General features: G+C 61.0%; 99 protein-coding genes and 1 pseudogene (2 of these 100 cut by a window edge). 31 read left to right on the forward strand and 69 right to left on the reverse strand.

Annotation, left to right across the window (positions count from 1 at the left end; genetic code table 11):
• The 4 genes in view from ACLKMW_RS09245 to ACLKMW_RS09260 are tightly spaced (at most 38 nt apart) and all read left to right on the forward strand, a layout consistent with a single transcriptional unit that may run on beyond the window.
• Nucleotides 1-83, forward strand: the 3' end of a protein-coding gene (locus ACLKMW_RS09245; RefSeq protein WP_415724162.1) for an ABC transporter ATP-binding protein. The gene continues 1,027 nt to the left of window position 1, outside the view; only the last 83 of its 1,110 coding nucleotides appear in the window; the start codon falls outside the window, past its left edge; its stop codon occupies nt 81-83.
• On the forward strand, nt 83-997 hold the full coding sequence (locus ACLKMW_RS09250) for an ABC transporter permease (RefSeq protein WP_415724288.1): 915 nt from the start codon (nt 83-85) through the stop codon (nt 995-997). Before ACLKMW_RS09245 ends, ACLKMW_RS09250 begins: the two co-directional genes overlap by 1 nt.
• Entirely contained in the window at nt 990-1,805 is an 816-nt protein-coding gene (locus ACLKMW_RS09255) for an ABC transporter permease (RefSeq protein ID WP_415724163.1), read from the forward strand. The genes ACLKMW_RS09250 and ACLKMW_RS09255 overlap by 8 nt, the downstream gene beginning before the upstream one ends.
• 38 nt (nt 1,806-1,843) lie before the next feature.
• Nucleotides 1,844-2,884: an extracellular solute-binding protein gene (locus tag ACLKMW_RS09260; RefSeq protein WP_415724164.1), complete on the forward strand. Its 1,041-nt coding sequence runs from the start codon at nt 1,844-1,846 to the stop codon at nt 2,882-2,884.
• A gap of 207 nt (nt 2,885-3,091) precedes the next feature.
• Here ACLKMW_RS09260 and ACLKMW_RS09265 read toward each other — a convergent pair whose 3' ends face one another.
• The 9 genes from ACLKMW_RS09265 to ACLKMW_RS09305 form a co-directional block, all read right to left on the reverse strand.
• On the reverse strand, nt 3,092-4,273 hold the full coding sequence (locus ACLKMW_RS09265) for a nickel/cobalt efflux transporter (protein ID WP_415724165.1): 1,182 nt from the start codon (nt 4,271-4,273) through the stop codon (nt 3,092-3,094).
• 7 nt (nt 4,274-4,280) lie between these two features.
• Nucleotides 4,281-4,562: a metal-sensing transcriptional repressor gene (locus ACLKMW_RS09270; protein WP_415724166.1), complete on the reverse strand. Its 282-nt coding sequence runs from the start codon at nt 4,560-4,562 to the stop codon at nt 4,281-4,283.
• A gap of 176 nt (nt 4,563-4,738) precedes the next feature.
• Nucleotides 4,739-4,984: a hypothetical protein gene (locus ACLKMW_RS09275; protein WP_415724167.1), complete on the reverse strand. Its 246-nt coding sequence runs from the start codon at nt 4,982-4,984 to the stop codon at nt 4,739-4,741.
• 27 nt (nt 4,985-5,011) lie between these two features.
• Nucleotides 5,012-6,292, reverse strand: coding sequence for a TRAP transporter large permease (locus tag ACLKMW_RS09280; protein ID WP_415724168.1), 1,281 nt, complete (start codon nt 6,290-6,292; stop codon nt 5,012-5,014).
• A complete protein-coding gene (locus ACLKMW_RS09285; RefSeq protein ID WP_415724169.1) occupies nt 6,289-6,900 on the reverse strand; it encodes a TRAP transporter small permease in 612 nt (203 codons plus the stop codon). Before ACLKMW_RS09285 ends, ACLKMW_RS09280 begins: the two co-directional genes overlap by 4 nt.
• A gap of 77 nt (nt 6,901-6,977) precedes the next feature.
• The gene (locus ACLKMW_RS09290; RefSeq protein WP_415724170.1) at nt 6,978-7,970 is read right to left on the reverse strand and encodes a TRAP transporter substrate-binding protein; all 993 of its coding nucleotides are present in this window, start codon (nt 7,968-7,970) and stop codon (nt 6,978-6,980) included.
• A gap of 35 nt (nt 7,971-8,005) precedes the next feature.
• Entirely contained in the window at nt 8,006-9,106 is a 1,101-nt protein-coding gene (locus tag ACLKMW_RS09295) for a mandelate racemase/muconate lactonizing enzyme family protein (RefSeq protein WP_415724171.1), read from the reverse strand.
• Nucleotides 9,107-9,489: 383 nt separating this feature from the next.
• On the reverse strand, nt 9,490-10,491 hold the full coding sequence (locus tag ACLKMW_RS09300) for an NAD(P)H-quinone oxidoreductase (protein WP_415724172.1): 1,002 nt from the start codon (nt 10,489-10,491) through the stop codon (nt 9,490-9,492).
• A 179-nt stretch (nt 10,492-10,670) separates the two neighbouring features.
• Nucleotides 10,671-12,074, reverse strand: a complete 1,404-nt coding sequence (locus ACLKMW_RS09305) for an aspartate ammonia-lyase (RefSeq protein ID WP_415724173.1) — start codon at nt 12,072-12,074, stop codon at nt 10,671-10,673.
• 216 nt (nt 12,075-12,290) lie between these two features.
• Between ACLKMW_RS09305 and argE the strand changes: the two genes are divergently transcribed.
• Nucleotides 12,291-13,451, forward strand: coding sequence for an acetylornithine deacetylase (argE, locus tag ACLKMW_RS09310; protein ID WP_415724174.1), 1,161 nt, complete (start codon nt 12,291-12,293; stop codon nt 13,449-13,451).
• Between the two features lie 16 nt (nt 13,452-13,467).
• Here argE and ACLKMW_RS09315 read toward each other — a convergent pair whose 3' ends face one another.
• The 15 genes from ACLKMW_RS09315 to ACLKMW_RS09385 all read right to left on the reverse strand — a co-directional run bounded on the left by ACLKMW_RS09315 (nt 13,468) and on the right by ACLKMW_RS09385 (nt 26,309).
• A complete protein-coding gene (locus ACLKMW_RS09315; RefSeq protein WP_415724175.1) occupies nt 13,468-14,394 on the reverse strand; it encodes a LysR family transcriptional regulator in 927 nt (308 codons plus the stop codon).
• A 183-nt stretch (nt 14,395-14,577) separates the two neighbouring features.
• On the reverse strand, nt 14,578-15,255 hold the full coding sequence (locus tag ACLKMW_RS09320; protein ID WP_415724176.1) for a DUF1028 domain-containing protein: 678 nt from the start codon (nt 15,253-15,255) through the stop codon (nt 14,578-14,580).
• 15 nt (nt 15,256-15,270) lie between these two features.
• Nucleotides 15,271-15,690, reverse strand: coding sequence for a RidA family protein (locus tag ACLKMW_RS09325; RefSeq protein ID WP_415724177.1), 420 nt, complete (start codon nt 15,688-15,690; stop codon nt 15,271-15,273).
• Nucleotides 15,691-15,768: 78 nt separating this feature from the next.
• Nucleotides 15,769-17,241, reverse strand: a complete 1,473-nt coding sequence (locus tag ACLKMW_RS09330; RefSeq protein WP_415724178.1) for a 4-hydroxyphenylacetate 3-hydroxylase family protein — start codon at nt 17,239-17,241, stop codon at nt 15,769-15,771.
• Nucleotides 17,238-17,951, reverse strand: coding sequence for a flavin reductase family protein (locus ACLKMW_RS09335; protein ID WP_415724179.1), 714 nt, complete (start codon nt 17,949-17,951; stop codon nt 17,238-17,240). Before ACLKMW_RS09335 ends, ACLKMW_RS09330 begins: the two co-directional genes overlap by 4 nt.
• Nucleotides 17,952-17,958: 7 nt before the next feature.
• On the reverse strand, nt 17,959-18,420 hold the full coding sequence (locus ACLKMW_RS09340; protein ID WP_415724180.1) for a type II 3-dehydroquinate dehydratase: 462 nt from the start codon (nt 18,418-18,420) through the stop codon (nt 17,959-17,961).
• Between the two features lie 14 nt (nt 18,421-18,434).
• Nucleotides 18,435-19,085, reverse strand: a complete 651-nt coding sequence (locus ACLKMW_RS09345) for a glutathione S-transferase family protein (protein ID WP_415724181.1) — start codon at nt 19,083-19,085, stop codon at nt 18,435-18,437.
• A gap of 86 nt (nt 19,086-19,171) precedes the next feature.
• On the reverse strand, nt 19,172-19,594 hold the full coding sequence (locus tag ACLKMW_RS09350; RefSeq protein WP_415724182.1) for a GlcG/HbpS family heme-binding protein: 423 nt from the start codon (nt 19,592-19,594) through the stop codon (nt 19,172-19,174).
• 94 nt (nt 19,595-19,688) lie between these two features.
• Nucleotides 19,689-20,687, reverse strand: a complete 999-nt coding sequence (locus ACLKMW_RS09355; RefSeq protein ID WP_415724183.1) for a hypothetical protein — start codon at nt 20,685-20,687, stop codon at nt 19,689-19,691.
• 62 nt (nt 20,688-20,749) lie between these two features.
• Entirely contained in the window at nt 20,750-21,325 is a 576-nt protein-coding gene (locus ACLKMW_RS09360; protein ID WP_415724184.1) for a HutD/Ves family protein, read from the reverse strand.
• Nucleotides 21,326-21,405: 80 nt separating this feature from the next.
• Nucleotides 21,406-22,527 carry an ABC transporter ATP-binding protein gene (locus tag ACLKMW_RS09365; RefSeq protein WP_415724185.1) on the reverse strand — a complete coding sequence of 374 codons (1,122 nt, stop codon included), beginning with the start codon at nt 22,525-22,527 and terminating at the stop codon, nt 21,406-21,408.
• A gap of 18 nt (nt 22,528-22,545) precedes the next feature.
• A complete protein-coding gene (locus ACLKMW_RS09370; protein WP_415724186.1) occupies nt 22,546-23,337 on the reverse strand; it encodes an ABC transporter permease in 792 nt (263 codons plus the stop codon).
• Between the two features lie 14 nt (nt 23,338-23,351).
• Nucleotides 23,352-24,209, reverse strand: coding sequence for an ABC transporter permease (locus ACLKMW_RS09375; protein WP_415724187.1), 858 nt, complete (start codon nt 24,207-24,209; stop codon nt 23,352-23,354).
• A gap of 42 nt (nt 24,210-24,251) precedes the next feature.
• Nucleotides 24,252-25,277, reverse strand: coding sequence for an ABC transporter substrate-binding protein (locus ACLKMW_RS09380; protein WP_415724188.1), 1,026 nt, complete (start codon nt 25,275-25,277; stop codon nt 24,252-24,254).
• Between the two features lie 96 nt (nt 25,278-25,373).
• A complete protein-coding gene (locus ACLKMW_RS09385; RefSeq protein WP_415724189.1) occupies nt 25,374-26,309 on the reverse strand; it encodes a 2-hydroxyacid dehydrogenase in 936 nt (311 codons plus the stop codon).
• A 456-nt stretch (nt 26,310-26,765) separates the two neighbouring features.
• Between ACLKMW_RS09385 and ACLKMW_RS09390 the strand changes: the two genes are divergently transcribed.
• From ACLKMW_RS09390 to ACLKMW_RS09450, 13 genes are all read left to right on the forward strand, one after another.
• Nucleotides 26,766-27,539, forward strand: coding sequence for an ABC transporter ATP-binding protein (locus ACLKMW_RS09390; RefSeq protein WP_415724190.1), 774 nt, complete (start codon nt 26,766-26,768; stop codon nt 27,537-27,539).
• A gap of 2 nt (nt 27,540-27,541) precedes the next feature.
• Nucleotides 27,542-28,435, forward strand: coding sequence for a branched-chain amino acid ABC transporter permease (locus ACLKMW_RS09395; protein WP_415724191.1), 894 nt, complete (start codon nt 27,542-27,544; stop codon nt 28,433-28,435).
• On the forward strand, nt 28,432-29,532 hold the full coding sequence (locus tag ACLKMW_RS09400) for a branched-chain amino acid ABC transporter permease (protein ID WP_415724192.1): 1,101 nt from the start codon (nt 28,432-28,434) through the stop codon (nt 29,530-29,532). Before ACLKMW_RS09395 ends, ACLKMW_RS09400 begins: the two co-directional genes overlap by 4 nt.
• A 23-nt stretch (nt 29,533-29,555) precedes the next feature.
• Nucleotides 29,556-30,773 carry an ABC transporter substrate-binding protein gene (locus ACLKMW_RS09405; protein ID WP_415724193.1) on the forward strand — a complete coding sequence of 406 codons (1,218 nt, stop codon included), beginning with the start codon at nt 29,556-29,558 and terminating at the stop codon, nt 30,771-30,773.
• Nucleotides 30,774-30,834: 61 nt separating this feature from the next.
• Nucleotides 30,835-31,539, forward strand: coding sequence for an ABC transporter ATP-binding protein (locus ACLKMW_RS09410; RefSeq protein WP_415724194.1), 705 nt, complete (start codon nt 30,835-30,837; stop codon nt 31,537-31,539).
• A 15-nt stretch (nt 31,540-31,554) separates the two neighbouring features.
• Nucleotides 31,555-32,817: an amidohydrolase family protein gene (locus ACLKMW_RS09415; RefSeq protein WP_415724195.1), complete on the forward strand. Its 1,263-nt coding sequence runs from the start codon at nt 31,555-31,557 to the stop codon at nt 32,815-32,817.
• Nucleotides 32,818-32,849: 32 nt separating this feature from the next.
• Entirely contained in the window at nt 32,850-34,313 is a 1,464-nt protein-coding gene (gene xdhA, locus ACLKMW_RS09420) for a xanthine dehydrogenase small subunit (RefSeq protein ID WP_415724196.1), read from the forward strand.
• The gene (gene xdhB, locus ACLKMW_RS09425) at nt 34,306-36,672 is read left to right on the forward strand and encodes a xanthine dehydrogenase molybdopterin binding subunit (protein WP_415724197.1); all 2,367 of its coding nucleotides are present in this window, start codon (nt 34,306-34,308) and stop codon (nt 36,670-36,672) included. Before xdhA ends, xdhB begins: the two co-directional genes overlap by 8 nt.
• A gap of 63 nt (nt 36,673-36,735) precedes the next feature.
• A complete protein-coding gene (locus ACLKMW_RS09430; protein WP_415724198.1) occupies nt 36,736-38,085 on the forward strand; it encodes a malonyl-CoA decarboxylase in 1,350 nt (449 codons plus the stop codon).
• The gene (locus ACLKMW_RS09435; RefSeq protein ID WP_415724199.1) at nt 38,085-39,599 is read left to right on the forward strand and encodes a malonate--CoA ligase; all 1,515 of its coding nucleotides are present in this window, start codon (nt 38,085-38,087) and stop codon (nt 39,597-39,599) included. Before ACLKMW_RS09430 ends, ACLKMW_RS09435 begins: the two co-directional genes overlap by 1 nt.
• A 276-nt stretch (nt 39,600-39,875) precedes the next feature.
• The gene (locus tag ACLKMW_RS09440) at nt 39,876-41,942 is read left to right on the forward strand and encodes a hydantoinase/oxoprolinase family protein (protein WP_415724200.1); all 2,067 of its coding nucleotides are present in this window, start codon (nt 39,876-39,878) and stop codon (nt 41,940-41,942) included.
• Nucleotides 41,939-43,858 (forward strand): hydantoinase B/oxoprolinase family protein, encoded by a 1,920-nt coding sequence (locus tag ACLKMW_RS09445; RefSeq protein WP_415724201.1) that lies wholly within the window; start codon nt 41,939-41,941, stop codon nt 43,856-43,858. The genes ACLKMW_RS09440 and ACLKMW_RS09445 overlap by 4 nt, the downstream gene beginning before the upstream one ends.
• Nucleotides 43,859-43,898: 40 nt before the next feature.
• On the forward strand, nt 43,899-44,666 hold the full coding sequence (locus ACLKMW_RS09450; protein WP_415724202.1) for a creatininase family protein: 768 nt from the start codon (nt 43,899-43,901) through the stop codon (nt 44,664-44,666).
• Nucleotides 44,667-44,782: 116 nt separating this feature from the next.
• Here the strand turns inward: ACLKMW_RS09450 and ACLKMW_RS09455 are convergent, their stop codons facing one another.
• Nucleotides 44,783-45,664, reverse strand: coding sequence for an IclR family transcriptional regulator (locus ACLKMW_RS09455; protein WP_415724203.1), 882 nt, complete (start codon nt 45,662-45,664; stop codon nt 44,783-44,785).
• 92 nt (nt 45,665-45,756) lie between these two features.
• On the opposite strand from ACLKMW_RS09455, the gene ACLKMW_RS09460 reads away from it, so the two are divergent.
• The gene (locus tag ACLKMW_RS09460) at nt 45,757-47,175 is read left to right on the forward strand and encodes an amidase (protein ID WP_415724204.1); all 1,419 of its coding nucleotides are present in this window, start codon (nt 45,757-45,759) and stop codon (nt 47,173-47,175) included.
• An 82-nt stretch (nt 47,176-47,257) separates the two neighbouring features.
• Here ACLKMW_RS09460 and ACLKMW_RS09465 read toward each other — a convergent pair whose 3' ends face one another.
• From ACLKMW_RS09465 to ACLKMW_RS09480, 4 genes are all read right to left on the reverse strand, one after another.
• Nucleotides 47,258-49,324: a TRAP transporter permease gene (locus ACLKMW_RS09465; protein WP_415724205.1), complete on the reverse strand. Its 2,067-nt coding sequence runs from the start codon at nt 49,322-49,324 to the stop codon at nt 47,258-47,260.
• 104 nt (nt 49,325-49,428) lie between these two features.
• Nucleotides 49,429-50,412, reverse strand: coding sequence for a TAXI family TRAP transporter solute-binding subunit (locus tag ACLKMW_RS09470; protein ID WP_415724206.1), 984 nt, complete (start codon nt 50,410-50,412; stop codon nt 49,429-49,431).
• A 105-nt stretch (nt 50,413-50,517) separates the two neighbouring features.
• The gene (locus ACLKMW_RS09475) at nt 50,518-51,189 is read right to left on the reverse strand and encodes an RES family NAD+ phosphorylase (protein ID WP_415724207.1); all 672 of its coding nucleotides are present in this window, start codon (nt 51,187-51,189) and stop codon (nt 50,518-50,520) included.
• Entirely contained in the window at nt 51,186-51,713 is a 528-nt protein-coding gene (locus ACLKMW_RS09480) for an antitoxin Xre-like helix-turn-helix domain-containing protein (RefSeq protein ID WP_415724208.1), read from the reverse strand. The genes ACLKMW_RS09475 and ACLKMW_RS09480 overlap by 4 nt, the downstream gene beginning before the upstream one ends.
• Before the next feature lie 281 nt (nt 51,714-51,994).
• On the opposite strand from ACLKMW_RS09480, the gene ACLKMW_RS09485 reads away from it, so the two are divergent.
• Both ACLKMW_RS09485 and ACLKMW_RS09490 read left to right on the forward strand, forming a co-directional pair.
• Nucleotides 51,995-53,128, forward strand: a complete 1,134-nt coding sequence (locus tag ACLKMW_RS09485; RefSeq protein WP_415724209.1) for an HPP family protein — start codon at nt 51,995-51,997, stop codon at nt 53,126-53,128.
• A 126-nt stretch (nt 53,129-53,254) separates the two neighbouring features.
• Nucleotides 53,255-55,828 (forward strand): AMP-binding protein, encoded by a 2,574-nt coding sequence (locus tag ACLKMW_RS09490; RefSeq protein ID WP_415724210.1) that lies wholly within the window; start codon nt 53,255-53,257, stop codon nt 55,826-55,828.
• A 131-nt stretch (nt 55,829-55,959) separates the two neighbouring features.
• On the opposite strand, the gene ACLKMW_RS09495 is transcribed toward ACLKMW_RS09490, so the two are convergent.
• The 16 genes and pseudogenes from ACLKMW_RS09495 to ACLKMW_RS09570 form a co-directional block, all read right to left on the reverse strand.
• On the reverse strand, nt 55,960-56,802 hold the full coding sequence (locus ACLKMW_RS09495; RefSeq protein WP_415724211.1) for a fumarylacetoacetate hydrolase family protein: 843 nt from the start codon (nt 56,800-56,802) through the stop codon (nt 55,960-55,962).
• Between the two features lie 110 nt (nt 56,803-56,912).
• On the reverse strand, nt 56,913-58,172 hold the full coding sequence (locus ACLKMW_RS09500) for an RNA polymerase sigma factor (RefSeq protein WP_415724212.1): 1,260 nt from the start codon (nt 58,170-58,172) through the stop codon (nt 56,913-56,915).
• Nucleotides 58,173-58,257: 85 nt separating this feature from the next.
• The gene (locus ACLKMW_RS09505) at nt 58,258-58,674 is read right to left on the reverse strand and encodes a YciI family protein (RefSeq protein ID WP_415724289.1); all 417 of its coding nucleotides are present in this window, start codon (nt 58,672-58,674) and stop codon (nt 58,258-58,260) included.
• A 211-nt stretch (nt 58,675-58,885) separates the two neighbouring features.
• Nucleotides 58,886-59,128 (reverse strand): annotated as a pseudogene (locus ACLKMW_RS09510) (hypothetical protein); the annotation flags it as partial.
• A gap of 1,124 nt (nt 59,129-60,252) precedes the next feature.
• The gene (locus tag ACLKMW_RS09515; protein ID WP_415724213.1) at nt 60,253-60,555 is read right to left on the reverse strand and encodes a DUF982 domain-containing protein; all 303 of its coding nucleotides are present in this window, start codon (nt 60,553-60,555) and stop codon (nt 60,253-60,255) included.
• 100 nt (nt 60,556-60,655) lie between these two features.
• Entirely contained in the window at nt 60,656-60,958 is a 303-nt protein-coding gene (locus ACLKMW_RS09520; protein ID WP_415724214.1) for a DUF982 domain-containing protein, read from the reverse strand.
• A 493-nt stretch (nt 60,959-61,451) separates the two neighbouring features.
• On the reverse strand, nt 61,452-62,546 hold the full coding sequence (locus tag ACLKMW_RS09525) for an alpha-hydroxy acid oxidase (RefSeq protein ID WP_415724215.1): 1,095 nt from the start codon (nt 62,544-62,546) through the stop codon (nt 61,452-61,454).
• 43 nt (nt 62,547-62,589) lie between these two features.
• On the reverse strand, nt 62,590-63,273 hold the full coding sequence (locus ACLKMW_RS09530; RefSeq protein WP_415724216.1) for a Fe2+-dependent dioxygenase: 684 nt from the start codon (nt 63,271-63,273) through the stop codon (nt 62,590-62,592).
• Between the two features lie 80 nt (nt 63,274-63,353).
• Nucleotides 63,354-65,657, reverse strand: coding sequence for a TonB-dependent receptor (locus ACLKMW_RS09535; RefSeq protein ID WP_415724217.1), 2,304 nt, complete (start codon nt 65,655-65,657; stop codon nt 63,354-63,356).
• A 301-nt stretch (nt 65,658-65,958) separates the two neighbouring features.
• The gene (locus tag ACLKMW_RS09540) at nt 65,959-67,383 is read right to left on the reverse strand and encodes a YncE family protein (protein WP_415724218.1); all 1,425 of its coding nucleotides are present in this window, start codon (nt 67,381-67,383) and stop codon (nt 65,959-65,961) included.
• 114 nt (nt 67,384-67,497) lie between these two features.
• On the reverse strand, nt 67,498-68,265 hold the full coding sequence (locus ACLKMW_RS09545; RefSeq protein ID WP_415724219.1) for a 2,3-dihydro-2,3-dihydroxybenzoate dehydrogenase: 768 nt from the start codon (nt 68,263-68,265) through the stop codon (nt 67,498-67,500).
• Nucleotides 68,265-72,170, reverse strand: a complete 3,906-nt coding sequence (locus tag ACLKMW_RS09550; RefSeq protein WP_415724220.1) for an amino acid adenylation domain-containing protein — start codon at nt 72,168-72,170, stop codon at nt 68,265-68,267. Before ACLKMW_RS09550 ends, ACLKMW_RS09545 begins: the two co-directional genes overlap by 1 nt.
• Before the next feature lie 10 nt (nt 72,171-72,180).
• On the reverse strand, nt 72,181-72,420 hold the full coding sequence (locus ACLKMW_RS09555) for a phosphopantetheine-binding protein (RefSeq protein ID WP_415724221.1): 240 nt from the start codon (nt 72,418-72,420) through the stop codon (nt 72,181-72,183).
• Between the two features lie 15 nt (nt 72,421-72,435).
• Nucleotides 72,436-73,071: an isochorismatase family protein gene (locus tag ACLKMW_RS09560; RefSeq protein WP_415724222.1), complete on the reverse strand. Its 636-nt coding sequence runs from the start codon at nt 73,069-73,071 to the stop codon at nt 72,436-72,438.
• 7 nt (nt 73,072-73,078) lie between these two features.
• The gene (locus ACLKMW_RS09565) at nt 73,079-74,713 is read right to left on the reverse strand and encodes a (2,3-dihydroxybenzoyl)adenylate synthase (protein WP_415724223.1); all 1,635 of its coding nucleotides are present in this window, start codon (nt 74,711-74,713) and stop codon (nt 73,079-73,081) included.
• A complete protein-coding gene (locus ACLKMW_RS09570) occupies nt 74,710-75,924 on the reverse strand; it encodes an isochorismate synthase (RefSeq protein ID WP_415724224.1) in 1,215 nt (404 codons plus the stop codon). The genes ACLKMW_RS09565 and ACLKMW_RS09570 overlap by 4 nt, the downstream gene beginning before the upstream one ends.
• A 205-nt stretch (nt 75,925-76,129) precedes the next feature.
• Here ACLKMW_RS09570 and ACLKMW_RS09575 point away from each other — a divergent pair, with 205 nt between their 5' ends.
• On the forward strand, nt 76,130-76,699 hold the full coding sequence (locus ACLKMW_RS09575; RefSeq protein WP_415724225.1) for a cytochrome b: 570 nt from the start codon (nt 76,130-76,132) through the stop codon (nt 76,697-76,699).
• A 56-nt stretch (nt 76,700-76,755) separates the two neighbouring features.
• Nucleotides 76,756-77,901, forward strand: a complete 1,146-nt coding sequence (locus tag ACLKMW_RS09580; RefSeq protein WP_415724226.1) for an ABC transporter substrate-binding protein — start codon at nt 76,756-76,758, stop codon at nt 77,899-77,901.
• Here the strand turns inward: ACLKMW_RS09580 and ACLKMW_RS09585 are convergent.
• Both ACLKMW_RS09585 and ACLKMW_RS09590 read right to left on the reverse strand, forming a co-directional pair.
• Nucleotides 77,869-78,696, reverse strand: a complete 828-nt coding sequence (locus ACLKMW_RS09585) for an ABC transporter ATP-binding protein (protein ID WP_415724227.1) — start codon at nt 78,694-78,696, stop codon at nt 77,869-77,871. The two genes, ACLKMW_RS09580 and ACLKMW_RS09585, sit on opposite strands and share 33 nt — an antisense overlap.
• A complete protein-coding gene (locus ACLKMW_RS09590; protein WP_415724228.1) occupies nt 78,696-79,751 on the reverse strand; it encodes a FecCD family ABC transporter permease in 1,056 nt (351 codons plus the stop codon). Before ACLKMW_RS09590 ends, ACLKMW_RS09585 begins: the two co-directional genes overlap by 1 nt.
• Before the next feature lie 286 nt (nt 79,752-80,037).
• Between ACLKMW_RS09590 and ACLKMW_RS09595 the strand changes: the two genes are divergently transcribed.
• Nucleotides 80,038-80,925: an alpha/beta hydrolase gene (locus tag ACLKMW_RS09595; protein ID WP_415724229.1), complete on the forward strand. Its 888-nt coding sequence runs from the start codon at nt 80,038-80,040 to the stop codon at nt 80,923-80,925.
• Between the two features lie 74 nt (nt 80,926-80,999).
• Here the strand turns inward: ACLKMW_RS09595 and ACLKMW_RS09600 are convergent, their stop codons facing one another.
• Nucleotides 81,000-81,542 (reverse strand): TetR/AcrR family transcriptional regulator, encoded by a 543-nt coding sequence (locus ACLKMW_RS09600; RefSeq protein ID WP_415724230.1) that lies wholly within the window; start codon nt 81,540-81,542, stop codon nt 81,000-81,002.
• A gap of 112 nt (nt 81,543-81,654) precedes the next feature.
• Between ACLKMW_RS09600 and ACLKMW_RS09605 the strand changes: the two genes are divergently transcribed.
• Nucleotides 81,655-83,163: an MFS transporter gene (locus ACLKMW_RS09605; RefSeq protein ID WP_415724231.1), complete on the forward strand. Its 1,509-nt coding sequence runs from the start codon at nt 81,655-81,657 to the stop codon at nt 83,161-83,163.
• Nucleotides 83,164-83,181: 18 nt separating this feature from the next.
• On the opposite strand, the gene ACLKMW_RS09610 is transcribed toward ACLKMW_RS09605, so the two are convergent.
• Complete coding sequence (locus tag ACLKMW_RS09610) at nt 83,182-83,394, reverse strand: hypothetical protein (RefSeq protein ID WP_415724232.1); 213 nt, start codon at nt 83,392-83,394, stop codon at nt 83,182-83,184.
• Between the two features lie 28 nt (nt 83,395-83,422).
• Nucleotides 83,423-84,484, reverse strand: coding sequence for a Nal1-like putative serine protease (locus ACLKMW_RS09615; RefSeq protein WP_415724233.1), 1,062 nt, complete (start codon nt 84,482-84,484; stop codon nt 83,423-83,425).
• A gap of 204 nt (nt 84,485-84,688) precedes the next feature.
• On the opposite strand from ACLKMW_RS09615, the gene ACLKMW_RS09620 reads away from it, so the two are divergent.
• Nucleotides 84,689-85,270: a dioxygenase family protein gene (locus ACLKMW_RS09620; protein ID WP_415724234.1), complete on the forward strand. Its 582-nt coding sequence runs from the start codon at nt 84,689-84,691 to the stop codon at nt 85,268-85,270.
• 352 nt (nt 85,271-85,622) lie between these two features.
• Here the strand turns inward: ACLKMW_RS09620 and ACLKMW_RS09625 are convergent, their stop codons facing one another.
• From ACLKMW_RS09625 to ACLKMW_RS09645, 5 genes are all read right to left on the reverse strand, one after another.
• Nucleotides 85,623-87,188 (reverse strand): adenylate/guanylate cyclase domain-containing protein, encoded by a 1,566-nt coding sequence (locus ACLKMW_RS09625; protein WP_415724235.1) that lies wholly within the window; start codon nt 87,186-87,188, stop codon nt 85,623-85,625.
• 23 nt (nt 87,189-87,211) lie between these two features.
• A complete protein-coding gene (locus ACLKMW_RS09630; protein ID WP_415724236.1) occupies nt 87,212-87,583 on the reverse strand; it encodes a response regulator in 372 nt (123 codons plus the stop codon).
• Between the two features lie 31 nt (nt 87,584-87,614).
• Entirely contained in the window at nt 87,615-90,344 is a 2,730-nt protein-coding gene (locus tag ACLKMW_RS09635; RefSeq protein WP_415724237.1) for a response regulator, read from the reverse strand.
• The gene (locus tag ACLKMW_RS09640) at nt 90,341-91,102 is read right to left on the reverse strand and encodes a Tll0287-like domain-containing protein (protein WP_415724238.1); all 762 of its coding nucleotides are present in this window, start codon (nt 91,100-91,102) and stop codon (nt 90,341-90,343) included. The genes ACLKMW_RS09635 and ACLKMW_RS09640 overlap by 4 nt, the downstream gene beginning before the upstream one ends.
• A 90-nt stretch (nt 91,103-91,192) precedes the next feature.
• A complete protein-coding gene (locus ACLKMW_RS09645) occupies nt 91,193-91,711 on the reverse strand; it encodes a GNAT family N-acetyltransferase (protein WP_415724239.1) in 519 nt (172 codons plus the stop codon).
• Nucleotides 91,712-92,041: 330 nt separating this feature from the next.
• Here ACLKMW_RS09645 and ACLKMW_RS09650 point away from each other — a divergent pair, with 330 nt between their 5' ends.
• Nucleotides 92,042-93,457: an adenylate/guanylate cyclase domain-containing protein gene (locus ACLKMW_RS09650; protein WP_415724240.1), complete on the forward strand. Its 1,416-nt coding sequence runs from the start codon at nt 92,042-92,044 to the stop codon at nt 93,455-93,457.
• On the opposite strand, the gene ACLKMW_RS09655 is transcribed toward ACLKMW_RS09650, so the two are convergent.
• The gene (locus tag ACLKMW_RS09655; protein ID WP_415724241.1) at nt 93,442-94,434 is read right to left on the reverse strand and encodes an NAD-dependent epimerase/dehydratase family protein; all 993 of its coding nucleotides are present in this window, start codon (nt 94,432-94,434) and stop codon (nt 93,442-93,444) included. The genes ACLKMW_RS09650 and ACLKMW_RS09655 overlap by 16 nt on opposite strands.
• Before the next feature lie 248 nt (nt 94,435-94,682).
• Here ACLKMW_RS09655 and ACLKMW_RS09660 point away from each other — a divergent pair, with 248 nt between their 5' ends.
• Nucleotides 94,683-96,062 carry a UDP-glucose dehydrogenase family protein gene (locus tag ACLKMW_RS09660; RefSeq protein ID WP_415724242.1) on the forward strand — a complete coding sequence of 460 codons (1,380 nt, stop codon included), beginning with the start codon at nt 94,683-94,685 and terminating at the stop codon, nt 96,060-96,062.
• Between the two features lie 58 nt (nt 96,063-96,120).
• On the opposite strand, the gene ACLKMW_RS09665 is transcribed toward ACLKMW_RS09660, so the two are convergent.
• The 6 genes from ACLKMW_RS09665 to ACLKMW_RS09690 form a co-directional block, all read right to left on the reverse strand.
• A complete protein-coding gene (locus tag ACLKMW_RS09665) occupies nt 96,121-97,296 on the reverse strand; it encodes an ABC transporter permease (RefSeq protein ID WP_415724243.1) in 1,176 nt (391 codons plus the stop codon).
• Nucleotides 97,293-98,291 (reverse strand): ABC transporter permease, encoded by a 999-nt coding sequence (locus tag ACLKMW_RS09670; protein ID WP_415724244.1) that lies wholly within the window; start codon nt 98,289-98,291, stop codon nt 97,293-97,295. The genes ACLKMW_RS09665 and ACLKMW_RS09670 overlap by 4 nt, the downstream gene beginning before the upstream one ends.
• Nucleotides 98,292-98,293: 2 nt before the next feature.
• A complete protein-coding gene (locus tag ACLKMW_RS09675) occupies nt 98,294-100,192 on the reverse strand; it encodes an ABC transporter substrate-binding protein (protein WP_415724245.1) in 1,899 nt (632 codons plus the stop codon).
• Entirely contained in the window at nt 100,189-102,081 is a 1,893-nt protein-coding gene (locus ACLKMW_RS09680) for an ABC transporter ATP-binding protein (RefSeq protein WP_415724246.1), read from the reverse strand. The genes ACLKMW_RS09675 and ACLKMW_RS09680 overlap by 4 nt, the downstream gene beginning before the upstream one ends.
• An 84-nt stretch (nt 102,082-102,165) precedes the next feature.
• A complete protein-coding gene (locus tag ACLKMW_RS09685; protein ID WP_415724290.1) occupies nt 102,166-103,101 on the reverse strand; it encodes a polysaccharide lyase in 936 nt (311 codons plus the stop codon).
• 11 nt (nt 103,102-103,112) lie between these two features.
• Nucleotides 103,113-104,450 carry an adenylate/guanylate cyclase domain-containing protein gene (locus ACLKMW_RS09690; protein ID WP_415724247.1) on the reverse strand — a complete coding sequence of 446 codons (1,338 nt, stop codon included), beginning with the start codon at nt 104,448-104,450 and terminating at the stop codon, nt 103,113-103,115.
• Nucleotides 104,451-104,621: 171 nt separating this feature from the next.
• Here ACLKMW_RS09690 and ACLKMW_RS09695 point away from each other — a divergent pair, with 171 nt between their 5' ends.
• Together ACLKMW_RS09695 and ACLKMW_RS09700 are read left to right on the forward strand one after the other, a co-directional pair.
• Nucleotides 104,622-105,710, forward strand: a complete 1,089-nt coding sequence (locus ACLKMW_RS09695; RefSeq protein WP_415724291.1) for a glycosyltransferase family 4 protein — start codon at nt 104,622-104,624, stop codon at nt 105,708-105,710.
• Nucleotides 105,707-106,453 carry a polysaccharide deacetylase family protein gene (locus ACLKMW_RS09700; RefSeq protein ID WP_415724248.1) on the forward strand — a complete coding sequence of 249 codons (747 nt, stop codon included), beginning with the start codon at nt 105,707-105,709 and terminating at the stop codon, nt 106,451-106,453. Before ACLKMW_RS09695 ends, ACLKMW_RS09700 begins: the two co-directional genes overlap by 4 nt.
• Before the next feature lies 1 nt (nt 106,454).
• On the opposite strand, the gene ACLKMW_RS09705 is transcribed toward ACLKMW_RS09700, so the two are convergent.
• Genes ACLKMW_RS09705 through ACLKMW_RS09720 form a run of 4 tightly spaced genes read right to left on the reverse strand, consistent with a single transcriptional unit; the run spans nt 106,455 to nt 111,097 of the window.
• Nucleotides 106,455-107,297 carry an MBL fold metallo-hydrolase gene (locus ACLKMW_RS09705; protein WP_415724249.1) on the reverse strand — a complete coding sequence of 281 codons (843 nt, stop codon included), beginning with the start codon at nt 107,295-107,297 and terminating at the stop codon, nt 106,455-106,457.
• 5 nt (nt 107,298-107,302) lie between these two features.
• Nucleotides 107,303-107,752 (reverse strand): cyclic nucleotide-binding domain-containing protein, encoded by a 450-nt coding sequence (locus tag ACLKMW_RS09710; protein WP_415724250.1) that lies wholly within the window; start codon nt 107,750-107,752, stop codon nt 107,303-107,305.
• Between the two features lie 37 nt (nt 107,753-107,789).
• Nucleotides 107,790-110,504 (reverse strand): ABC transporter transmembrane domain-containing protein, encoded by a 2,715-nt coding sequence (locus ACLKMW_RS09715; RefSeq protein WP_415724251.1) that lies wholly within the window; start codon nt 110,502-110,504, stop codon nt 107,790-107,792.
• A 14-nt stretch (nt 110,505-110,518) separates the two neighbouring features.
• A complete protein-coding gene (locus ACLKMW_RS09720; protein WP_415724292.1) occupies nt 110,519-111,097 on the reverse strand; it encodes a hypothetical protein in 579 nt (192 codons plus the stop codon).
• Nucleotides 111,098-111,142: 45 nt separating this feature from the next.
• Between ACLKMW_RS09720 and ACLKMW_RS09725 the strand changes: the two genes are divergently transcribed.
• Nucleotides 111,143-111,817 carry a methyltransferase domain-containing protein gene (locus ACLKMW_RS09725; RefSeq protein WP_415724252.1) on the forward strand — a complete coding sequence of 225 codons (675 nt, stop codon included), beginning with the start codon at nt 111,143-111,145 and terminating at the stop codon, nt 111,815-111,817.
• A 17-nt stretch (nt 111,818-111,834) separates the two neighbouring features.
• Here the strand turns inward: ACLKMW_RS09725 and ACLKMW_RS09730 are convergent, their stop codons facing one another.
• The 3 genes in view from ACLKMW_RS09730 to ACLKMW_RS09740 are tightly spaced (at most 3 nt apart) and all read right to left on the reverse strand, a layout consistent with a single transcriptional unit that may run on beyond the window.
• Nucleotides 111,835-112,977 carry a glycosyltransferase family protein gene (locus ACLKMW_RS09730; RefSeq protein ID WP_415724253.1) on the reverse strand — a complete coding sequence of 381 codons (1,143 nt, stop codon included), beginning with the start codon at nt 112,975-112,977 and terminating at the stop codon, nt 111,835-111,837.
• Complete coding sequence (locus tag ACLKMW_RS09735; protein ID WP_415724254.1) at nt 112,974-114,221, reverse strand: glycosyltransferase family 4 protein; 1,248 nt, start codon at nt 114,219-114,221, stop codon at nt 112,974-112,976. The genes ACLKMW_RS09730 and ACLKMW_RS09735 overlap by 4 nt, the downstream gene beginning before the upstream one ends.
• A 3-nt stretch (nt 114,222-114,224) precedes the next feature.
• Nucleotides 114,225-114,548: the 3' end of a glycosyltransferase family protein gene (locus tag ACLKMW_RS09740; protein ID WP_415724255.1), read on the reverse strand. It continues 891 nt past the right edge of the window; only the last 324 of its 1,215 coding nucleotides appear in the window; its start codon lies off the right edge, out of view — the gene reads right to left on this strand; the stop codon is at nt 114,225-114,227.

Consider the following 114,548-nt stretch of genomic DNA (forward strand, 5'->3'; position numbering starts at 1 on the left):
ACAATGGCGCTTTCACCAACAAGGTCGGTGACGCTGTTTCGGTCCATTTCGGCGTCGACGCCCTTCGGATGCTGATCAAGTGATGGACCTCCCTGAGAGCCCCGCGTTCCGCCGAACCCTCGGGCTCGGCCCGGCGATCATCGTCATCACCCTTTTCATGGTGATGCCGGTGCTGATCATGGCCTTGTATTCGTTCCTCGAGGCCAATCCGTTCGGTGGCGTCCATTGGCACTTTACGACCGAGGCCTATTTCCAATTTCTGTTCGAACGGGATCTGCTCGACAATGTCGTCTTCAATCCGAGCTATTTGACCATCATTGCGCGCTCGCTCGTGCTGGCGGCGGTAACGACTATCCTCTGCCTGATCGTCGGCTTCCCGGTGGCCTACTTCATCGTGCGTCGACCGCCCAGCCAGCGCAACCTCTGGATCTATCTCATCACGATCCCGTTCTGGACTAACCAGCTCGTCCGCACGTTCGCCTGGATCATCATTCTGGGCCGTAACGGCACCATCGAACTGCCGTTCCGTTGGCTGGGCATCCTGGGAACCGACGAGACCTTCGGCCTAATGTATACGGACTTCGCCATCGCCGTCGGCCTGACCTACGCTTTCGTGCCGATCATGGTTCTGCCGATCTATGCCAGCCTCGAAAAGCTCGACTTCCGGCTGGTGGAGGCTTCAGCCGACCTCTATTCCAACACCTACGACACTTTTCGCCGGGTCATCATTCCGCTGACCAGGCCCGGCATCGTGGCTGGTTCGATCCTGGTCTTCATCCCGAGCCTTGGCGCGTTCATCCAGCCTGACCTGCTGGGCGGCGGCAAGAAGCTCATGCTCGGCAGTCTGGTACAGTTCCAGTTTGCCACCGCACGGAACTGGCCATTTGGGGCTGCTGTGGCGATGATACTGCTCGGCTTCGTGATCCTCTGTCTCATCTGGTATGCACAGGCGGCCCGTCGAGTCGGACTACAAGGCGGAGTTGGCGTCCATGCATAAGATGCCATCTCGTAGGCAAGGCCGGTCGATCGGCGACGTGCGCGGCTTGAAGCCATGGGCTTATGCCTTCATGGTGTTTCTCTACCTGCCGATTGCCATCCTAATGCTCTACTCGTTCAATTCGGGCAGCCTGGTGATGGTGTGGTCGGGGTTCAGCTTCGAGTGGTATGGGAAGGTCTTCGCCAATGCCGATATCAGGCATGCGGCGATGAACTCGCTGATTGTGGCGACGGTTGCAACCGCGGCCGCCACCGTGATTGCCACTCTTGCCGCTCTTGTGCTGGTGCGTGGCGGCAAGTTTCCCGGGCGCGCAGCCAGCCTCACGCTGATCTCGCTGCCGCTGATGGTTCCCGAAATCGTGACAGCGGTTGCCATGCTGATTGTCTTTGCCGGAACCGGGCTGTCGCTGGGACTGGGCAATGTCATCATCGCCCATGTCACGTTCTGCATTCCTTTTGCCTTCATGCCCATACGGGCGCGGCTCGAAGGCATGGACATGACGCTAGAGCAGGCTTCCGCTGACCTCTACGGCACCGACTGGGACACGTTCCGCTACGTCACCCTTCCGATCCTGATGCCGGGAATCCTCGCCGGCGCGATGCTGAGCTTCGTCATCTCGCTCGACGACTTCATCATTACCATGATGGTCGCTGGGGCGGGCGGGACCACCCTGCCCGTCTACATCTACAGCATGATCCGGCAAGGCGTGACACCGGAGGTCAATGCTGTCTCCTCGCTGCTGCTGGCCGCATCACTTCTGCTGGTCACACTTTACTGGATCGTGACGCGAAAGAAGAACGATACCTGACATCCGATCATCAAAATATCATCCAAGGGAGGAGATAAATGAAACTGACCGCCACCTCAGCACTACTTGCAGTTCTAGCGCTTTCGTCAACTGCCGCTCAAGCCGAAGAAAAACTTTTCGTCTACAACTGGACCGACTACACCTCACCGGAGGCCGTGAAGAAATTCGAGTCCGAGACCGGCATCAAAGTTACCGTCGACACCTACGACTCGAATGAAACGCTTCTTGCCAAGCTGAAGGCCGGGGCCTCGGGTTATGACGTCATTATTCCGACCCACAATTTCGTGCCGGTTCTGATTAGCGAAGGGCTGGTGCAGAAGTATGACGTCAAGTCGCTGCCAAACTTTGCAAATGTCGAGGACCGCTGGAAAAAGTCGGACTGGGACCCTAACCAGGAATACACCGCGCCATTCCATTGGGGGACGACGTCCATCGCCTATCGCGAAGACCTCTATGGCAAGAAATTCGAATCTCTCGGCGAATACTTCAAGCCGGAGGCAAGCGTGGCCGGCAGGGTCAGTGTTTTCAAGACGCCTGAGGAGATCGTCAACATGGCCCATCTCTATCTGGGTCAGGAATTCTGCAATTCCGATCCCGCGCAGATGCAGAAGGTCCAGGATCTGCTGCTGGAACAGAAGCCGGCCGTCAACACCTACAGTTCCGAGGGGGTGAATGATCGCCTGATAAACGGTGATACGGTTATCGGCGCGCAGTGGAACGGCTACGCGCTGAAGGGGCGCACTGAGGCGGCCGCGGCCAATAAAGTGCTGGCCTATGCCTATCCCAAGGAAGGCGTCATCGGCTGGATGGACACGATGATGATCCCGTCCACGGCATCAAATGTGGAGAACGCCAAGAAATTCATAGACTTCATGATGGCGCCAGAAAACATGGCGTTGCAGTCCAACTTTACCGGATATGCCAATGTGATCAAGGGCGCGGAGGCTCACATGACCGAAGAGCTGCGAACCGCACCTGAAATCAAAGCGCCGGCCGATGCGAAGATCGTCTTCTCCTGGGCCTGCGATGCCCCATCGCAGAAGCTGATCGACAAGGTATGGACCAACGTTCTTAAATGAGGATGATCGACAAGGCCGCTTCAGGCAATCGAGAGCTCGGTGTCTTCCGGCCGCTATTCATGTGAATTGTAAAGTATCGTTTCTAATTTGCTGTGGGTGCCGGCTTTTCGGGGCTTGCACCCTCAGCGGGGGTATAGGGCGAACAGCGTTGTCCTATATGCGCAGCGGTGTGCGGGGAAACTCGTGGCTACGCGCCCTGCCGGTGCTTCAGCCGCCCGACGTGGTCTCATGAAGCACTGGCGCGGCGGCGTGGGCCGACAAGCCGGCCCAGCCCTGGACACCTATGTAAAGGCCTACCGCGATAATAAGCAGACTGGAAAAATAAGGCGCACGGCGCGCGAACGCCCCAAACCATGACCAGCGTTTCGTGGCATGACGCACGCTGAGGGCTGCCGCCGCACCGACCGTGACCAGAGTTGCCGCAAGCCCGATGGAGAAGCACAGCACCAAGGCAAAGCCGAGAGTGAACTCCTTGAGCTGCAGGCAAAGCAGCAGAACCGTGATCGCAGCCGGGCAAGGAATGAGGCCGCCCGTCAGTCCGAACACGATGATCTGCCAGGTCGTGGCATTGCGGTCTGCAAATTTTCGGCGGATGTCGTTTGCATGCGCCAGCTCATGCGCGTCCTGATACTCGCGCGCAGTCACGTCGAGTCCAACGGCTTCATGCTCGTGGTCATCCCCGTGGCTGCGCGGGTAGGCGAGATCGTATTCATGCGTATGGCTGCCGTGGCCGAGACTCAGTCGGGCCCTGAATTCATGCGGCTCGGCTACGCTGTCCAGGGATTCAAGATAGCCGTCGCGCTGAACGAAGGTGAAGCCTTGGCGCGAGCCGTCGGGGCGCTCGGTGACGATTGTTACGTCTCCTGCTGACCAGACATGACCACGCTCCACGCGAATGCGCCAACGTGCGGTCGCATCACTGGAAAGCTCGATTGCCATCATGCCGTGACCCGTGTCGACCCGCCGGATCGCCTCGACCCCTTCATGAGCAACATCGTGGTGGTCGTCATGATCGTGATCGTGGATGGCGGCCTTGGCGCGCCGCTGATCCGCCCAGGTTCGCCATAGCATCCAAAGCGCGATCGCAATGATGATGGCTGCCGACGCCAGTTGGAAGTAGGGTTCGAAGGTCTCGGCATCGACACCCCGCCAGAGATAAAGGCCGCCTAGGGCAATGCCCCAAACCACGATCGTGTGAGAGACCGTGGCGGCAAGACCGAGCAGCACCGCCTGAATGACCGTGCCGCGCACGGCAACGATAAACGCCGCCATCATCGTCTTGGAATGGCCGGGCTCAAGCCCGTGGAGTGCCCCGAGGAACACCGCGCTTGGAACGAATAGCCAAGCGTGAGCAGAGCTTTGCTGAATAAGTGCGGCGAAGGATGGCATCTGAACCTCAGAGGTACTTGGTGATTTCCTTGAACTCGTCGATCGACCGCCGCTGGTTTCTCGGGAGGGGCCCGACCACGTCTTCGAGACAGTGATCAAGGTGATCCTGAATAAGCGTTCGCTTGGCTTGCCCCACCGCCTTCTCCACGGCGTGAAGCTGCTGCGCGATATCCAGACAGGACCGACCCGCCTCGATCATGGCGATGATGCCGCGCAGATGGCCTTCGGCACGGCGAAGCCGTTTCAGCGTGGCGGGATGTGACGTGTGGGTTTGCTTGGAGTCAGACATGCATTTTGCTATCCCCTAGGAGAGGATAGAGTCAAGAAGTTTTTTCGCGGCGAGTTTCTGCAAAATCTGATGGGAACGGTCGGCTTCACGCATGCGGCGAGGGGTCTCAGGGGCCCTCTTCATGCGGTTATATTGTTGACTTGGCCAGCTGAGCCGGCGACGGCAGCTCCAAGGCCTCAATAGCCCAGATACATATGCGACATGTGGGAATTCACCCTGAGGTCGCGATCATAGTCGCGTCGTCTTCTCGGATTGCTCAGGACAAAAAATGCGTAGTGGATCCTGCTGTCCAAACCGAGGCTGCGTATCAGCCACCCTCTCACGCCGCTTTTTGGCAATCCGTCGAGCGCACGCTGATAGGCCTGTTCGAGCTCGCCGACGGAAGCGTCCTTGGATACCGAGAGACAGTCGTACAGGCTCATGGATACCTCCTTCCCCGCGAATGATGCTCAATCTTTCGCCATGGTCGGAAGCCAGGTGGCAAGTTCAGGGACCGCCATCAGCAGGAACGTGAAAAGCAGGGTCACGATGAAGAAGGGCATATTGGCCTTGAACACCTGCAGCTGGTCGCATTTGGCAATCCGCCCGGCAATTATGAGCGACATTGCGACCGGCGGCGTCACTTGGCCGATTACCACCGCCATCACCATCAACGTGCCGAAATGCACCAGGTCGATGTCAAAGGCGATGAGCGTCGGCAAAAGAACCGGAACCAGCACCGGAATGAGCGGATCAAGAAACATGCCGGCGATAACGGCGATCACCATAAGCGCGCAAAGACGCAGGAACGTGCTGTCTCCGATGGCCAGCACGTCGATAAAGGACGCCAGCGTGGCTGGAACATGCGCAGCCGAAAGCACCGATCCTAGCGCAGCTGACAGGCTGACGATCAGGAGCAGTTCTCCCGACAATTGCACAGCCGCCACTGTGGCGCGGTAAAGTCCCGCCCAATCAAGCGAACGGTAGACGAAAAGCGCCAGGAACGCCGCGTAGACCGCGCCGAACGCGCCAGCTTCGGTCGGCGTAAAAATACCAAGGACCAGCCCGCCGACAATGATGGCCGGCATGCCAAAGGCAAGGCCTGCAGCCAGCGCCGCGCGCCATATCTCCAGCAGCGAGAACTTGCCGAATGTCGGATATCCGTTCTTGTGCGCCAAGTAACCGACGGCGGCCATAAACAACAGTCCAAGCAGCACTCCGGGAACTAGCCCTGCCAGAAACAGCGCGCCAAGCGACGTCCCGGTAACGGCCGAATAGAGAATGGCCGGAGAGCTCGGCGGGATAAGCGGCCCGACACCCGACGACGAAGCACTGACGGCTGCGGCAAACGGCGCGCTATAGCCTTCCTTCTTCATCTCGGGAATGAGGATCGATGCGCTCCCCGCCAGATCGGCGGTTGAGGAGCCGACCATGCCGCCAAAGAACATGCTGGTGAGCACATTGACCTGGGCAAGCCCGCCCTTCATCCAGCCGACCAGCGATCTAGCGAAATTGAACAGCTTGCCCGAGATACCGCCGGCATTCATGTAGATGCCGCCAAGCACGAACAGCGGAAACGAGATCAGCGTATAGCTGCTCATTCCGGCGACCATGTTCTGAGGCAGCACAAGCCCCCACTGGCTGCCGATGACGAGACTGATGGTCACTGCAATCATCAGCGCGGCGATCATGGGAACGCCGGCGACGAGAAAGGCCACCAGCGACGCGATACCGATCGAAGCGCCGATCATGACATTCCTCCGGCATTGGCGGGACGCCTGACTTCCGTGGCGCCGACATCTTCATCGGCGCGACGAAAGTGCGAAACGGTTTCGGCCAGGAAGGCAAGGCAGACGAGGCCTGCCCCCAAGCACATGGCGGAAGTGAACCAGCCTTTGGACAAGGACAGGTATACCGACCGGTCAGACCCGAATAGCGAAACGTAGTTGAAGGACACGAGCGCCAGATAACCGAACGCAACCGTGGAAAAGAGTTCGGTGCAGACAAGCAGCAGCCGCCGCGCGCGCGGCGACAGGCGATCGATCAGGAAACCGATACGGATGATCTCGCGCCGGCGCACCGACAGGAACATCCCCAACATAGCCAGCCAAGGCACCAGGGCAATGACGATCTCGTCGGCCCATATGATGCCGCTGTTGAAGGTGTAGCGGAGAAACGCATTGGCGAAAACCAGCAGCGTAATGGCGCCGAGGACCAGCACGCCGAGAAATTCAACGATGCCATTGATCCATTTGTCGACGGTGGTTTCGTCCACGCGATTTTCAAGCTCGGCCTCGATCGAGGCCCTGGTGATCGCCCGCGCGAGATCGTCACTCGGTTCACTGTCGCGAACGGTCATGGCAACTCCTCCCAAAGATTGCTAAGATCGCATTGAGTGGCGCCGCAGACGTGGGCATGCGGCGCCACTGCCAACGATCAATTCGCCGCGGCCGCCTCAAGCACGGCCTTGGTGATCTCCGGGCCCGCGATGCTCTCGACCGAGGCGTAGATCGCTGCGGAGTCGGCCTGAAATGCCGGGCGATCGATCTCGTTGATCGCGATTTTCCCGCCGCTCTTGAGCTTGTCGAGCAACTCAAGGTCCTTTTGCTCGCCGATCTTTCTAAGCTCTACCGCTGCTTCGGCCGCCGCTTCCTTGACGAGTGCCTTCTGGCTGTCGCTGAGACTGTCGAACTTCGCGCCATTCATCACCAGTGTCACAGGCGTATAGACATGGTTGGAAAGCGACAGATAGGACTGCACCTCATGCATCGAATTCGAGACGATGTCGTTGAGCGGGTTTTCCTGACCGTCGATGGTGCCGCTTTGCAGGGCAAGATAGATTTCGCCATAGTTTAGCGTCACCGGAGTCGCGCCGAACGTCTTGAATGTCAGCATGCGCGCCTGACTGCCCGGAACCCGGAGCTTCACACCGCGCAGATCATGCGGCTTGGTGATCGGACGCACATTGTTGGTGATCTGGCGGAAGCCCATTTCACCGAAGGCCAGCACCTCCACGCCGACTTTCTCGCGCATGGACTGGCGAAGCTTTTCGCCGATTTCTCCGTCGAGCAGTCGTGCGACATCGCCGCGATCGCCGAACAGGAAGGGCAGTTCGAACACGGCCCAGGTCGGATCGAGTTGCACCGCATCGGACCCGAGTGGAGTGATGTCGATCTGGCCGGTGCGGATCTGCTGCATATGGACATTTTCGTCGCCAAGCGCCCCGCTGTGATGGAAATCGCTCTTGAAGTCGTCGCCCAGCTTCTCCTTCAACTTTTCGGCCATGGTCTGCATCAACAGCGTATCCATGGTGGTGGCGGGCGAAGGGCTGGACATCCTCAGCGCCAGTTCCTCCGCGCCAGCCGGCGCTGTAAACAACACCGCTCCCAATAAAATCGGTCCGACGATACGTTTGACAGTACTAAGCATTTCAGTTCCCTCCCATTTTTGGTTCTTTTGAATGCTTAAAGGTACTTTTGGACTAACGTCTCCTTGAGCCGTTCACGGTTGAGGGTGACGCCGAAGCCGGGCGCGTTCGGAATAGCGACCCGGCCATCCTTCGCCTTCGGCGGGTCGATGAACATCTGCTCCTCGACCTGCTCGGACCCGAGATGAATCTCAGCCAATGTACCGTTGCGGAAGCCCGCGACATGATGCAGGCAATAGATGCCGCCGCCACCGGCGTCGGACAAAGGCTTGTTGTAAGCCTGGGCGAGATGAGCGACGCGTCGGGTTTCCGTCATGCCGCCGTTGTACATGCTGTTGGGCATGAAGATGTCGATCGCATCATGCTCGACCCATTCGCGGAAACGCAGCACGTGGCCGTCCATCTGCCCCGCCGAGAACGGGATCGTCGTGCGCTTGCGCAGCATCCCTAGGTCACGCGCATCGACACGGCGCAGCGGATCCTCGAACCAGGCGATGTTATACTCCTGGATCATTGGGCACAGACGCATCGCATTTTCGGCGCTGAGGCTCTCATTGGCGTCAACCGCGAGGAGAATGTCGTCGCCGAGCGCTTCGCGAACCTTGCGCACCCGCCTTGCATCTTCGACGATACCCGCTTTCGAGCCGACGAGCATCTTCAGCCGCGTGTGCCCCTTGGCGATCAGGCGCCGTCCCATCTCGATCAGCTCGTCCGCCTCATAAGCAAGGAAGCCATAGGTTACATAAGCGTCGGCATAGTCCTTGTGCCCGCCGAGCAATTGCGCGACGGTGCGTCCGCTTTGCTTGCCGATCAGGTCCCACAGCGCCAGGTCGACGCAGGACAGCGCCGAAAGATTGATGCCGGTCATCTGGCCGCGCTCAGACAGGATCGGCTGAAGGCGGGCGTGGATCAGCTCCAGATCGCGCGGATCCATACCCATGATCGCCGGCGCGATATGCTGTGCGACAATCGCGGCCACACCGTGCCAGAGAAACCGCGACGCCATGCCGAAGCCTACATGCCCGTCATCGGTTTCGATCTCGCAGATGATCCGGTAATCGTCCTCTATAGGCTTGTTGATTATCGGGACGAAGTTGTGGAAAGCGTGGATGCTGACCCGAATGTCCTTAATTTTCATATGCGCTCTAAGCCCTCATTGTATGAATGCTACGGAGCGCCCGCAGGCGCACCAAGTATCAGCCCCTTTCAGGGCCGGCACTCAGCAGACGCCCCGCCTCATTTTCGCCGGAACAACAGCATAGATGAACCAATTCAATAGGCAGAAGCGCAAAATACGCAATGCATTTCTCCCTGAATTCTAGTATGGCTCCGTCATATTACGGCAGAGCTTGTTTATAGTTCTCCCTATGATGATGATATATTGGTGCGTCAAAATGACAAAGTTACATTTCCGATACTAAGGTTCCGAAAAAGCGATACTGGCGGCAACGCGCGCGGACGGCTGCGCCAGCCTCGCGCAGCCGTCCGGTTCTTCAACAATCCGTTTTGGTTGGTCACACCTCATGCGCAGGTCAGCACGACCTTGCCCATATTCGCGTTGTCTTCAAGAACACGATGCGCCTGCACTACCGCTTCGAGCGGGAAGGTCTGGAAAATCGGCGGGGTGACCAGCCCCTTTTCCACGAGCGGCCAAACGTGACGCTCCACCGCGCGCGCCAGCCGGCATTTCTCTTCGACGGATTTGGGTCTGAGCGTCGACGAGGTCAGCCTGAGGCTCTTCATCATCACGGTGGTCAGGTCGATCGGCACGACAGCACCCTCCATGAAGGCGATGCTGACATGGCGGCCGCCCGGCGCGAGCAGCGCGAAATTGCGCTCGATGTAGCTGCCGCCGACAATATCCAGCACCACATCCACGCCCCTGCCTCCGGTCGCGCGCCTTCCGGCTTCGACGAAATCCTCGCTGCGATAGTCGATGGCAAAATCGGCGCCAAGTGTGCGCAGAAAGGCCGTCTTCTTGGCCCCTCCGGCGGTTGTCAGCACCGTCGCGCCGGTTGCCCGCGCAAGCTGTACCGCCATCGTGCCGATGCCGCTGGCGCCGCCATGGATAAGCACGGTTTCGCCGGGCGTCAGGCCGCCCAGCTCGAAGAGATTGTGCCAGACGGTGAAGGCCGCTTCGGGCAGGCCAGCCGCCGACACCGAATCAAGCCTTGCCGGGCGGCGCAGGCAGTGGCCGGCATGGGCGAGGCAGTATTCGGCGTAGCCTCCGCCCGAAACCAGGGCGACAACGGACTCGCCCATGCGAGATTCAGGAACGCCGGGGCCGGTCGCGACGATTTCGCCGGCGACTTCGAGGCCGAGCACATCGCTGACACCGGGCGGCACGGCAATTGCCCCGCGCCGCTGCATCAGGTCCGGTCTGTTCACGCCCGCAGCAGTAACCCGGATCAACACCTCGCCCGGTCCAGGCTGAGGCAGCGGTCTTTTGACCAATGAAAGCACCTCCGGTCCGCCAGGTTCGGAGGCGATCACTGCCTTCATCATCTTTTGCATGGTCGTCATTCGAACGAACTCCCCTCAGCGGATCGCGAACCATGGCTAAGGCCCGCGCCTTTTCAAACAACACTGCATCCGGCATGGCAGCCGCCCCGCACTTTGTGTCGAGGTTCAACCGTCGCGTAAAATCGGGAATATCATTGCCGCGCATCGGATAGTCCGAAGGGCGCTCTCGACGCAGACTGCTAAGCTGGGAAGGCGAGCTTCATCGGATTCAGGAGGACGGCCGCGTCTTCCGCGCTGACGAGACCGCGTTCGACGGCCAGATCCGCCACGTTGCGACCGAGACGAAGCGCATCTTTGGCCAGTTCGGCGCTGCGGCCATAGCCGATGACAGGGACCAGCGCCGTCACCGAGCCGACGCTTGCTTGCAGATGCGCACGGCAACGCTCCGGATCCGCCTCGATGCCGCGCACGCATTGCTCATCCAGGGTGCGGATCGCCGCCTGCAGCATGTGGATCGAAGAATGCAGGTTGAACGCAATCAGCGGCTCCATCGCATTGAGCTGCAACTGGCCGGCCTCGGAGGCCATGGTCACGGCAAAGTCGCTGGCGATGACCTGGAAGCAGACCTGATTGACAACTTCGGGGATGACCGGATTGACCTTGCCCGGCATGATCGACGAGCCCGGCTGCACCGGCGGCAGCTTGATCTCGCCAAAACCGCCGCGCGGACCACTCGAAAGCAGTCGCAGATCGTTCGCGATCTTGGAGAGCTTCGTCGCCAGCCGCTTGAGCATGGCCGAGAAAAGAACAAAGGCGCCCATATCCCAGCTCGCCTCGAGAAGATTTGCCGCGGGCGTGAGCTTGTGGCCGCTTATGGAGCAGAGCTCGGCCAGTGCCGCCTCGCCATAGCCTTTGGGCGCGTTGAGACCGGTTCCGATCGCCGTTCCGCCGAGATTGACCTCCATCAGGAGCGGCAGCATCTCGCGCAGCCGCTGCACATCCTCACGCAGAACCGTGGCGAAGGCCGAAAATTCCTGACCGAGCGTCATCGGCACGGCGTCCTGAAGCTGGGTGCGGCCGAGCTTCACGATTGCGGCGAAGTTGAATGCCCGCTCATCGAAGGAAGCCGCCAGCGACAGCAGCGCCGTCTCGAGATCGGCATGGGCAAGCACCAGCGAAAGCCGAACCGCGGTCGGATAAACGTCATTGGTGGATTGCGACCGGTTGACGTCGTCGTTCGGATGCACCGGTTCGTTGCAGCCGCGCGCGCCGCCCAGCCATTCATTGGCGAGATTGGCAATCACCTCATTGGCATTCATGTTCACCGAGGTGCCCGCTCCGCCCTGGATCGCATCCAGCGGAAAGGCCTCGTGATAGCGGCCAGCGATGATTTCGCGGCAGGCGACCTCGATCGCCTCGCATTTGTCTGGGGCGAGAACACCGAGGCGGGCATTGGCCCGCGCCGCCGCCTTTTTCGTCATGGCAAGCGCGGTGATCAGATGCGGGAAGCGGTCGAGCGAAATTCCGGAGATCCGGAAGTTGCCGCGCGCCCGTTCAGTTTGAGCGCCCCATAATGCACCGGCGGGAACGTCTACATCGCCAAGACTGTCTTGTTCGCGCCGATATTGCATGTCCATCGCCATCCCCCCAAAATGCACGCCGCAAGCCGGCTGCTGATGTCTACAGCGGCGAGAGCCGGAACCGCCATTCGTAAAAGGCGAATCTGAAGAACGGGTTGGCATGCGAGCCGCCAAAGTGCAGCGGCGAGACCCTTCCGATACTCGGCTTCGGAAAATAAGATCAACAAGATGAGAATTGGCGGCTAAACAGGGCCAATTGTCATTGGGCGAAGCCGACGCATGTCCATCCAGCACGCAGCAGAAATCCTCGACAGGCTGATTGCCTTCCCGTCGGTCAGCCGCGCCTCGAACCTCGACCTGATCCACTATATCCGGGACTTCCTGGCCGAACTCGGCATCGCATCCGAGATCGTTCACAATGAAGAGGGGACCAAGGCCAATATCTACGCTACGCTTGGCCCGGCTGACATTGCCGGAGTCCTGCTGTCGGGACACACCGACGTCGTGCCGACCGAGGGCCAGGCCTGGAGCAGCGATCCCTTCCGGCTCGTAAAGCGCGACGAGCGATTCTACGGGCGCGGCACGGCGGATATGAAAGGGTTCATTGCCTGCGTTCTGGCGACGATCCGCGAATTCGCCGGCCATACCTTCCGCCGTCCGCTGCATGTGGCTTTCAGCTATGACGAGGAGATTGGCTGCGTCGGCGTGCGCCGGCTGATCGATATCCTCGCGCATCGGGCCAATCGGCCGTCCATGTGCGTGATCGGCGAGCCGACCAGCATGCAGACCGTGATTGCGCACAAGGGCAAGGTGGCCGGGCGGATCACTTGCACCGGGCGGGAGTGCCATTCCAGCCACGCCCCGGAGGGACTGAACGCCATCTACATGGCAACAGACATGGTCTCCACCCTGCGCGCATTGCAGGATGAACTGATCAACGAAGGCAACCACGACTCCGACTTTGTCGTGCCGTTCACCACGGTGCATGTCGGGACCATCAAGGGCGGCACTGCCCTCAATATCGTGCCGAACGACTGCAGCCTCGCTTTCGAGATCCGTAATATTCCGAGTGATGATCCGCAGCGGTTGCTCGACCGCATCTCCACGAGCGCCGCGGAGCTCGCCGAACAATCCCGCTCGCGCTTTGCCGGCGCCGATGTGGCTGTCGAAGTCACCAACGCCTATCCCGGTCTCGATACACCGGCTGATGCCGAAGTGGTCCGTCACGTCCAGCGGCTCACCGCAAATGACGGCAAGACCGGAAAGATCGCCTTCGGTACCGAAGGGGGTCTGTTCCGTGAGCGGCTCGGAATCCCGACCGTCGTCTGCGGGCCAGGCGATATCCGCCAGGCGCATCAGCCCGACGAATTCATCAGCGTCGAACAGATGTCGCAATGCATGACGATGCTGCGCAGGCTGGTCGGCGAACTGACGGAATAAGGAATAGAAAGACTGGCTATTGCCAGGGCGCCATGCCGGGCAAAGCGTCCGTGGAGATCAATTCACGGCAATGCTGCTCGAAGGTTTCGGTCGCCCGCGTCTTGCGCAGATCCTTCAGCGTCGCCATGCCGAGCTTCATCGGCGTGAAATCACCCTCGAGCCGCACATAGGCGAGCTGCTTGCCATTGGCTGCGCACATATTCATCGGCCGTGCCGTCATCAGCGAATAGCCGAAGCCGCAAGCGACGAAGCTGCGCACCGTATCCGGATATTCCGATGTGGCGACGATATTCGGAGTGAGCCCATGCATCATGAACAGCGACAGGAAATATTCTTTGCTGAGCGGCATATCGAGCAGGATGAAGGGCCGCTCTGCCAGCTCGCTCAACGGCACCGAGGTGCGCGTGGCAAGCTCATCGTCGGCCGGCAGCAAGATATAAGTCGGCAACTCGGCCAGCGGCTCGAAATGGATATCCTCGGTCAGGTGGATCGAATAGGTCAGCGCCAGATTGATCTCGGCGCGGCGCAGCTTGGCGATCAGCGCCGCCTCGTCATCTTCCGAGAAGCGCAGCGTTACCGCCGGATATTGCGCGAGGAACGACTTGCATAATTCCGGAACGAGCATCGGCGCCAGCGTACGGAATGAGCCGATGTGAAGCGGACCGGAGACGGATCTCGCCACCTCATAGGCGACGCCGTGAAGGTCCTCCGCCTGTTGCAGAAGCGCCTTGGCCGCATACATCAGCCGCTGCCCGGCCGGCGTAAGCGACAGACCCTGCGCATGATGGCGCACGAAAAGCTGCAGGCCGAATTCGGCTTCCAGTTGGGAGATGGCGGCGGATATCGAGGGCTGAGAGATGTTGATCCGTTCGGATGCCAGCGTGACGCCGCCAACTTCTCCGGCAGCAACAAAGTAAGCGAGTTGCCGAAGCGTGAACCGCATCGAGAATGTACGTGGATCCAGGTCGTTCACGAGGCCCTGAGATAGATTGACATTCACACTTACTGTTCCCAGCCGCATTGAAGGCAGCGCCCGGAACCATCGCGAACGATGGACGCTGCCCTATTCAGTGTCAAGGCGTAACCCGGCTCAGGGTCGGGTTCGATCAAGTGATCGCCTCCTCCCTCAAAGATCGCCGGGGACTCCATAGGAGGGCGCTTGCGAAGGGTTGATCCCGCGCGAGACATAGGCATCGAGTTGAGGCGCCCACAACTCCCACAATCGCGCCAGTTCGCCGATCGGATCGTCTTCGTGCCAATCGACGCGCAGATCGGCCACCGGCCAAGCCACCTCACGCACCAGAAGCATGCCGACCGAATGGACCGGCCCCTCCTCGCCTCCCGCCTTGAGAGCGGCAAACATGGCTGCAATCAGCCGGTCGCCGAGCGGCTTTCCGTCGTTGCCCAGAAACGCTTCAGCCATCTTTTCCGGCACGACGGGGCTCGACAGCAGATTGCCGGCCGCCACCACGTCCGGCGCAATCACGGTGCGATGCGTGCCGAGGGTGTTGGCGCCCGAAAAAGCCGCGCCATTGCCATGCCGATCGACGAGCGCGAGCTGCCGATATTCGATGTGCCTGGCATCGGCCTTGATCTGCTCCAACGCTTCGGCGGCGCTCAGGCCCGACGCCATCAGGTCGAGACCACGCGGCCCCAGCGTCGGGTCGGTGATGTTCTGGGTCGCCACCACCCCCACCCCGGCGCGTGCATGGGCGCAGCGCGCCGCCACGCAAGGGCTTGAGGACGACACGGCAATACCGAACATACCGGTCTTTGCGCAGCGCCCCGAAATCGAAAAGGTCACTTCAACATCCTCCGTTCATGCGGCGTCAGGAATGACGGCGGTCACCTCGATCTCGACCACCCATTCCGGCCGCGCCAGCGCCGGCACGACCAGGCCGGTGGAGCACGGAAAAACGCCCTTCAGCCATTTGCCCATCTCCTGATAGACGGCTTCGCGATAGCGGATATCGGTGACGTAGACGACGATACGGCAGATATGGGCCATTTCGCTGCCGGCTTCCTCCAGCAGCATCTTAATGTTCTCCATCGTCTTGGCGGTCTGCTTGGCGGCATCGCCAACATGCAGGCATTCGCGGGTTTCAAGGTCTTGCGAGACCTGCCCGCGCAGGAACACCGTCGTGCCGCGGGCGACGACGCCCTGGGAAAGATCGTTGTCGAGCTTCTGCTCCGGATAGGTTTCACGGGTATTGAATGGCCGAAGGCGCTTGTGGATCATGAGTGGGTTCCGTCGAGAAAGGGAAATCGCCTGCGCCGGCTGACATGGACCAGACGACGCGAGGCGAATGAGAAGCTGCTATTTGGCAGCGGCCGCGAAGTTTTGCGGACCATAGACGCGGTCTGACAAGCCTGCCGCCTCCTTGGTGAACCGCAACGGTTCCTTCCAATCGAAGTTGTTGTAGACAGCCGCCAGATGGGCAAAGGGCGGGGCCTGCGCGAAGAGCTGGAAGGTTACGCGGTGGCCCGCATAGTCCGAATTCAGCAGATCGCGCGCGAAGGCGAGAAGCTTTCTGCGGTCCTCCGAGTGCCAGTTGTCGTTCAGCGTGTAGAACTTGTTCAGCCACTGGCCGGCTTCCGGATCGCGGAAGCTGGCGTAGTCCGGAGTGACGCAGATCTGGCCGCCGCAAAGTTCACGCGCAATGTGCATCATGTGATGCAACTGCGAGCAGGCGAGCACGCGGCCAGTCATCAGCAGCGACTGGTTCGGCATCAGCAGCCCGGCGGGGCTCGGCTCGGCATTGGCGATCGCCGCCGTCAGGTGAGCATTGATGCCCTCACGGTAGCAGGCGAGCGTCGCCAGCTTCTCCTGAACGGCCTGCTGCTTTTCCAGGCCGGTCTGGCGCACGTTCCAGAGAGCCGCGCCGATCATCAGGTCGGCCAGCTTCAGATTGCGTTGGACGAAGGCGAAGGCCGAATAGCGATGCAAGGTCGAGCGGATGAATTGCGCCGCCCTGGTGTACTGGTAGAAAAGCACGTTCTCCCAGGGGATCAGCACATTGTCATAGATGACCAGCGTATCGACCTCGTCCACCCGGTTCGAAAGCGGATAATCCTCTGCCGGCGCGCGCCCGGCAAAGCCGGTGCGGGCGATGAAGCGAAGATTGGGCGAGGAGAAATCGCAGATGAAGCCGACTGCATAATCCGATAGCTTCTCGTCGCCCCAATTGGCGATGGTCGGCTTGGTGAAGGCCTGGTTGGCATAGGCCGCAGCGGTCTCGTACTTGGCGCCGCGGACGATGATGCCGGCATCCGTCTCCTTGACGACATGCAGCAGCATGTCCGGATCCTGATCCTGAGGCCGTTTGGAGCGGTCGCCCTTCGGATCGGTATTGGCCGAAACGTGGAAAGGATCGTTGCGAAGCACGGTGTTGATGTGGCGCTCGATATTCGCCGCGAAGCGCGGATCGACCTCGTTGAGCATATCGCGGCCATCGAACAGCGACCACATCTCGCCGACCGTCTCATCGCCGACGCGGGTGACGATGCCCTTGACCTCGTCCAGCACCGTGTCAGTGGAGAGGCGCTTGTCGTGCCAATCCTGCTGCGTGTAGGGCAGCTTCAGGCCGATGGCGAAACGCTCGCCATTCTCCTCATAGCTCATTCGGCTGACGAATTCCCGCTCGTGCGCCATATCGTAGATGCGCGCGCGGATGTCCACGATTGGCTTGAACATCGGATGGGTGGTGACATCCTTGACGCGCTCGCCGTTGATCCAGATGCGCCGCCCGTCGCGGATTGAATCCCGGTACTGATTGCCGGTTCTGATCATTGGGATGCCTTTCCTGCAGAAGCTTGCTGGCCACCTGCCGCCGGCGGCACGAAATCGGATGAGAGCGCGGCGGGGTAGCAATAGGTGCGGCGGCTGTGCGCCAGAGGCACGCGCTCGCTGGTGGTCACGTCAACGACGCGGCCGATGAAAATGGTATGGGTTCCGGCGTCGTAGCTGTCGTGCAGAACGCAGTCGAAGGTGCCTACGGCATCCGGCAGACGCACCGAATCGGTGATTGTCTGCTGCCATTCGGCGCAGCGGAAATCGAACGCATCGCCCACCTGCGGGTGGCCAGCGAACACATCCGCGATACCATGCTGATGCGCCGCCAGAAGGTTGACGCAAAACACGCCGTTTTCGCGAATGGCAGCGCAAGCAGGGCTGCGCCGGTTGACGCAGACGAGCACCATCGGTGGATCGGCCGAGACGGACGCCATGGCGCTGACGGTGACGCCGAACGCACCAGCCGGCCCATCGGTCGTGATGACATTGACGCTGGTGACGGCGCCGCCCATCGCGGAAACGAATGCTGCACGGTCGACGGTCGGAATTCGAGTACCGGCGTCGACTTTCATCTTTTCTGCACAGGATGCTTGAACGGTTGCCATATCGGGATCTCGTGACTTTCTCATCGAGCGGTTCGATGGGAATTTATTGAGACAAAACAGTCGTTTTGTATAATAGAACTTAGGGATTCCTTGGCTCAGCATTTCCGATTTAGGTGGAGGGACCCCGCTCGCGCAGGAACATCACGAGCGCCTCGACCGCGATTTCGTAGCCAAGCGGGCCAAGCCCGATTAGGCAGCCGGTGGCGGCCTGCGAGATGAAGGAGTGATGGCGGATGGGCTCGCGCTTGAAGACGTTGCTGACATGCACCTGCAGGCTGGGCCCGGGGAAGCTTGCAAGCGCATCCATCAGCCCAAGCGAGGTGTAGGACAGGCTACCCCCATTGATGACGATGGCGTCGGCGCTGTCGCGCGCTTCATGTATCCAGTCGATCAGCACGCCTTCGCTGCTTGATTGACGAAAGCGCATCGCGACACCGAGCTGCTCGGCCCGACTGCGGCAGCGCTCTTCGATCTGTGCGAGCGTCAGACGCCCGTAGAGCCCATTCGGATCGAGCCCGTAAAGATTCGTGTTCGGTCCATTGAGGATGTCTATTCGAAATGTGTCGGTCATCACTGCGCCTGTCATCAGCGTTGGGTTGAGCTGCTGTCGTCGGTCGATACGGCTCGATCACGCGGTCGGGTGGCGACCATGGAGGGCCGCGCGTCGAACGCGGCAAACCAGCGCTCCGCGGCGGGGCGATTCGTTCGCCAGGCCAATTCGGGAAACCTGAAATCGAGATATCCGAGTGCGCAGCCCAGCGTGATCGTGCCGATCGTGACCTCATCGCCCATCGTCGGGATCAGCGCCTCGATACTGTTCAGCGCCAGTTCGACCTTGCGAAGCTGCGCGGCACGCCATTCCGGCGAGCGGCGCTCTTCCAGGCGCATCAGCCATTCATAACGGGCAAGCAGAGCCGCATCGAGAAGGCCGTCGCCGAGCGCTTGGCGTGACAGCGCCTCCCAACGCTGCGGCCCGGGGGGAGGGAAAAGCGTGCTGTCACCAGCGCGGGCGGCCAGATATTCGCAAATCACCCGGCTGTCGAACAGGCAGCTTCCATCGTCGAGGACCAGCGCCGGGATCTTGCCCAGCGGATTGGCCGTTTGCAGATCCGGATCGCCGGCGATCGGCGTCGTGCCGCTGAAATGGAGCTGCAGGTCGGCAAGCTGGCCGGTCTCATGGGCAATGACCATGACCTTGCGGACATAGGGCGATGTCGGCGCATGGAAGAGCTTCATCGCGAAACCTCCGATCGGATTGTTTCCTGAAATGCGCACGACTGCCAGCGAACTTGCCGCCGGCAGCGTCGCGATGCTTTCGAAGGTCAGGGCTTCTGGTCTTCGGCGCCAATGCCGGCCAGCGCGGCGCGCGCCACTTCGACGTCCTGCGCGCCCGTGCCGGAGCCAACGCCGACGGCGCCCACGCATTGACCGTCAATGACGATGGGCAAACCGCCCTCGAGATTGGTCAGGCGGCCGCCGCCGGCAATCGCCAGCTTGATTTCATAGTTGGGATCAAGGCGCGACGTCGGCTGGCGGTGCGACGCGGCGGTGATGGCCTTGGACATGGAGGTCTCACGCGACAGCAGCTTGGCGCCGTCCATGCGCACAAACGCCAGCAGGTTGCCGCCATCATCGACGATGGTGATGTTTTGCGGCACGCCAAGCTCCTCCGCCTTGGCGACCGCGCTGGACAGCGCCTTGAATGCGCCGGCATGGGTGAGCTTCAAAGCGGATCTCGTCGTCATCGGTGCCTCCAAATCTTTTAGGCCCCGATATCCGGCCAACTCGTTGGCGCTGTAAAATAATTTTGGCGACGCCTTTGGTTCGCGTTTTACGATCCTAGTCGCGGACGCGCGCGCGGAATTCCACCAGCAACGAATCGGGAGTAGCGGCAACTTCGGATGCCTCCGAGTTCAGCCGCACCTGGCCGGCGGGCCGAATGGAGATCGTGCCACGCCGAGACGGCTCGCTGCGGCTCGCGCCTTTGAACGAAACATCATAGTCACCGCAGGCCAGCAAAAGAACGTCGCTTGGCCACTCGACATTCGCCCCGCCGTTGACGGCCTGATTCAGTTCCACGCTCCACCGGTAGCCGAGCATGGCATTGGCGGCATCGATGTCGCCTGCCGTCAGCAGATTGCGCACGGCGGTCGAGGAGCAGGTCACGTCGCCCCACCGCACTTCATCTACGGCGCTCACCCCAAAGCCGCGCCGGTCGCCGATCTCGCGCAGCATTTTCACATCGCCACGCCGTTGACGGCCGAAGCGAAAACCCGATCCAACCACCAGATGTCCGACATTGAAGCCGCCGACCAGGATTTCGTCGACAAACTGTTCGGGTTCCTGGGCAGCGAAACGATGGTTGAAACGCGGGCTATAGAGGAAATCTAGGCCGTGGCGGGAAAACAGCCTCTTCTTGCCGGCGGGCGTGCTCAGCCGGAAGGCCGGAGACTGCGGCGTGAACAATTGACGGGGATGCGGCTCGACCGACATGGCGCCGATCGGCCTGCTATTATGGCGCGCCTGAACTTTCGCCTCCGCAAGCAGTTGCTGGTGGCCGCGATGAAAGCCGTCGAAATTGCCGAGAAGCATGACGCTTCCCTTCAACTCATCCGGAACCGACGCTGCATCGGAAACCATGCGCATCGGAGCGCGGCAGCCGTCTGGAAGAAAGCGGCTCCGCTCCTCAGCCATGGGGCGAAACAGAAAAGCCCGCTCGTCCGCGTCGTGGAAAACCCGAAGCCGCGGCACATTCCGGATATCGATCATCTTGCTCATGACCGGAGATGTAGCTTGCGCGAGCGCTTCGGAAAAATAGTAATCCGCAAGCATCGGCATTGGTATTGCCTATGCATTGCGCGGAGCGGTTCCACTGAAATTGCGCGGGCGGTTCGTCTTGTTCAAGCGAGCTGCGCACGCTCAATCGTCGCAACGAGCGCCGCACTGCCGCTGCCAACTGTGACCGCCACTTCGGCGAGGTCCCGGACGAGCATGGTTTCCCCGAAACTGACCCGGCGTCCGGCCACCTCGCAATCGCCTTGCGCCGCATGCACGATTACCATTCCGCCAGACGGCACCTTTAGCGTGTTTTTAGCGGCGCCATGCGTAATTTCGACAGTCGCGTTGCAACGCCCGCGCCTCGTCATCACGTTCAGAACCTGGCTTTCACCGGCCGGCAGTCTTGTGCTGGGCGAAAGGCTGCTGTCGAAACGATATGGCGCAAGCGTGTCGAGTTGCACTTCGCGACCATCGGCAAAGACCAGGACGACCAGATTGTCGCTGAGACACGTGATGACGCGCTCTATGCCCGGAAAAGCCGAGAACGGCGTATCCCCGACAATAGGTGCAAGGCTGACGCGAATATCGAAATTCTCATGGGAGGCGCCAGCCGGCAGCAAAAGAACGTCCCGGGTGGTCCCCTGTCCATTCTTCCACGGGACGCTGCGATAGCTCTCTTGGGTGAGAAGTTCGAACATCGAATTCCTGCTTGCGACTGAGTGGGATCAGGCCGCCCACGATGCGCCTGGCGTGCGGCCGGATCTGTTTTCGTGGGCGATCAGTTGCCCGGCTCGGCGAGCAGGACGGCGTCCGAAAGGTCCATGACGATCCGCGCGGTCGAGCCGACCGGAAACATGCCGACCACGTCCGCACCGGGCAGCCGCATCTCGATGGAACCCAGGCTCTCGACATGGAGCCGGGTGATGGTGTGCGAGCCTTGATAAATATGCGTCGTCACCTCGCCTGAGACCACATTGCGCTCTCCATCGTTTGGCGATGCCACCCGGATATGCTCCGGCCGCACGAAGGCCTTCACCGTCCTGCCCGCATCGAACCGCCAGTCAGGCCGCCGCGTCGTGGTCAGCCGTACATTTCCCAGTGCAAGGCTGATCTCGTTTCCGGATGTCTGATAGACAGCCGGCGGCAACGCGTTGATCTCACCGATGAACGAGGCGACGAAGCCGTTTGCCGGCTGCCGGTAGAGATCGATCGGCGAGGCCACTTGCTGGATCTCCCCACGGTTCATCACCACGATCCGATCCGAAAGGCTGAGCGCCTCGCCCTGGTCGTGGGTGACGAAGATGGTGGTCAACCCGGTGTTGCGATGCAGCTCGATGAGTTCGATCTGCATCTGGCCGCGCAAGCTCTTGTCAAGCGCCGAGAGCGGCTCATCCAGCAACAGCACCTTCGGCTGAATGGCGATTGCGCGGGCCAGAGCTACGCGCTGCTGCTGACCTCCCGACAATTGCGAAATGCGCCGGTGCTCCATGCCCGACAGCTTCATCATATCGATGGTCTGCATCACTTTTTGCGAAATTTCCGACTTGGAGAACTTTCGCTGGCGCAGGCCGAAAGCGATATTGTCGAAGACATCCATATGCGGAAACAGCGCATAGCTTTGAAACACCATGCCCGTGTCGCGCAGATGGACCGGAACATCCGTCACGTCGCCGCCACCGATGCGGATCGTGCCCGAGCTTGGATTGATGAAGCCGGCCACCATATTGAGCAGAGTGGTCTTGCCGCAGCCGCTGGGCCCGAGCAAAGTCATGAACTCTCCCGAACGGATCGACAGCGATACGTTGTTAACGGCGGTCACCGCCCCGAATATCCTGCTGACACGGTCGATTTCGACAGCGTGATCGACTTGACCGAGGCCAGTCACTTTTTGATGGAACATGAAACTCCCTCCTGGCCGTCAGCGATTGTCGATGCCGAGAATTCGACGAAGACCGAGAAAATGATTGGCGATAGCCATGATAACCATGGTCGAGATGATCAGCAGCGACGAGATCGCTGAAATTGTCGGATCCGCATATTCGCGAATGTAGTTGTACATGGCGACCGGCAGCGTTTGGGTGCGGCTGGCGGTGACGTAGAGCGAAGCCGTAAATTCCGTGAGCGACAGGATCGCTGCAATCAGCCAGCCTCCGAGCATGCCCGGCAACACCAGGGGTATGGTTACCTTGAACAGGACGGATCTCGGCGTGGCGCCGAGATTGGCTGCCGCGCGGGCGAAATTCGGATCGACATTGCTGAGCGAGACGAAAACGGCCCTGGTCACGAAAGGCGTCACCAGCAGAACATGCGCCATGACTATGATTGCGTAGCCCTGCGTGAGATTGAGATGGCTGCCGAGCAGGAGAAAGCCGAAACCGGTCGTGAAATGTGGGATAATCAGCGGCGACCACAGCGCCGCCTCGAGCAAACCCCTGCCACGGAATTTATAGTGAAAGATCACATAGGCAAAACTCGAGCCGAGCAGCAAGGCAAACGTCGATGCCAACAGCATGACGATCATGCTGGTTTTGAATGCGCTCTGGAAATCAGGATAGGTCAGGGCCTTCTGATACCAGCGCAGCGAGAAACCTTCGGGTGGAAACGCCATGACCTCGGTCGGATTGACCGATGTCATGAGGACGACGATTGCCGGAATCGTCATGTAGAGCAGAATGGCGACAACGGCGGTCCAGAACAGGGTGTTTCGCATGGTGGCCCTCCCGCTCATGCCACGGCCATGCTGCGCTCGATGCGCAGGGTGAAGAGCTTCATGAGCGCCAGGCTTCCCAGTGCGGCGGCAAGCGCGATGATGCTAAGCACGGCCGCGAACGGCAGATTGAACGACGAGAAGCCCTGCAGATAGACCACGTTGGAAATCATCAGCACCTTGCCGCCGCCGATCAGCTGCGGCGTCGAAAACGCACTCATCGTCCAGGCGAAAACCACCACGAATCCCGACAGGATTCCGGGCAGCGTCAACGGAATGGTCACCCGCCAAAAGACCGTGTTCGGCGTGGCGCCCAGATTGGCGGCCGCTTTTTCGCAGTCGCGATTGACCTGGCTGATCGCCGTGGCAAGCAGGATGATCATCACCGGCATGGCGAACTGCACCAGAGCGATGACGACGCCGACACGCGTATACATGATCGCCACGGAATCCTCGATCACGCCGAGGTTCTTCAGCATCGAGTTGACGAAACCGTCAGTTCCAAGAACCAGCATCCAGGAATAGGTTCGTACGATTTCACCGGTAAAGAGCGGCGTGATCGCCAAAATGACGAGCGTCGAGCGCACCCAGTTCCGTTCGGCCCTCACCAGTGCGAACGAGATCGGATAGCTCAGGACCAGCGAGAAGAACGCGGTGGCAAAGCTCAGGATGAAGGTATCGAGCAGGACCCAATAATAGACGGGCTTGTTGATGCGGGTGAAATTCTCCAGCGTGAAGCCGCCCACTTCCAGCGACCCCGGAACAAATTCGAGAAAGCTGTACTGCAGGACGTTGAACATCGCCGCGGCGAAGATCACCGAGACGAGAACCGCCGGTACGAGGAACGGAACGAAAAAGGGGCGCTGTTGCGTCATGGGAATTGGGCGGCGTTCAAGGCGCCGCCCGCCTTCATCTGATTAGTGCATCATGTTTTCGGTGAACCAGATCTTCCACAGGGGAAGCAGCTTGGCATAGGTCGCGTCATCCAAGACGATTGCTTCTTTTTCCCACTGCTCCGGCGTGGTGAAGATGCCCGGCATCTTGGCGAGTTCAGGCGAAACCTTCGCCTTCTTGTTCATCGGCGAACATTTGTGAAATTCGCAGATCTGTTCCTGAATTGCCGGATCGAGCGCGATGTTGATGAACTCGTGCGCGGCGTCGAGCTTCTTGGTTCCGGCGTTGATGCCGAGAGCGCCAATGCCGACCACGGCGCCCTCCTTGGGAATCTCGATCTTGACCGGCATTCCCTGTTCGACAAGGTGGTAGCCGTTGATCGACAACAGCACCTGCACCGGAGTTTCGCCGGTGCGCATCAGGTCCTGACTGGTCGCGTCGGACTGATAGAAGGCCTTGATGCTCGGCTTCAATGCCTCAAGACGCTCGGTTATGCTCTCCCAGTCGGCAGGCGTCTTGCCTTCCATGACCGACGCAGCGATGACGATGTGGCTCGGATCGAAATCGGGCAGGCCGAGCTTGCCCTCCATGTCCTTGCCCCACAATACGTTCCAGGAGTCGATCTTGAAGTCTTCAGGCATCAGGTCGGTGCGGAAAGCCGGGGAATACACATAGGAGTAGACGCCCATTTCATAACCGCCGCGATCTCCGGCGGGGTAGAGGTCGGCGGCGTTCGGGATCTTGCTCATGTCGAGCTTCTCGAACAGGCCGTCGGACTGGTAGAGATAGCCGACATGCGACGTCGTATAGGTCACGTCGGACTCAGGGTTCCCCTTGGCGACCTTGGCCTTGGCCAGGCGGTCGAGCGTACCGCCGGTGATGAACTCGACCTCCATGCCGGTCCGTTTGGTGAATTCCTTGGCGATGATCGCCGTGCCGTCCTTCCAGTTGCCGCCCCAGGTGCTGACGATCAATTTCTCCTGCGCACCCGACGGCGTGGCGGCGACAACGGCCGCCAACGCACCAAGCGCAATCAAACTCTTTTTCATGCTGTTCCTCCATCCATTTTTGTTTTCCGTTTCCGAAACGCCTTTGCGCTCCGGCAGAGGGAAGGCTGCGGCGCCTTTGCTTCTTTCCGCCTGCCCTCAATAGCCTCGTCGTGGATCGACCCGATGCAGCGGCTCCTCCCCGCGACGTATTCGTCTTATGCTTTCGGCAACGTTGCGAACCGCCAGATGCGGCACCGTAATGCTCGCAAGATGCGGCGTTATCAGAACATTCTCCTGGGCCCAAAAGGGGTGGTCCGCCGGCAAGGGCTCGACATTGAAGACATCGAGCGTCGCCTCCCCTATTGCGCCGGAACGAAGTGCGGCCAGCAGCGCTTCCTCATCGACCACCGCGGCCCGCGACGCATTGATGAATTTCGCGCCGTGCGGCATCAAGGCCAGTTCCCGGGCGCCGAGCAGCGCCTTGGTATCGCTGGTGGCCGGCAGCAGAATGACGAAGATCTCGCACTCGCCAAGCATGGCATCGAGCGCCTCGCGACCGGCACAGCATGCGACGCCCGGAATATCCTTCAGCGTTCTCGACCAGCCGCGTACATCGTAGCCCATCGCGGCCAGCGACTGCGCGGCATTCGCACCGAGCTCACCCAGCCCCAGCACGGCGACCTTGATTTCCGACAGAGGCCGCGGATGAACATAGTGCCATTCGCCGCGCCGCTTCGCCCGCTCGAAGATATGAATGTCGCGGGCATAGCGGGTGACGGCGAAAATGACGTAGCTCGTCATCAACGAAACCATGCCGGGGTCCGACAGCCGCGTAATCGGAACAGGGGCAAGGTCGTCGCGGTTGAGCAGCGCGTCTGCACCCGCGCCAAGATTGGTCACCAGCTTGAGATTGCGGAAGCGCTGAAAAAAGCCCTTGGGAGGCAGCCAGGCCAGCGCGTAACTGATCTCATCGGGATCGCCGACCTCCGGATCGACCCGAAAGTCCAGATCCGGCAGTTCATGGGCGAGCGCATCTCTCCAAGCGCTGGGATCGTCGACCGGGCTGTAAAAGACCAGGGCATCTTGCTTCATGTCCATCCTTTCACCTCACACAGGCGGTTCACTCAAGGCCGGGCCGCCGGCACTCAGACGATCTGCCCATGTCGAAAGCATCAAGGGTGCCCTTAAATCGGGAATTGGTGAAGTTCGCCATGAATGTGCGGTGCCCACTGCCACTTGAAAATTATTTTTATTGTTTCTCCTGCATCAGGATATTCTATGCAGCTTTCCTAATGAGCCGAAATCCGCAATTCGGGACGTTGCACCGGGTCCAGCGAGGAATGTGAGACGAGATCTCATCAAGCGTCCGCCGATCGCCTGCCCCATGACACGAAATTGCGGGTATCCGGCCTCGCATTGTCTACGCCGCTCCAGCGCGCCTTATTGAATTCGCTGCCTCATTGTTCAGAACAATACGTGCATTCCAGCTTGCGGGCGGTAGCTGCGCGTGTTACGTAGGAGAACATGATATCCATATAATGGACAAAAATGACGATGCTTTCAGTGGATCAGAAGCATTTCAGTCAGGCGGTTCCGGCGCACGCAGCGAGCACCATTCTGGCGATAGCCGAGCTCTCAGTTTCATACGGCTCCGTCGAGGCGGTTCGTCATCTGAACATGGACGTCAAGGCCGGCGAGACGGTCGTGCTCCTCGGTGCCAACGGCGCCGGCAAATCCAGCACATTGAACGCAATTGTCGGTCTGGCACCGCGCACCGGCGGCACAATAATCTTCGGCGGACAGGATATTTCGCGCAAGAGCACCGAGGCCATAGTCCGGCGAGGAATTTCATTGGTGCCCGAAGGCCGGCGGCTGTTCGCCAACATGACGGTGCGGGAGAATTTGCGACTTGGCGCGGCTGCGCTCGGTGCGGCTGAATTCGAGCGCGAACGGGTGCATTTGGAAGAGATGTTCCCAATCATTCGCAGCCGCGCGCATGAGCAGGCCGGGTTGCTTTCCGGCGGCGAACAGCAGCAGGTCGCCATTGCTCGCGCGCTGCTCGCCCGTCCGCAGCTCCTGCTGCTCGACGAGCCTTCGCTCGGGCTGGCACCGATCATGGTCAACAGGATTTTCGACATTATCGAGGAGCTGAAGCAGCGCCAGGCAACGATCCTGTTGGTCGAACAGAATGCCGACAGGGCCCTGCGGGTCGCCGACAGAGCCTATGTGCTCGCCAACGGTCGTCTCGAACTGTCCGGCAGTGCCGCCGATATCCGAACGAGCACGCTGGAAGATGCCTATCTTGGCGAGCGGAGAGCCTAGCCATGCAGCTTGCACTTCAGCAGTTCATCAACGCACTATCGCTCGGCTCGATCTATGCGCTGGTGGCGCTCGGCGTGGCCATCGTCTTCAGCATCCTCCGATTGGCCAATTTTGCCCATGGCGAGCTGATGACGGTCGCCGGCTATACGCTGTTTACAGCTCTCTCAGCCGGCGCGCATTGGGTGTTCGCCATCGTTGCCGCCATTGCCGCTTCCATTGTCGCGGCCCTGGTGCTGGAGCGCGTCGCCTATCGCCGCTTGCGCAACGCCCAGCCGCTGACGCTGCTGATGACGTCCTTCGCCGTTTCGGTCGCACTTCAGAGTATCTTCCTGCTGACATTCGGCGCGCGGCCCAAGGGCATCGAACTGCCGCTTTTCGTCGACGCCGCACTGCAGATCGGCGCGCTTCGCGTCCAATGGCTGGACATTTCGATCATCCTGATCACCGGCGCGATCGTTCTGGGACTCACGTTTTTCCTGCGCAAGACCGTCATCGGCCTGGCGCTTCGGTCTGCTGCCGACGATTTTCGGACCACGCGGCTGATGGGCATCAAGGCGAACGCGCTTTTCATCGGCGCCTTCGCCTTGTCGGGCCTACTGGCCGGCGTCGCGGCCCTCTTCTACTTCGCGACCGTGCCCAACGTCGTCCCCTCCTCCGGATTCGAGCCAATGCTCAAGGGCTTCATCGCCTGCGTGATCGGCGGGCTCGGCAGTCTGCCGGCGGCCGTCATCGGCGGCTTCCTGCTGGCCTTCCTGGAAGTGGGGTCGGAGGCGCTGCTGTCGGACAGCTTCAGTCCCTATCTCGATGCCATCGTCTTCGGCATTGCCATCATCATCCTGCGCTGGCGCCCGGGTGGTCTTTTCGGAGTGCGACTGACCGAGGAGCAGCGCGTATGAGCAATCATGCAACCAAATGGTGGGGCCAGTCACTGCTTGGATCGGCGGTCACGCTTTTGATCGTCAGCGCAGTTGCCATCGCAGTTGTACTGATCGGCTCGCCAACCGACCTGCGCATCCTGACGGTCTTTCTGATCAATGTAATCGCGGCTATCGCCCTGCAGACCTACACCGGCAATTGCGGGGTGATCTCCTTCGGCCATGTCGGTTTCATGGCGCTCGGCGCCTACGGATCGGCCTTGTTCACCGCCGACCCGGCGATCAAGGCATCGGGAATCCCCGATGCACCGGCCTTCATCGTAAACGCGCAGCTAGGCTTCTTCCCAGCCATGCTGATCGGCATCGCGGTGGCCGTCATTGTCGCGGCGATCATCGGACGGGTGTTCATCAGATTGAGCGGCGCGGCGGCGGCGGTTGCGACGCTCGGCTTCATGGTGATCGTCTTCACCGTCCTCTCCAATGCCGAGCAACTGACGCGCGGTTCGAAGGCATTCAGCGGCATTCCGCCCTACACGACGCTTGCATGGTGCATGGGTGCTTTCGCAGTCGTGCTGGTCTTGGCGCGGCTTCTTCGCGAGTCGAATATCGGGCTTGGTCTACGCGCCAGCGGCGACGATCTTATCGCGGCCCAGGCGTCTGGCGTCGACATCGTCAACAGCCGCTATCTGATGTGGGTGGTCAGCGCCGCCGGCGCGGCCGTGGCCGGTGCGCTCTATGCGCATTATATCGGCGCCATCCTTCCCAAGGCGTTCCATTTCGAGCTCACCTTCCTGCTTGTCACCATGGTCATTGTCGGCGGCCGATCGATCACCGGCGCCATTGCCGGGACTGCACTCATCACCTTGCTCGCCGAGGGGCTGCGGCGGCTTGAGAACGGCTTTTCGATCGGATCGTTCAATCTCAACGAGGCGCCTGGCCTCACGACCGCAGTGCTGGCGCTTCTGATCGTCATCACGCTGACGATGCGACCTCAGGGCCTGGTCAGCCGCTGGGAGATCGAGGAACTGCTTCAGAAATGGCTGGGAGGAGCAATTTCTGGAGCAAAGACCCCTTCGCAAATCAGGGAGGGCCGTACTCCGGATTCCGCAAAAACATAAAACGTAAATCCACGGGAGGAACAATGATTGACGTTTTCGGAAATGCGAACAGACGCAAGACGCTGCTGATCTCGGCCACCGCTGCGATCGCAATAATCTGCTCGGCCGCTGCGGCAGTCGCCGGCGGCTCGCTTGAGCCCGGCACGAGCTACAAGATCGGCTGGGCCTCGGACAAGTCCAACTATCTCTCCTTCGTCGACGAGCCCTTGGCCAAGGGCATGGAGGTCGCGATCGACGAGATAAACGCCAAGGGCGGCATAGCCGGCAAGGTGAAGATCGAACTCGACCGGCGTGACATGAAATCCGACCCGATGCTCGGCGCCACAGTCGTGCAGGAATTGATCGCGAGCGGTTCGAATTTCATCGTCACCACTTGCGACACGGATGTATCGCTTCCGGGCGCCCAGATGGCCGCCAAGGCTTCGATACCGGTCATGAGCAGTTGCGGCGCCGACGCTGCCGGACCCAGCCAGGTGCCCGACGGCTTCGGCTTCCTCAATGTTCCAGGCACGCTCACGCAAGGCGCGTTTCTGGCGGAATACGCGGCCAAGCAGGGTTACAAAAAGGCCTTTACGCTGAAATCCAAGAGCGAAGGCTATACCCACACGCTGGCGACGGCCTTTGAAGAGCGCTTCCGCGAACTCGGCGGCGAAATTGTTGGGGAAGCCTTCTACACGCTGGGCGACAGCAGCTATCGCGTGACCGCTACCAAGATGGTCAATGGCGATGCCGATGTGATCATGTCCAACACGTTTCCGCCCGACACGACAGCCTTTCTCAAGGACATGGAGCGGCTCGGCAACACCAAGCCTATTCTTCTGGTCGATGGCAATGACACGCCGGTGATCTTCGATGCCGGAAAGCAACTTGGCTTGTCGGTGATGACCACCTATGGCGGCAACCGCACGCCAGGTTCGACTTTCGAAAAATTCGAGAAGGAGTATCGCGCCAAGTTCGGCACGGATCCTGAATCGCTGCAGACCGCGCTCGGTTACGATCTGATCGTGAGCGTGGCCGCGGCCGTCGAGGCGGCCGGCACCACGGACGGCGCGGCGGTGCGCGATTCGCTCGACAATCTCGAAAATGTCGAAGGCGCAACCGGCCCGATCTCGTTCAAGAACAGTCCGATCGGCAGAGGCATCCCGAAAAAGGATTATGCGGTGGTGAAATTCGATCTGGAAAATCGCCAGTTCCTGACCGAGTCGGTCGGTTTTCCGGAGAAATTTCCGCCGGTGAAATGACATGCCGAAGGAAGGTCCGCGATGGGCCTTCCTACTTTCCTGTTCAATCGGTGGCCGACACATGCATCTACAAACCAACGGCGTGGTCATGAAGTTCAAGGGTCTTACCGCCCTTGACGGGGTCGATATCGACATCAGCAAAGGAGAGATCGTCGGTCTGATAGGCCCCAACGGTTCCGGCAAGACCACTCTTCTCAACGTGATTTCCGGCGTCTTCGTGCCGAATAGCGGGCGCTTCAGAATGGGAGACCGCGAGTGGTCCAGCGTGTCGCTGCGCGAAGCGGCATGCCTCGGCATTCGACGGACGTTCCAGAACATTCGCCTCTTTCCATCCTTCACCGTGCTGGAAACGGTGGAGGTCGCGGCCGCCTGGCTGGACCGTGGCGACCGCAGGGAGAATGCGCTGCGCGCCTTGGACGAGCTCAACTTCAGACAGCATTGCGGACGCATCGCGTCGGAATTGTCCTATGGCATGCAACGAAGGCTGGAGATTGCGCGAGCGATTGCGGGCAAACTGGAGTTTCTTTTGATCGATGAGCCGACCGCCGGCCTCAATCATGCCGAATCCCAGGAATTGGTCGAAGTTATCCAGGCAATACGCGAGCGGCGCGGTTGCGGAATTGTGCTGATCGACCATGATCTTCACGTGATCATGAATGTCTGCGACCGCGTGATCGTTCTCGCCGAAGGCAAGGTCATCGCTTGCGGCACGCCTCAGGAGGTGCGCCGTGATCCGCTGGTCATAAATGCCTACCTTGGATCATAGTTCGGAGACATCGATTTGACTGACCTGCAGGACAAGACCAGCCTTCCAAATTGCGACATTCTGATCAGCAATGCCCGGCTGCTCGATCGCGAAGGCACGTGGGATGTGGCGCTCGAGACCGGCAAGATCGCGGCCATCGACAGGAAGTTCGTATCGGGTGCCGCTCGCAAGATAGATGCGCGCGGCGGGCTCGTGACCATGAGCTTCGTTGATCCGCACTTCCACTTGGATAAGGTTCTGTCGCGCGATTATGTTGGCGCGCTTTCCTACAGTGAGGCCTTTGCCCGCGCCCGCGAGGCAAAGGCGCAATTTACGGTAGCCGATGTCGAAGCGCGGGTTTGCGCCGCGCTCGACCTTGCCGTGGCACAAGGGCTCGGCGCCATACGCTCGCAGGTCGATGTCGATTTTGCCACCAGGCTCGTATCGCTCGAAGGCGTGTTGCGCGCCCGTGAACGCTTCAAAAACCTGATCGACGTCGAAATCGTAGCCTTCCCACAGGAAGGCATCGTCACGGACCCACAGGCACCGGGTCTGTTGCGTGAGGCGCTCAGCATGGGGATCAGGCTCATTGGGGGCTTGCCGGAATTCGAGCGAACGCTCGAGGATCAGCGCACGCACATCGCGACCGTGATGGACATCGCCGAAAAGTTCGATGCGCGGATCGACATGCATTGCGACTACACCGACTTGCCGCAGTTCAAGACGCTCGAAATGCTCGCGGACATGACGCTGGAGCGCGGCCTCCAAGGCCGGGTGACGGCGGACCATTGCTGTGCTTTGGCGGTCTATCCCGACGACGAGGCGGCGCGCGTCATCGAGAAGGTGAAGCAGGCCGAGATCGGCGTGATCATACTACCCATCGCCAATCTGCAGATGCTCGGCGGCGAAGGCGTGACCCCTGTCAATCGCGGCTCGTCGCGCGCCAAGGAGCTGTTGAATGCCGGCGTCAATGTCAGCGCCGGCGCCGATAACATGTACGACATCTGGTTCCGCTTCAATCGGATGGATCCGATCGACACGGCCTATATGACTTGCCTCAGCACGGGCATGCGAACCGATGCGGAAGTGCGCGAAGCGTTCGAGATGACGACATCGCGTCCCGCGCGCCTGCTCGGCATCGAGAACTACCGGCTTGACGTCGGTGGCCGGGCCGATCTGGTCGTGCATTCGGTCTCCAACCTGGTGGACATGCTGCGCAACATTCCCGGCCGACGCATCCACATCAAGAATGGCGCCGTCGTCGGTGGGGTGGAGGCAAGCACATGGTCGGCGCGCTAGGCCCAAGTGGCGTTTCGAGTGGGGGACGTCCGGTGCGTGATTTCATTCGCTTCATGCTTGGCGACCAGATACGAGAAATTCGCGGCTTGCCGCCCACGACGACGGTGCTTGAATATCTGCGGGGGCAGGAAGTGCGTTGCGGCACCAAGGAAGGTTGCGCGGAAGGTGACTGCGGCGCCTGCACGGTGGTGATCGGTGAGGCGGAAAACGGTGGGATGCGCTACCGGGCGGTCAATTCCTGCATCCAGTTCCTGCCGATGCTTGACGGCAAGCAATTGATCACGGTCGAGGATCTCGGCAGCGCGGACGGACAGTTGCATCCGGTTCAGCAAGCGATGGCGACATGCAACGGCTCGCAATGCGGCTTTTGCACGCCAGGCTTCGTAATGTCGCTGTTTGCGGCCCATGCCAACGGCCAGGATTTTTCGCGTGAAGCGCTGGATGATGCGCTGGCAGGCAATCTCTGCCGTTGCACCGGCTATGGTCCGATCCTGGACGCGGCGGCGCGCATTTCCAATGTCGAGGTGGATGACCGTTTCAAGCTGAAGCAGAGCGAAGCGGCACACCGTCTGGCTGAATTGGCGGATGGCTGTTGCTTGGGCCTGGAGCATGGCGACTGCAAGTTCTTCATGCCGGCGACAGCGGACGAGTTCGCAGGACTGCTGCTGCAATATCCGGACGCCACGATTTTGGCGGGAGGCACGGATGTCGGCCTCTGGGTTACGAAACAGCATCGCCGCCTTCCCGTCGTCATATCGATCCTCGGCGTATCGGACTTGCGTTCCGCGAGCGAGCATGACGGCGTTCTGGAGTTCGGCGCGGCGGTTTCCCTGAACCGCGCCGCCCTCCGTTTGGGCGAACGCATTCCGGCCATGGGCCTGCTGATGCGACGGTTCGCCTCCGCCCAAATCCGCAATAGCGGCACCTTATGCGGCAATATCGCCAACGGCTCGCCGATCGGCGATCTGCCGCCGGCGCTGCTCGCATTGGGCGCGCAGGTCTTACTCAGGAAAGGCGACGAAAGACGCGTGCTTTTGCTGCAGGATTTCTTCCTGGACTACCAGAAACAGGATCGGGCGCCCGGCGAATTCGTCGAGGCAGTTCGATTCCCGGTGCCGCCATCGACGGCGCGATTCAACGTCCACAAGGTTGCCAAGCGGCAGGATCAGGACATATCCGCCGTCTGCGGCGCTCATTATCTCGAAATCGAAAACGATCGGGTGAAGGTGGCGCGCTTTGCCTATGGCGGCATGGCCGCGATACCCAAGCGTGCGTTTGCGGCCGAGCGCGCCGTGATCGGAAAAAAATGGGAAGAGGCAGCAGTTCGCGACGCGCAACTGGCGCTCGAGGCCGATTTCAAGCCGATCAGCGATATGCGCGCCAGCGCGCTTTACCGTATGACGGTGGCCAGGAATTTGCTGCAACGCAGCTTTCTGGAAATGTCGAAAAAAGACCGCGTTCGCGTTCCTTATGATTGGTGCTTTGCTCATGAATGAGATCATCAGGGAGCCCGTCACAGGAGATGTGATCAAGGGCGGAGTCCATCAGGAAATCCAGCATGATTCTGCTTTCAAGCATGTCAGCGGGCAAGCGGTTTACGTCGATGATATGCCCGAGCCTCGTAACCTGCTGCATGTCTATGTGGCCCAGAGCCAGCGGGCGCATGCCCGCATTCGCAAGCTCGATATAGAAAAAGTGCGACGCTCGCCCGGTGTGGCCGCGGTCCTGACCGCCGCGGATGTTCCGGGAGAGAACGATTTCGGCCACGCGCATGCCGGAGACGAGCCTGTTCTCGCCGAACATGAAGTGGCCTATTTCGGCCAGCCGATCTTCTGCGTCGCGGCCGATACGATCGCAAACGCCCGTAATGCCGCAAGTCTCGCCATTGTCGACTACGAGTATCTCGAGCCGACGCTGACCATCGAACAGGCGATGGCCAGTAAATCATTCCTGGCCGAGCCCATGCGCTTGGTACAGGGTGATGCGCAGGCCGCACTGGCGTTGGCACCGCATCGTCTGAAGGGCACGCTCAATGTCGGCGGCCAGGAACATTTCTATCTGGAAGGCCAGGTCAGCCTGGCTCTGCTGCGTGAGGATGGCGACGTACATATCCACTGCGCCACGCAGGACCCCTCAACCGTGCAGCATATGGTGGCGCGCGTGCTTGGTCGCGAAGCCAACGCCGTTACGGTGGAGGTCCGCCGCATGGGCGGAGCGTTTGGCGGCAAGGAGACCGGCGCAACACAGTTTGCGGCGCTTGCCGCACTTGTCGCAGTAAAGACCGGACGGCCGGCCAAGGTGCGGCTGGACCGCGACGACGACATGATGATGACCGGCAAGCGCCATGATTTTCGCTTCGATTATGATGTCGGTTTTGAGGCGGACGGTCGTTTGAGCGGCATCGAAATGTCCTTGATGCAGCGCGCCGGCTATTCGCACGACCAGTCGCTGCCGGTCCTGCAGCGAGCCATATACAATTGCGACAACGCCTATTTCCTTCCTGCGGCAACGCTGACCGGTTATCCGTGCCGCACCAATTCGCAATCCAACACCGCCTTCCGAGGCTTTGGCTCGCCGCAAGCCAATCTGGCCATCGAAAGGGTGATGGATGAAATCGCCTTCGCACTCGGCAAGCAGCCGCTAGAGGTGCGGCTTGCCAATCTCTACGGCGAGCACGAGCGCAACATCACTCCCTACGACTGGGTAATCCGCGACAACATCCTGCCACGGATCATCGACGAGGCATTGGAAGCGTCCGACTATCTTGCGCGTCGGGAGGCCGTCATCGCCTTCAACAAGACCAGCAGCGTCGTCAAGCGCGGCATCGCCCTGGTGCCGCTCAAATATCCTGTCGGGTTCTCCGCGCGGTTCCTCAACCAGGCAGGCGCGCTGGTTCATATCTACCAGGACGGCAGCATCCACCTAAACCACGGCGGAACGGAGATGGGCCAGGGCCTGTTCATGAAGGTTGCCCAGATCGTGGCCGAGGAGTTCCAGGTCGATGTCGGGCGCATCAAGATCACCAGTACGGTCACCGACAAAGTGCCGAACACGACCGCGACAGCGGCATCCTCCGGCACCGATATGAACGGGGCAGCAGCGCAGATCGCCGCCCGCGAAATAAGAGCACGGCTCGTCGACTTCGCTGCCGACCACTACAAGGTCGGCAAGGAGCAGATCGCTTTCGAGCCTAATCGCGTGCGCATTGGAAACCAACTTGTGGAATTCGACACGCTGGTGCGGCAAGCTTATCAGAACCTCGTCTCGCTCTCGGCGTTCGGCTACTACCGCAATCCGGAAATATCCGTCGACCCCGTGACGATGAAGGGGCGCGCATATCATTATTGCTGCTACGGCGTTTCGGTGGTCGAAGCCGCCATCGACACGCTCACCGGCGAAAGCAAGGTGACGCGGATCGATATCGTGCATGATGTCGGCAAATCGCTGAACCCGGCGATCGACATGGGTCAGCTCGAAGGCGGGTTCATCCAAGGCATGGGCTGGCTGACCAGCGAGGAGCTGGTCTGGGACGATCAGGGGCGGCTGCGGACGCATGCGCCCTCCACCTACAAGATTCCTGTCTGCAGCGACCGCCCCAAGACCTTCAACATGCGGCTGGTGGACTGGAGCAGGAACCGGGAGAACACGGTCTATCGTTCCAAGGCGATCGGCGAACCTCCGCTCAATTTGGCGGTTTGCGTGTTCAATGCCATCACCGACGCGGTCGCCAGCCTGGGAAACTACAAGCTCTGCCCCAAACTGGACGCCCCAGCCACACCGGAGCGGATCCTGCTGGCTTGCGAGGACCTCAGGCTCAGATTTTCCACCCGAACGGAGGCACAATCACCCGATTGATATATTGAAGGCCGCGCATGCGGCGCGAATGATTACACCCACGGAAAGAGGGTTTGCACGACAATGTCTTTTCTCGGTGACATGCTGAGCGCCATGGCTGAACGCGGCCGGGCCATTATCGATTGGTCGTTCGTCGCACAGACCGCAACTCCGGGCGAACAGGCGCTTGCCCTGGCCGAACGGCTGCTTTCGGTGCATGGCGAAGCGAGCGCCCTTGCCACCGCTTCGGAGATACTTGCCCGCTATGCCAGGCTGGACGCCGATGAGCGGCTTGCCTTCTTCCAGGCACTGCTGGAGCGTTTTGGACCCGAGCTGAAACCTCTGCTGGCGGCGGCCCGGGATTTCGTCGCCGCGCCCGATCAGGACAAGGCGGAGGCGTTGCATCAATTCTCCGAGCCGCGCCGCCAGAAACTCTTTCGCTTGCTCAATCAGTCGGCGAGCGGAACGCCGCATCTCATCAAGATGCGCGCCGACCTGCTTCGTCTCATCGACAAAAGTCCCGACCTGATCGCCATCGACCGTGACTTCCAGCATCTGTTCAGGTCATGGTTCAATCGCGGTTTCCTGGAACTGCGACGCGTGGATTGGTCAACACCCGCCGCTATCCTCGAACGCATCATCCGCTACGAAGCGGTGCATGAAATCGCCGATTGGGATGATTTGCGGCGGCGTATCGACCCGCCGGATCGGCGTCTTTATGCCTTTTTCCATCCTCGGCTGCGTGATGAGCCGCTGATCTTCGTCGAGGTTGCGTTGACAAAAACGGCCCCGACCTCGATTCGCGCCATCCTGGATCCGGACCGGGAGGTCATCGAGGCGGCAAACGCCAACACCGCCATCTTCTATTCCATTTCGGATTGCCAGCCGGGTCTGCGCAGCATCTCCTTCGGCAATTTTCTGATCAAGCAGGTCGTCGAGGAACTGCGGGCGGAACTGCCGCATGTGAATCGTTTCGTGACACTATCGCCGGTGCCACGATTTGCCTCCTGGCTGAAAGAGCAGGCTGTCGCGGCGCCGGGTTCGGCGTTGGCAGCGTCGTTGTCACGCCCGCAATGGTGGAACGATGCTGCGGTGGCTGCCGCGCTCGAGCCGGAGCTGACGGCATTGGTGGCGAACTTCCTGACACGTGCGCGCGACGGCAAGGGCCGGCCGCTCGATCCGGTGGCGCGGTTCCATCTCGGCAACGGCGCGCGCCTGGAGCGCATCAATTGGCTCGCCAACACCGGCCCCGCGGGCGTCAGCGCATCGCACACGATCATGGTTAACTATCTCTACAAGCTGGATGAAATCGAGCGCAATCATGAACTCTATGCGTCCGGCGTGGACGTGCCTGCGGCGTCTCCGGTGCGTCGGCTTGCCACTATAGGCGCCCGGCTCATGGAAGATGCGTCTGCTACTGCGGGGACAAGCTGATGACAGGAAATCTGTTCGCAACCATCGCCGGAATGGTCGACGATCCCCAGGCTCCGTTCGCGCGGGTGCCGGGTGGCGGCTCCTTTACCTATGGCGACATGCTTGCCTGGTCCGGTCGCTATGCGAACGCGCTTACCAAACTTGGCGTGAAGAAGGGTGATCGGATAGCAGTGCAGACCGGCAAGCATGTCGACTGCGTATGGACGTATCTTGCCTGCCTGCGCTGCGGTGCGATCTACCTGCCTCTCAATCCCGCCTATACACCTTCGGAGGTTGCCTACTTCGTCAACGATGCCGAGCCCGGCCTGCTCATATGCGAAGCGGCCGGATGCTCCGTGCTTCACGCCGAGCTTGGCGCTCGTGCGCCGCTCATCGAAACCCTCGAAGCGGACGGCTCCGGCTCGCTGCAATCACTTGCCTCGATGCAAGCGGCCGGATTTGCAACCCTGCCCGTCGATGGCGACGATCTCGCGGCGATCCTTTACACCTCCGGCACGACCGGCCGCTCCAAGGGAGCGATGATCAGCCACGAAAACCTGCGCTCCAATGCGCTGGCCCTTGTCGATGTCTGGCGCTTCGACGCCTCCGATGTGTTGCTGCACGCCTTGCCGATCTTCCACACGCATGGGCTGTTCGTCGCCATCAACACGGTCCTGCTGTCCGGCGCCTCCATGATTTTCTTGCCGAAGTTCGAGGTGACCGCCGTGATGGCCGCGCTGCCACAGGTGACCGTAATGATGGGGGTGCCGACCTTTTACTCCCGCCTGCTGGCCGAGCCCCGCTTCGACCAGCAGACGGCGCAGCATATGCGATTGTTCATATCGGGTTCTGCGCCGTTATCGGCAGAAACGCACCGTATCTTCACCGCGCGTACCGGACACGCCATTCTGGAGCGCTACGGCATGACCGAAACCAATATGATCACCAGCAATCCCTATGCCGGCGAACGGCGGCCCGGAGCGGTCGGCTTCGCCTTGCCGGGGGTCACGGTGCGCATAGCTGACCCGGCCACTGGAAAGCCATTTGCGGATGGCGAGATTGGGGTCATCGAGCTCAAAGGCCCCAACGTGTTCAAGGGTTACTGGCGGATGCCGGAAAAGACCGCGGAGGAATTCCGGCCCGACGGCTTTTTCATTACCGGCGACCTGGGTTATGTCGACCCGGACGGCTATATCACCATCTCCGGCCGCGCCAAGGACCTCATCATCTCCGGCGGCTTCAACGTCTATCCGGCCGAAATCGAAAACGCGCTCGATGCCTTGCCGGCCATCGCCGAGTCGGCCGTGATCGGCCTACCGCATCCTGACTTCGGAGAAGCGGTGACTGCTGTTGTGGTGGCGCGTCAGGGCGCCGCCATCAGTGAAACGGAAATACGCGGCGGGCTGGAACCGGTGCTTGCCCGCTTCAAACTGCCGAAGCGGGTGATCGCCATGGATACGTTGCCACGCAACGCCATGGGCAAGGTGCAGAAGAAGGCACTGCGGGAAAAATTCGCGTCGCTGTTCCTGACCTGAATCGACCTCAGTTGTCCCTATCGGCATTCGACCCGAGCCAGAACTTCGACTAGATTCATTTAATTACAGACATTTAGCTTGAACTCAGGCGCGAGGCCCGTCTTCCGCGTCATCGGTCTTTTGCGTGCCGAACGCGTCGGCGTCGGCGTGGTTTGTCGTCCAAAGCCTCTCTCATCATGAAATCAGGAAACCCCGCCGGGAGGGCTTGCCAAAAACCCAGAATATGCAGTATATGAATGATGTATCCACTATACGGATATCCATGGAGGGAGTTTGATGAGCCTCAGGATTGCAATCGACACCGGCGGGACCTTTACCGATGTGGTGGCCATCAATCAGGAGACCGGGGCGACGACCGCGATCAAGACTCCGTCGACGCCCAGCGACCCCTCGGTCGGGCTGCTCGACGGCGTGCGCAAGGTTTTCGATAAAGTCGGCGGACATCCGAAGGATCTCGCCATGCTGCTGCACGGTTCGACGGTCGCGACCAATGCGGTGCTCGAGCACAAGTTCGACGGCCTCGGCCTGCTGGTCACCCGCGGCTTCCGGCATCTGATCGAGATTGCACGGCAGTCGGTTCCCGATGGCTACGGCAATTCCTTCTTCTGGGTGAAGCCGCCGCGACTGGTGCCCCTCGACCTGGTTCGTGAGGTGCCGGGCCGACTGAAGTTCGACGGCAGCGAGATCGAACCGATCGACGAGGAAGCCACTTTGAAGGCCGTTGGTGAACTGGTCGAGGACGGCGTGCGGTGCATTGGCGTGTGCCTGCTGCATGCCTACGCCAACGGTGAGCACGAGCGCCGTATCGGCGAACTGATCGAGAAGCGCTTTCCCGGTGTGTTCGTCTCGCTCTCGTCGGTGGTGCTGCCGGAATATCGCGAATACGAACGCGCCATGACGACGCTGGTCGACGTGCTCGTCAAACCCTATTGCAAGACCTACTTGCAGGATGCAGCCGACAAATTACGCGCGCAGGCCGGCGACATCCCTTTTCTCATCATGCAGTCGAACGGTGGGGTGGTGAAGCACTCCACTGCCGGCGAGCGTCCGGTGACAATGCTTCTGTCGGGACCAGCGGCGGGAATCCTCGGCGCCATCCACATGGCGAAGCTGGCAGGCTATGACAATATCCTGACGAGCGATGTCGGCGGCACCTCGACAGATGTCGCGATCATCGAAAACCAGACTCCGATGTACACCTCGGACTCCATGGTCGAACATTATCCGGTCAAAACCCCGATGCTCGACATCGTCACCGTGGGTTCGGGCGGCGGATCGATCGCCTGGACCGATCCTTATGGGAACCTCAAGGTCGGGCCGCAGAGCGCCGGTGCTGATCCTGGCCCGGTCTGCTATGGGCGCGGCGGCACGCAGCCGACCGTCACCGACGCCGCCATCGTGCTTGGCCGGCTCCCGGCGACACTGATCGGTGGCGAAATCAAGCTCGATCTGGCGGCCGCGCAGGCGGCTTACGAGAAGCTCGGCCGCGAGCACAATATGAGCGCCGAGGCTGTTGCCGCCGGCGTGCTGGAGATCGCGGCGGTCAACCAGGTGTTCGGCATCCGCAAGGTCACGACCTCGCGCGGGCGCGACCCCGGTCGTTACGCAATGGTGGCGTTCGGCGGCGCGGGCGGCCTTTTTGCCACCGAAGTTGCCGACTTCCTTGGCGTCCGTACGGTCATTTCTCCGCCCGATCCCGGCAATCTCTGTGCACTTGGCCTGCACGTTTCGGATGTGCGTCGCGACTATATCCGCACCATGGTGCGCAGCCAGTCGGGCGCCGACACTGCCGAAATCGTCGATGTCTGGGCGACGCTGGCCAATGAGGGCTATGCCGACATCAAGGCGGAGGGCATTCCGGCCGACCGCATTCGCATCGAATATGTTGCCGATGTCCGCTACTTCGGCGAAGGCCACGAGGTCCAGGTCGCTATTCCCGAGGGGATCACGGGCGCGGCCGCCGTGGCCCACATGTGGAAGGAGTTCCACAAGGTCCACGACCAATCGTTCGGCTTCCACTATGAGGGCAAGCAGGACGTCGAACTGGTCAATCTGCGCGTGCGTGCGGTGGGGGTCCAGCATCGGCCGACCATCGCGGCTGAAGACATGCGCATCGAACGAGCCAAGCCGTTTGGTGAACGCAAGGCCTACTGGAAGGACACCGGATGGGTTTCCTGTCCGCTTTATGAGCGCGGTGACCTCGCCCCGGGCCAAACCATCAATGGGCCGGCCATCATCCAGGAATACGGCTCGACGGTTGTCGTCCCCAGCAGGTGGCACTGCACCGCGGACCGGTTCCGCAATCTGATCCTGGAAACCGTGGGAAAGGAGCTTCAATCGTGAGCATAGATAACAAGCCCACCAAATTGGGGCCGATCGAACTCGAAGTCATACATGGGACGATCCGCGCCGCCGAGCTGGAGATCGAGGCCGCGGTCGAGCGGACCGCGCGCTCGCCGATGATCCGAGACCAGCACGACTATCGCGTCGCCCTATTCGATGCCAAAGGCCGCAAGCTCACCGGGCGCTCCTATTCGGCCATCGTCGAGCCGGTCTTCCAGTATTTCGGCGAGGGCGACATTCATCCCGGCGATGTCTTCTTCTGGAACGATCCATACAATTCCTGCGGCGGTATCGGCCATGTGCCCGATCTATGCACGACCGTGCCCATCTTCCATGGCGAGCGCCTGATCGGCTTCAGTCAGGTCTTCGGTCACCACGACGATATTGGCGGGTCCGTGCCAGGCAGCCTGCCGGTGCATGCGACTGACAGCTGGATGGAAGGCGTTCTGGTGCCGCCGATCAAGCTCTATGAGCGTGGCGTCCTCAACCAGTCCGCGTTCCGCATCATCACTCGAAATTCGCGGCTGGAGGATCACCTTGCAGGCGATCTCGATGCGGAAATCGGCGCGGCCAAGCTCGGCTCGCGGCGTATCGTGGCCCTTGCGGAACGCTATGGCGTCGAGACGTTGGAAGCCGCCTTCGAACAAATCCTGACCAACGCAGCCGAAATCTTCCGCCGCGAAATCCTGCCCAAGATCGCGGACGGCGAATATCACTACGAGGACTATATCGAGGCCGACGGCGTCGACGAGCCACGCCTGCATGCTCTGCGCTGCAAAATGACCAAGACGCCGGACAAGATCGTACTCGATTTTACCGGCACCGATGCCGAGGCGAAGGGTCCGATCAACTGGTCGCTTGACGAAGTCGAGGGTCGCTATTTCCGCAAGTGGCTTGCGCCGGTTCTGCGTTCGCTAGCCGCATCGCCGGAGCGCGCCGCCGAGATCGATTCCAATGAGGGCGTCCTCGAAGTGATCGAGGTGGTGTTTCCGCAGAAGGGAACCCTCATCACCCCGACCTTCGGCAAGCCGACCGGCATGCGCTTCTTTCTCATGCTGCGCTCGCTCGGGGTGTTTGCCGCCTGCCTATCCAAGGCAACCGGCGGCAAGATGCCCGCCGATCACGAGACGATCCGCATCTGGGGCCTGACTGGCGGTCGCAACACCGAGGACTTCTACCTGTTCCGCGAAGTGCTGGGCGGCGGCGGACCGGGCCGCCCCTGGGCAGACGGATCGGATGTCGTCCATATCGTGCCAAACTCGCGAAACCTGCCCGCAGAATTCTCCGAAACCCGTTACCCGATCATGGTCGAGGAACTGGCTCTAAAGACAGATTCGGGTGGTGCCGGCTTTCGTCGCGGTGGCTTTGGCTACGACAAGAAAATCCGCGCGCTCGAGGAGTGCCGACTGATCTCCAACGCCGACCGCTCGATCCTCGGCTGTTACGGCGTCAATGGCGGCAAAGCCGGACATAGCTATCAGGTGTCCGTGGTTGACGCAGAAGGCAAGGAGACGATCTATCCAGGGATGTCCGACACGGTGAAGGTGCAGCCCGGTCAGATCGTGCGCGTGGTGACGACCGGCGGCGGCGGCTGGGGCGATCCGCTCGCCCGTGAGGTCGACAAGGTCCTCTACGACCTTCAATGCGGCCTGATCAGCGAGGAAAGCGCGCGCGAGGATTACGGCGTTGACGCGGTGCTCAAAGGACGAAAATGGACTCACGACCCCGTCAGGACCGGCGCCTTGCGCGCCAGGCTTGCCGCAGAGCGCGGCATTCCACCCATGTTCGATCGTGGTGGGGGATTCCGGGGGATGAAGCAGGCCGGCGGCGTGCGCTATCCGCCAAGCTGGACCGATCCCGATCACGGCTGGCAGGCCGTCGGTCAAGACCTGGCGCACTCGGCGGCCGCCGAATAGCGACGGCTTTCAGCAGCAGGAGGTGAGCGTGGAACATCGTATGTCCCATATGACACAGATGGAGATTGCCGACGCTATCGCCGGCAATCGCGCCGTCATCGTGCCGACCGGCGCGACCGAGGCACATGGCCCGCATATGCCGGTGGATACCGACACGCACCAGGCCGAGCACATCGCGCTCCTGCTGGCCGACCGCATCGGCGCCCTCGTCGCCCCGCCGGTTGCCTACGGCGTGTCGATGACTTTCGAGCATTTCCCCGGTACCATCTCGCTGTCCATACCGACCTACCAAACGATGATGTTTGAAATCGGTGCAGCCCTGGTCAGGCAGGGCTTTCACCATGTCATACTGCTGAACGGCAATCGCCCGAGCGGCACGGCAAACGACCAGGTCGCCCGCTATATGGTCGATCAGCTCGATGCCGATTACGATTTCAAGGTTTCCGCGGTGAGCTATTGGGAACCGGCTGCCGGCAAGATCCACGCCATGCGCAATTCGGTGGTCGGCGGCATGGGCCATGGCTGCGAGCTGGAGGCGTCGCTTCAACTCGCGACCCGCCCGGAACTCGTCAAGATGGATCGGCTGGAGGGCGCCAAATATGGACCCGTCGGCTGGGATCTGGTCGCGCCGACCAATCCGACCCGTACCTATATGCGGCGCCCCCGGCCGAAGGCGGGACATGCGGCGATTTTCGGCGATCCGACCAAGGCGACCGCTGAAATGGGCCGCGCTTCCATCGAGGTCATCGTCGAGGCGCTGGTCGAGACCTTTACCAATCTCCAGGGTTCTTACGACGAGCGACGCTAGAGCATCGGACCGAAAAGTGGAATCCGGTTTTCGGATCGATCCGATGCTCAATCAAGAGTTAGAGCGTCCTTTGTGCGCCCGTTTGGACGCACGGCGCTCTACGTCGTCGTGACGAATTAGGATTGGCCGGGATGCCAGCCCAGTTCAAGCGAGATGGAATGCGTCATCATCTGCAGCGCCTCGCGCAACGTTTCCAGATGCACTTCATCGCCCGCGAGCTTCTTCAGATAGACGAAGGACACGCAACCCACCGCTGCTCCGCCCGGCCCGAACACCGGCGCTGCGATGGAGCCGGTAAAATGCTGGACGTCGCCCTCGGTCTGCACGATTCCCTCCCGGCGGATTTCCGCGAGCCGCTGCCGGATCGCGTCGGGATCGACGACGGTCCGTGGCGTAAGCTGCTCGAGTGGCTGCGCCAGGTAGGCGTCGACAAATGCTTCGGTTTCGTAGGCGAGCAGTATGAGCCCCTTCGAGCCGGCGTGAAGCGGAATATGGTAGCCGTATTGCGCCTTGGAAATTTCCTGCACTTGCCGCTTTTCGGCGTGAATGACGACCGAATAGTTTCCGATCCGCTCCACCACCTGGACGTCGACGCCGCGTATATCCCTCTCATTGGCAAGATAGGAAATCGCCGCGCGCAGCATTTTGTTGTTGGCAAGATAAGACGAGCCAAGATGCCACATGCGTGGCCCGATCTCGTAACGCGACGTTTCGGCGTTGAACATCAGGAACTGGGCCTTTTCCAGTTTCTTGACCGTGCGATGCGCGGTCGCCCAGGGCAGGTTCATCTCGCGCATGACGTCGACGACACGGCACGGATGCGCCGCGATCATGTCCAGAACGGCAAAGGAGCGCTCCAGGCCCTGCTTTGCCTCGTTCGATGGATTGTCCATGGCTGTCGGTCGCGTAAGCTCAGGAGCGGCCGAAAGGCTGTCAGCCGTCAGGTCATGCTTTTGCGTACGCCTGCCACGCGGCTTCTTCACTGGAGAATCGGGCATGTGAAAATTTCCATCGTTATCCGAATTCCGAATATCATGTCCATTATTGAGATAAAAGCTCGGCTTCGGCCTTCATAAGCGGGAATGCCAATATGAGCAGTTCGTTGTGGTCGCTGGATGCCGTGACGGTCGCGGATATGCTGCGTCGAACCGAAGTGACGCCGGTCGAAGTGCTCGACACTATCGAGGAGCGGGTTGCTGCCATCGATCCGCTGGTGAATGCGCTGCCGACGCGCTGCTTCGAGCGCGCCCGCGCCAAGCTTGCGAGCGCCAAGGATCTGCAAACCACGCCCCTTGCAGGAATGCCGGTACCGATCAAGGATTCCTACGCGGTAGCCGGTGTTCGCACCACCTACGGCTCGCTTGCGTTCGAGCACAATGTGCCGGACGAGTCCGATTATCCCGTCGAGGCCATCGAGCTGGCGGGCGGCACCATATTCGCCAAATCCAACACGCCGGAGTTCGAAGCAGGCGCGAACACCTTCAATGAAGTGTTCGGCCGCACCCTGAACCCCTGGGATACGACGCGTTCGGCCGCGGGCTCCTCTGGCGGCGCGGCAGTTGCTGTCGCAACCGGCATGGCGCATATGGCGCAAGGGTCGGATTTCGCCTGCTCGCTGCGCTATCCTGCTTCCTTTTGCGGCGTGGTCGGCCTCAGGCCCACTCCGGGATTGATCCCGCAAGGTCCCTCCCCCATTCCCTGGCAATCATTGTCGGTGATCGGGCCGCTGGCGCGCAATGTCGCCGACACGGGATTGGCCCTCGCGGCCATGCGCCGCTTCGATCCGCGCGATCCATTGTCACGTCCGTTGGCTGATGAGGATTATGCCGCCGCCGCGCGGCAGCCGCAGGCGCCTCACCGCTTCGCCTATTCACGCGACCTGGGCGTCGCCTGTGTATCCCCGGAAGTAGGTGCGGTCGTGGAAGCCGCGATAGGCAAGCTGGAGCGGGCGGGTGCCGAAGTCGCCAATGCCCATCCCGACCTGTCGCGCGCCGACGCCGCCTTTCGACCGCTACGCGCCTTCCAATTCGCGGCAATGCGTGTCGATCTGATAAACAGCCCGCAGCGCGATCGATTGAAGCCGGAAGTCGTGTGGAACATCGAAGAAGGCTTGCGTCTTACCGCGTGCGACCTCGCGGCGGCCGAACAGGAGCGGGCATACACTCGGGCAAGCATGCTGGCATTTCTCGACCGGTACGACTTCCTGATTTCGCCGACCGCGCCGGTCGAGCCCTTTTCAGTCACGGACCGCTACGTGTCTCACATCGGCGAGGCCCAGATGGAAACCTATCTCGACTGGATGATCCTCGGCTATGCGGTGAGCGTGACCGGCTGCCCGGCCATCTCGATCCCCTGCGGCTTCAGCAAGCATGGTCTGCCGATCGGGCTGCAGATCATCGGGCGGCCTTGTTCCGAGGAGGCGCTGCTGTCCGTCGCCGCCTGGTGCGAGGCAGTACTTGGCGTCGCTCTTGCCAAGCCGATCGACCCCAAGGACAGCACTGGGTACTGACCACAGGCGCTACGTCGAAAACGGCCGGAAGTTACCCGGCGGCCGCCGAGATGGAAATTTGCCCTGCCCTCGACAATTTGGGTCAGGTGGCACTCGTTCGGCGTTCCGCCACTGCCGTTGCGACATGCCGCAGAACGATGGGCGTGATCATGATCGCGCCAATGACGGTAGAATAGATTTCCGGCGCGACAAGCAGGAATGCCGCGATCACTAGCACCACATTCTCCCATGCCTTGGTTCGCACGAGCATGTAGCGCGAGAGCGCGGCGCCAAGGCAAACGATGCCAAGCGTGCAGCCGATGAAAGCGAGAGTGAAGTTCGACCAGGTGAAATCCTTGGTGACCAGCAACAGCGAAGGCGAGAAGACGAACACGAAGGGGACAAGCGCCTTGCCCAGCCCCAGCCTGAACGCCGTATTGCCGGTCTTGAACGGATCGGCAGCCGCCATGCCGGCGGCTGCATAGGCAGCTAGCGCGACAGGCGGCGTGATGTCGGCCAAAAGCCCGTAATAGAAGACGAAGAAATGCGCGACGATCGGCTCGACATTGAGCATGACAAGGGCAGGCGCTGCGATCGTCACCATGATGATGTAGTTGGCGGTGGTGGGAATTCCGCAGCCCATGAGAATGCAGACCACGCCAGTCATGATCAGCGTGAACAGCAGTGACAATGCCGATGCCGAGATGATGCTGGCGGGCAGGATGTAACCAGCGAAATTCGCCAGTTCCGCCGCCGTGGACGTTACGATGAAGGACACCTTGAACCCGACACCGGTCAGCGTGACGACCCCGATGACGATGCCTACCGTCGCTGCCGCCGCACCGATGGCCAAAGCGTATTTGGCGCCGTCGCGCAGGCAGAGAAACACTTCTCCAATCGTCATGCGCCGGCGCGGATTGAGCAGACCGACTGCGATGCAGGCGGTGATGCCCCAGAATGCCGCGAGATAGGGCGTGTAGCCGGACAGCAACACCCAAAGCAGAACCGCAAGGGGAATGACCGTCGGCCAATCCCGCTTGAGCGCGGCCGCAATGTCAGGCATTTCGTCGGGGCGCAGGCCACGAAGGCCAGTCCGCTTGGCCTCGAAATGTACCTGCATGAGCACGCCGAAAAAATGCATGAAGGCGGGGACGATCGCGGCAAGGATGATCGTGGTATAGGGAAGCTCGAGGAACTCGATCATAAGGAACGCGGCCGCCCCCATGATCGGCGGCGTGACCTGCCCTCCGGTCGAGGAAGCTGCCTCGACCGCCGCCGCGAATTCGCGCTTGTAGCCGAGCTTGATCATGGCTGGAATGGTGAGCGAACCGACTGTCACGGCGTTGGCGACCGAGGAGCCGGAGATCATGCCGAAAAGTGCCGACCCGAAAATCGAAACCTTTGCCGGCCCGCCCGCATAGCGTCCGGCGACCCAGGCGGCGCAATCCAGAAACAATTGGCCGAGCCCGATGCGGGTGGCAAATACGCCGAAAAGAACGAAGTGAAACACGTAGGTCGCGACGACGCCGAGCGCGATGCCGTAGATGCCCTGCGTTGTCATGTAGAGATGGTCAATGAGCTGTCCGAGACTATTGCCTGGGTGGACCAATATTCCCGGCATCCATGGGCCGAACAGCGCATAGGCCATGAACAGGAGCGCGATGATCGGCAGTGGCCAGCCAATCGAGCGTCGCGTCGCTTCAAGCAGTGCCACGATCAGGAAACCACCCAGAACCACATCCGTTGTCGTGGGATTGCCAATGCGAAAGGCGAGATCGTCGAGTGGGATCAGCGGAACATGCGCTACCGCTATGACCGAGCCGATTGCCAGTATCCAGTCATAGACGGGAATGCCGAGCGGACGCAAAAGCGAGTTGGCCTGTGGGGCATCGTAACCGCTTTTGGTGAACGGAAAGACCAGGAAGACCAGCGCCAACACGAAAGACAGATGGATGCCGCGATGCACCATCTCCTGCAGCAGGCCGAAGCCGGCCGTATAGTAATGAAAGATGGAAAGTATGATCAGCAGCGTGCCGACGATCCAGCCGGCCGACTTTCCGAGGCTTCGAAAGCGAATCTCGCTGTCGAATCTTTCCTCAAGTTCGCGCGCCTTTGCCTCGTCGTAACCTTCGGAACTCAGGCGAATCTTCTCGTCGCGCGAGGAGGCCATGGGGAATTCCTGCTCAGAAACTCTGTCGCATCACGAATAGCCCGGAGGGTGCCAAGCCGACCGGGCTACACAAAGAATGTAGAAACTTGCCTGCTTCAAGCAAACTATTTCAGTATCCCGCTCTCCTTGTAGAAGCGCTCGGCTCCCGGATGTAGCGGAATACCCAGGCTCGTCGTGGCGTTTTCCAGAACGATCGACTTGCCTTTGGCGTGGCCTGCATCCAGCGCGGTGCGGGTTCCTTCGCTCCATAGCGACTTGGTGATTTCATAGACGAGGTCATCGGGTTGCTTGGCACTGGTCACCCATTGCGCCGCAACTGCGATCGTCTCGGTTTCACCAACGCCCTTGTAGGTTTCCGCAGGCACAGTGTTCTTGGAGAAAAACTTCTGCTCCTCAAGCAGTTTGTCCGCCTCCGGGCCGGAGACCGGGACCAACGTAATGCCGGTCGTTGCCGCGAGTTCGACGATGGCGCCGGCCGGGAACCCGCCGACAAAGAAATAGGCGTCGAGCGAGTTGTCCCGCATCTTCTCACCGGAAGGGCCTGGCTTGAGATATTCGGGATGGATGTCATTTTCCGAAAGGCCGTAGGCAGCAAGCACCAGGCGCGCATCGACTATTGTGCCGGAACCCGGTTCGTCGATAGAAACGCGCTTGCCCTTCAAGTCGGCAACCGACTTGATGCCGGCATCGGCTCTGGCGACGATATGAAGGGTCTCCGGATAGAGCGTTGCGATCAACCGCAGGTCCTCGACCTTGCCCTTGCCCTCGTAGAGACCGGTTCCGGAGTGCGCCCAATAGGCGACGTCGGACTGGGTGAAGCCTGATTCGCTTGCGCCGCCCGTAATGGCATTGATGTTCGCGACCGAGCCATTCGAGGAAACGGCCGTCGATACCAGGCCTGGAACGCCGTTTGGTCCGGTCGACGAGATGGAATTCGCGATCAGGCCGCCGATTGGATAATAGGTCCCCGAGGTGCCCCCCGTTCCGATCCTAAAGAATTTCTGGCCCTGTGCGAATGCCGACTTCGCGCCGGCGATCATCAAAGCGGCCCCAGCGGTGAAAGTGCGTCGCGAAATTAGAAAGCTCATGCCGAAATCTCCCAAAGGAGGCCAGCATGGGCAGGAGGCCGCCAAGTTGTCAACCTTGGGTGCCGGCCTCCCCGACTTCCGCTCCTGGCAGCATCCGTCGTGATCTCAAGAAGCAAGCCTCCTCACCTCGATTTTCCGACGATCGGAGTAAACGGATATGTCGAAATGATCCGTCTGCAAAACATCCTGGATTTTCGTCGGCCGGTAGGCGGCGACGTTAGTGCCTGTGCGCAGCCTCACGCTTTCGTAAAGAATCCCGTCGCTGCCGGATGCGCGGACCTTTTCGCCAAATGCCTGCGAGGCGGCATAGCTTGCCGGATCATAAAGTTCAGACCGGGCCGCCCGCTGGCCGCGAAGGTCGACATAGTCGCCATCGATCCGCGCCACATAGGCTCGATATGTACGCCGGATCTCCGGAAGTTGCCGGGCGAAGGTTTCGCGGCGCAAATGATGGCCTACCTCGGCCGCCGCAGTGGCGAGATCGCCCGCGGCATACCACGCCCCCAGTTCCGCTCCGTTGAAGCGCATCCCGGTCGGTGCGACGTGCAGAAAGGCAGCCATCACCACGCTGGCGTTAGGCCGTCCGTAAACCCATTCGGCCTGTGGCAAACGATCGATGCGTTCCTTGACCAGCCGGTCATTCGTCCATCCGACGAGTTCCATCACAACTGCCAGATCCGCCGCCGTCGCCACCGAATCGAACAGACCGACAGGTGGAAAACGCGAGGGGATCAGGCGAAAAGTCGGCTGCGGGGCCGGCGCAAGAGTCTCAGTCACCGGAAAACGATGTCCGTCTCTTCATACGGCACGAAGGCTGCATCTACCGCGTTCGGCTCCATATAAAAACCGCCACGGGCCGCATCGAGAAAGCGGCGCACTGTCAGGAGATTGTCCTGCGAGCCACTGACGACCAGAGCCAGCGGGGGATTGCCGCCGAACACCGCGCCTGCATGCGGATCGCGCAGCCAGGCAGTGCTCTCCCTCTCGGTTGCGTAGAGAATGCCCAGCGCCTGATGGATGCCAAGCACCGCAGAGATGCGCGTCAGCGTGTCGACATCCAGAGTGAAATCCCGATGTTCGCGCGCCAGCTTTGCCCAGTTGTGATAGGTCGAGCGCGACGGATAACCGAGCACCAGGCGCCGCTCCTCTTCGGTCAATCTCCAAAGATCGGCGATTGCCATGAAGGTACGAAATGCCGGCGCACTCAACCGCCGCCGGGTCGCTGATGCGAAACGGGAAGAATTCAGCCGTTGTGGTCCCGCCGGGATGGGATCTGCATGTTTGCGAAGAGCTTGCACCATTGATCTGCTCCTGTCCAATACCGGATATAGTCCAAATTTGGACAAAGTTCAATAGCGTGGCGATCGGAAGAATAGGCCCGCCCGCTTGGGGGTGCGAAAAGGGTAGGTCGGGCTTACCCGATCCGGTTTCGACCAAAGTTCACGGGAAAAATTGTTTCACACCAGTTAAATAACTTGGATCAAATGACCTCTCGCCAACCGCCGCTTCGCTCTATTGGTGCGCTGTCGCAGTCGTATTCGCAGTCCAGGCCATGCCTAGTTCCCGAAGCAGGAAAATTCGTATGCAACGCTGGGTCAAATCCCGGCTATTCGTTCCTATGCTTGCCGGCGCGACCCTGCGTGAGCGACTGGTCGCGTGCCTTGGCGCGCTCATCGGCATTGGCCTCACCGCCCTCATCTGCTCGCTCCTGTTCGGCACGAACGCCAGCCTGCCGATCCTTGTGGCGCCCATGGGAGCATCAGCGGTTCTGTTGTTTGCGGTTCCCACGAGCCCGCTCGCTCAGCCGTGGTCGATAGTCGGCGGCAACACGATTTCAGCGCTTGTCGGCGTGGCCGTGGCTCAACTGGTGGCAGAGCCGGTTCTGGCCGCAGCGCTCGGGGTTTCGCTGGCGATCGCGGCAATGTCCTTCACGCGATCGCTTCACCCGCCGGGAGGCGCATCGGCATTGACGGCCGTGCTGGGCGGACCGGCAGTGGCCTCCATGGGATTCCTCTATCCATTCATCCCGGTCGCCCTGAATTCTATGCTTCTGTTAGCTTTGGGCTTCATCTTCCACAAGCTTTCGCGGCGTGGCTATCCGCATATGTCGGTGCCGGTTCCGGTCAACACGCATGGCACCCTCGATCCGCCGGCACAATTGCGCGTCGGCTTCCGCGAGGAAGATGTCGACGCGGCGCTGGCGACGTTGGGAGAGACGTTCGATATCAATCGCAACGATCTCGACCGGCTGCTGAGAGAGGTGGAATTGCAGACAACGATCCGTTCGCATCGCACGCTCCTGTGCGAGGATGTCATGTCCCGCGATGTGATCTATGTCGATGCGGGCGCAAGCGTCCTTGAGGCGCGAGCGCTCCTGCTCGACCACAATATCCGCACCTTGCCGGTAGTGGATACCAGCGGACGGCTGGCCGGAACGGTCGGCCTGCGGGAGTTGACGCTTGCTGGGGACGATATCCGCCAGACCATGTCCACTGCCTCGACCGCCGCTGCGGATGATCCGGCACTATCTCTGCTGCCGGCCCTGACCGACGGACGCACGCATGCCGTCGTGATCGTCGACGACGACCACTTTGTTCTGGGTCTCATCACGCAGACGGACTTGCTCGCCGCCATGGCGCGCATGCCGCTTCTTGAACCGGAGACAGAGCGGCTGGAGCCCGTAGGAAGCGCACCGACTATGCTGGCCGCCGAATGAACCTCTTTCACATCATTCCGGCGTCTGGCCGTAGAAATATGATGCATTCAATCAGGAATTAGATTAGCGGCTTCTTATCCGTCTTGATGGAGCCGATGGCGGCTCGGAGATGAGAGGGCCGAAGGAATGGAATTTGTCGATCGGTTCACCGAGCACGGCCACCGGCCGGCACTGATCTTTCCCGACCGGGAACCGATTTCCTATGCCGAGCTTGACCGCCGCGTGACCGCATTGGCCAACGAGTTCGGGCCGGGGAAAAAGCTGATAGCACTCCTGGCCGAGCCGACCGAGCATGCCGTCATCGCCTATCTGGCGGCGTTGCGCGCGAACCACGCCGTAGCTTTGTTGCCGCCCTGCCAAAGGGACGCGCTGGACGACTTCATTGCCGACTTTTCGCCCGATATCGCCTGCGGACGCATGGATGGCCGCTGGCGCTGTCAGTCCGATGCGAGCAATATCGCCGTTGACTTGCACGCCGATCTGGCCGTGCTGCTCGGCACGTCCGGCAGTACCGGCAAGAGCCGGTTCGTGCGGCTCGCCGCGAGCGCCGTGGAGGCGAATGCCCGCGCCATCGGCACCTATCTCGAACTTGGATCGCAGGACCGCGCCGCGCTCATTCTGCCGTTCCATTATTCCTATGGGCTTTCGGTGCTCAATTCGCATCTTGCCGTGGGCGCCAGCATTTATTTCCCGGCGCGGGGCGCGGCCGATGCCGGCTTCGCCGAGGAAATGGCTGCAGCCGGTTGCACCAATATCAGCGGTGTTCCCTACTCCTACGAACTCATGGAAAAGACCGGCTTTCGCAGTTATGAGTTGCCGGCATTGCGTTTCATGACGGTGGCGGGCGGCCGAATGTCATCGGGCATGGTCGAGACTTTCCAACGGCATTTGGCGGATAGCGGTAAACGCTTCTTCGTTATGTACGGGCAAACGGAGGCCACGGCGCGCATCGCCTATGTGCCTCCGGAGAGACTTCCCGGCAATAACAACTGTATCGGCGTGGCCATTCCAGGCGGCGCGCTGCGGCTGCTGGACGATGAGGGTCGCCCGATCGAGCGCCCGGGTGAGCCGGGCGAGCTTTTCTATCGTGGCCCCAATGTGATGATGGGCTATGCCTCGGTGCGCGCGGATCTCGCGCGTGGACCCGAAATCTCCGAGCTCCGGACCGGTGACATCGCCGAACGTGACGCGCAGGGCTTCTATCGCATTGTCGGCCGCCGCAAGCGCATGTCCAAGATCGCCGGACTGCGCATCAATCACGAGGCGATCGAAGCCGCACTTTCCGCAGCCGGCATCACGGCGGCCGTCGCCGGCGACGACGAACGCCTGTTGGCACTGGTGGCGTCACCCCATTCGGACGACGGCGTCCTAAACATCATGATGGCAGCAAGCGGCCTGCCCCGGCCGCGTCTGGAGGTCGCGCGAAGCAAGGCGCTGCCGCGGCTTGCGTCCGGCAAGATCGATATCGGAGCGGTGGCCGCCCGCCTCCACGAAACACGGCCGCAGCCGAACGGCGGCATCATGGAAGCTTTCCGACGCGCCTTCTATCCCCGGCAGGTCGGCCCGGAAGACAGCTTCGAGACACTAGGCGGCGATTCGCTCCTCTATGTTCAGTTGTCACTCTCGCTGGAGCAGGAGCTTGGCCGCCTGCCGGAGTGTTGGGAGACCATGTCAGTGGCGGCCCTTTGCCGTACGGGCCGCAAGGAGAGCGAGCGCCAGTTCGTCGACAGCCAGCTTTTTCTGCGCGCCGCCGCGATTCTGCTGATCGTCGTCCATCATGCCACGCTGTGGCCCATTCCCGGTGGGGCAGCCACGCTTGTCATGCTCGTCGGCTACGGCCTCGCCCGTTTTCAACGCCAGCGTCTTTTCGCCGGCGACGCGCTCGGGGTGTTGCGCCCGGTTGCGGTCAATCTCGCCATTTATGCGCCCATCGTCGCCGGCTTCTCCTTGGCTCGTGGAGAGATATTGTGGCCGTCGGTATTCCTTGTAGGCAATCTCGGCATTGTCGACCCCGCGCACATGCTTCCCTATCTCTACTGGTTCGTGGAAGCTTATGTGCAGACCGTGCTCTTATGGGTGCTGTTGTTTTCGGCGCCACTGATACGGCGCGTCGCGCATGGCAGCCCGTTTAGCTTCGGCCTTTTGCTGCTGGCGCTATCGGTCGCGGCGAAGTTCCTCACACCGCTGGTGTGGAACATCGGCGGAGCGCAGATATTCACCTTGCCCGATGTGTTTTACCTCGCCGTACTGGGTTGGTGCCTGTACTTCGCTGACACAGCCGCGAAGCGACAAACCATGGCAATAATCGCGGCACTCCTATGCCCGCTGCTGGCCTGGTGGGGCGGCAATTGGACCGGTTCATGGGTGAAGTTCACGCTGGTGCTTGTCGCGGCCCTCGTACTGCTCTACGCACCGCGAATGGCAGTGCCGCGCTGGCTTGCGCAATTCGTACTGCCCGTCTCTGCGGCGAGCTATCACATCTATCTGTTTCACCGCATCCTTCCCGAATTACTGCTGCCACATCCGGATCCGGCGATATCCCGGCCGGCAGTCACGGCGGTCGCCATCGTCAGCGGCGTGGTTGTCGGCCTGGCGGCGTTCGCCGTGCAAAAGCATCTGCTCGGTTTTCTGACGCGACGACGCGCGGACGTCACGGCTATAATGGGGGAAGAAATGCATCCCATCCGCGAACGAGCCTAAAGCGCGGATCACACGAGCGCTGGAAATCTCGCAAGCGCGCTTTGCGAATGACCGTCGACCTCTACGCAAGTGGGCAGTTTGAGCGGCGCTATACCTGAGTGCGATTGCATCGCCGCTCAAGCCAAACTCCTTCAGCCTTGGACCACGTCCTGGCGTTGTTCACCCAGTCCGTCGATCGACAAGGTGACCACGTCACCAGCCTTTAGGAAGATATTCGGCTTTTGCCCAAGCCCGACGCCGGGCGGCGTACCGGTCGAGATGATGTCGCCGGGCTGCAGGCTCATAAACTGCGAGAGATAGGAGACAAGATAGGCAACACCATAGACCATGGTCGCCGTCGAGCCGTTCTGGAAGCGGCGGCCGTTCACCTCAAGACGCATTGCAAGATTCTGCGGGTCGTCGATTTCGTCGCGGGTCACCAGCCAGGGGCCGATCGGGCCGAAAGTGTCGCAGGACTTGCCCTTGGTCCATTGACCCTGGCGCTCGGCCTGGAACGACCGTTCCGAAACATCATTGATGAGACAATAGCCGGCGACATGGTCGAGCGCCTCTTCTTGCGAGACGTATTTGGCAGCCTTGCCGATGACCACGCCCAGTTCCACCTCCCAGTCGGTCTTCTGCGAACCGCGTGGAATCTCGATCGCATCGTTGGGGCCGACGATCGCCGACGTCGCCTTCATGAAAATGATCGGCTCTGGGGGAACCTTGGCGCCGGTTTCGGCCGCATGATCGGAGTAGTTGAGCCCGATGCAGATGAACTTGCCGGTGCCAGCCACGCAAGGCCCCAGCCTCGGCGCGCCTTCAACGAGCGGCAGGCTGGCGGGATCGATGCGTGTCAGACGCTCCAGGTTCTCGGGCAGTATCGCCACTCCGGCAATATCTTCGACATGGGCGGAAAGATCGCGGATGCGCCCTTCAGCGTCGAGCACACCAGGCCTTTCCTGACCGGCAGGTCCGAAACGGAGCAGTTTCAAGGCAGTTTTCCTTTCGCAATTTCCGGATCAGTCGGCTCAGCCCACGCCTTCTCATAGTCGCGTGGCGCCCGCAAGCGTTGTTCCAGTGTGGGACGGACCTGGAGGGCTGGTCAGCCGCAGGCCGCCGCCCGCCCAAGTAGGAAAGCCTTCTCTCGTTCGTTCCGGCTGAACCTTGCCGCACGCTCGAATTCAATCCGCGCTTCAGCCAGCCGGCCTGCCCGGAACAGAAAATCCCCCTTTGCCGCAGGCAGTGGCGCGTAAGTGCGCAAGGCTCCGGCTTGTGCAATCGCATTGATAAGCTTCAGCCCGGTCTCGGGGCCGAAGGCCATGCTGTAGGCGACTGCCCGGTTGAGACCGACCACCGGTGACGGTGTGATTTCCATGAGCCTGTCATAGAGCGCGGCGATCCTCTGCCAGTCCGTATCTTCTGCCTTTCGGGCCCTTGCATGACAGGCGGCGAGCCCGGCTTGAAGGGTGTAAGGAGCGGTGGCGCCAGCCAGCACCTCGGCGCGTTCCAGCGCAGCCAGGCCACGACGGATCAGGAGTTGGTCCCATCGGGCGCGGTTCTGTTCGGGCAAGGGAATTATTAAGCCTTCCGGGCCCAGGCGGGCAGTCAGGCGCGAAGCCTGAAGTTCCATCAGCGCCAACAGGCCGAAAACCTCGGGCTCCTCGGGCATGAGGCCGGCGAGTATACGGCCAAGCCGCTGGGCCTCGGCGCACAGAGCCGGACGGACCAGATCTTCGCCGGCAGTGGCGGCATAACCCTCGTTGAAGATCAGGTAGATGACCTCCAGCACCGAGGCGAGGCGCTCCTCCCGCGCCCTACCTCGAGGCACCTCGAAGGTCAGGTCAGCATTGCCAAGCGTTCTCTTGGCTCGGAAGATGCGCTGAGAAATGGTCGCCTCGCTAGAGAGGAAGGCGCGGGCGATCTCTTCTGTCGTCAACCCGCCGATCAGGCGCAGGGTCAGGGCCGCCCGCGCCTCACGTGACAGAACCGGATGGCAGGCGGTGAAGATCAGGCTGAGCAGTTGATCGCCGATATCATCGTCAATGGCCGCTTCGACTTCTTCGGCACTGGTGTCTCGTTCATTTTCCAGTTCCTGAACGATCTCGGCATGCTTGCGCCTAAGCATCTTGTCGCGGCGCAACCAGTCAATGGCTCGCCGCTTGGCCGTGGCCATCAGCCAGGCACCTGGCTTGTTGGGGGTGCCGGTCTTTGGCCATTTGGCCAGGGCGGCCACGAGCGCATCCTGCGCCAATTCCTCCGCCAGATCCACATCCCGCACCAATCGGGCCAAACCGGCGACCAGCCTTGCCCGTTCAATGCGGAAGACGGTTTCGATGGTTTGATGCAGGTCCGCGGCCGTCATGGCCGCGGATCACATCATTTCTGCCGCAAGACGGCAAGTGAGTCCGAGATATAAGGACGCCCAAGGCGCCGGCGCCCGGGATTGCTCAATCCTTCTTCGCAAGCCTCTCGCCCAATTTGCGGTGGCGCTCCACGGCCTCGCTTTCGCCTAGATCCTCCAACTCGTAAACCGGACGGATCTCGATCTCGCTCGGGCCGGGCATCGGATTGGGGCAACGCTTCACCCACTCGATCGCCTCGGCCATGTCCTTTACCTCCCAAAGCCAGAATCCGGCGACCAGTTCGCGGGTTTCGGCGAACGGCCCGTCGATCACCGTGCGGTTCGGGCCGTCGAAGGCGACGCGTTTGCCCTTCGACGAAGGCTTCAAACCGTCAGCTGCCAGCATGATACCGGCATTGACCAGCTCTTCGTTGTATTTTCCCATGGCCTCGAGTAGCTCGTTCGAGGGCAGGTTACCAGCTTCGCTGTCTTGTGTGGCTTTCACCAGAACCATAACGCGCATCGTGCTTTCTCCCTTGATCCACGAAAGGCCCATTGGCCTTCCTGTCTCCACGACGAACGAACGTCAGCCGGATCGACATCGTGCCCAAACTTTTCGCGAGAAAAGATAGCGCCCGCGAAAGGGGCGAACCACGATGATCTTGGCCAGTACCGCGATCGGCGCCACGGGAAGATGGAATCACCGGCAGTTCCGTGGAGGAGGTGGTTCTACGCTACCTCCTCCTAAAACCGGATTCCACTTTTCGCTCCGGGGCTCTAACATAGAACCACCAGCCCAGAATCGATCTCTGCTGTACGACATCAAAGACGCGCCCTCATCGTTGCTATAGTAGTCGACTCTCAATGCCCGGTAGCCGGCTACGGCCGAAACGGTTCGTGAAACGATAGCCGATCGTTCCGGCGACATCCCACTCGAGATCAGCCTCGCCGGCACCGACAAGGCCCCAGCCAGTGACGCCGCCAACGACATCGAAACGCGAACTGCCCGCCTGACCCCGTCATCCCGAGTGAGCCAGATGCAAGCCATAGTTCTCTCGCGTGTTCTGGCCGAGGGTTGCAACGGGGGGCGGCGATCGCCAGTGCGGCCGCGGTGCCGGCCGCCTGCGCCACGCCTGCGGTGGGATGTCCGTTGCGGATTGCCATCTGTCGGAGCGACTCTAAGGGCCTGTCAGTTGCCTACTGAGTGGCGAAGCCCAGACTTCCCAGACAGGGCGGACCGGAACAGCGGGCGGGCTGAACCGCGCTCGCCTGTCGCAAAGCCTTGCGGAAGAGCATGCAAACCCTCGATGGTAGGGATAGCGAGTCCGCCTGACCGCGAGCTCGCTTTCCATGGAAATGGAGGTTCCGGCTAGCGATCGCCGACACCAACGCCACCGACACTTGCGCCGATACCCCAAGGGCCGGCACTCACCCCCACTCCGCTGGAGCCCCCGACGCCAACGCTGATGCCGCCAGTGTTACCGGACGTGGCGCGTTCACCCGACGCCTACGTTGATGCCTCCGGTATTGCCGGAGCCAGCACCTGCACCGACGCCAGCATTGATGCCGCCCAAGTTACTTTGCCCACCACCTCCGACACCAACGTTTATGCCGGCGGTTGTGCTCTCATCGGTGGATGGTGAATCGGGAGATGTCGAAGCGGCGGAAGTACCCGGACCAGGCCTGGCGTTTTCAGATGTCGCAGGCATGGGGCACCCGCTTCTAAAATCGTCTGAAGTTGCGCACGCGTCAGAGAACTGGCTGGGAGAGAACAGATATCCGCTTGAGCACTGATCGGCGCCAGCAAACCTGCTCCCAGAACTAGAACCGAAACGCATCCTAAGCTACGAACTGTATGCATTGCTACTTCCTCCTATTCAGAGAGAAGCTCAACTATTCAGATCTGCCAGGACATGAATAACGGAACGTTTCGTTGACGGGAGCGGTGAAGAGGCGATCATGCCCGCAAAGCACAAAGCTGCCACTCTTGTGGGGCGCTTTTCTGGCGGCTTCAGCTGTCAGGCAGGTTCTCGAGCCTAGGCAGGACCGGACATTCTGTAAACAGAAGTGGAGGGCAGCGGCGGCGCCACCCTCCTTCCCTTCAGGCGGGAACGCCGCCCTTAATGTTGTCGGAGCCAACCATCCACGGAAGGGAGGTCGAAACGTCCTCATGGATACCGGCCGTCCTGGCGAAGCTAACGAAAGCGGCACGTGCGGCCGAAAGCGGGTAGCCGCTGTCGAAAGCTCTCTGGCAGGCTCGGAGCGCTGTTTCGTAGATGGTGCCGCGTCTGTTTCGCGGCCACTCATACAGGAATTCGAGCGCATCTTCGAGGCAGGCAATCTCTTGGATGAGGCTCTTCCCATCCTTGACGAAGACCGGGCTTTCGAACGTTCTTTCGCTCATCAAATCCTCCAATCGAATGAACGAGTTGTGGTGTTGAGAAGCGGCCAAAGCCGATATCGGCGGCGGCCGACAGAAAATATGTGAACGGCGCCTTACCTGGTCAAGGATGCAATTCGATCTTACGTTCGACCCACTCTTCGGCGACTTGTTGCACGGCGGTGTCCAATGCGTCGGGTGCAAGGACGCCTCGCGATCTGGCAAATGCTTCGAACGCCAACCTGGCTGCGTCAGTGGTCGCTTTGTCGGCCAACGCTGCGCGGCAAACGGCGGTTGCCATCGTGTGTGTTGGCCCGCGCGATCCAGTCCATTCGTCCAACATCCTCAGAGCATCGAGCGGAGTTTCGACATCGTAAGGGAAACCGAGGCCGACGAATATTGCGACGGGCTGCGAGAACTTCTGCATGAAGAGCTCCAATGCGTGAACATGGGTTGAGGATAATCGGGTTTTCACTAACGCGCGAAGGCCTCTCGGGTTGCAGCCCCAGCACTCAGTTCCTAGTCGCGCCCTTCGCCGTCCCAGGGGATCGACGTTGACATAGGTCCAGTGCGGCCTGCCTCATTGGAACGGGAGGAGGATGGGATTCATCGTTGCGAAATTTGACCGCATGCGACCATTGCTCTGCAAGCCCTTAGAATTTTGCTCATGCCGCTTGACGCCATCATCGCGCGCTTTCAGCCACATGGCATGGCTCGCGCCTTGGTCGCGACGGCGCCGCTGAAGCGCTGGTCGCCGCGATTGCCGTGGCCGCGGGTTCGGCTTCATGGCGCCGAGCTTTCGGGAAGCTATCGTGTTCCTGACCAGGTTGTTCGCCGCGCTCTGCTTGTATCGGTCCGGTTCTTTTGGAAAGCCGCCGGGGAAATCTCCAGCGCAGCGCCGTAGTTGGCCCGGCGCCCGCTCAGCTGTTCAAGATGACCGTGTGGTCTATCGACGCAATCGTTGCCCGGCCGGCCAAGGCCATGGCCGCCTCCAGTTCGGTGCGCAGGATACCGATGACATGGGCCACCCCGACCGCGCCAGCAACGGCAAGGCCGTGAATTATTGGCTGGCCGATGAGCACCGCTTTCGCACCCAGAGCCAGCGCTTTCAGAATGTCGGTGCCGCGCCGCACTCCCCCGTCCAGGAGCACTGGAAGCCTGTCGCCGACACACGCGACGATGGATGGAAGCACTGCAATGCTCGCAGGCAACGTATCCAGTGTGCGTCCGCCATGATTGGATACAATGATGCCATCCACGCCCTGATCGACCGCGAGGCGGGCATCATGCGGATTCATCAACCCTTTGAGCAGCAAGGGCAGGGTCGTCTGCGACCGTAACCAGGCGACGTCGCTCCAGGTCGGAGCGGCATCGAGCAACCCCTTGAATACCGGGCTTTCGCCGGCAACTGCCCGGGATTCGGCGACCGCCATGCCGCGAATATTGACCGGCTCGATACCCGCCGGCAGATGGAAGCCCGCCCGCTGCTCGTCATTGCGCACGCCGGTCACCGGCGCGTCCACTGTCAGCACGATCGCTGCATATCCGGCATCTTCCGCACGCCGGACGAGGCTCAGCGTATCGCTTTGGCGAGCCTGCTTGTAAAGCTGGAACCAGAGCGGTGCGTGGGCGGCGGTGGCAACCTGCTCCAGCGAGACACTGGCCTGCGTGCTGACCGTCATCCAGGCACCGGCCGCGCCTGCACCGAGCGCCGCCGCCAGCTCACCCTCCGGATGAGCCAATTTCTGGAAAGCCACCGGGCCCAGAATGAGCGGAAACGGCATCTCTCGGCCGAACAGCGATATACCGGTCGTAGCCTCGCTCATATCCACGAGCACACGGCTAGCCAGCCGCAGATGGTCGAATCCCTCCCGGTTCCAGCGCCGCGTCAAGCCGTCGGCACCTGCACCGGCAATGTAGGCCCAGGCGGGTGCGGGAATGATTTCCCGGGCGTGGCGCTCATAATCAGCCAGCGACACGATATCGGGCGGCACAGCGGATGCAGGAACCGACATAAGCTTTACCGGAGAACAGATCGGGAGATTACAGCTCTCCCTCTCATAGTTCCGACCAGTGACGAATGAGATTGTGATAATGCGCCGTTAAGCCGACGACCGCCGGATGATCGTCGGGCATCTGTTGCCGGACCTGGATGATCGACATGTCCAGATCGTAGAGCATGTTGCGCTGCCAATCATCCTTGACCATCGACTGTGTCCAGAAGAACGAAGCCCAACGGCTGCCGCGGGTAACGGGCGTTACGCTGTGCATGCTCGTTGCCGGATAGATCACGAGATGCCCAGCCGGAAGCTTGACCTTGTGAACACCATAAGTGTCATGAACGACCAATTCGCCACCGTCATAGTCTTCCGGCGGCGTCAAGAACAGCGTCGAGGATACGTCGGCACGGATACGCATGCCCGTACCGGGTACGACGCGGATGGAACCGTCGACATGCGCGCCGAAGGTCATGCCGACATCGTAGCGGTTGAACATTGGCGGCAGCACATGCATCGGCAGCGCGGCCGAAGAGAAAGTCGGGTTACGACCGAGAGCACGCAAGACGATCTGGCTGAGCTCTTGCGCGACAGGCGAGTCGACCGGCACCTGGAGGTTCTTCTTGACCATCGCCGCCTGTTCGCCGGCGGTGGCGCGACCGTCTACCCATCGGGTCTCTTCAAGAGCCTTCCGGACATGCGCAAGTTCCTCGGGGGTCAGAACGTCAGGGATCGTGATCAGCATTTGTCCGCTTCTCCACTTCGGAAATTGCCACAGGCCGGATATCACCTATCCGGCCCATCTATCCCCCGCATTTAGGTCTCCTAGAACTTGGCGCCGACAGTCAGGATGAAGCTGCGGCCTGGCGCCACGACAGCCCGATTGCTCCAGCCCGTCGAGTAGTTCAACTCGTCCGTCAGATTGTATCCGTTGAGCGCAAATTTGAGGTTTTTGTACTCATAGGCGACGAAAGCATCCAGCGAGAAGGATTCCGGAATCCGGCCGGTATTGGCCGAGTTGGTGTAGTAGGCGTCGGAATAGACGATACCGCCGCCAACATCGAGCCTGCCTTCCATTTCGAAGTGACGCGAGACCTCATAGCTAGTCCACAGCGACACCGAATTGTGCGGCACATAGGCGACTTCGTTGCCTTCAGCGCCTGTAGATACACCCGAAGAATTGAAGGCAGCCAGAATTTCGCTGTCCATATAGCTGTAGGACAGGCCGACAGTCCAATTGTCGGTGGGCTTGCCGGACACGCCAAGCTCGATGCCGCGCACGCGCTGCTCCTCGCCCGTTATCTCGGTGTCGCCCGTAACGGGATCGGTGTAAAAGGCGTTGCTCTTCTCAATCTGAAACACCGCACCGGTCACGCTCATGAGTCCGCCGAGGAAATTGATCTTGGCGCCGACCTCGTAGAGGTCGCTCTTTTCCGGGTCCAGATCAGGAGTATTGGGGCTGATGGCGGAGGAGGTGTTGGCAATGAACTGACCGGCGGGCGTGAACGAACGGGCCCACGATGCGTAGTAGGTCTGGTCCTGCGTCGGCTCCCAAATCACTGAGGCTTTGGGCGAGAAGGCGCTGGTTTTTTCCCGCCCGTCGAAAGGAGCCGGGTCGCTGCTTGACGTGGTCGCCTGATGATACCTGGAGTCGAAATAGTCCCAGCGGCCACCAGCGAGAACGGAGAACTCCGGCGTCAACCAGACACGATCCGAGGCAAACAGCGCGATATTCGTGCCCGAGCCACTGCGATCACCGTTGACGTTACGGGTGACGGTATAAGGAAGGTCGAAGGTCGCGCCGGGATTGCGGACATCCACGATGGAGGGATCCTTACCAGACACGGCGAAAGCATCGCGTTCGTTCTTTTGGTAGAACGCATCGACGCCGACGACCAACTCGTGACGCAAAGAACCGGTCTCGAACTTCGCCACGCCGGTTGTGACGTTCTGGATGCCCCAGGAATTCTGCTCATAGGTAGGATTACCGCCGCCATAGCCGGACAGGAAGGCGGGGTTGCCGGAGAAGAAGTCAGTCGAGCAGGCGCCGCTGCAACTTGGCACGCTGGTCGAGAAGTCGCGATCATACGCCGACAGTCGCGTATCGTTATAGAGGGTCAGCCATTCATCGGCTTCCCACTTCACCCTGGACGTAAGCGCGTGGGTATTGAAGATGTCGTGATCCTGCGCCTTGCCGTAGAAGCTCGAACGCGGCACTCCGAATTCGAATATCGGCAAGTTGGGATTGCTCGGCGAGGCCGTACCATTGGCAACCATCGGCACGCCGTAGTCCGGCGTGCGGTCGCCATGCTGGTAGAAGTACGAAATATCCCAGGTCAGGTCCGTGCCGATACCAAATGACCCGGTGGCGAGCATGCCGGCACGGTTGGATTCGATATTGTCGCGCCCTACAACGTCCTGCCAGTGACCCATCGCAACGAAACGCAGGGCGCTGGTCTCGCTGAGCTGCTTGTTGATGTCGAGCATGACGCGTCCCAGCGGGCCGTTGCCGCCCTGTCCCTCGACATAGGTTTCATCCGCCAGATGCGCTTTCTTCTGCTGGGTGTTGATAGCGCCACCGGTCGTGCCCATGCCGAAGCTTTCGGATGACGGGCCCTTGAAGACCTGAACACCTTCATAGGCGAAGCTGTCACGCACATACACGCCGAAGTCGCGCAGTCCATCGCTATAGATATCGCCTTTGGCTTCGAAGCCTCGGATCTTGAACTGATCGCCGTTCAGCCCGCCGCCACCTTCGCCGATCGCCATGGTTACGCCCGGCACGTTGCGGAGCACCTGCTCGAGCGTTTGGGTTTTCTGTTCCTCCATCAGCTGTGGCGTCACGACGTTGACCACCTGGGGGACGTCCTTCACCTTGCCCGGTAGACGCCCTAGCGAGGTTTCCTGCTCGACAGCGTTGGAGGAACTCCCGCCGGCCTCGACATTGATCTGATCGAGCGCAATGTCGCCGCCATTGGCAGCCGGCGCGACGCGTTCTGCTGGCGACTGTGCGAATGCCGGACCGGTCAGTGCGGCAGACAAGGCCAGAAGAGGAAGAAGGCCAAGGGTGTTCCTCGGCGGCGTTAGCGAATCCGGCGCGGTCCGCGGCGCGATATTCTCAATGCTCATAACAACAAATCCCCTCAACTACCCGGATGCCCAGCGGCCTTGAAAAACACCGCGGCTCAAACATGTGTGTTCCAGAATTTTACCTGTGCCTCTGGAGAAGCTGGGTAGCTGCGGAACGTCGACAGCGATGTCGACCTATGAAACATGAGTATTACTGTCAACTATATTTTCGACACTGTCTCGCCATATTCGGCGGTCGCCCACAAAAGCGATGTGTAAAGTCGAAACCCAGATGCGCGCACCGAGGTTTTGCGCGATCGGTGGACGACGGCACGGGTCGGACGTGCCGTCTCCGATTGCATCACTTCTTCTGCGTGATGCGCGTGATGCGATCACCCTGCGGATTGTCGGGGCCGCGTGACTTGTTGATCGCATAGACATTGCCCTTGCCATCGGCAATGACGTGATTGGCGAGCGGCGCATTCTCGAGATTCGCTACGATCTTCCCATTGGGATCGACGACCGTCACGGTTCCGGCATCACGGCTGCTGACATAGGCGAGGTGCCCAACCGGGTCGAATGCCACGTTGAGGGCACCTGCGCCCACCTTCACGTCATGCAGCGTCATGCCGCTATCGGCATCGACGATCGATAGATTGTCGCTGCCTTGACCTGCCACGAATATCCGATTGGTCTTGGCATCATGGGCAACGCCGATTGGCGTCAGCGCGCCTTCGACGGGGAACACCTTTTCGACAGCGCCGGATGCGATATCGATGATAGCTGCCTCGTCGGTTGCCAGGCTGACCGTGTAGAGCTTGCCCGATTCCGCATCGAGGCTGAGACTGCCGACAGAAAAGTCCTTGCCGCGTTTCGTCGTCTTGATTTCGATGTTCTCGACCAATTCAAGGGTCTCGATATTGAATACAGCAATGTTCGGCGATCCGGTCGACGAGGCGTAAGCCCTGCCGCTCTTCTCGTCGATTGCCACGTCGCGGGCATGTTCTACCATGCCCGGCTCGAATTGCTTGACCAGCGACAGATTGGATTGCTTGTAGACAGCCACCGTGTTCTGGCGCGTGTTGGTGACCCAGATCGTGTCGTTTGCGTCATCCACCGCCACGCCATAGACGGCAAAAACACCGCCCTCGCCGCCATCGCGTCCTGGAGCCGCGTCCGGCGTGACACTGGCAACGATCTCCAATGTCGCGGGATCGACCTTGATTATCTGTGACTGCTTCACCGGGGGACGCCCGCTCGCGGCGGTTACGTAGATTGCATTGTTCTTCGCGCTGTAGGCCGACTGATAGAGCCCCGGCACGAGCTTGTTCGTTTGCGTATCGAACAAGTCGGCGCCGGACAGTGCAACCTCAGGCGAGATCTTCAGGTCGAGTATCTCGGCGTGATACGGGGCTGCCGTCGACAGGACCAGCGGATGCATGCCGATCGTGGCTTCGGCAGGCAGGCTGAAGCTGCCGGTGAACTTGCCCTCCTGATCGGCCACGAATGGGTGTGAAGCGATCGGGGTGGTTCCATGAGAAAGGACGATTTGCTGCCCTGGCTTGAAATTCTGGCCACTGATCGTGACCTCGCCACCAGCATGGACCGGCGCACCGACCGTTGCTCCGGAAACGCGAACGCGGCCTTCGTAGCCGGCGTCCGGCGCCTCAAATGCCACCTGCGCCAGCGCACTGTTCATGCCGAGCGCGAAGATGGATGCGACAATCCCCGCTCTCATTTGCCATTTCGTCGGGGAGCCGATGAAGATTCTCGTAAAGGCCGTCATTGGTGGTTTCCTGGTTGGTTAAGATCACGGACGGAAGGGAGTTTGCTGCCGAGGCAGACCGCTGCTAAAAAGATGATTAAATAACTCAAGATAAATTGCACGTCGGGACTCGAGTCAAGCCCTTAGCGTGGCTCCGCCGTCCACATAGAGGTCGCCCATGGTGATGTGCCCCGCCTGCTCGGAAAGCAGGAAGATCACCGCGTTGGCTATATCCTCCGGCGTGGCCAATTTCCCGAGGGGAATTCCGGACTTGTAGGTTTCCAACGAACCGGCGATCACACGTTCGGCGCCCTTGTCATCGGTCCACATTCCGGTCTGCATAGGCGTCAGCGTCGAACCCGGCGCAACGATGTTGCAGCGTATGCCAAAAGGTGCCAGCTCGAGGCCGAGGCAGCGCGTGAACATTGTGGCGGCTGCCTTCGAGGCGGCGTATGCGGCCATGCCGTGGCGTGGGATGCCGGCGGCATTCGAGCTTACGGTGACGATGGCGCCACGCTTGCGAGGCACCATGCGTCGAGCCAGCGCCCGCGACAGGTGAAAGACGCCGTCCGTATTCACTGCGAACACATTGCGCCAAGTTTCGTCGTTCGTGTCGGCAACCAGATCCGTCGAAAGCACGCCTGCGACGTTGATGCCGATATCCACCGGCCCCACATCCGTCTCGACGCGTTCGACCAGTGCATCGACCGCCGTCGAATCGCCTATGTCGAGCGTTTCGGCGAGCACCGTCTCGCTTGCAAGCGGCGCGAGCATGCGGGCATCGCGGTCAGTAGCGACGACCCGCGCGCCTGTCTCGCCGAGCAGGCGAACGACCGCTTGGCCGATGCCGCCTCCGGCTCCGGTGACAATGGCTATCTTTCCGGCAATCCCGGTCAGGCGCATCAGGCAATCTCCTTGATGTCGAAAGCAGAAAGCCGCCGGTTGAGTGCGGGCGCGATCAGCGCCGTCGCTTCCGGTGCGGTCAATTGCCCGTGCACGAACGGCACGTCGATGCGGTCGAGCGCGGCGGCATGCTCCAGCCAAAGATCCGGCACCAAGCTGCCGCTCTGGTGGTCGAGTGCGGCTCGGATGTGGGTGATCGTCCCGTCATAGCGGTGGTGATGATGGCCGCGCACCAGGCGGTTGGTGTCGAGCACGACGCGAACGACACCGTCGAGCACCGGGTCGGGCAAGCCGCCGAGAGAGCTGTCGCCGCGACGTAGGAAGTCCACGATTGCATCGCGTGTAACAAGTTCAGGGTAGCCCTGCGGGTCGTAGCCGGCGATCGCAAGCAGGGCCCGCAAGGCGGCGACCTCGTCCGGTTCCGGTTCGGCACGCCAGCGTTCACTTGGATAGGAATCGAGCAGCGCGACAAGACCGACATCGCGACCCCGCCGGCGCAAATCGACGGCCATGGCGTGGGCGATGATGCCTCCAACCGACCAACCGGCAAGATGGTACGGCCCTTTCGGGCAGGCCTCGATAATGAGTGACACATAGTCCGCCGCAAGTGCATCCAGGCTTCCAGGCAACGGATGCGCGGTGTCCAAGGCCGGGGATTGCAGCCCGTGGACGCTCCTGTGCGGCGACAGCGCGCGGGCGAGATTGCGATAGCACCAGGAGATGCCGCCGGCGGGATGAACGAGGAAGAGCGGCGGCCGATCGCTCTCGCTGTGCGCGAGACAGATCATAGGATTGAGACCGCTGTCATGGGCCCGCTCCTCCGCGTCGAGTTCCGCGGCCAGAGCGGCGATTGTCGGATGCTCGAACAAGGCGCCTAGACCGGGATCGCGCCCCAAAAGCTCCTGAATGCGCAAGATCAGGTTTACGGCGAGCAGCGAATCCCCGCCAAGCTCGAAGAAATCGGCTTCGGGGCCGGGCGGCGTGTCGAGGCCAAGCACCTGCGCGACCAGTGCGCACAGCACCGTTTCCGTTTCGCTCGCCGGCGGACGGCTTTCCGCCATTTTGATCTCGACGGCTGGAAGAGCGCCGCGATCGAGCTTGCCATTCGCTGTTACCGGGAGAGCATCGAGCGCCACGAATGCCGACGGGATCATATAGTCGGGAAGCAGCCGGGCCAGATGCCGGCGCAACGCGGCTACATCGCATGCCGGGTCGGCAACCAGATAGGCGACGATGCGCCGATCTCCCGGCCGGTCCTCCCGCGCGATGACCCCGGCCTGCCGGACCAGACCTGACGACAGGATCGCGGCTTCGATTTCGCCAAGCTCGATGCGCAGCCCCCTGACCTTAACCTGATGGTCGGACCGGCCCAGGAAAACCACCGCGCCATCTTGCCGTAGCCGCGCGAGATCACCGGTGCGATACATGCGCTCGCCTGCCACGAACGGATCGTCGATGAAGCGTTCCGCCGTCAGGTCCGGCTCCCTTAGATAGCCGCGCGCAAGCTGTACGCCGGCAAGGAAAAGATGGCCCGGGATACCGGGCGGGACGGCTCTCATCTGATCGTCGAGTACATAGAGCCTTGTGTTCCACACCGGAAAGCCGATGGGGACGGGCGATGAGCGGTCCGCAGGCTCAGCCGACCAAAAGCTTACATCGACCGCCGCCTCCGTCGGCCCGTAGAGGTTGTGCAGCTCCGCCTTGACGGTCAGGTGAAAGCGGCCGCGTTGGTCGGCGGTCAGTTCCTCGCCGCTGCAGAATACCCGCGCGAGCGTCAGCCCTTTGGCGACCGGTGACGCCAGGAAGGCCGTCAGCATGGAGGGCACGAAATGCACTGTCGTGATTCCCTCAGTGCGGATGAGGGATGCAATCGCGGCCGGATCACGATGAGCGCCGGGCGGCGCGACAACCAGCGTCGCGCCGGCGATCAGCGGCAGGAAGAACTCCCAGACCGAGACATCGAAGGTCGCGGGTGTCTTTTGCAGGATGCGGTCATGCGGCCCAATCCCGTAATGCTGGCGCATCCATTCGAGCCGGTTGACGATGGCGCGATGCTCGATCACCACACCCTTCGGCTCGCCGGTCGAACCCGAAGTGAAGATGACATAGGCCATATTACCGGGGCCGGTACTGCCGGTCAGGGTTTCCGGCCCGTCCAGCGGCCATTCGACTGTGGTCAGTATGGGCGCGTCGCCGTCGAAAAGACCGGCATGTTCCTGCAAGGTGAGCACGCAAACGGGCGCGGCCGACTTCAGGATGCGCTGGAGCCTCTCGCGCGGATGGTCGAGATCGAGCGGCAGATAGGCAGCCCCGGCTCTCAGAACCGCAACGAGGGCGATGACGAGTTCCGCCGAACGAGGCAAGGCAACCGCAACGATCTTCTCGGGGCCAGCGCCGAGCCCGCGAAGGTGCTTGGCCAGCGCTGCCGTGCGCCGGTCAAGGTCGCGATAGCAAAGCGTCTTTGTGCCGAATACAAGCGCCGGCGCATCCGGCGTGCGTCGCATTGTCTCTTCGATCAAGGCGCCAAGCGTGGTGTCCGGCAAGGAATGGCCGGTCCGGTTCACATCGAAGATGAAGCGCTTCGCCTCCTGCGGACTCGCGGTCGGTATGTCGCAAAGCCTTCGCGCGTCGACTGCCGCATCGAGAAAGGCCAGCAGCCGCTCGGCATGCGCGCGGGTCTCAGCCATCGAATACAGGTTCGGATTGGCATCGACCTCGAATGTCAAACCGTGGCTGGCATCGCCGCGGAACGTGAAGGTGATGTCGTCCACCGAGCCTGCGCCGAGTATGTTGAGGCGGACATCGAGGCCAGACATTTTTGGTGGCAGGTCGAAGGGCTGCACATTGATGAGTGGCCCATAGAGCCGCCGCTGGCCGCCCATTAGGCTAAGATCGCGGCGAAGCTGTTCGCTGCGGTAACGTCCGTGCCGGCGCATGCGAATAAGCGCTTTGGACACCCCGACGAGATAGTCAGCCAGCTTCTGGCTCTCGTCTGGCGCGATGCGCAAGGGCAGCACATTCATGAGCATGCAGGGCACACGTGCCGCGACATTGCCCAGCCGGCCCATATGGGGCACGCCGACCACGATTTCAGGCGTGGCGGCGAAGCGCTGGCAATAGGCCGCCACCAATCCGGTTATCGCATCGGGCCAGGTGACCTTTGTCCCATCGGCGAAAGCGCGCAGCCGCTGCATCTGCGATAGGCTGAAATGCAGCGTCTCGCGGTAGAAGTGATGGGCCGAGACCGGACGTCCCGGCGCCATGCTGCCGGTTTCCTGAAGTCCATGCATCTCCTGGTGCCAGAACGCCCGGTCGGCAACCCGCTTTTCGGAGTCGCGGTAAGCAAGATCGTCGTCGAAGGCAATTTTCAAGGACGGAAAGGCCGCCGCGGGAGATGCGCCGTTCATATGCGCCGAATAAAGCTCGGCTACGCGGTTGGTCACCAGCACCATGCCATAACCGTCGATGGCGAGATGATGGATGCGCTCATACCAGAAGAACCGCTCGGCGCCGAGGATATAGAGCCTGAGGACGGCAATCGGATCGCATGCAAGATCCAGCGGCGTGGTGCTATCGCGATCGATTGCCGCCAAAGCCTGCGCTTGTGGATCGGGCACACCGGAGAGGTCGATGATCTCCAGCCAGGGACGCGCTGTTTCGTCGACCCGCTGTCTTGGCCCCTCGGCAGTGTCATGGAAGCGCAAGGCAAGCGCATCGGTCTGCGCTACCATTTGGTTTACAGCTTCGCGAAACGCCTCGATATCGAGGGCGCCGCGGATTTCGAGATATTGTCCGGTATTGAGGATCGGATTGGCGGGATCGATCTGCTGCGTATACCAAAGACCGGATTGCGCCTCCGTCAGCGGGTAGGCCGGATCTCGATCGCAGGACAACGTGACGTTCATGCCAGCCGCTTCAAGCCTTGGAGGCCTGGCGTTTCTGCACAGCCTCCCACCAGCCGACAAGCGTGAAACGCTCGGCGAATTCGCCGAACTCCAGATCGACCCCTGCCTCCTGCCAAAGCAGGATCAGATTGAGCAGACGCATCGAATCGAGGCCGAGGTCCATCAGGTTGTCATCCAGGCCGATTGCCTCCGGCTCCTCATGGATCATTGCAGCAATGTCCGCCCGCATCCGTTCGAGGGTAATGCTCATCTCAATTCCCATCGTTCAGCCAAGAGCCGCAAGCAGTCGCGCTGTGGTCATCGGCACGCCGCAGCTTCCGGCAATCCACGACACCGCCAGATCGTGCTGCTGGCGCGAGAAGTCGGCGGTGGCGTCTACGGAGAAGAATGCTTCGATGTCACGCTGAAACGCCTCGGCAGCCGTCGTCATGCAGCCGATATGCGCATAGATCCCTGTGATGATGAGCTGGTCGCGCTTGCGAACGCGCATCAGGACTTCCAGGTTGCTGCGCTGGAAAGCACTGTAACGGTGCTTGACCAGAACGATGTCGTCGACCTGCGGCGACAATTTGGGAATGATCGCCTGGTGCTCCGGTGCCGAACTCATGCCCGGACCCCATAGATCGGCCTGAAGGCCACGGTCGCGACGATCCTGGTCGCCATTTTGCGCCGTGTAGAAAACAGGAATCCCGTTCGCCCGGCAATGAGCGACAAGTCGTGCGATGTTACCGATTACGGGTGTAATCGGCGACGAGCCCGGCACGAACGCACTGACGAAATAATTCTGCATGTCGTGGACGAGAAGCGCTGCGCGCGCCTTGTCGACTTGCCATGGTCCACGCGCCGCCGGAATCTCTTCCTGGCGCGGCAGTTCGTAAGGCGCGATTTTTGGCAAACCCATGATGCTGTCAGCTCACTTTGCTGTTGACGTCGGAGGCCAGGAAGTCGGCGCGCAGCCTTGCGCGCAACTCCTTTCGGCTGATTTTGCCGACCGCCGTGGTTTGGAATTGCGCAACGAAGACGATCTGGTCGGGGACCTTGAAATCCGCGAGTTTGCGGCCGCGCATCCATGCCTTGATGGCCGCCGCCTTGGGCGCTTGTCCCTGCGCAATAACGAAGGCACAGCTACGTTCGCCTAGAAACGGATCCGGGATCGAAACCACGGCCGCATCGAAAATTTTAGGATGGGCGAGCAGATGGTCCTCGATCTCCTCGGCGGAAATTTTCTCGCCGGCGCGATTGATGTGATCGGTGGCGCGCCCCTGCACGACGAGATAGCCCCCTGCCGTGCGCTTCACCATGTCGCCGGTTCGGTAGAAGCCATCCGGCGTGAACGAACGTTGATTTGCAGCAGCATCATTATGGTAAGCGCGGATAGTATAAGGCCCGCGCGTCAAGAGATGGCCCGATTCGTGCTCCGCAACCGGATTGCCCTCATCGTCAACAATGAGGATTTCATCGTCAGGACTGATCGGACGACCCTGCGTTTCGACGATGATCTCTTCGGGATCGTCGAGGCGGGTGTAATTCACCAACCCCTCGGCCATGCCGAACACCTGCTGCAAGGTGCAGCCCAGGACAGGCCGTACCCGTCTGGCCGCTTCGGGCATGAATTTGGCGCCGCCGACCTGAAGCACCTGCAGACTGGACAAGTCATATTTGGAGTTGGGCGCCGCCTGAAGCCAAAGCAGAGCCAAGGGCGGCACCAGGCCGGTTATGGTGACCTTCTCGCGTTCGATCAGCGGGAAGGCGGTCTCCGGACTGGGAGACGGGCTCATGACGACGCGGCTTCCCGCATAGAGCGCGCCGAAGACACCCGGCGAACTCATCGGGAAATTATGCGCCACCGGCAAGGCGGCCAGATAGACGCTTTCCGCACCCAGCCGGCAAATCTCGGCGCTGGCCCGGAAACTGTAGATATAATCGTCATGCGTGCGGGGAATGAGCTTGGAAAGGCCGGTACTGCCGCCGGAAATCTGCAGGAAGGCCACTGCGGAGGGCGAGGGACAGCCGGGCAGCGGCGCTGAATCAAGCTGGAAAGCGTCGAAAGCAACGAATTCCTCGGCCTCTCCGATGACGACTACATGGTGGATAGATGGCGTAGCGGCCACGACCTCGCGCGCCAGCTTGCGATAGTCGAAGCCTTCATCGCTTGCCGCCACCACATAGGCGCTTGCCTCCGATTTGTCCGCGAAATGGGAGATTTCGGTCAGCCTGTGCGCCGGCAGTGCAAAGACCGGCACCAGACCCGCATAGAACAGGCCAAACGTCGCCGAAAGGAACTCGGGGACATTGGCAAGCTGGACCACGACGCGATCACCGGGCCTCAGGCCCAGCGCCAGGAAGCCGGCCGCCGCCGTCTCGGCCCGGCGATGAAGCTCGCCATAGGTCCAGCGCTGCTCGCCGCCGATGACGGCCAGACGATCGGGCATCTCCTGTGCACGCTGCCGCAGAAAGGCCGGAAAGGTCTCCCCCCGCCAATAGCCGGCGCTGCGGTAACGGGCCGCGAACTCGGCCGGCCACTCCTGTCGCGGGTCCATCATGCCGCATGTTCCCGCAGCGGCCTGCCTTGCTCGTCAATGCCGAGGGCGGTGAGCATTGCGATGAACTTTGCCGAAGTCTCTTCGGCTTCCTCGAGCGGGTTCGAGCCCGCCACGATGCCCGCCCCGGCATAAAGACGGATGCGCGCTCCGGCAATTTCGGCGCAGCGAATGGAGACATACCAGGCTCCGTCGCCCGCCGCGTCGGTCCATCCGACCGCGCCAGCGTAAAAGTCGCGATCGTACTCTTCCAGCGCCCCAATGATGGCGGCTGCGCGGTCACGCGGGAGGCCACAGACAGCCGGCGTCGGGTGGAGTGCGCCTGCAAGTTCCACGACCGGCGTATCCCTGTCCTTCAATGTGCCGACGATCCTCGTTCCCAGATGCCACATCGTCTCGGTCGGCCGCAGGGTCGTGCCGTCCGGCAGATCCAGCTTGCTGCAATAAGGCGCGAGCGTGTCGAGGATTGCCTCCACTACGGCCCGGTGTTCACGCTGGTCCTTTTCCGAGTTTTCCAGGGCGGCGGCGGATTTCCGGTCAGCCGTCGGATCGGCACTTCGCCGGGCCGAACCGGCAAGCGGATGCGACAGGACGGTGGCGCCGGTCTTTGAAACCAGCAATTCAGGTGTAGCGCCGACAAGCAGGCGCGGCGCGGCCGATGCCGTGGAAGGCAGAGGCGTCGAAAAAACCGTAACGCTTGGATCGTGGCCGAGCACTTCAACCAACGCAGCCGGATCGACCGGCTGCCGCCCGGTCGCTGTCAGGCTGCGGGACAGCACGACCTTGCTGACAGGTTCCGCCTCCCCTTGTGTGCCTGCCATGATGGCAAGGCACCTTTCCACGGCATCACCATATTCCGTGGCGGTCGGCCGGGCCTCCACGATCCATCTGCCGCCGCTGGCATGCGCCCCACGCGCGGGAGAAGCGGAGGCCGCACCATCCGGCTGATCGAACGACAGGCGTTGCGGCTGGAAAAGATAGTTCGGTTTTTCACGGCTGAACGGCAATGCACCGACGAGATAGCGCGGCCCATCCGTCACTTCGGCGAAAAAGGATCGTGCACGCGCGGCAAGCGTATCCGCGCTGCCATGCGGAAGCTCCCGCCTTATGCCTTTGGCTACCAGCGCCCGGCTTGATGAGACGAGCCTGAAGACCGCTTCATCGGCCGAAGGAATCACAGCGGCGGTGCCGACGGGCGTTTTTGTCCCGGTCATCAGAACTGCCGACCCAAGCAGGAAAATTTCACTTGCATAACTCTCTGGCCGGCTTTCGCCGCCTTTGACCGATGGTTGCCCGTGCGTCCCTTCACCACAGTCCGATGGCACCGATCACGGCGCCAATGCTTCCCGCAGAGGTGGAAATCGCGATTTCCGTGCACCAATAAAAAGATGACACTGCTTGTCAACTTAAAAACTTGCAATGTTCGCCAAAATCCATGATGCCCGATTGCGCCTGCGTCGCCGGGCTGATCTCCACCAGCAATCAAAGGGAACTATGAACTCTGAGCGTTATGACAAGGCGGCAATCTGGCTGCATTGGGTTGTTGCGGCCATGGTGCTGGCGCAATTTGCCACGGGCTGGTTATGGGGTTTTTTCGAGCGCGGTTCGGAGCCCCGCTTTTATTTGTTTCGCATCCATATCGTGATCGGCACGATTATCCTGGTGGCAGCAGTCCTGCGGACAGGGTGGCGGCTTACCCATCCCGCACCGCCACTGCCCGCCGAAATGCGGCCCGCCCACGTGGTGCTGGCGCGATTGACCCACGGACTGCTCTATCTTGCGATCCTTGTACAACCCGTGCTCGGGCTTCTGACCATTACCGCGTTCGGAAAAAGCATCGGGCGCTGGCCGCGCGACCTGCATCTCTCCCTGTCCTACATCATCGCCTTGATCGTGGCGGTGCATGTCGCGGCAGCCTTCTGGCACCAGTATCTTCGCAAGGACGGACTTTTGCTCCGGATGGTGCCGCGGCGTGTTCCCCGGACTTGACAGCATCTCTGCATCAGCGGATGTAGCGAAGAAATATGAATGCTAGAGTCAAGTTCATGCAGTCCATCCTCTCTCGGCTTCCGTCGCCGTCACGGCTTTGCTCGCGACTTGCGAAAGCCTTCGCGATGGTGCTGGTCGCGGTTGCGTCAGTCATCGCCGCGCTGCCGGCCCACGCCGATTTCGAGGTCACGGATGTCACCGGCCGCAAAGTGGTGCTTGCCGAGCCGGCTCGGCGGATATTGATCGACGACGGCCGCTATCTCGTCGCGTTGTCACTGATCCATCCCGACCCCGTCAGCGTGCTGTCGGCCTGGCCAAAGGACATCCATCGCATCGGGCCGGAGCTCTACGAACAATACCGGCAAAAATTTCCGGCCATCGAGCAATTGAAGCAGGCAGGCAGTTCGGCGGGTAATTTCTCCGTCGAGCAGGTTCTGGCCGCCGAGCCGGACCTGGCGATTTTCTCACTTCAGTCGATGCCCACGCACGACGAGATCGCCCGCATAGAAGCCGCTGGGGTTTCCGTTGCCATCATAGACTTTTTCAATCAGCCACTGGAAAATCTCGAATCAGGCATGCGCCTGCTCGGGGCGGTAACCGGGAGGGCGGAACAGGCGGAAACATTCGTCGCCTTTCGGCGCGCTCATCTGGACAGAATCGCGCAGAAGATCGCGGCTGACCGCAGCCCGAGGCCGCGTGTCTTTCTCGAACCCCATGCGGCGCGAACCGACGAATGCTGCGTTTCGCCAGGTCGTGGCAATATAGGCAATTACATTGAGCTTGCCGGCGGCGAGAATATCGGAAGCGCGGCGATCCCGTCGGTGACCGGCACGCTCAATCTTGAATATGTGATTGCGACCGATCCGCAGGTCTATGTCGCGACCGGCGGGCCGCATATGAAGGGCACCAACGGTTTGCTGATCGGACCGGGCTATGATGCAGACACGGTGCAGAAGACACTCGCCCGCGTGGCCGCCCGCAACGGCATCTCGCAACTAAGCGCCGTACGGGACGGCCATGTTCACGGGGTCGCTCACCAATTGCTGAATTCGCCGCTTGACGTGCTGACCGTGGAAGTGTTGGCCACATGGATCCGTCCAGACCTTTTCAGCGACATCGACCCGGAAAAGACCCTGGAAGAACTCAACGGCCGGTTCCTGGCCGTGCCGCTATCCGGGCTCAACTGGGATAGTCTGCGCTAAGGTCGCGTCGAGCACCCCGTCGACCATGATTTGCATGAAGCCACGCGAACAACGTTCGACGCGTGCAGAAACACCATAGACATCGGCGAACATCGAAGGCGAGACGGCAATTTCAGGCGCGCCATCGGCGACCACCTTCCCTTGGGACAGGACGATCACCCGCTCGCACCAGCGGCAGGCGAGCGCAATATCGTGAAGCACCACCAGCACCACGATATTGCGCTCACGCGCGATCTCTTTGACAACGCTCATCACCCGCATCTGGTGATGGAGATCCAGCGCGCTTGTCGGTTCATCAAGAAGCAGAACTGAGGGCTCGCGCGCCAGCGCCTGGGCAAGGCTTGCCATCTGGCGCTGGCCGCCGGAAAGCTCGTCCAGCGCGCGCAAGGCCAGTTTTTCGATCCCAAGGCGCTGCAGCGTGCGCAGGGCGTGCCCGTGATCGTCTTGCCCGGCATTTGCGCTATGAGGCGAGGCTTTCAGCGCGCTGAGCACCGCCTCGAAGACCGACAACGCTACCCGCTGGGGCAGCGATTGGGGCATATAGGTGACATATGAGGCATATTCGGCCGCGCTCAGGCCGAACAGTTCGCGCGAACCCAGGCGAACGGAGCCGGAACCTCTTGTCAGGCCCGCCAGACCACGCAGCAGCGTCGTCTTGCCGGCAGCGTTCGGCCCAACCAAGGCGACAACCTCGCCGCCAACCATCGGAGCCAGGGAGAGATTGTCGATCACCTTGCGGTTCGGATAGCCGACCGCGAGGTTCTGCACCGTTAGAGCCACACCCTTCTCAGCCATCAGGTTCGCTCGCGTCGGAACAGCACCAGCGTGATGAAGAATGGAACGCCGATCAACGCGGTCACGATGCCAACCGGCATCACCGCCCCGGGCACGATGGTCTTGCTGGCCACCGAGGAGAGCGACAGGACCGCGGCGCCCGTCAGCATGCTGGCAGGAAGGAAAAAGCGATGGTCTTCTCCCACGAGCAGTCGGGCAATGTGCGGGCCCACGAGGCCGATGAAACCAATCGTGCCGACGAAAGCAACGGAAGTAGCGGCAAGGATGCTGACGCGCAGCAGCGAAATGAAGCGCAGCCTGCCGACATTGATACCGAAGCTTCGCGCGCGGTCTTCGCCGAGGCGCATCGCCGTCAGTTTCCACGAATCAAGGAAGGCGAACGGCGTCACAAGGGCCACTACCATGCTCAGGAGCCCGAGCTTTTCCCAATTGGCGCGTGAGAGGCTTCCCATGCTCCAGAAGACGAGCTGCTGCAACGCTTCCTGTGTCGCGACGAACTGGATCAACGCAACGAGCGCGTTGAACGTGAAGACCATGGCGATACCGAACAGGATCAGCGTTTCGGTGCCGGTGCCGCGCAGTCGCGACAGTGAGTGCAGCAGAAGGACCGAACCGAAGGCGAAGAAGAAGGCGTTCCCGGCAATCACCCACGAGCCGTCCATGCCGGGAATTCCCACGCCGAGCACGATCGCCAGCGCGGCTCCCAGAGACGCCGCCGATGACACGCCAAGCGTGAAGGGGCTGGCCAGCGGATTGTTGAGAATGGTCTGCATCTCCGCGCCGGCAAGCGACAACGCGCCGCCGACGAGAATGGCAAGCAGTGCCTGCGGCAGGCGCACATCCCAGATGATGACCCTGAATGGTGCAGACAGACCGTCGTGACCGATCAACCCTCGGATTGCATCGACAGGGGAAAGACTGGATGGCCCCGTCACGAGATCGGCGAGGACAGCAAGCCCGACAACCGCACAAAGTGCCGCCAGCAGAAGGACCCGCCTGCGGACCAGCCGTGCATAGTCGTTCAGTGCCGGCAAGGCATGTGTCGGATTGGCCAAGCGAGAGCCCTTAGCACCAGGCGTTCAGGTTATGCGCGCAGCGCGCGCCCAGTAGCGAGCATGCGCCTGGAGCTGGATGTTTTGTTCTCATGCGACGCTCCAACATCTGGATATCGAGTGGCCTGACCCACGGCAGGACACGTCCTAAGCGTGTGCCGGCACTCAGGCCACCTCGATGGATCCTTCTTGCCTGCCATGGCGACCGTTCGGGCGCTTATGCTTTACATGAGTTTCAACGTCAAGTTTCGGCTTGACCCACCATCGCCATCGCTGCAGAACCATGCCGATGACAGCCAATCCGAATCCCGCACCGATGCTGCGCGGCGAGCCGGCACCAGCCCAGCTTGCCATTTTCGAGAACCATGTCGAAACACATCGGCTCTTTCGCCGGACGGTTACCGCCGCCGATGGCCGCTCCAGGCAAATTTTCGGCGCCGTACCGAAATGCAAGGCGCCGGCACCCGGGCACCCGGTGCTCTACATGCTGGATGGCAACGCCGCCTTTGACGCCTTGACGGCCGAGCATCTCGCCACGGTTACGGACCTCGCCTTGATCGGTATCGGTTATAATACGCCGTTCCGATTCGACCCCCAGGCCCGCTCGCTCGACTACACGCCCGCACCCGCAGGCGAAGGCCCGACACCCGACCCGAACCGGCCGGAGCGCATGATCGGGGGCGCCGATATCTTCCTCGACCTCCTTTGCGGCGAGTTGCAGTCAGCGGCCGAATACGGCCTTGCCGTCAACCCGAACCGTCGCGCAATCTGGGGGCATTCGATGGCCGGCCTGTGCGTAATTTACGCCCTCCTGAAACGTCCGGCGGCATTCGCCCGCTACATCTCAGCCAGCCCCTCGATCTGGTGGAGCGATCAATGGATGCTTGATTTCGAACGGTGTGCGCCCCAGTTCGCCGATACCGCCTCCGACGTTCTGATCATGCTTGGTGACAGCGAGCGGCGTTCAAGTCCGAGCGGACCACATTGGGACGGCCCGGCGCCACACACTCTGGAAATGATCGAGCGGCTGGGCCGTCGCGCGGGCATTGCTGTTTCATCGAGCATTCTTCCCGGTCTCGGTCACGCCGCCACGCTCCACGCCTCGCTAAAGCCCGGTCTGGCTTTCGCGGCATATAGCGAGGACCTCCAGCATATTCTCCCAGCCGAGAAGGGTTGAGGTAGCTCGATCCTTGTGCCTGCTCGACGTCCCGGCAGCCGGCTTGAGCCCACGCTGGAGTGAGCGTTATGAGCCTACGACTCTTGGCCGAATGTGCCGATATCGCGAAAAATACTCTGCCATTCTTCCGCTCCTATATCCATCAGCCCAAAAAACCGCAGCATGAAAGCGCCTTCGGTGGCGAGAAAGGCTAACCGCAGGCGACGCCCCTCGTCCGTCGACATATCCAGCTTCGCGATGCGGCTGCGATACCATGCGCGCGTCGACGTAAGATGCTCCGGGGTTTGAAGCAGAGCCGCCATCAAACTTGCGGCTTTTGCGTGAGAGGTGTCGTCGGAGCGATGGGTAGCCTCGATATGCGCCCGCACCGCAGTTGCGGGCGTGGCACCGTGTCCGGCAAGTTCCCTGAACAATTCGTCATAGGTCTTTCCCCAACGCTCGAACATCGCGTCGATCAGAGCGTCCTTGGTGCCGAAGCAGGACTGGACCCCGCCCTTCGTGATGCCTACAGCCTTGGCGACGGCGTCGATCGTCAGAGCCGAGGCACCCTGCCTGCCGACGATTTCTTCGGCAGCATCCAGAACCCGATCGCGATCAATCGACCGGCGTCGACCCATTGTTCTTGCCTCTTTTCAATTCAATACGTATGTATTTAATTACTGTCCGCTAGCATTCAAGCCGATTGATCGACGAAACAGTGAGCCGGGCAGGCTCCGCATGGTGAACCAGATGCATTCCCGAAACCGCTGGCTGGTTTTGGCCATTCTCTCAAGCGCCTTGTTCCTGATTGTCATCGACATGACGGTCCTCTATACGGCGCTCCCACGTCTGACCCATGACCTCGCCGCGTCGGCATCCGAAAAGCTCTGGATCGTCAATGCTTACGCGCTTGTCGTGGCGGGGTTGCTTCCCGGGCTCGGTGCCCTCGGCGACCGCCTCGGTCACAAAGGACTTTTCGTCGCCGGGCTTGTCGTGTTTGGCATTGCGTCACTCGGGGCAGCCTTTTCGCCGACGCCTTCGATCCTGATCGCAGCTCGGGCGCTGCTTGCGGCCGGTGCCGCCATGATGATGCCCGCAACACTGTCGATCATCCGTCACACTTTCGAGGACGAGCACGAACGTTCCTTCGCCATCGGCATCTGGGCGGCTGTCGCGTCGGGCGGCGCCGCATTCGGACCGGTGGTCGGCGGGCTCCTGTTGGAATATTTCTGGTGGGGATCGGTGTTTCTCATCAATGTGCCGATCGTCATCGTCGCATTGCTGCTGGCCGTTGCCGTCATTCCTCACCGGGACGGCAACAGCGACCGTCCCTGGGATCTGATCGGCTCGATCCAGATCATGATCGGCCTGATCGGCATCGCCTATACAATCAAGGAAGTCAGCAAGCGTCTTCCTTCCTACGAGGCGGCTGGCATCGCGGCTGTGGCCGGCGTCGTGTTCCTTATCCTGTTCGTCCGCCGGCAACGCCGGTCCACCGTGCCGCTGGTTGATTTCAACCTGTTCCGCAATCGCCGATTTGCGGCCGGCGTAGTCGCCGCGCTGATCGCATCAGCAGCATTGGTTGGTCTGGAACTGGTGTTCAGCCAGCGGCTGCAACTTGTTGTCGGTCTCTCGCCTCTGCAGGCAGGCCTGTTCATTTTGCCGATACCTGTGGCCGCTTTCATCGCGGGTCCGTTGGCGGGGTTGGCACTGCCCAGAATTGGTTCGGATCGGGTGCTGTGGACGTCCCTGCTGATGGCGGGGCTTGGAACAACGGGCTTTCTGTTGGGCTACCAGGCGGGTGCGGTGTTGCAGATCGTCGCTTTTGCCATTCTGGGTTTCGGCATTGGTGCGGCGATGACAGCCGCCTCAAGCGCGATCATGTTCAATGCTCCGGCTGATAGGGCCGGCATGGCCGCCTCGATTGAAGAAGTGTCATACGAGCTGGGAGGTGCAATCGGCATTGCGGTGTTGGGCAGCCTTATGTCGGCTGTCTACAGGACCTCCTTCGTGCTGCCGAACGGGCTTGCCGTGGCGGAATCCGCGCAGGACAGTATTGATGAAGCGCTGCTCGCCACTGAGGCACTCACGCCGGAAGCGGCATCGATGCTGGTCCATCTGGCACAAGGCGCGTTCGACAGCGCTTTTAATGTCGTACTGGCGGCTGCCGCCGCCCTACTCCTTGCAACAGCGGTTTTGATTGCATTGCTGGCCGGTCCAAACCAGCCAGCAAGAGCAACGATGAAAAATCATCAATAATAAAACGCAACTGCGGGCTCAAAAAGCGCGGATAGAGCCGACCACGTCGACCACCACATCGAGCCCGGCGAAGGACTTGGGCAGGTGGGTCGCCTGCTGCCTGCGGGAAACTGAAACGTTGAGTGCGAGGTCGTCCTGGCGGGGATTGAGGCAGATGCCGACACCCAGAAGGCCCTCCTTGTCGCCGAATTGCTCCTCAAAGGCCTTCTGGATTTCGCGCGCCTGGTCCATCGAGTGCTTCGTGCCAGCCATCCGGTACCTATATCAGCGTCACGCCCAATTGTTCAGAAACCGATGATATAGGGTTTGCCCCCGTAAATCCAAGATTTCCAGCGCCGCCGGATGCCGAACCGGCAAACAGCAATGCGACCGGACGTCCCTCTTCCTCGACGATGAGCGAGCCGCTATCCCCTGGCCTGCCGAAAGGCTGCGGCGCCATCTCGGTCTCGATGACGATCTGCCCGTCGAACCGGGCGACGCCCACGCCGACATCGACGAGATAGTTGTTGACGTTCACCGCGCGCACGCGGCCGCGCGTGTGGCGCGTCGTCCGCCCGGTCTTGAACACCCTCATGCCAGGAACGGCTTCGACCGGCGCGCTCGGCTGCAGGGTCATGGCGGCAGCCGGAGCGTCGGAACTGTCGTAGAGCGTTGCATGATCTTCAGCGCGGCCGTGATCGATGAGCGCGGCGACGGCGGCGTCCACCCGGTTCGGAAAACCGCCGAACTGGATCGGCACGAAGCGGATCAGCTCGGCAATGACGTCCGCTTCGGGCTGGCCGCCGTCACGCGCGCCGGGCTGCATGATCGTCGTGCCGACCGCAATGCCGTTGACGTCGGCCAGGACATGATTGTTGGAGAGGATGGCGTTGCGGCCGCTGAGATTGTCGCGGCAGAAGCAGCCGAGCGTGCCGGCATAGGCGACCGTCGTCGGCGAAATGCTTGCGCCGAGCCTAACGGGATCGTTGCGCCTCACGGTCCAGAGCGGCCTCTGCCGGCCGATGTACAAAACTTCCGCCTCGCCCCGGGCGATGCCGACGATTTCCTCGACCACGGCGCTCTGGACCTTGTTGCGGTTCTGCACCAGCACGGCGAGCCGGGCGTCATCGCCGCCGGTGCCTTCGGTCACGCCAAGGGCGATATCGTTGGCGCGCCGTCGTGACGGCTTTCTGGGTCGCGCAGATTTGGTCTCGAGCAGCATCGGGTCCAGGAACAGGCCCGGCGTCGCCTGTTCCAGGCCGGCTATTACCGGCAATTCGATGAAGTTGAAAATCTGGGAAAAAATTCGTGCCTGCAACTCGAGCGCGGATTCGACTCGCATATAAGCCCTCCAAGACGCCCCGCCCAGCGAATCGAAGCCTAGCAAATAAAGTCGGGCCACGGATCGACCCGCCGCATCTCAAGAGATATTTGTGGGAAAAGAGTTAATTCGCGTCACCGGGCGCGAATGCAATTTTTGCCCCACTTCCGCCGGACGTGTCGGCAAAGATTTCGGCTTCGTCGAGCTTCGAGGAGACGCCGCGCCATGCCCACTCGCCGGGACTTCCTTTCGGGCGTTGTCGCCGCACCGGCTTTGTTGCCGAATCTTGGCCATTCGGCCGAGTTTCCCGGGCAATTGCAGCTTACACCTGCCTGTGGCGATGACGACGATCTGACGCCATCTCAGACGGAAGGTCCGTTTTTCACGCCACAGAGTCCGCAGAAGCGGGATTTCGCCAGCGACGCCCCGGGCGGCGACAGGATGACGATTGCCGGCTACGTGCTGATCCGGACCTGCCAGCCCGTAGCAAAAGCGCTGGTCGAGCTATGGCATGCCGACGAGACCGGCACCTACGACACCAGCGGCTACAAACTTCGCGGACATCAATTCACCGATGCTGAGGGTCGATGGTGGTTCGACACCATCGTGCCGGGGCTTTATCCGGGCCGCACCCGCCATTATCATCTGAAGGTACAGCGCCCGGGTGGACGCGTGCTGACGACGCAGCTCTATTTCCCGGACGAACCTAGAAATCACCGGGACGGCATCTTCGATTCCGCATTGTTGCTCGACATTGCGACCACCAGCGACGGCAAGGTCGGCCGCTTCGATTTTGTCGTGGCATGACCTGCCTTGTTCGACGCCACCTTTGAACTGGCGCTCATCCTTAGTCCGTTGCGTCAGCCGGCCTGCCGGCGTCCTCAAGCGTCGAAGCGCGAGCCCTGCAATCGAAAGAGGTTGAAGGATCGCCTATATTCGTAGCTCCTCGCCACTCCACTCCGTTGAAACGACGATCTCCTTACGTACGATTATGTCCGCAAGTTCGCAATTTGCGACCAGACATTGTCCGGAACATTCTAAACCACACCTAGACCTCTAGTCCGCATGTTCGCAAAAGTTTGGCTAAGTGGATATCGCGATGATTGCCACGATTGGTGAAAAAACGATCCACAATACCGATGATGAGACTATTCGCGGATCAATTTTGCACGAAATAAGTGTCTATCTTGCCGACACCTCTCAGTTCCACGGTATTGCGCGGTTGGAACGCCCAAGAGTCCCGCAGAGCTCGCCTGGTTGCCTCCGATATCTGCATCCGATCGGCAATGCCCTGAGACTCGAGTCGGCTGGCAATATTCACTGTCTCGCCCCAAACGTCGTAGACGAACCGGCGCCGGCCGATCAGGCCGGCGATCACCGGTCCGGTGTGCACGCCAATGCGAATCCGGAAACTGTCGCTGTCGCATGCCGACTGCTTCACCGCTTGCAACATGGATTTTCCCAGCGCCACAATCTTGTCGGCATGGTCGGCCGCCGGCTCCGGAACACCGCAGGCCGCCATATACGCGTCGCCGATTGTCTTGATTTTCTCCACCGAGTGCTTCTCGGCCAGGGCGTCGAACATACTGAACAAACTGTCGAGGCGCTTGATCAATTCCGACGCCGGCAATCGTGCCGCGATCGGTGAGAACCCGACAATATCGGCAAAGAGGATGGTTACCTCATCGAACCTGTCGGCGATGATCTCCTCGCCTGCGCGCAGACGCGCGACGATCTGACCGGGCAGGATTGCATGAAGCAGCGAGTCGGCGCGCCGCTCCTCGGCCTCGATGCGTTGAAGATACTGACGTTCGCGATCAAGCCAACGCTTCCGCTCCAGGCTTGCGTTGATGCGGGCCCGCAGCAGAACTGGGTTGAAAGGCTTGGGCAAATAGTCGTCGGCGCCGGACTCGATACAGCGAACCACCGCATCAACCTCGCTCAACCCCGAGATCATTATGACCGGGATATGTCGCAGCCGATGCTCCGCCTTCAATCGCGATAGCACCTCGATGCCATTCATGTCCGGCATGAGTATGTCCAGCAGAACCAGGTCGAACTCGTGTTCGGCAAGGCGCGCCAGTGCAGACGAGCCGGATTCGGCGGTGATCACCTGATGGCCATCATGCTGCAGGCGGCGCGACAGCAGATCGCGGTTGCTTGCGATGTCATCGACCACGAGTATCCGGCCGCCATGACCGGCGCCTGCATCGCGCTCGTTCTTGATCAGCGCCCTCTCAAGCCCTACCGCGTCGATGGCCGCCCGAGCGGCGGACTGCGGTCCCGTGATGTTGCGCGAGCGAGCAAGGCCAGCAATGGCATCGACATGGGCCAACAGTTCGGCCGCTGCCGCGAGCATTACCCTGACGTCCTCCTCCAACGTGCGTTCGCGCAAGTCTTCGACTTCTTCCAGGATCATTTCGGAATAACCGATGATCGCGTTAAGCGGCGTTCGCAAATCGTGGCGCAGTCTCGCCTCTATGTCGCGTCCCTCACCGTTCCCATAGTCGGCCTTGCCATGGATCAAGCTATCGATGAGATTGTTCAATTGCCGGGCGGCCGCGCCGACCCTTTCGAGATCGGGCGCGATGTGGGCCACACCAAGCTTGCGCACCTGTTCAAACAGCAATTCCTGAAATCCGGAGATTGCTCTTGCCGGTCCGGCCAGTTGCTGCGCCAGATGGGCGGCTATTGCGTGGCGCTGGAACTCGTTCTGGGCAGTCATGTCAGCAATCCGCCGCTCGGCGCTCACCGGTTCTCAGCAAGCAAATGTTCGATTTTCTGGACAAGCCGCGACAGATCCACCGGTTTGCTGTCATAGTCGTCGCAACCCGCTTCAAGCGCCATTTGCCGGTCGCTGGTCATTGCGTGGGCTGAGAGCGCAATGACGGGGATTGCAGAGGTGGCTGGATCAGCCTTGATGCGGCGCGTCGCCTCCCATCCGTCCATTACCGGCAGGCTCATATCCATAAGCACGAGATCCGGTTTCTCCGAGACGGTGAGTTCGACGCCCAATTTTCCATTTTCCGCGATGAGGACTTCGAACCCACGCCGCGACAGTCGCCGTGAGAGCATGTCGCGGTTCATCTCATTGTCTTCCACCAGAAGTATCCTCGCCATCTCGGTGTCCTCTAACCCTCGGGCGGCCAATCTAGGCGGGAATCTGGCGCTCGAGCGCCTCGACCAGTTGGGACCTGCTGTTTGCGCCCTTGGTCACGACCGCTATCGCCCTGTCGCGCAGCCATTTGAGCTCGGTCGTCGACAAATCCTTCGACGTAACGACGACAACTGGAATGCCTTGCAGTTCAGGCACCTGCTGCATCTCGTTCATGGTCTGGAACCCGTCCATTTCGGGCATTAACAGATCGAGCAAGACCAGACGCGGCAAAAGCCGCTTCATCAATTCGAGACCGCGCACTCCGTCGCTTGCCTCGTGGACCCGCCAATCCTTTTTGACCAGGATATGCCGAAGGAAATCGCGGGAGGCCATGTCGTCGTCAATGACAAGCACATCGCGGTTGCCGCCGCCGCAGGCCTCAAGCGTTTGTATCAGTTGGTCGGTGTCGATTGGCTTCGTCAGATATTCGACGGCGCCGAGCGAAAGGCCGAGTTCGCGATCCGCAAGGATCGTCGCAAGGATCACTGGGATCTCGCAAAGGTCCTTGTCGCTCTTCAGCGCGCGCAGCACCGACCAGCCATCCTGATGCGGCATGATGATGTCGAGAATGATCGCCGCCGGCTGATGCGCCCGCGCGAGGGCTATGCCTTCTTCGCCGCTCGCCGCCTCGATCGATACCAAGCCCGCCTCCGACAATGCTTTGGCGATCACGGATCGGGCGGCTGGTTCGTCATCTATGATCAGAACCGCCTTGTCCCGGAGCGGCAGCGGCGCGGCCTCGGCAAATGATTGCTCGACAGGCTCTTTCCGGCATTTGGCCGGTATCTCCATCGTGAAGATGGAGCCTTTGCCAAGTTCGCTCTCGACCGTTACAGAGCCTCCAATCATTCGGCAGAAACTACGGGTTATACTAAGGCCTAATCCCGTCCCGCCATAATTTCGGGTGGTGGATGCGTCTGCCTGCGTGAACGCGTCGAACAGCCGCTTTTGTTGTTGCGGTGTCATTCCAATCCCGGTATCGGACACTTTGAACATCAGCCAGTCTCCATCCGGTCGCCTGTCGCGACGCACCATGAGAGTCACGAGACCGGAGTTGGTGAACTTGGCAGCGTTGCTGAGCAGGTTGAAAAGATTCTGACGCAGCTTTGTCTGGTCTGAATGCATTTCTCCGAGATCACCGTCGAGGTCCAGCACGAAGCGGTTCTGGTTTTTCGCCATCAAGGGCGTGACAGTGGCCTGGACGTCGCGCACTAGTCCGGCGACGTTGAACGTCTCCAGGAAGATTTCCATCTTGTTTGCCTCGATCTTGGAGAGATCGAGAATATCGTTGATGAGAGCCAGGAGATGGCGACCGGCCGAAGCGATCTTCTCCAGTTCCGGGACGGACTCCTGCATTTGCTGGTCGGTCGCATCTTCAATCAGCATTTCGCTATAGCCGATGATCGCATTCAACGGCGTGCGCAGTTCGTGGCTGACGGATGCGACGAAGCGGCTCTTAGCCTCATTTGTCGATTCAGCATGGCTCTTGGCTCGCTCAAGCTCGACTTGCCTCTGCTTCAACTCCGTGATGTCGGTGTACACTGCAACGGTGCCGCCGTCAGGGGTCTTGCGTTTGGTGATGCGGACCCACCGCTTGCCGAACCGCCCTTCGTGAATGGAACCTGCCGGATTCTTGTGAACGCGGAGCCTCTGGGCTACCCACTCCTCCTGCGGGGTCCCCTTCAGGTTTATCTGCCCGCTTGCCAGTCGCCGCCTCAGGATATCCTCGATGCTTTGCCCCGGAAGAGCAGCCGGTTCGTAATCGGGGAAGATTTCACAGTACTTGCTGTTTGCCAGGATGACCCTATCCTCGGAATCGAACAGAACGAACCCGTCGGAAATCGCCTCCAGTGCGGCCGCGATCGTCTGTCTTTGCCGCTCTGCCTCATCCTCCAGCTGCTTCTTCTCAATCGCGCCGGCGCGAAAGAGCCGGAGGGTGCGCGCCATCGCACCGAGTTCGTCCCGGCCCTCCACCGGTATGTCGACATCGTAGCGCCCTTCCGTCAGCTCTCCGATGACCCGGTTCAGCCGCCGCAATGGACCGACGATCGAGCGCAGAACAAGCATGGTGAGGAGCGACCCGATCAAGGCTACGATGGCTATCAGAATACCGGCTGTAGTCGCTGTTTTCTGAGCCTGCCTCACAGCCTCGTTGCGGGCCGCCTCCGCCTCGGCGCTCACCTGCTCGACGAGCTCGTTGAGGGTCGCGTCGACATTCCTGCTATGGGTGCGCGCCTCGGCGAGAAGGGCATTACCGATGATGCGGTTGTCCTGGGTATAGCTGTCCGCCGCCTCAAGTGCCGTTTTGACATAGGCGTCAGTTTCGGTGCGGATCGCCTCGACCGCCTCCGGCGATGACTTCGAAAGGCGATCCAATTGAACGAGAAGCCGTTCACGCGCCGCTTCCGCATTACGCTGGGAATTCATCAAGAGGCTGACCGACAGATCGGTGAGCCAATAGCGCAATTCGCCGAATGTCACATGCGCGGCCGAAGCCGTCGCCGCCAGATCAAAAAGGACCTTGGTCTCGGCGGTGCGGTCGGCGCTTCGGTAAAGCGCCTGTGTAAGGAGGATCGAGGATACGATGAGACTGATAAGGCCAGCGGCCGTCAGGGCGGCCACCCGCGCAGCGATCGGCAGGTTTGTCAGGCGGCTGGCGAGTGATTTCACCGCCCGGCCCGGCGCGGCTTCCATCCGGCTGCCCAACTCTCCTGCGGCGCTCATTGGAACAGGACGATGCTGATTGCGCCGCCCAGATCGCCCGCCTTGCCTCCCTCTCTCGGATATCCCGTCACGTCGATCTCGCCCTTTGGCTCGCCGTGGCAGACAAGACATGAGACCGTGTAATATTCTGGCAGCAGCATTCGGAATGCCCGGCGCCCGTCAACTTCGGTTATTTCGGTATAGGGCTGTCCCTTTGGCCGCTTCGGATCTGAAAAGACCGTTTCGATGATCTTGGCCTCCCAGGCATCGGGAAGCGATTTGCGGTTGCGCACGAGCTGCTCCGGTGCAGTCACCCGCACCCGAGCCTCGTTGCCGACCTTGGCGGCGAATTTCTCGTTCATGAGCCGGGCGAAAACTGCCGGTACGAAGCCTTTGAAGCCGATCCCCAGTCGGTTGATATCCGCCTGCTGTTCGTCGATCACCTCCCGCATCGCGTCGATCTGGGCCTCCAGCAGACGCCGATCACGCTCGGTCAATTCGCCGGACAGCGGGTCGTGGCTGGTGTTTTTCGAATAGACCGCAATCGCTTCCCTTGTAAATCGTTCGCTGTCGAGATGCTTGTCGCCCTGAGCAGGATCGTTGATGAGGGTCTGGTAGTTGGAGACGATGCTTCGGGCCGCGCTAAGCAGCTCAGCGAGACGGGTTCCCATCGCCTCGTCCTCGGTAACTCCCGCTCCGACGGCAGACGACACGACGAGCGCGCAGCCGACAAGAGCACCGGCAATGCTCCCCCGCGTCAGGATTGACAACGCGGACATCTCCGTTCCTTTCCAAGGAAGCCCTCTAGCAGCATAGCACGATAAGAGCCGAGTACGTAGCGGCAACTTCCCAATTTGGAGGAAGGCTTCTCAGAACCGCAGACGCGCCATGGTAAGCAGGTCGTGGTACGCGCCGTCGGTGAAGCCTGCCTTGACGTGCCGGCCCTCCACAACAAAGCCATGGCGGGTGTAGAGGCGGATGGCGGGTTCGTTGTCGGCATAGACGGTGAGTTCAAGGCGTTTGAGGCCGCGCCAGTTGTCGGCCACGTCGAGCAGCGCCATGAGGATTGCCGATCCGATGCCGCGTCCGACGAAATTGTCGTCGACGCCGATGACGATCTCGCCGATATGAGCCCGGCGCGGCGAGCTCTGCGCCGTCACACTGCCATGGCCGACTAGCTTGCCGTCGAGCTCGGCGACGATCCAGGTGCTTTCCGGCGTCGATTTGGAAATCCGCCGCTCCCAAGCTTCCACCGTCTCGAAAGGCATGCGCAGAGTGCCGCGGCGAAAGCCGGGCATGTTGAACATGGCGCAAAGCGCTTCCGCATCGCGGAGCCGCACCGCGCGAAGCATCGGCGACAACCGTTCGGACGAGGGCGAAGTCTTCATGGTGCCTCCGTTGAAACACGCGGGCGAGAGGCCGCATGCGCCATGCAGATGATAACGCACAATTTTCTATATCAAACGGCTTTCCGAAACCGGGCGTCGGCCCAAGAGAACAATTGTGCACTCTGCCGAACACATATGTGATGCAAGCTGCCCAAGCTTCGCATGGCCGAATGAAGCGTTTCGAAGTAGGATGGACGGATCGCCGAGGCAGGCGGCGCATGACGGCTGCACCGGATAAGGTTTACCGGCACCCTCCTCGCATGCGCGCATCAAATGCGCAGGACCTGCCAGATGGAGCAGAAGCAGAGCATCCTTTCCGGAGCCTGAACCATGAGCGAAGCTCAAGATCTGTTTGCGCATTTGCGCCAATCGGCCGATGCCGATCCGGCCGCGGTGGACGCCATCGAGAAGCTGGTTACCGACGGGGCCGATCGCCAGCTTTGTCGCGTCAATCCGCTCGCCTTCGCGGCAAAGAACGGCCTCGATGAGGAGCGAGTGGTGGCTGCCTTCCTGCATGCTGCAAGGATAGGCATATTCGATATTTCCTGGAACGTCCTGTGCCCCGGATGCGGCGGCGTGCTCGACACCAATACGACGCTGAAGACGGTGCAGCGCGAGGAATACACCTGCGCCCTGTGTGCGACCGGCTATTCACCGACCCTCGATGAAATGGTAGAGGTGACCTTCACCGTCAGCCCGAGGGCGCGCAAGATCGAGGCGCACAACCCACACCAACTGCCACCGATGGAGTATTTCCGGCAGATCTATTGGGGCTCCGGGGTTGATCTGCCCGACGAAAATTACGAAGCGATCGTCGATTCCTTCGTGCTGGAGGATGTCGAGTTAATGCCGGGCGAAAAGGCGGTGCTTTCGATCCAGCTTCCGCCCGAGTTCATCATCGTTTTCGAACCGGTCACCCATTCGGCGCAATTTCTCGATGTGAGCGGTGAACCAACCCGCGAACGCCAGAGCCTGTCGCTGGTGTTCGACCGCGACCATGTTCACAGCCAAATGCTGGAAATGCGTCCGGGGCCATTGCGCATTGCGCTGGAAAGCCGAGCGGAGACCCGCGTGCTACCGACCGTCTTCAGGGCCAGCGAGGCGTTGCATGGGCTGCTCGGACGGCGCAGACCTTTCCTGACCGCCAAACGGCTGCTGACCAACCAGACCTTCCGCGATCTTTATCGGACCGACACGCTCGACGTCGATCAGCGGCTGAAGATCACCAGCCTGACCTTCCTGTTCACCGATCTTCGCGGTTCGACCGAACTCTACGAAAGGGTCGGCGACCTGACCGCATTCGATCTAGTGCGCGCGCATTTCCAGGTGCTGCATGAGATCGTGGCGGCGGAGGCGGGCGCGGTGGTGAAGACGATAGGCGATGCGGTGATGGCGACCTTCCCAACCCCTGACCGCGCCATCGCGGCCGCCCTCAGGATGCGTGAAGCCATGCGCGCACTTAACGACAAGAGCGGCCGCGAGGACCTGCTTTTGAAGATCGGCGTGCACGCCGGCCCCTGCATCGCCGTGTCGATGAACGAGCGCCAGGACTATTTTGGCCAGACGGTCAACATCGCCTCACGCGTACAGAACCTTGCCAATGCGCAATCGATCTTCGTCACCGGCGCGGTAGTCGACGACAACCTGACTGCCGATCTGCTGCATCGGAAGGAACTGACGCCTGTGCCGCATGGCGTGTCCTTGCGGGGCATCGAGCGCGAGATACCGGTCTATACGATCCCGTGAGAACTTGCGCCGGTATAGGATTTGAACCAGGCGACAAAGTCGGCAATGCCCTGTTCGAGGACGATCTTCGGCCGGAAGGCGAGATCCCGCTCGGCAAGCGAGATGTCGGCGAAGGTCCGCAAGACATCGCCTGACGGCTTCGGGCGCATTTCCATGATCGCCTTGCGTCCAGCAGCCTTTTCGATTGCCGCAATGAAATCGAGCAGCATGACCGGCGAATTGTTGCCGAGATTGTAAATCGGCGCCGTCTCGTCGGGCTTGCTCAACATGCGGTCGGCGGCGGCGGCGATCCCGTCCACAATGTCGTCGACATGTGTGAAATCGCGCTGCATCTCACCATCGTTGAAAACCGAAATTGGCCTGCCGTTGAGGATCGCTTCCGTGAAAATCCATGGCGCCATGTCGGGGCGGCTGTAAGGGCCATAGACGGTGAAGAGCCGCAGGCCGGTGGAGCGGATGCCGTAGAGGTCGCCATAGGCGTGGGCCAGCAACTCCCCTGCCCGCTTAGTTGCGGCATAGACGGAAACCGGACAGTCGACGCGGGCCGTCTCGACGAAGGGCACGGTATCACTGGCGCCGTAGACGGAGGAGGAACTGGCATAGACGACTGCCGGGCGTTTCGGCAGCCGCGCGGCAAGTTCAAGGATCGCGACCTGGCCTGCGACATTCGCCTCGACATAGGCAAAGGGATTTTTCACCGAGTAGCGGACGCCGGCCTGGGCGGCGAAGTGGACTATAAGGTCCGCATCCAGGGCATCCGCTCCGATCGCCTCGGCAAGATCGCGCCGAGCGATGTCGATTTGCCTGAAACGGAAGCCTTTTTCGGACCGAAGCAGGTCCAGCCGATCCTGCTTTAGGCGTACAGCATAATAGTCGTTCAAACTGTCGAGACCGAGAACCTCATCTCCCCGACGCAGAAACCGAAGAGCCGCATGGTAACCGATGAATCCTGCCGCTCCCGTCAACAGAACCTTCATCGCCTCCTCACGATCATTTTGTTTGCCGCGGCCGTCCGGCAAATCATCCGAAGTATATTCTCTACAGCGACGGGGTACGATTGAACACTGACCTAAGCCGAAAATCGGAATCGATTTTGCCCAGGGATTATGCGTCGATCGCAACGTTACCGCACTGCTTGCGGCCCGAAGGGACCGGCGGCGCCGTAGCGATGAAATGACCGGCAGACCTTGGAAGACAGACGCGGCTATGTTCAGGGAACCCGTCCATGAAGCTCAGTATTTTTGGGACCGGCTATGTCGGTCTGGTCACCGCGGCGTGCTTTGCCGATGTTGGTCACGAGGTGCTGTCGATCGACATCAATGAGCAGAGGATAGCGGCGCTGAGGCGGGGCGAAGTGCCGATCTTCGAGCCCGGCCTCAAGGAACTGGTCATCCGCAATGCCGAAGCTGGCCGCCTGGCGTTTTCCACCGATGCAGGCGCCGGCGTGCGCTTCGCCGAGCTGATATTCATCGCGGTGGCAACGCCATCGAACGGAGACGGCTCAGCCGATCTTAGCCATGTGCTGAGCGTGGCCCGCACGATCGGCCAACACATCGACGGCTATAAGATCGTCGTCGGGAAATCAACCGTACCGGTCGGCACCGCGGACCTGGTCGAGGTCACAATCACCGAGACAATGAGGACGCGCGGCGCGAATTACCCGTTCGACGTCTGCTCGAATCCGGAATTCCTCAAGGAAGGAAATGCGGTGGAGGACTTCGCCAAGCCTGCCCGCATCGTCATCGGCACGGAATCGGAAACCGTACTCAAGGTAATGCACGAGTGCTACGCGCCCTACAATCGCAATCACGACAAGCTGATGAGCATGGATGTGCGCTCGGCGGAGCTGACGAAATATGCCGCCAATGCGATGCTGGCTACGAAAATAAGCTTCATGAATGAGATGGCCAACATCGCCGAACGGCTGGGCGCGGACATAGAGGAGGTACGCAGGGGCATCGGCTCTGACCCGCGCATCGGCTTCCAGTTCATTTATCCCGGCTGTGGCTATGGCGGATCATGCTTTCCCAAGGATGTGCGGGCGTTGGTGAGCACGGCCAGGCTGGCCGGCGTAGAGGCAGAACTGCTCCAGGCCGTCGAGCGCGTCAACAACACGCAGAAGCATGTCCTGTTCGACAAGCTGCTGCAGGTTTTCAACGGAGATTTGAAAGGCCGGACGTTTGCGCTCTGGGGGCTAGCCTTCAAGCCGAATACCGACGACATGCGCGACGCGCCAAGCAGGATCCTCATGGAAGCGCTGTGGGATGCCGGGGCCAAAGTGCGGGCATTCGACCCGGAGGCGATGGAGGAAGCCCATCGCCTTTATGGCGACCGTACGGATCTGGTGCTCGCCGCAAGCCCGCAGGATGCCGCCAAAGAGGCGGATGCGCTGGCGATCTGCACCGAGTGGAAGCAGTTCCGTATCGCCGATTTCGGGTGGCTGAAGGCGAATCTGCGCAATCCGGTGATCGTCGACGGCCGCAATCTCTATGATCCCTTGCAGCTACAACGGCACCATCTGCTCTACTACGCTGTCGGTCGCGGCGACTCCGTTTGCCACAACGGCTCCGCTATGACGACATTGCCGAAGCAGGAGGCAGCATAGAGCGCCGTGCGTTACTCTTTCCGAACATCGATTCGGTTTTTCGGCCGATGCGCTAGTTTCAGCGGTACGGATCGGCGGCGTCGCGCAAACCGTCGCCAAGGAAGTTGAACGCCAGTATTACCAGAATGACCGGCACCATCGGCAGCAGAAGCCATGGGTAGAATGCGATCACGCTGACGCCGCGCGCTTCGGTCAGCAGGATGCCCCAACTGGTGATGGGCGGCCTGAGACCGAGCCCGAGAAAGCTCAGCGCCGTCTCGCCGAGTATCATTCCGGGTATCGATATGGTTGCGCTCGCGATCAGATGCGACATGAAGCCGGGGATCAGATGTCGGCCGATGATGCGGCTGCTCTTCGCGCCCATCAGTTGAGCGGCAAGAACATAGTCCTCCTCGCGCAGCGCCAGGAGCTTGGAACGCACTGCCCGCGCCAGGCCGGTCCAGTCGAGCAGCCCGAGGATCACGGTGATGCCGAAATAGATCAGTATCGGGCTCCAGGTGATCGGCATGATGGCTGCCAGCGCCAGCCACAAGGGGATGCTGGGGATCGATTGCAAAACCTCGATGATGCGCTGCACGACGAGGTCGAACGTGCCGCCGTGATAGCCGGCTAGGCCACCGATAATGATGCCGAGGATGAAGCTGAAGCCGATACCGACGAGACCGATCGTGAGCGAAATACGGGCGCCGTAGATGATGCGCGACAGCACATCGCGCCCGAGCCTGTCGGTGCCGAGCAGGAAGAGCTGGCCATCGACCGCCGGACAGACAAGGTGCCGATCACCTTCAATGAGTCCCCAGAACTTGTAGGTATCGCCGCGGCAGAAGAAGCGGATCGGCTGGACGTCGCTCCTGTCGTCGGAATATTCACGCTTCAGGGTATCCATATCGAGCGTCATGTTCCGGCCATAGACGAACGGACCGACGAACCGGCCTTCGTGGAGCAGATGGACGCGTTGCGGCGGCGAATAGATGAAATCGACGTTGCGCGTGTGCAGATTGTAGGGCGCCAGAAACTCGCAGATCAGGATCATGAAGTAGAGCACGGCGAGGAATATGCCGGATGCGACGGCAAGCCTGTGCTGCTTGAATTTCCACCACATGAGACGGGTTTGCGACGCCTGATAGACGCGGGCCTGCTCTTCCGTCATGACCTCGACGGATTGCGGGTCGAACGGGGCGTCCGAGACGTAGTGATGAAGCGGAGCGCCGGGTGCGGGGAGCGGCGAGTTCATTTGGTGCTACCACCCTGCAGCCTGATCCGCGGATCAAGAAGCGCCAGCGCCAGGTCGGAGATCAGGACGCCGATGACGGTCAGGAAGGCCAGGAACATCAGGAACGATCCGGCAAGATACATGTCCTGGCTTTGCAGCGCCTTGATCAGCATCGGGCCGGTGGTTTCCAGCGACAGCACGATGGCGGTGATTTCCGCGCCCGAGATGATGGCCGGCAGGATCGACCCGATGTCCGAGATGAAGAAATTGAGCGCCATGCGCAGCGGGTATTTGACCAGTGTGCGGAACGGATGAAGGCCCTTGGCGCGCGCGGTGGTTACATATTGCTTGTGAAGCTCATCCAGAAGATTGGCGCGCAGGCGCCGGATCATGCTTGCCGTTCCCGCCGTGCCGATGATGATCACTGGAATCCAGATATGTTCGAGGATGGATTTCGCCTTGTCCCAGCTCATCGGCTGCTCAAGAAACCTCTGGTCCATCAGATGGCCGATAGAGGTTCCGAACCAGATATTGGCGAAATACATCAGGATGAGCGCCAGCATGAAGTTGGGGATGGCGAGCCCGAGGAGGCCGAGAAATGTCAGCCCGTAGTCGCCCCAACTGTATTGATGGGTGGCTGAATACATGCCGATCGGAAAGGCGATGATCCAGGTGAAGACGATGGTGACGAACGACACCAGCACCGTCAGCCACATGCGGTCGCCGACGACGGCGCTGACCGGCATCTCATATTCGAAGGAATAGCCGAAATCGCCCTGCAGCATGCCGGCGAGCCAATAGAAGTAGCGGACGACGGGGGGCTTGTCGAAGCCGTATTCGGTGCGCAGCATCTCGATGCGCTCGGAGTCGACACCCTCGCCTTGGGCCCGCAATTCGGCGACATAGCTGTCGAAATAATCCCCCGGCGGCAGTTCGATGATGGTGAAGACCAACGCCGATATGATCAGCAAGGTCGGGACCATCACGGCGACGCGCCAGAGTATGTATCGCAGCACGGTCAGGGTTCTCCGCCGAGCCAGAATGTGTCCGGCATATAGACGCCAAGATAGGCGGTCGGGTCGAAGCCGTAGAGCCCGTGTTCGGGCAGGTTGCGCAATCGGGAGGAAGACAGCACCGGCTGCAGCGTCGCGTTGACGATGCCGATTGAGAAGACCTGGTCGGTGTAGATGTGAAGCATCGAGTGCCAGATTTCGGCCCGCTCCCGCGATTCCATGGTTTGGCGCCACCGCTTGAGCAGTTCGAGCAATTCGATCGCCTCGGGAATGTCGGGCGGCTCGCCGATGGTGCCATGCGCCAGATAGTGGGCGCCCCATAGCGGCCACTGCAACTGATCGTCGGCCGTGGGAGCCAGTTGAGCGGGATTCATGTCGGCGGTGGGTACGCCATTGTCGATGCCCGACCACATGGAGACCATGATCTGGCCGCCCATCGCCCGGCTGCGAAAGACGTCGCGCTGGGAAGCCCGGATGAACAGAGTGATGCCGACCTTGCGCCAGTGATCGGTCACCAGTTCCAGCACGTCGGTCTCGAGCGTGCTTTCGCCGGCGGTTTCCACGACGATCTCTGCCTCGCGGCCATCGGGCAGGACACGCATGCCATTCGCACCCACTTTAAGACCCGCTTCATCGAGCAGCGCGCTGGCCTGCTCCGGGTCATGGTCGATCCAGGCCTTGGCGAATTCGGGACGGTAGAGCGGGCTTTCGGAAAGAACGGTATCGGCGCTTTCCTTTGCCAGTCCGTAAAACACCGCCATGTTGATTTCGCGCCTGTCGATGGCGAGGGAAAGGGCGCGGCGCACGCGAACATCGCGCAGCAGCGGGCGCCAAATCGGATCGCCGCAATTTAGGTTCGGCAGCAGCGCCAGGCGCGAGCCCTGGGTTCTCTTCCACAGGCGGACTTTCACGGGATAGCGCTTCTCGGCATCCTTCAGGAAGGTGTAGTCGGTGAAATCTATGCCGACACATTGCAGGTCGCTTTCACCGGCGCCGGTCTTGGCGGCGATGATGGCGGAAGAACTGACATTCAGGATGAAGCGGTCGATATAGGGAAGCTGCAGCCCATGCTCGTCCACCCGATGGAAGTAGGGATTGCGCTCGAAGACAAACCGTTCAGCGGGCGGTGTTGTCCTGTTTCGCCACGGATCAAGGGTGGGCAGATCGGGATTTTCGGGGCGATATTGCCGCGACATGCGGATGTGGAGCAGTGTCCAGGTGCGGGCGCGCGCCTCCTTCATCAATTCAGTCAGGCGAGCCGGAGCCTGGTATTTCTTGTGGAACTGCTTGAGATAGGCAGCCGGAAGCACAAGGCTCAACGACTGGGCGGCAGCCAGTTTTGGCAGGAAGCTCGGATTGGGCGTATCCCAGGAATAGCGCACCGTCAGCGGATCAACGATTTCGAAGCGAGCAGGCTTGCCGCGAACCACAAGGATCATGGGCATCCCGCCCGGCGTAAGCTCCTCGTTCAGCAGCACGTCCTCCCAGCAATAGCGGAAGTCTTCGACGGTAAGAGGGCTGCCGTCGGACCATTTGTGCCCTTCGCGGAGCCTGAAGGTAAAAATACGGTCCTCTTTAACCTCATAACTTGCAAGGATATCCGGGACCAGGTTGAGCTTCTCGTCGTAGCCGACCAGCCGCGCATAGCCATAGATGGTCATCAGCCTGATATCTTTCTGGCTGCCGATCAGCGTTCGTATCACGCCGCCATGCTGCCCGGGCAGCCTGCCCATGGCGCCGAGCTTCACGAGCCGCGGCGTCCTTGGCAGGCGCTGTGCGAGTTCGGGCAGCTTTCCTTGTTCGATCAGCGATCGGAAATAATCCGGTTCCCGCGCGGCCGCACCGAGTGTGCCCGGCAGAAAAGCCGCAGCAATGAGGCCAAGTGCGGTTCGCCGGTCCATCAAGCGCGCAACTCCCGAATATCGGCGGTTGGCCGGGCAAGCACGAGATGACCGCCGCCGAGATCGATCGGTGCCAAAACGCCCTCTTTGCCTTCGTCGCGGAATTGCGGCCCCCAGGCGCTCGTGTCGGAAGCACCGCTGAGCGTGAGGGTGGTGAAGTCCATCGGCCGGTCGAGATCCGGAAACGGCACGGCGGCAACCAGCGAGCGCGTGTAGGGATGAACTGGCTTGCGGAGCAGGATTTCGCGTGGCGCCAGCTCCACGATGCGCCCGCCGCACATGACCGCGATGCGGTCGGCCATATAATCCACAACCGCCAGATTGTGGGAGACGAACAGATAAGTGAGGCCGAGTTCCTTCTGCAAATCCTTCAGAAGATTGAGGATCTGGGCCTGCACCGACACGTCGAGCGCCGAAACCGGCTCGTCGCAGATCAAGAGGTCCGGACCGAGCGCCAGTGCGCGCGCAATGCCGATACGCTGGCGCTGACCACCGGAAAAACTGTTGGGATAGCGGCTGATGAAGCGCTGATCGAGGCCGATCGCCTGCATCAGCGTCTTCACCATGGCCAGCCGTGACCGGGTGTCGCCGCGTTCGTGGATTTCCAGTGGCTCGCTGAGAATGTTCTGCACCGTCATGCGCGGCGAAAGCGACGAGACCGGATCCTGGAAGACCATCTGGATCTTGGTGCGTAGTTCATGCAGCACCGGCCCCTCGGCCGCCAGCACATCGATGGGACCATCGCTGCCGTTGAAGACGACCGAGCCGCCGTCCGGCGTTATCGCGCGCATGAGGATCTTGGCGACGGTGGTCTTACCGGAACCGCTTTCGCCGACCAGCCCGAGGCATTCGCCACGCCATATGTCGAAGTCCACGCCGTCCACGGCGCGAACGATGGTCTTGTGCTCCTGCCCCAGCCATCCGGATTTGCGGGTTGTGAAAGACTTGGTCAGCCCTTTGACCGACACCAGAATGTCCGGGCCGTTCGATCTCGGCGGCTTGCGCCTGCCCAGTAGATTTTCGACATTCACCGGCACCTCGCGCAGGGCCTTCAGCCTTTCACCCGGTTTGAGGTCGAAATGCGGGACGGCCGCCATCAGGCCCTTGAGATAGGGATGGCCGGGCCGCCGGAAGATCGCCTCGACCGGCCCTGCCTCCATGATCTGGCCGTGATAGATGACCACCACTTCGTCGGCGACATTCGCCACCACGCCCAAATCATGGGTGATGAGCAGCATGGCCATGTTGAGTCTGGTCTGAAGCTCGCGCAGCAATTGCAGGATCTGCGCCTGGATGGTGACGTCAAGCGCCGTCGTCGGCTCGTCGGCGATCAGCAGCGCCGGCTTGCAGATCAAGGCCATGGCGATCATCGCGCGCTGCCGCAGGCCGCCTGAGAGCTCGAAAGGATACATGTGATAGGCCCGCCGAGGCTCGGGGAAGCCAACCAACCCGAGCATTTCCTCGGTTCGCTCCTTTCGCTCCGCCGCCGACAGCGGAGTGTGGATTTGCAAAGCCTCGCTGACCTGGTCGCCGATCGTATGCAGCGGCGAAAGCGACGTCATCGGCTCCTGGAAGATGTTGCCTATGCGGCTGCCGCGCAACGCCCTGATTTCCGGTCCGTCTCGCCGCATCTTGAGAATATCGACCTGCCGGCCGGAATTGTTTGGATCGGAAAACAGGATACGGCCGCGCACCCGCGCTGATGGCGGCAGAATGCCCATGACTGCCTGACCGGTCACCGATTTGCCGGAACCGGACTCGCCCACCAGAGCGGTGACCTTGCCGGGAAGGACGCGCAGGCTGGCACCTCTGACCGCGTGGATGGGTCCGCCCATGATGGCGAACGAAATGCCCAGGTCTTCGATTCGCAGAAGATCAGCGCCTGAGTCCATTCTCACACTGCCCCGCGTCCGGTGAGGAAAGAGACTATCGTACCCTCACCTGCCTGCCTAGGTAGCCAAAATGCGGGTTCCTGGTCACGGAACGGGACAGGAACTGTCGTCCAGAACATCCGCGCAATGCGGCGATCGGCGAAATTCGTCATAGTAGAGGGTCCATTCGCCGGAATGTGCGGCGCGGTAGGGACCGAACTTGAAGTACTGGTTTTTGCCCAATCCCTTATCCGCGTGGCCGATATGGCCCTTGACGGTGATGATCGGCTTGCCGTTGGCAAGAAGCTCTATGTGGCCGGTGCCGTCCGGGCCCGGTTTGCTGAAGACGGCAAAATCGATCCAGCCCGAATCCGGCGACGGCAGCTCGTTGCCGTAGCGCGTGACGGTGATCGCGTCGGTGCAATCCTGGAACAGCTCGCCATCTGCCTCCACCCAGGTGGGGTCGGCAGCGACCAGCGCGCGCATCTGGTTGGTTTCCGGACGAAGCCAGACTGGCGTTTCGTTGGCGGCGCATGCGGCGGGGCCGTCTCCCGACCTCTCGGATTGAGGCAGATAATTGGTCTCGACCGTCGCGAAGAGCTTGCCCCGCCTCATCCGCAGGGCAAGAAATGGGCTGAAATCGCCTTCGGCGCCTGGTTCTATCTCGCGCTTCCACTGGGCAACCAGAAAACGATGATCGTCGCGCGGAATCGGGTTGACGAATCTGATCGAAAACCCGTACCAAACACCCTCATCATAGGGCACGCGCAGTTCGGTCTTCTCCCAGATTTCGGCGCGTTCGCTGCAGCCGTCGCTCGAAGCGGGGCACACCGGCTTGACGCTGAGCTTGATCGCGCCTGCGCCATCTCGCTTCACCTTTCGCTGGAACTCGACGGTTCCGGCGCTTTGTTCGAAATTCTCGCGATAGTAGAGGCCGCCCTCGGCTGAGAAATCCGACCCGTCAAATCCGTCGCGCAGCACCTGGCTGGCAGGTGCGGCCGCCTGGCTCCAGATGCAAAAGACGGCGGCAAGGCCGATCATCCTCCTCATGTTCATTGGCGTTCCTTTGCGTCCGGTGCGGAAAGCCTGCTGGCATCACGGTGGAGCAGCATGACCTGCTCGGCGTCCGACATCGCGTGGATCGCCTCGAGGCCGTCCTCATCGTCAGCAAGGGTCGCGTCGTCCAGTTCCGGAGAAAGAACTGTCAGCTTCTGCCTTATGCCCGCCAGCTTCTCCCTGCCGAGCGTCACCCAGCCTTCGTCGCCGCAATAATCGGCGAAGTCCTTGCTGGCGATCAGACGATAGGAATACTTCTTGGTCAGCATCTGCAGCCGCTGGACTTCATTTACCGCCGATCCGAAAACCGAGAAAGTCAGCCGATCGGATAGGCCGACATTGCCGAACATGACATTGCCGATATGCAGGCCGATGCCATAGCCGATCTCTTCCAGCCCTTCGCGCTTTCTGCGAGCATTCAACCCTGCCATGCGGGAAGTCGCCTTCGAGGCCGCGGCAAGTGCGGCCTGGCAGGCGGCCTGCGATGGAGCCCGATGCCGTTCACACGGATAGACCGCCAGAAATCCGTCGCCGAGAAAGCTCAGGATCTGGCCGCCAGCCCGGTTGAACGGAGCCGCGATCGCGTCGAAAAACTGGTTGAGCGTCGCGATATAGACTTCCCGGCCGGTCGTTTCGGCGAGCCGGGCCGAACCGCGCATGTCGGCCATCACCAGCACGGCGCGGATGGTATCGCCTTCGCCACGCTTGATCTGGCCGTTGAGCACGCGCTTGCCCGCGTCGCCGCCCAGATAGGTTTTCAGCATGTTGTCGGCGAGTTTGTTGAGCACGGCCATCTTGCTTGCGACGGCCAAGTGACTCTGGATGCGCAGCAGCGCCGCAATCATGCTGTCACTAAAGCCTGCCGGACTGTCGGTCGACCATGAACCCATCATTCCTTGGCTGGAGTCGCCGCCGAACGAATGGACGAAGGCGATGTAATCGGTAACGCCCAGAAGTTTGAGGTCCTCGAATATGGGAAACTCCGAAGGTGTTGAAGGATCGATGCGCCGGCGTAGATGGTCGAGCTTATTGCTGAGCAGATGATAGTAGGGACTGCGCACGAATCGTTCCGACGGCTCTCCCGGACCCTTGCGGAGGCCTTCTATCTCGATGCCGTGGCCACGTTCCCAAGTGAAGCCGAGCGCATCGTAAAGCGGATGCAGCATGGCAAAGCTCAGATGCACCCGGACGAGCGGCAGACCGGCCGCGGCAAGCCTTTCGCAGAAGCCGCGCACCATGGCTTCAAGCTCGTCGCCGGCCAACGATGAGCTAGTCAACCAGTCGGCCACCTTGTCAATCAGGGTGGCCGAGATATCGGTCTGCGCTGCGCTCATGGTCCCGGACCTCACAAGCGGATGCCAGACAGGCGGCACCCTTGACCTCAAAGTTGAGCTTAGCGAAGCCGGGATCGGGAAGGAAGCCGCCATTCAACCTTGCAGCCAGGCATGCAATTGATGTTATGTTGAAATTGGATGCTCGAACTCAGCGTGCTAGGCTTGGAGCCGATGCGAATTGCCTTTTACGCACCGCTGAAATCGCCAGATCATCCGGTTGCATCGGGCGACCGGCAGATGGCGCGGCTGCTGATCAACGCGTTGCGACGCGGCGGCCATCATGTCGAACTGGTTTCGCAAATGCGCGGCTATGTTCGCCAGCCGGATCGGGAATGTCTGGACGCGATCAAGGCTGAGGCCGAGACTGAGATCGACCGGTTGACCGGACTTTGGAAGCGCGGCCGCAAGCCCGATCTCTGGTTCTGCTATCATCCCTACTACAAGGCGCCGGATCTGATCGGGCCAGCACTGTCCGCAAGGTTCGCCATTTCCTATGTGACGGCGGAAGCATCCTATTCGCGGCGACGCAATCTCGGCTCTTGGGCGGAGACGCAAAGGCTGGTGGCGGCTGGGGTGGAGCAGGCGGCGCTGAACATCTGCTTCACAAAGAGGGATCGTGAGGGACTCTCCATTGTCGCGCCCGGCGCGGTGCTCGGCATGTTGCCGCCCTTCATCGATACGTCTCCTTTCGTGAAGCTGGCGCCTAGCCCCTGCCCTTCGCGTCTGGTGACCGTCGCCATGATGCGGCCGGGCGACAAGCTTGAAAGCTATCGGATGCTTGCGCGGGCACTCCAGTTGATTGCAGATCCAGACTGGTCGCTTTCCGTCGTCGGAGACGGGCCAAGTCGGGCCGAGGTCTTCGCACTTTTTGCCGGTATTCCGTCGGAGCGCATCACATGGCACGGCGAGGTGGAGCCCGACGAAGTGCCGGCGATACTTTGCCAGGGCGGCATCTATGTCTGGCCCGGCTACGGCGAAGCCTATGGGGTGGCTTATCTCGAAGCGCAGGCAGCGGGACTGCCTGTAGTGGCGCAGAACGTTGCCGGCGTGCCGGAGGTGGTGCGGAACCGGCGAACCGGCCTTCTGACAGCTCCCGACGACGTGCCGGCATTTGCTGCAGCCATCGCAAGCCTGCTGACGCATAACAACGAGAAGGCGGCGATGGCCGAAGCTGCGCGACGGTTCGTGCTGGAGGAGCGCTCGCTCGAAATTGCCTCCAAACGTTTGGCCGAGCTTTTCCGGAAAGCCGGCGTGTCATGACGACCGATGTGGCCTGGCTGCCGCTCCGACAGGAACTCGCGCGATGGCGGCACGCCGGCCGTACCGCCGAGTTCTGGCTGAGGGACGATGACGCCATCGAACCAACTCCGGCGCTCGGCCGACTGCTCAGGCTCACCGGTGAATTTGCCGTGCCGGTGACGCTGGCGATCATCCCGGCCTACACCGGCGAAGCCCTCGCAAGCAGCCTGGAAGCCGCGCATACTTCGGTCGCGGTTCACGGCTGGTCGCACCGGAACCATGCGGTCGACGGCGAGAAAAAACAGGAGCTGGGGCCACATCGGCCAGGTGATGTCGTGTTTGAAGAACTGTCGCGCGGACTAACGCAAGTCAGGCGGCTCCATGGCCAGCGCGCGCTGCCGATGCTGGTGCCGCCATGGAACCGGATCGAATCTGGTCTGCTGGCCGGTCTCGGTTCGATCGGATTTAAGGCGCTGTCGGCGTTCGGCCCCCCGCGCAACGCGCCCATTTTGGTGATCAACAGCAATGTCGATATCATCGACTGGCACGGCACACGCGGCTGCCGCGATCACACCATGCTTGTTCGGGAGGTCACCGCGCAGCTTGGTCGCGCGTTCGACGGTGGCGATCCGGTCGGCCTGTTGACACATCATCTGCTGCACGATGAAGCGGCATGGTCGTTCCTGCAACGCCTTTTCGAGACGACAGCGCGGCAGGGTGGCAAATGGCGATCCGCCAAGGAACTGCTCGAAGGAAGTGATTAGACTAGCTCAGGCGCGCAAACTCCAGCGTCTGGCCGTCGCGCGCGGCAAAGGCGCCGGCGAACGCGCCGCTGGCGTTGCGTTCCAGCACTTCAAGCTCGGCGTCGGTGCGCGTTGGATCATGATGGAACAGAGCAAGGCCCCGGGCGCCGGCCGCCTTGCAGAGCTTGACGCCCTGCTGCCAGGTGGAATGGCCGAAGCCGTAGCGGCGCGGCATTTCCTCCTCGGTATAGGTGCAGTCATAAATGACCAGATCGGCATCCCTGATCAGGTCGAGCACAATCGGATCAAGCTTGCCGGGTTCGTGTTCGGTGTCGCTGATGAGGGCCATGACGCGGCCGCCCCATTCGACACGGTAGCCGATACAGCCATCGGGATGGTTGAGGCTGCCGGTTCGAATGGTGATGCCGTCTCGCGGATGCAGCACCTCGCCCGAGGTGAAATCGCAGGAAATCAAGTTCGCCCGGCAAACATCAAGCCTTGCCGGAAACCATGGCGAGCGCATGAATTCCTCAAGCATCTGAACGGTTGTCATGCGTCCGGCAAGATGGCCCGACCAGACTGAAATGCGGATGTTCTCGTCGTACAGCAGAGCGAAATAGGGAAAGCCCAGAATGTGGTCGTAATGGCAATGCGTGAAAAACAGGTCGAGCTCAGTCAACTTGGCGCGCCGCAAGGCCTTGCTGGCTGACCTCAATCCGGAGCCGGCATCGAACAGAAGCGTGTGCCGGCCGCATCGCATTTCGACACAGGCGGTGTTGCCGCCGAAGCGCAGGAACTCCGGCCCGCAAACAGGAATGCTGCCGCGTACCCCCCAAAACCTGACCTGCAAGGCGTCGTCGACCATGCGCGCTAGTTTTTGCTTCGGGCGTCGATCAGCTCCGTGGTTGTCTGGCTAAGCCGATTAGCCAGGACCCGAAGCATTTCGATCGTCATTTCAGGAAACTCCTTCAGCAGCCGCAGGAAATGTTCCTTGCGGATGCGCAGCGCCTCAAGCGGGCCGGCCGCACGCACCGTGGCAGTGCGCGAGACGTCGCACAAAATGGCGATTTCACCGACGATCGAATTGGGCTGCGCTTCAGCTACTTTGATCTGACGGCCCGAGGAGTCGACCAGGATCTCAGCCGTACCGGACAGAATAAGGTAGGCTGCGTCTCCCTCCTCGCCTTGACGGAACAGAATCTCGCCGTCGCTGTAGCTGACGCGATCGGAGGTAAAGGCGAGAAGCTTGAGCTTGGCCGGCTCGACGCCCGAAAACAGCGGCACCCGCTGCAGCATTCCGACTTCATCCTTGAGAAGCATTGCCTGAACCTTCCCCGAATTTCCGTTGTCGGAGCTGCTATGACAGCAGCTCCTTAAAGATACCGCTTCCGTTCACAAGTGTCTCGTGCGTTCCGTCCTGCACCAATTTGCCCGCGTCGAAGACGACGACACGGTCGAACATCGCCGCCATGGCCGGGTGCGCGAGGACCCAGATGATGGCCGGCTCCTGGCCGTCACGGCGCGCCTCCTCAAGAACGTTGCGCAGCACCTGGTCCTGCGCGCGCTGGTCAAGAGCCGACAGGGGGCGGTTCAGGATGAGAAAATCGGCGCGTTTGAGCAGGGCGCGGGCAACGTCGAGCTTTTGACGCTGACCGCCAGGAAGACGCCTGCCGCCTGTCCCGACGTTGAAATCCAGCCCGACGTCCAGGACCTCGGCGTAAAGACCGAGCGAATCCAGAATCTCGTAAAGGATCGAGCGGATACGTTCCGGCGCCTCGGGATGGTTGTGGCCGACCCGTCCGAACAGCACATTGTCCATGAGGGTGGCATTGGTGATGTAGCGGCGCGGGTCATATCGCTCAATGGCATGCTCCAGCTCGCTTGGCAGGTTTTCGTAGAAGCGATTGCGCGCCTCGACGATCTTGCTCATCAGTTCCTCGTTCAGCAGACCGAAACGGTGACGGGGCTCGATATAGGCGAAACTCAATGTGACGATCAGCGCGCGATCGCTTTCGGAGACGGTTTCATATGGCCGGTCCTCGAGCTTTTGCGACAGGGCCTGATAGGCCGGTATTTCCTCCGCGCTCATGAAGGCAAGCTGCTGGAAGAAGGGATGATCGGGCGGCAGATCGCTGAACAGCTCGATCACCTGCCGGGCGATCTCCAGGCCCATTTCATAGAGCGTCCGGTCGAGCCCGGCTTCCTTTAGAACCGACGAGAAGTAGGGGTTGGCCGCAAGTGCGCCGTCGGCAAGCTGCGGGCCGGCCGGCGCGCCAAAGAGCAGGTTCTCACCGACGGTCGCTTCCTTGTTGTAGGCGCCGGGCTCGAAGGGAACAACCAGTCCTTTCAGGCTCTCATCCCGCAACCGCTTGCGCAAGGCGAGACGCAGTTCAACGATGCGTCCGACCAGCTCGCTGTGACGGGTCGCATCGACTGGCGAACGCAAGCCGAGATCCAGTATGTCGCGGGAAAGGATAACGGCATCGAGCACCCGGCGGATGGCAGGAAACAGATCGTGCGGACCTGTTGCGCCGGCCGCCGCATAGTCGATCCAGTCGCTGCGGAAGTCGAAGTGAGGGTTGCCGGCCCTGGCCGCCTCGTTGACATCCCAGCGGCGGCGGGTGGCCGCTTCGCCCTCATAGATAGCCTCTTTCAGCGGCGCGTGTTTGAGACCGTAGAGCAGGTTGTCGCGCAAGCTTCCCTGGGACAGGAACACGTCGGATGAGGCGTAGGATATGCGACGTCCCGTCACCGCCTCGGGCAATTCGAACAGGTCGGCATTGCCGATGACGATCTTGCCGGTTTGCGGTCGGCTAAGGCGGGCGAAAGCCTCGGCAAGCGCTTCGGCACCGCCCGTCGACGTGCTGACCAGCGCGACGGTCTCTCCCGGGTTGATGCGGAAGGAGACATGCTCCAGCACGGTGGCGCCGCCATCGTCGGCGAGCGACAGGTTCACGGCTGCCAGCGGCTCGCTCAGCGGCGTTGCCGGGTCCAACGTAATCGCCTGGATGCGCGGATCGACCATGCCATCGATGCTGAACTGCTCGACAACCTGGGCATATTTGACCTGAACGTCCTGGCGGATCTGATCCCAGTCGATCAGCTCCTTCATCGGCCCCGGGAGATCCTTGTAGGCGGTGATGACGGCCACCAGTTGGCCGACGTCGAGCCGCCCCCGCAGGACCAGATAGCCGCCGATCATGTAGAACAGGAAGGGCGTGACCTGGGCGAGAAAATTGTTGAGGAATTTTACCAGGAACTTCCACTGGTAGAGATCGTAGCGGATCTTGAAGATGTGGCCGAGCCTGGCGGCGATGTCGGCGCGTTCGTAGTTGGACGTGTCGTGAATGTGGATGGCGCCAATGCCATCGACGATCTCGCCCACCCGGCCGGAAAGGGCGCGCGCGGTGAGCTGCCGTTCGCGTCCCAGCCGCAGCAGCCGCTTGCGCATTTTCGGGATGATGATGATCTGGATGGTGACGATCGCGACCGAAATCAGCCCCAGCCAGAAATTCTGGACCATGATGAACAGCATGGCCGTCAGTGCCTGGCCCCCGAGCAGTGCGGGCTGCACGAATGCGTCGCCGATGAAGCCGCCAAGCGGCTCGACTTCGTCCTTGACCATGGTGGCGATTTCAGCTGATTTTACCCGCTTGAACTGATGCGGTGGGAAGCGAAGCACCCGGTCGACAAGGTGAAAGCGGATACGCCGCAACATGCGCTCGCCGAGGCGGCCCTTGTAGGTGTTTATGTAGAACTTGAATAAGCCGTTGACGATCACCAGCAGCAGAAAGACGAGGCTGAGCGCGAGCAATGTCTGTTCCCGGTCGAGCTGCAGGCCGGGAAACAGCACGACCTTTTCCATGCCCGGCAGATCGAACTCGATGTTCATGAAAGGCTTCGTGTCGCCGGGCGAATCAAAACCCTCGCCCTGGATAGGGCCGTTGACGATTAGCTTGGGCAGGTCGAAGGACAGGAAATAAGGGATCATCGAGATCGCCACGATCAAGAGGATCCAAAGCTGCTGTTTCCTGGTGTGGGTCCAGATGTAGCGGGCGAGGCTCTTTTCCATGGACCGAGACCCGCTCACTCGGATGGATGCAGAACGTAAAACAGCCTCTTGGCAAAGGGCGAACCGGAAATTGCCTCGTCGCTGAGAACATACTCGAAACTGCAATGAATCTTCACCGTCGGACGGCTGACGATGGCAGGAACCTGCGAGGAGGCGCGCTCGAGCTCCGGCGGATATTCGATCACCACCACGCGGGCATTGTCGATCAACGAAAAAAGCAGTTGGCCGAGCGGTTCGCTTCTGCCGAAAGGCTTCAATGAGTATCCAAGCAGGACCAGGCCGTAGCTGCGCGACTCGTAGTCATAGGCAACGTCCTGAAACTTCCGCGGAATGTGGCGAACCCGGCAGGGATGGCCGTTGAGCTCTTCCGCTTCAAAAGCCGCCGTTTTCGGGTCAACGGAAAGGACCGACAATGGCCGGTGTGTCAGAAAGCCGGTGATCGGCCTGATGTGCCCGCCTATCTCCACGACGTGAGGGCATTCGCGCACGAAATGCGCCGCGACAACCTGGCGAATTGCCGAGGCCGGCCCTGAAAGATGTGGCAGGTCGTCCCCAGGCGATGGCGAAAAAGCCTCAAGCACAATCAAATCCATCAAGCGAGATTTGCGCTGCCCCAATTCCCAACATACAACAAGCGCATGATCGAGGCTACCCAGCTACAGAGAGCCAAGGCGGATTGGCGCGAGCGCGCCTTCGATCTCACGCGCGGCATTGCCGCCTATGTCCGAAATCCGCTCGTCGGCGGGCTGGCCCGCGTCATTGCCAAGCATCCCGATGCCGACATCGCCACAGCTTTCAATCACAAGCAGGTGGCCTGCAAGATGTGGGCGCGCGACAGTCTGCTGGAAAGTTATGGTGGCCAATTCGGGCGCATATGGGTTCTCGGCGGCTGGTACGGCGTACTGCCGGCAATGCTCTTCGATGATGCGCGCTTCGACATCGGTGGGATCGACAGCATCGACATCGACCCTGACGTAGCCGCAATCGCCGAGACGCTGAACGTGGCGGCGGGCAACCGGTTTCGCGCACTAACCGCTGATATGTACACACTCGATTATGCCGCCGGCCGACCCGATCTGGTGATCAATACAAGCTGCGAGCACATAAAGGATATTCGCCGCTGGCTGAATTCACTGCCGGAGGGCACCCGGGTGCTGCTTCAGTCGAACAACTATTTCAGCGAGCCGTCGCATATCAATTGTGTGGACTCGCTCGACGCCTTTCAGGGCATGGCCCAGCTGCGGAACGTGCGGTTCGCCGGCGAACTGCCGACAAAAAACTACACGCGATTCATGCTGATCGGGACGGTTTAGCCGTCCCGGTGTGAATCTCAGCACAGCCTGCTGCTCCACTTATCGCGCAGGATCTGCGCCGAACGGTGAGCCCCATCGAGATCGAGACCATGCGCCGGGCGCGACGTGGCGGAAGCGGCGCGTGCGATCGTTGTGGCCAAGCCCTGAGCGGTCAAGTCCTGTTCAAACAAAACCGTGGCCAATCCCAGCCTTTCGAGCCGCAAGGCGCGAGCCGTCTGCTCGGTCTCGCCGCCTTCCGCGAAGGGAATGAGGAGCGCCCGGCAGCCGGCGCGCAGGACATCGCAAACCGTATTATAGCCCGCCTGCGACACGGAGATCCCTGCCCCGGTCAGCAGACTGGCGAAATCCGGACGAAACCTGAACACGGACAGCCCGGGCGGCGCGTCCGCGACGGCCGCGTCGAATTCGGCTTGCGGCAGATTCGGGCCAGTGATCAGGCACCAGTTTCGGTCGTCGGCGGACATTTTTGCAGCAGCTACGGTGCACCGTACCAGGTCGACGCCGGCAGCACCGCCACCGGCCGAAACCAGCACATCGTAACGTTGCGCAGCCACATCCGGCGGCGGAGCGGCGACTAGACCAGTATAGGCGATCTCGGTTTCAATCGAACCCGATTGCGGAAAGGTCTGCTCCAGCCTGGCGAAGCTCGGATCGCCATGCACCATGACGAGATCGAAATGCCGGTTGAGCAGATCGATGGTTTCCTCATCTCGTCCCGGCTTGACATGTTCCTGCAAGATGTCGCGTATCGAGGTCACCAGAAGCGGTTTCGGCGATGTGGCCTGAATCGCATCAAGCAGCGGCAGAAGCTCGAAACGCATCTGCCGGCGGCCGAAGGGGAAAGCCTCGATGACGACGATATCGGGCCGGCAGTTGCGGTATGCCTGCAGCAGCGTTTCCAATCGCCGTTGCTTGAAGGCGTCATCCACGGGATTGCCCTGCAGGTCCACCAGTGCGGAAAAGCCCTCGCCGCTGGTGACCGGCCGCAATGCGACCGTGCTGACCGCTAACCCCGGAAATCCGGAAATTGGCGGACCGCCCGTCACCACCGTCACATCGAAACCGTCCTCCGCCAGAGCGGCCGCAATGCGGCTGGCGCGCGCGAGATGTCCTATGCCGAGCAAATGCTGGACGTAAAAGAATACACGAAGTGGCATCATCCAGCCGCCCGCCACTCCCGTTCAAACAACTCGGTAAGCTGGCCGATGCTCGACATGTGATCGAACTGGCTGCGGACCCGTCGTTCGGCGGCATCGCCGAGGCGGACGCGCAGCGCAGGATCACGGATCGCCCGCTCGAGCGCTAACGCCAGCGCCGCCGGGTCGTTCGGGGCTACGAGCAGCCCGTTCACATTGTCGTCCAGCAGCTCCGGCACGCCTGAAACATTGGTTGACACGCAAGCAAGCCGCTGGCTTGCGGCCTCGACCAGCACATTGGGCAGACCGTCCCGATCGCCGTCGGCGGCAATGCGGCAGGCCAAGGCGAAGATGTCGGCGTGACGGTAGTGCTGCAGCACCTCTTCCTGCGCCAGCGCGCCTTGCCATGAGATGCGCGCGGCAAGCCCTAGCTTCTCGGCGAGTGCCTTGAGCCGAGGCAGTTGCTCGCCGCCTCCGATATGCTCGAAATGCCATGCCAGATCGCCGGGCAACAGAGCGAGCGCCTGTAGAAGAATATCAAAGCCCTTCTTTTCGACAGCGCGGCCGACGCTGAGCACGATGACGGGATCGTCCGGGCGTGAACCGTCGCGTTGAGTGCTCATCCGGTCGAAATTGCCGAAACGGCTCAAATCCAGACCGTGATAGCTCAGATGCACCGACGAGCGGCCTTTCGCCAGGCTTTGCAGATGGTGGAAGCCGGTCCTCGTGCAGGTCACGGTCCAGCGGGCGGAGGAAAGCTTGTCCGCCAGATCCCAGTCGGCCGAGGTCCAGATATCCTTGGCATGGGCCGAACAGGTCCATGGCAGGCCGCGAAGCAGGCTCGTATAGCGGGTTACCGATGCCGGCGTATGCAGGAAATGTGCGTGCAGCCAGTCGGCGCCTTCGGGCCATTCGCTCGCCAGAACGAGCGCCTGTCCAAAGCGGCGGAGGCGGTTTCGTGTGCAGTCGCGGCGAAGGTCGGCCACAAGCGATTTGAGCGCGCGCCAGAAGCCCGCGCGCCGAAGACAGGCAAGCAGAGAGCGCGTCACCCGCAAAGGCTCATGATGCAAATATTCCGGCAGGTAATGGACCGGCGCCTTGATCTCGTCATGCACCGGATGGCGTTTACCGTCGGTCGGTTTCCTGAGGGCGACGATGACAAGTTCGATTCCCGCCCGCTCCAGCCCGAACAGTTCCTGCGCAATGAAGGTTTCCGAGAGCCGGGGATAGCCCTTCAGGACGACGACGATCTTGCGTCGATAGGCCACGCCTCAACCAATGCCCTCAATGACCGAGAAGTAGCGGCGCGATCGCTGGTCAAGCCAATCGCCGACGATTGTGGAAATATGGACCAGGCCTTCAAGCCTGAGATCAGGATTGCTCTGTGAAGGTCGCGGCCGCAGTGGCAGCGCCTTCAGGGCGGCGGCAAAGCGCAGCGCGTCCTCGGTCTCCTCCGGCAACAGCATGTCGACAAGGCCGAGTTCGGCCGCCCGGCGAGCCCTGATCAACTGCTCCTCGCGCGGCTTCACGCGCGGCACGATCAGCGCCGGCTTGTCGAAGGACAGGATCTCGCAATAGGTATTGTAGCCACCCAT

The sequence above is a fragment of the Borborobacter xinjiangensis genome (assembly GCF_047739745.1).
In the GTDB taxonomy this organism is placed as follows: Bacteria; Pseudomonadota; Alphaproteobacteria; order Rhizobiales; family Rhizobiaceae; genus Pseudaminobacter.

What these genes read in the sequence shown, in the direction of transcription:
- ACLKMW_RS09370 (WP_415724186.1), bottom strand. Translation starts at nt 23,337, where the DNA reads ATGCGAAACACCCTGTTCTGGACCGCCGTTGTCGCCATTCTGCTCTAC.
- ACLKMW_RS09460 (WP_415724204.1), top strand. Translation starts at nt 45,757, where the DNA reads ATGAGCAGTTCGTTGTGGTCGCTGGATGCCGTGACGGTCGCGGATATG.
- ACLKMW_RS09695 (WP_415724291.1), top strand. Translation starts at nt 104,622, where the DNA reads ATGCGAATTGCCTTTTACGCACCGCTGAAATCGCCAGATCATCCGGTT.
- ACLKMW_RS09325 (WP_415724177.1), bottom strand. Translation starts at nt 15,690, where the DNA reads ATGATCCACAAGCGCCTTCGGCCATTCAATACCCGTGAAACCTATCCG.
- ACLKMW_RS09275 (WP_415724167.1), bottom strand. Translation starts at nt 4,984, where the DNA reads ATGAGCCTGTACGACTGTCTCTCGGTATCCAAGGACGCTTCCGTCGGC.
- ACLKMW_RS09545 (WP_415724219.1), bottom strand. Translation starts at nt 68,265, where the DNA reads ATGCGCCTGACCGGGATTGCCGGAAAGATAGCCATTGTCACCGGAGCC.
- ACLKMW_RS09365 (WP_415724185.1), bottom strand. Translation starts at nt 22,527, where the DNA reads ATGTTCCATCAAAAAGTGACTGGCCTCGGTCAAGTCGATCACGCTGTC.
- ACLKMW_RS09480 (WP_415724208.1), bottom strand. Translation starts at nt 51,713, where the DNA reads ATGGTGCAAGCTCTTCGCAAACATGCAGATCCCATCCCGGCGGGACCA.
- ACLKMW_RS09400 (WP_415724192.1), top strand. Translation starts at nt 28,432, where the DNA reads ATGAGCAATCATGCAACCAAATGGTGGGGCCAGTCACTGCTTGGATCG.
- ACLKMW_RS09620 (WP_415724234.1), top strand. Translation starts at nt 84,689, where the DNA reads ATGCCCACTCGCCGGGACTTCCTTTCGGGCGTTGTCGCCGCACCGGCT.
- ACLKMW_RS09650 (WP_415724240.1), top strand. Translation starts at nt 92,042, where the DNA reads ATGAGCGAAGCTCAAGATCTGTTTGCGCATTTGCGCCAATCGGCCGAT.
- ACLKMW_RS09725 (WP_415724252.1), top strand. Translation starts at nt 111,143, where the DNA reads ATGATCGAGGCTACCCAGCTACAGAGAGCCAAGGCGGATTGGCGCGAG.
- ACLKMW_RS09715 (WP_415724251.1), bottom strand. Translation starts at nt 110,504, where the DNA reads ATGGAAAAGAGCCTCGCCCGCTACATCTGGACCCACACCAGGAAACAG.
- ACLKMW_RS09625 (WP_415724235.1), bottom strand. Translation starts at nt 87,188, where the DNA reads ATGACTGCCCAGAACGAGTTCCAGCGCCACGCAATAGCCGCCCATCTG.
- ACLKMW_RS09255 (WP_415724163.1), top strand. Translation starts at nt 990, where the DNA reads ATGCATAAGATGCCATCTCGTAGGCAAGGCCGGTCGATCGGCGACGTG.
- ACLKMW_RS09570 (WP_415724224.1), bottom strand. Translation starts at nt 75,924, where the DNA reads ATGACCGGGACAAAAACGCCCGTCGGCACCGCCGCTGTGATTCCTTCG.
- ACLKMW_RS09530 (WP_415724216.1), bottom strand. Translation starts at nt 63,273, where the DNA reads ATGCTGATCACGATCCCTGACGTTCTGACCCCCGAGGAACTTGCGCAT.
- ACLKMW_RS09535 (WP_415724217.1), bottom strand. Translation starts at nt 65,657, where the DNA reads ATGAGCATTGAGAATATCGCGCCGCGGACCGCGCCGGATTCGCTAACG.
- ACLKMW_RS09465 (WP_415724205.1), bottom strand. Translation starts at nt 49,324, where the DNA reads ATGGCCTCCTCGCGCGACGAGAAGATTCGCCTGAGTTCCGAAGGTTAC.
- ACLKMW_RS09345 (WP_415724181.1), bottom strand. Translation starts at nt 19,085, where the DNA reads ATGAAGCTCTTCCATGCGCCGACATCGCCCTATGTCCGCAAGGTCATG.
- ACLKMW_RS09550 (WP_415724220.1), bottom strand. Translation starts at nt 72,170, where the DNA reads ATGAACGTCACGTTGTCCTGCGATCGAGATCCGGCCTACCCGCTGACG.
- ACLKMW_RS09435 (WP_415724199.1), top strand. Translation starts at nt 38,085, where the DNA reads ATGACAGGAAATCTGTTCGCAACCATCGCCGGAATGGTCGACGATCCC.
- ACLKMW_RS09315 (WP_415724175.1), bottom strand. Translation starts at nt 14,394, where the DNA reads ATGCGGTTCACGCTTCGGCAACTCGCTTACTTTGTTGCTGCCGGAGAA.
- ACLKMW_RS09615 (WP_415724233.1), bottom strand. Translation starts at nt 84,484, where the DNA reads ATGCGAGTCGAATCCGCGCTCGAGTTGCAGGCACGAATTTTTTCCCAG.
- ACLKMW_RS09700 (WP_415724248.1), top strand. Translation starts at nt 105,707, where the DNA reads ATGACGACCGATGTGGCCTGGCTGCCGCTCCGACAGGAACTCGCGCGA.
- ACLKMW_RS09340 (WP_415724180.1), bottom strand. Translation starts at nt 18,420, where the DNA reads ATGACCGACACATTTCGAATAGACATCCTCAATGGACCGAACACGAAT.
- ACLKMW_RS09655 (WP_415724241.1), bottom strand. Translation starts at nt 94,434, where the DNA reads ATGAAGGTTCTGTTGACGGGAGCGGCAGGATTCATCGGTTACCATGCG.
- ACLKMW_RS09485 (WP_415724209.1), top strand. Translation starts at nt 51,995, where the DNA reads ATGCAACGCTGGGTCAAATCCCGGCTATTCGTTCCTATGCTTGCCGGC.
- ACLKMW_RS09575 (WP_415724225.1), top strand. Translation starts at nt 76,130, where the DNA reads ATGTTCGCCAAAATCCATGATGCCCGATTGCGCCTGCGTCGCCGGGCT.
- ACLKMW_RS09265 (WP_415724165.1), bottom strand. Translation starts at nt 4,273, where the DNA reads ATGCCATCCTTCGCCGCACTTATTCAGCAAAGCTCTGCTCACGCTTGG.
- ACLKMW_RS09410 (WP_415724194.1), top strand. Translation starts at nt 30,835, where the DNA reads ATGCATCTACAAACCAACGGCGTGGTCATGAAGTTCAAGGGTCTTACC.
- ACLKMW_RS09295 (WP_415724171.1), bottom strand. Translation starts at nt 9,106, where the DNA reads ATGAAAATTAAGGACATTCGGGTCAGCATCCACGCTTTCCACAACTTC.
- ACLKMW_RS09635 (WP_415724237.1), bottom strand. Translation starts at nt 90,344, where the DNA reads ATGAGCGCCGCAGGAGAGTTGGGCAGCCGGATGGAAGCCGCGCCGGGC.
- xdhB (WP_415724197.1), top strand. Translation starts at nt 34,306, where the DNA reads ATGAATGAGATCATCAGGGAGCCCGTCACAGGAGATGTGATCAAGGGC.
- ACLKMW_RS09280 (WP_415724168.1), bottom strand. Translation starts at nt 6,292, where the DNA reads ATGATCGGCGCTTCGATCGGTATCGCGTCGCTGGTGGCCTTTCTCGTC.
- ACLKMW_RS09290 (WP_415724170.1), bottom strand. Translation starts at nt 7,970, where the DNA reads ATGCTTAGTACTGTCAAACGTATCGTCGGACCGATTTTATTGGGAGCG.
- ACLKMW_RS09595 (WP_415724229.1), top strand. Translation starts at nt 80,038, where the DNA reads ATGACAGCCAATCCGAATCCCGCACCGATGCTGCGCGGCGAGCCGGCA.
- ACLKMW_RS09665 (WP_415724243.1), bottom strand. Translation starts at nt 97,296, where the DNA reads ATGAACTCGCCGCTCCCCGCACCCGGCGCTCCGCTTCATCACTACGTC.
- ACLKMW_RS09350 (WP_415724182.1), bottom strand. Translation starts at nt 19,594, where the DNA reads ATGACGACGAGATCCGCTTTGAAGCTCACCCATGCCGGCGCATTCAAG.
- ACLKMW_RS09565 (WP_415724223.1), bottom strand. Translation starts at nt 74,713, where the DNA reads ATGATGGACCCGCGACAGGAGTGGCCGGCCGAGTTCGCGGCCCGTTAC.
- ACLKMW_RS09685 (WP_415724290.1), bottom strand. Translation starts at nt 103,101, where the DNA reads ATGATCGGCCTTGCCGCCGTCTTTTGCATCTGGAGCCAGGCGGCCGCA.
- ACLKMW_RS09395 (WP_415724191.1), top strand. Translation starts at nt 27,542, where the DNA reads ATGCAGCTTGCACTTCAGCAGTTCATCAACGCACTATCGCTCGGCTCG.
- ACLKMW_RS09645 (WP_415724239.1), bottom strand. Translation starts at nt 91,711, where the DNA reads ATGAAGACTTCGCCCTCGTCCGAACGGTTGTCGCCGATGCTTCGCGCG.
- ACLKMW_RS09680 (WP_415724246.1), bottom strand. Translation starts at nt 102,081, where the DNA reads ATGGACTCAGGCGCTGATCTTCTGCGAATCGAAGACCTGGGCATTTCG.
- argE (WP_415724174.1), top strand. Translation starts at nt 12,291, where the DNA reads ATGTCCATCCAGCACGCAGCAGAAATCCTCGACAGGCTGATTGCCTTC.
- ACLKMW_RS09660 (WP_415724242.1), top strand. Translation starts at nt 94,683, where the DNA reads ATGAAGCTCAGTATTTTTGGGACCGGCTATGTCGGTCTGGTCACCGCG.
- ACLKMW_RS09580 (WP_415724226.1), top strand. Translation starts at nt 76,756, where the DNA reads ATGCAGTCCATCCTCTCTCGGCTTCCGTCGCCGTCACGGCTTTGCTCG.
- ACLKMW_RS09730 (WP_415724253.1), bottom strand. Translation starts at nt 112,977, where the DNA reads ATGATGCCACTTCGTGTATTCTTTTACGTCCAGCATTTGCTCGGCATA.
- ACLKMW_RS09330 (WP_415724178.1), bottom strand. Translation starts at nt 17,241, where the DNA reads ATGATCAGAACCGGCAATCAGTACCGGGATTCAATCCGCGACGGGCGG.
- ACLKMW_RS09705 (WP_415724249.1), bottom strand. Translation starts at nt 107,297, where the DNA reads ATGGTCGACGACGCCTTGCAGGTCAGGTTTTGGGGGGTACGCGGCAGC.
- ACLKMW_RS09270 (WP_415724166.1), bottom strand. Translation starts at nt 4,562, where the DNA reads ATGTCTGACTCCAAGCAAACCCACACGTCACATCCCGCCACGCTGAAA.
- ACLKMW_RS09690 (WP_415724247.1), bottom strand. Translation starts at nt 104,450, where the DNA reads ATGAGCGCAGCGCAGACCGATATCTCGGCCACCCTGATTGACAAGGTG.
- ACLKMW_RS09440 (WP_415724200.1), top strand. Translation starts at nt 39,876, where the DNA reads ATGAGCCTCAGGATTGCAATCGACACCGGCGGGACCTTTACCGATGTG.
- ACLKMW_RS09450 (WP_415724202.1), top strand. Translation starts at nt 43,899, where the DNA reads ATGTCCCATATGACACAGATGGAGATTGCCGACGCTATCGCCGGCAAT.
- ACLKMW_RS09355 (WP_415724183.1), bottom strand. Translation starts at nt 20,687, where the DNA reads ATGCCGATGCTTGCGGATTACTATTTTTCCGAAGCGCTCGCGCAAGCT.
- ACLKMW_RS09585 (WP_415724227.1), bottom strand. Translation starts at nt 78,696, where the DNA reads ATGGCTGAGAAGGGTGTGGCTCTAACGGTGCAGAACCTCGCGGTCGGC.
- ACLKMW_RS09605 (WP_415724231.1), top strand. Translation starts at nt 81,655, where the DNA reads ATGCATTCCCGAAACCGCTGGCTGGTTTTGGCCATTCTCTCAAGCGCC.
- ACLKMW_RS09610 (WP_415724232.1), bottom strand. Translation starts at nt 83,394, where the DNA reads ATGGACCAGGCGCGCGAAATCCAGAAGGCCTTTGAGGAGCAATTCGGC.
- ACLKMW_RS09250 (WP_415724288.1), top strand. Translation starts at nt 83, where the DNA reads ATGGACCTCCCTGAGAGCCCCGCGTTCCGCCGAACCCTCGGGCTCGGC.
- ACLKMW_RS09375 (WP_415724187.1), bottom strand. Translation starts at nt 24,209, where the DNA reads ATGACGCAACAGCGCCCCTTTTTCGTTCCGTTCCTCGTACCGGCGGTT.
- ACLKMW_RS09490 (WP_415724210.1), top strand. Translation starts at nt 53,255, where the DNA reads ATGGAATTTGTCGATCGGTTCACCGAGCACGGCCACCGGCCGGCACTG.
- ACLKMW_RS09360 (WP_415724184.1), bottom strand. Translation starts at nt 21,325, where the DNA reads ATGTTCGAACTTCTCACCCAAGAGAGCTATCGCAGCGTCCCGTGGAAG.
- ACLKMW_RS09380 (WP_415724188.1), bottom strand. Translation starts at nt 25,277, where the DNA reads ATGAAAAAGAGTTTGATTGCGCTTGGTGCGTTGGCGGCCGTTGTCGCC.
- ACLKMW_RS09405 (WP_415724193.1), top strand. Translation starts at nt 29,556, where the DNA reads ATGATTGACGTTTTCGGAAATGCGAACAGACGCAAGACGCTGCTGATC.
- ACLKMW_RS09540 (WP_415724218.1), bottom strand. Translation starts at nt 67,383, where the DNA reads ATGACGGCCTTTACGAGAATCTTCATCGGCTCCCCGACGAAATGGCAA.
- ACLKMW_RS09560 (WP_415724222.1), bottom strand. Translation starts at nt 73,071, where the DNA reads ATGGGTTTGCCAAAAATCGCGCCTTACGAACTGCCGCGCCAGGAAGAG.
- ACLKMW_RS09555 (WP_415724221.1), bottom strand. Translation starts at nt 72,420, where the DNA reads ATGAGCATTACCCTCGAACGGATGCGGGCGGACATTGCTGCAATGATC.
- ACLKMW_RS09260 (WP_415724164.1), top strand. Translation starts at nt 1,844, where the DNA reads ATGAAACTGACCGCCACCTCAGCACTACTTGCAGTTCTAGCGCTTTCG.
- ACLKMW_RS09335 (WP_415724179.1), bottom strand. Translation starts at nt 17,951, where the DNA reads ATGCTGAGCCAAGGAATCCCTAAGTTCTATTATACAAAACGACTGTTT.
- ACLKMW_RS09505 (WP_415724289.1), bottom strand. Translation starts at nt 58,674, where the DNA reads ATGCGCGTTATGGTTCTGGTGAAAGCCACACAAGACAGCGAAGCTGGT.
- ACLKMW_RS09630 (WP_415724236.1), bottom strand. Translation starts at nt 87,583, where the DNA reads ATGGCGAGGATACTTCTGGTGGAAGACAATGAGATGAACCGCGACATG.
- ACLKMW_RS09385 (WP_415724189.1), bottom strand. Translation starts at nt 26,309, where the DNA reads ATGAAGCAAGATGCCCTGGTCTTTTACAGCCCGGTCGACGATCCCAGC.
- ACLKMW_RS09470 (WP_415724206.1), bottom strand. Translation starts at nt 50,412, where the DNA reads ATGAGCTTTCTAATTTCGCGACGCACTTTCACCGCTGGGGCCGCTTTG.
- ACLKMW_RS09515 (WP_415724213.1), bottom strand. Translation starts at nt 60,555, where the DNA reads ATGAGCGAAAGAACGTTCGAAAGCCCGGTCTTCGTCAAGGATGGGAAG.
- ACLKMW_RS09390 (WP_415724190.1), top strand. Translation starts at nt 26,766, where the DNA reads ATGACGATGCTTTCAGTGGATCAGAAGCATTTCAGTCAGGCGGTTCCG.
- ACLKMW_RS09305 (WP_415724173.1), bottom strand. Translation starts at nt 12,074, where the DNA reads ATGGCGATGGACATGCAATATCGGCGCGAACAAGACAGTCTTGGCGAT.
- ACLKMW_RS09710 (WP_415724250.1), bottom strand. Translation starts at nt 107,752, where the DNA reads ATGCTTCTCAAGGATGAAGTCGGAATGCTGCAGCGGGTGCCGCTGTTT.
- ACLKMW_RS09525 (WP_415724215.1), bottom strand. Translation starts at nt 62,546, where the DNA reads ATGTCGGTTCCTGCATCCGCTGTGCCGCCCGATATCGTGTCGCTGGCT.
- ACLKMW_RS09455 (WP_415724203.1), bottom strand. Translation starts at nt 45,664, where the DNA reads ATGCCCGATTCTCCAGTGAAGAAGCCGCGTGGCAGGCGTACGCAAAAG.
- ACLKMW_RS09500 (WP_415724212.1), bottom strand. Translation starts at nt 58,172, where the DNA reads ATGACGGCCGCGGACCTGCATCAAACCATCGAAACCGTCTTCCGCATT.
- ACLKMW_RS09640 (WP_415724238.1), bottom strand. Translation starts at nt 91,102, where the DNA reads ATGTCCGCGTTGTCAATCCTGACGCGGGGGAGCATTGCCGGTGCTCTT.
- ACLKMW_RS09720 (WP_415724292.1), bottom strand. Translation starts at nt 111,097, where the DNA reads ATGGATTTGATTGTGCTTGAGGCTTTTTCGCCATCGCCTGGGGACGAC.
- ACLKMW_RS09520 (WP_415724214.1), bottom strand. Translation starts at nt 60,958, where the DNA reads ATGCAGAAGTTCTCGCAGCCCGTCGCAATATTCGTCGGCCTCGGTTTC.
- ACLKMW_RS09430 (WP_415724198.1), top strand. Translation starts at nt 36,736, where the DNA reads ATGTCTTTTCTCGGTGACATGCTGAGCGCCATGGCTGAACGCGGCCGG.
- ACLKMW_RS09600 (WP_415724230.1), bottom strand. Translation starts at nt 81,542, where the DNA reads ATGGGTCGACGCCGGTCGATTGATCGCGATCGGGTTCTGGATGCTGCC.
- ACLKMW_RS09300 (WP_415724172.1), bottom strand. Translation starts at nt 10,491, where the DNA reads ATGACGACCATGCAAAAGATGATGAAGGCAGTGATCGCCTCCGAACCT.
- ACLKMW_RS09285 (WP_415724169.1), bottom strand. Translation starts at nt 6,900, where the DNA reads ATGACCGTTCGCGACAGTGAACCGAGTGACGATCTCGCGCGGGCGATC.